We start from the raw sequence: 115,343 nt of genomic DNA on the forward strand, positions 1-115,343 counted from the left end.
CTCTTCCTCGAAAGATTGAGTGCGAGCGCGTAGTCATCCACCGGGAGCCCCCCCCGATCTGCTCAAAACGCAGATCAAAAGTGACCCAAAGAACCGTCAATCAAATCGCCAAAAGCCAGAAATTACCGGCCAAGCACATCAATCAACGGTTCTTCGATCCCTCCACCTTGAGATTGACGGTTTGATCCGTTTTTCCAAAATAGGTCCGGCGTTCTGAATGACCAATTTCCACCAGTTCCGCACCACATTCCGAAATCATGGTCGGAGAAATTTCTCCGGTCCAAGCGCCCTCGTCCTGCCAGTGCATGTTCTGTGCACCTACTGCCACACGGCTTCCTGAGAGCCTGTCACAGACATCCTTTAGAGACGTAAATGGTGGGATGACAAACGGCTGGATAGCTGCCGGGAAAGACATCCGTGCAAGCTCGTTCGCGGCCGCGACAGATGCCGCAGGCCCCTTGTTCATCTTCCAGCTTGTACCAACCCAGATAGCGTCACGCTCCATCGTCCATCTCCGATTTGAGCACCCGATTAGTAACAACTATAATGTTATAAATAACTTCATCAATGAGGATTTCGTCACAAAAAGACTGTTACCACTGGGATTCAGAATGATGTTTTACGGATATGGCAAAGGCCGTTAATACATAATTATCTGATATAATTGGGTATTATGCGTGATAAACGACGCCGATTGCTCCACGGATTTTCATCACATAAATAAGTGATAAATGTTACTTTTTATGTGATGTCTATGTGGGGTTACGGGTCAGAAGACGTATTCATCACCTACTTACGCAGCCAGATTTTGGCTTAAAAACGATCAACACAGAATGAGGCAATTCACCCTCTCTTTCGAGAACAGGACAAACCGTGTGATCGGGATCGCGTGACACGCGCACCGTGAGGTAGAGGCTTTTGAGCAAAAAAAACCGGCGGGACAAAGCCCGCCGTTTCTCAATTCATTTTATTTATCTGCAATCAGGGCTGCACAACCCGAAGCACAAAGCCCGTCAATTCACTGACAGTCTCTGCTTCCGTCCGGTCAGCTCCCAAGCGCAGCTCCGGAGATAATGGAGCTTCGTAAGGCGCTGAAACACCCGTAAACTGTGGAATTTTTCCCGAACGTGCCGCAGCATAAAGCCCTTTGGGGTCACGCTGTTCGCAGGTTTCCAGAGGAGTATCCACAAAAATCTCGTGGAAGCCCTCACCTACAATCTGGCGCGCCAGATCACGGTCTGCCTGAAGGGGCGAGACCAGCGCGACAACGACAGCCTGGCCGCTCTCAGACAGAATTTTTGCGACATGCGCCGCACGACGAATGTTCTCGCGACGGTCTTCCGGCGAGAAGCCCAGATCGCTGCACAGTCCGGCCCGTAACGTATCTCCATCCAGAACGGTGGCTTTCACACCCTGTCCCGCCAGAGACACTTCTGCGGCACGAGCCACAGTGCTTTTGCCGGAGCCTGGGAGGCCCGTCAGCCAGAACACGCCACTCTTATGACCACGCGTCTGAGCTTGCTGGACAGCAGAGATACGGCTGGCCGTCGGGTGGATCGCATGAACACCGTCTTCGAGTTCAGCAGGACCAATCAGCGGTGCGCCGCCAACAATCCGCTGATGACGATCGACCAGAACGCCACGTCCATCGCCCATTCCCGGAGAGAACGGGTCAAACAACACGGCGTGAGAAGCAGCGAGCGTGATTTCAGCAAATCCGTCCGGCGGGACCTCATCGCCCTGACGCAATGTCAGGTCATCCAGATCGACAACCGCATCAATGGACGCCACCGTCACATCATGCTCTGCTGTCGTCAGACGAAGCGTAAAGCTTTCCCCAACACGAAGAGGCTCACCACGCAACCAGAACAGACGCGTGCGAATACGGGCAGAACGCTCTGGTGCTGACGCTTTATCATCTGCCGGGAACAGCAGGTCCCCACGATCCGGCACGAGATCCGGCTCCAGGCGCAGCGCAATGGATTCACCCGCACCAGCAACCGGCAGTTCCGGCGCATGCCAGCGGCAGACTTCTGCAACCGTTGCGATCTGGCCCTGAGCACCAATTGCCAGACGATCGCCCGCACGGACAGTGCCACGCTCGATCCGGCCGGCGACGTAACGCACGCCATCAAAGCGATAAACGTCCTGCACCGGCATCCGGAACGGTAGAGACAGACGGGACGTCGGAGGCGGCACATTGGCCAGAGCCTCAATCAGCGTCGGCCCCTTGTACCAGGCAGATCGCTCGGAACGGCTGGCAATATTGTCACCATCACGCGCAGACGCTGGAACAACAGCCTCAACCTCAATTTCCAGACGGCCAAGCAGCTGACGCACATCAGACTCAGCCTGAACGATCTTGGCCTCGTCGAAGCCCAGAACGTCGGACTTGTTAAGCAGCACAATGACGTGCCGGATCCCGATCAGACGCAGCAGCATGGCATGACGCCGCGTCTGCTCCTGCGCCCCCTCCTGAGCATCCACAACCAGAACGGCGGCCTCGGCATCGGCGGCACCCGTAATCATGTTGCGCAGGAACTGGCGATGGCCCGGCGCATCTACAATCACGAACTCACGGGAGCCCAGACGGAACGGAATACGCGTGGAATCAACCGTCACGCCCTGATCGCGCTCGATCTGAAGGGAGTCGAGCAGGAAGCTCCACTCCACCGTCAGACCACGCTTGCGGCTGCTCTCAACGATCTGCGCCAGCTTGCCGTCCTGAAGGCTGTCCGTATCGTAAAGCAGACGTCCAATCAGGGTGGATTTACCGTGATCGACGTGCCCGACGATCACGATCGGCGTGGCGGCCGCGCGATACGCCCCAGAGAGTTCCTGGGTTGCGATAATGTCACCCATCTTACAGATACCCCGCCACGCGCAGACGCTCGAATGCGTCTTCTGATTCATGATCCATGGCACGCCCGGCGCGCTCGGATGTCTTGCTGCTTTCCAGCTCGGCAATCACCTCGGCTACGGTCGTGGCATTGCTCTCGATCGGGCTTGTGATGTCCTGGTCACCCAGAGAGCGATAACGCTTACCGTCCTTGGCAAAATACAGATCCACGAGGGGGATGCCTTCGCGTTCGATGTACCGCCAGATGTCGATTTCCCGCCATGCCAGCAACGGATGCACGCGAATATGCATGCCGTCCTCATACGGCGTGGCGTACTGGTCCCAGAATTCGGGCGGCTGATTGCGAACATCCCAGCGATGACCGGCGCCACGCGGGCTGAACACGCGCTCCTTGGCACGTGTGGCCTGCTCGTCACGGCGAATACCAGCAATCACGCCACGCAGCTTGTGCTTGTCGATCATTGCCGCCAGACCCGCCGTCTTGCGCGCTGCGGAACGTGCAGCGGGCGGCAGGGACGGATCGATTTCTTCGACTGGCGGGCAGTACCCCAAAAGGAGATCCAGATCCCACTTCTTGGTGTATTCATCCCGAAAGGCGTACATTTCCGGGAATTTCTTCTCGGTATCCACATGCATGACCGGGAACGGCACGCGCCCCATGAACGCCTTGCGCGCCAGCCAGACCATGACGTTGCTGTCCTTCCCGAGGGACCACAGCAGAGAGAGGGGCTTCAGTTTCCGATAGGCTTCACGCAGGATGAAAATGCTCTGAGCTTCGAGCTGGTCAAGATCATCCATGACGCGCGGTTCCGCCAGGGTTTGTGTCCGCGTCATTGTCCGCTCCATGTTCATGCCGGCCGATGAATGCCGCATTCTGTCTTGGTCAGACCGGCCCAACGACCTGCCCGCCCGTCTTCTCCGTCTCCCACCGGCCGTGTGCAAGGCGCACAACCAATCGAAGTGTATCCTTTTGAAACCAGAGGATGCCGCGGCAGGTTCCGACGACGCATCTCTGCCTCAATTTTCTCCATGCCCCACCCCGCAAGCGGGTTGAGCTTCACGGTGCCATCCGGCTGTGGTTCCACAATGGGAAGAGCCGCCCGTGTTGAGGCCTGACTGCGCTTACGCCCGGTCAGCCAGACATCAAATTCCGGAAGCACCAGCTCCAAAGGTTCCACTTTACGCAGGGCGCAGCAGGCATCCGGATCGAATGCCGCGAGCTGATCCTGTGGATCTCTGTTCTCAAGTTCCCGAGCCAAGGGAGAAATAGTCCGGACGTCCTGAAGGCCGAGCGCATCGGAAAGCTCATCACGGTAGGAGAGCGTTTCCGGGAAATGGCGCCGTGTATCCAGAAAGAAAACCGGCACAGACGGGTCTATCCGGGCAATCTCATCCAGAAGAATGGCCGACTCAGCTCCAAATGAGGAAATAACAGCGACGCGGCCTTTCAGGCTCACGAGCGCCTCCTCAAGTGCGTGACTCTCCGGCGTATCCAAAAGATGTTGAAGTTCGGATTGTGAGAGAGGCATTTACTGCACCCATATCCCTGTTCACACGCGCCAGAATCACGACGTGAAGGAGACATAGGCGCGCTTCACCTATTATTCAACTATTTTATTTTGTATAACCATATTAAATGGTTTAATTGAGTATTTCTCATCGATTAAAGTGCAGTAGAATTTTTGGCCTGATTTACCAATTAATGGTCAAATTTCCCGCAAATGACTTACCCCACAAACGGTATCATTCCTGAAAATCCCTACACCACAAAATCTGGCACACTTCATGCATGAACCCAGGTATGAAACTGCGTTCATCCTTTTTTGGTCAGGGCCTTCCGCGCTTCCTTGTCGGCCAGACCGTGCAGCCGCAGGTGGTGGCGGAACTGATAATAGGTCAGCCCCAGAAGATCTGCGGCCTGCCGCTGGCTGAACTGCGCCTCCTTGAGGGCCGCTTCCAGCAACGCACGTTCATGACCTTTAACTGTCTCAGCAAAATCCAGCGGGAAGGTTTGGGGAGCGTTTCCCTGAACATGACCTTCCCCGTTCGAGGCTGGAGCCATAACGCTGCTCCAGTCAGGCGTGACAAACGGATCAAGCACAATCTCATCCAGACGGCGCTCAGGCTGATCCATACGATACACGCTGCGCTCCACCACATTCCGAAGTTCGCGGACGTTGCCCGGCCAGTCGTAGTCAATCAGGCGCTGCAAAGCCTTCTGGGAAAACCCGGCAAAAAGCTTTCGGCCAAGCTCCGCGCTCATCCGCGTCGCAAAATGGTCGGCCAGCAGGGGAATATCGTCCTGCCGGGCTCGCAGAGGCGGGACATTGACCACATCGAATGCCAGTCGGTCGAGCAGGTCCGGGCGGAATGTTCCGTCCCGCGCCATGGCCGGAAGATCCGCGTTGGTGGCACCAATCAAACGCACATCCACGCGAATTGTCTCACTGCCGCCAACGCGTTCGAAGCTGCCGTACTCGATAACGCGGAGCAGTTTTTCCTGAACGGCAAGGGAGGCCGTGCCAATTTCATCCAGAAACAGCGTTCCGCCATCTGCGCGCTCGAACCGCGACAAACGCCGCTTCTGCGCACCCGTAAACGCGCCAGCCTCATGTCCGAACAACTCGCTGTCCAACAGCGCCTCCGGAAGAGCCGCGCAGTTCAGCTTGACCAAAGGTGCGTCCCAACGATCCGACAGCAACGCAAGCCGCGCCGCAACCAGTTCCTTGCCGGTCCCACGTTCTCCGATCACCAGAACGGGGCGCTTCAGAGGAGCAAGACGGGAGATCTGGTCCAGCATCGCCAAAAATGCCGGAGCCCGCCCGATGGGTGTCGGAACCTCGTCCGCTTGGGTGGATCTCGCCATTTCTGAGCCTCGTTCGCCACTTCAGATTGTCACAACCATAACATCCCCAAAACGAGCCCGCTGACAAGACAGGTCATTGTGCTCTAATCCAGTTCTCAGGAAGGAAAGCGTCATGGGTATTTTTTCTCGGCTCGCCGACATCGTGAACTCCAATCTCAATGCGATTCTCGCCACGGCAGAAGATCCGCAGAAGATGATCCGCCTTGTCATTCAAGAGATGGAAGACACGCTCGTTGAAGTGCGTAGTCAGGCCGTCCGCACCATCGCAGAACGCAAGCAGCTCGAACGCCGCGTGCGCACCATGATGCATGAAGAAGACGAATGGCACCGTAAGGCCACACTGGCCATCGAACGCAACCGGGACGATCTGGCCAAGGCGGCGCTCTCAGCACGTCACACGGTCGAACAGTCCCGCGAAGGGCTGGAACGCCAGATTGCACAGGTCACGGAAGGTCTTGAGCAGCAAAACGACGACATCACGAAGCTTCAGGCCAAACTGGCGGATGCGAAATCCCGTGAGAAAACCCTGACCATGCGTGCCCGCACGGCAGAAGGCCGCCTCAAGACACGTGAAAAGCTCTACAATACCCGCATTGATGACACGCTGAACCGTTTCGAACAGGTCGAGCGCGCTCTGGATGAACTGGAAGGCAAAGCCGAGGCCTATGATCTGGGACGTCGGTCTGGTCGCCCCTCCCTGCACGAAGAGTTGGCCGCTCTGGAGACGGATGCGGCTGTAGAAGATGAGTTCGAGACTCTGAAACGCCGGATTGCAGAAAAGAAGCGCGAAGCCTGATGACTGCTGCAAGAAAGTCTGAGTCATGAATGAGGATATCGTCGCTCTTGTCCTGCTTTTTGGCTTTATCCCGGCGCTCGTCCTAGGCCCGCGCCTGCTGCGTGCCCGGACGGGCAACCTTCCTAATCAGGGCATCGCAGACCCACATCTGCAGGCTGCCCTGACACAGGCCGAGGCCCATGCTACGCGTCTGGAAGAAAGGATCGACCAGCTCGAACGCATCCTCGACGAGGATATCCCGGGCTGGAGAGCTAGGAGTTCACGATGACATCCCGCACCGCCCTGCGCATGCTGCTGCTGTCCATGCTGACAGGGGCAGTTTCTGCCTACCCGGCTCAGGCCGCGCGCGTCACCATGTCCGGATCTGATCTGGATATGGCGATTCCCTGCACAGGTCAGGTGCGGATCGTCGTAGACCCAGGCATGAAAGACGGCGCTACTTTAGACAGCAGCAATGCAACGCAGGTGACGATGCGCAGTGGCAAGGAAGAGTCGGACAGCCGCATCTCCATCGCCACGAAAAGTTGCGCGCCCAATGGTAAGGTCACGATCAGTGTGTCGCCTTATACTGGCGTCTCGATCCATGACAGCCATGACACGCATTTCATCATCAAAGGAAAACTGGCGTCCCTTGATGCCAGCCTCGACTCCGCGACGATGGATATCGAGAATACGCAGTCCCTTGATCTGAGCATGCATGGTGCCTCCAGCGTGCATATCGGCTCTCTCGAACGGGCAGCCCAGATTGTGGCTTCCGGCACATCAACGCTGATCGCCGACTCTGCACAACTGACCGCTCTATCTGCACAACTATCGAACGATGCCTCTTTCATGGTTTCACAGGGTAGTATCGAAGCCCTGACGATCGTGACGTCAGACAATGCGACCGCCACCGTTCATGGCAACGCTTCCGTTGCAACGGTGACAGCCAATGGCACAGGCGCCGTCAATATCGAGCGCGTCTCCGGCCCGATCGTTCGGTCTGGCAGTGGCGCGGTAAATGTCGGAACTCCGGCGGCAGTTGCTCCGCCGCCGACTGTCGTGACACCGGCCGCACCACCCGTTACGGCGACGCTGCCAGTCGCTCCTCCGCCCGTTTCCAAAGCTTCGGTACCGGCTCCTCAGCCGCCGGCTTCCACAGAAACGTCTCCCCAGATCAGCCAGCCTACTGTTCCGGCTCCATCAACATCTGCACCACCAATATCAGTGCCTCAGAAACCAGCCCAGCCGGAACAGGAAGCCGTTCAACCTCCTGTTGTCGCGGCACCACCCCCGGCTGCCGTCGCACCAAGTACTCCCACCCCGACGCAGCAGACACCCTCAGTCAGTGTCCCCACGGCGCCGTCGGAGGCTCCTCAGAAGCTGCCACAGCCTCCCCTGCCGGACACTGTGGCACCGCCGCCTGCTCCTTCGACGCCAACAGCTCCGGTCATGCCGCCTCAGGGCAATACACCAAAACAGGGAGGCTGATGATGAAGACATCCCACGATCTGGTACGTTTTGCAGGGAGCATCCTCGGCCTCCTGCTTGCTACAGGAACGATCAGCCCGGCTCTTTCTCAGGACGCAGCCCCTGCCATTCCTGCTCCCCCGGCGCCACCGGCGCCACCAGCGTTTCCAACTCCAGACAGTGTAAGCTCCGTCACGGGAGCTACGCTGGAACTGGCACCGACCTGCCTGACAGATCTTCATGTTGTTGAGGGTAATACAGCGAAGGTTCTTCAGGGCAATGGCAACCTGACAGCCGCCGGGGACAAGACACTCAAACTTGCTCTGAGTGACCCGTCCTGCAGCACCGAAGTCAGCTCGACAATTCAGGTTCCAGCCGGGACGAATATCCATCTCCGCGGCAACAAGACCGACATCACTGTTACTGGACTATCCGGCCATCTTAGTGGCTTTTCCGGAAGCGGTGACGTACGCGTCAACAGCGCAACGGGCGTGGATCTGCGGATGACCGGATCCGGCAATGTTTCCATTGCTACGGTGACAGGCGATGTACACGTTCTCAATTTCTCAAGCGGAGACCTGCTTGTCGGGCTCGTAACAGCACCTCGTGCTGAGCTGTCCGCGACATCGTCAGGCAACATGCTGCTCAGGAGTGGCTCAGTAGAGAACCTCTCCATTCGGGATCTCGGCTCGTCCGACATCACAGCACATGTCAGTGCCATCTCAGCCAGTCTGTCACTTTATGGCTCCGGGAACGTTCTGGTCGATAGTGTTTCAGGAACAATATCCCGCAGCCACTATGGCTCGGGAGACCTGACAGTTCATACCACAGGCCCCGGCGTGCATGTCACCGCAGCCGCACCGATTGATGGGCAGGCGATCACGAAAGATATTTTGGCCAGCCTTGGTCAGTCCGTGAATTTCGATTCCGGCACGCAGCAAGGCTGGGAGGCTCTTGGCTCTTTCGGCAAACATAGCAGTGGTCACCATCTGGGCGGTCTGCGTCTTGTTCTGATCGTGGTCTGCGTCTGGCTGGTCCTGCGTCACGCCAGACGTTATCGCAAACGGACCGGGGAGTCCTTTTTTGGTGCTCTCTGGGCGGATATTGCTGAAGGCCTCTCCGCTTTCACGCGAAACTGGCAAACACGCATGGCTGACCGTCGAATGGGAGGACAATCATCTGCAGGTGACGCCCCCCATGTCTATTACACACGCCGTGCTGTGGATCTGTATGAAGAGGTTATTCACACAGCCAGGGATCAGAGCGCGCGTCATAAACAACGCCACGCCCCGGAGACGACATCTTTCAGTTCAAACCATACTCTGGTGCGCCTGAACGACCGCCTGGCTCGTATGGAGCCAAGGTTGGCGCGCATGGAACAGTTCGTAACCTCCCCGGATTTCGCGCTGGAGCGCCAGTTCCGGGACCTGGAACGCTCCGCCTGAGCAAGACAGACTTTGACGTAGCCGGGCGCGCAGGGTAGGGGCTGAAGGGTGAATGCCGTTCTTGATCCCATAGCGGCCCTTGGCCGTGCCGTCCTCGGACTCGTCCGCCAGTCGGGTGCTCTCGCCATGTTTGCGCTGGAAGGGCTGTCGCATCTCGTGCGGCCACCGTTCTACTGGCGCATCTTCCTGTCCACGCTGATCGAAACGGGATTCTTCTCCCTTCCGGTTGTGGCCCTGACAGCCCTGTTCTCCGGAGCCGTCATCGCTTTGCAGTCCTATGTCGGGTTTGGGCAGTATCACGTCCAGAGCGCTATCGCCGGGATTGTGGTTCTGGCTGTCACCCGCGAACTGGGGCCGGTTCTGGCAGGACTGATGGTTGCCGGGCGTGTCGGTGCCGCAATGTCCGCCCAGATCGGCACCATGCGCGTCACCGATCAGATCGATGCCCTGACGACACTTTCGACCAACCCGATGAAATATCTGGTGACGCCACGTCTTCTGGCGGGAACCATCGCCCTGCCCTGTCTCGTCATCGTGGCGGACGTTCTGGGTGTTCTTGGCGGTTTCACCGTATCAGTCGCAAAACTTGGCTTTTCACCATCCACCTACATCACGGCCACGCTGGATTCGCTGAAGACCATGGATGTGGTGGTCGGTTTGGTTAAAGCGGCAGCTTTCGGCTTTCTCATTGCTCTTCTGGGTTGCTACCACGGCTATAACAGTCGGGGCGGTGCGGAAGGCGTGGGTTCAGCCACCACAGCGGCCGTCGTGGGCGCCTCCATTCTGCTTCTGCTGTTTGATTACCTCCTCACAGATCTGTTCTTCTCCCAATGAGCACACCCAAAATCCGCATCCGCGGCCTTTCGAAGGCGTTCGGCTCCAAGGTCGTGCTCGACGGGATCGACCTTGATGTCGAGACCGGCACCTCCATGGTCATCATTGGTGGCTCCGGCTCAGGAAAATCCGTTCTTTTGCGGTGTATCCTCGGCCTGATCGAGCCCGATGCCGGCACTATCGAAATTGACGGCGAAAACGTTCTCACAGCTCCGCGCGGGCGGCAGGAAATCCTGCGTCGACAGATTGGCATGCTGTTCCAGAACGCCGCCCTGTTCGACAGCATGAGTGTCGCGGACAACATCGCCTTCGGGCTTCGGGCCAAGCACTCAGACCGTGACGGCCCAGTTCCGTCCCGATCCAAGGCGCGTGAACTGGCAGGCGGAATCCTCCAGCAAGTTGGATTGGACCCCTCCGTTGGGCAGCTCAGCCCGTCTGAACTGTCAGGCGGCATGCAGAAGCGCGTCGGACTGGCTCGCGCCATTGCCGGACAGCCCAACATCCTGTTCTTCGACGAACCGACCACAGGCCTTGATCCCATCATGGGGGCCGTCATTGACGGACTTATCGTGGATTGTGTTCAAAAGCTGGGCTCAACGGCGATCGCCATTACGCATGACATGGCTTCAGCGCAGCGGATCGGCAATCAGGCTGCCATGCTTTACCAGGGCAAACTGGTCTGGCAGGGGCTGGCGGCAGACCTGATGAACTCAGGCAATGCAATGGTGGACCAGTTCACGCATGGACGCCGAGAAGGACCGATCACCATGGAACTTCGCAAATGAAGCCGTTCCGACGCCCTCCCATTTCCCGCAGAGTCTGGCAGCGTCTTGGTCTGACGTATCTCATCGCGCTGCCGATGGTGTTCATTCTGTTCATGCACCCGCCCAAAAGCCAGAATATCCTTATTCAGGCACTGATCCTGCTTATGATCGTGACGGCTGCCCGCATCATGGCACGCATCATCATCCGCACAGACGATTAACGCCTTCTCTGACTGGATCATAACAGGAACGCTCCCTATATCGGGAGCATCCAGAGTCCATGTGAAGAGAGATTCCCTTGGCCAAGAAACCAACCGCACGCTTTGTCTGCCAGTCCTGTGGGGCTGTCTATTCCAAATGGGTGGGCAAATGCGAAGCTTGCGGGGAATGGAACACGCTGGTTGAGGAAACTTCAGAACCCACAGCCCGCAAAACGGGCAAGCTGAGCACCGGGCGTCTTCAAACCGTTCGTCTTGATGGCGAGGCCAAGCCGCCCCCACGCATCACGACAAGCATCGCAGAGCTGGACCGCGTTCTTGGCGGCGGTCTTGTACCTGCATCCGTTGTTCTGGTTGGCGGTGATCCAGGTATTGGTAAATCCACCCTGATGCTCCAGACAACCTGTGCGCTAGCTCGGAGTGGTCACAAGGTTCTGTATGTCTCGGGCGAAGAATCCGTCGATCAGATCCGCATTCGCGCGCAGAGACTGGAGCTGGACCGGGACAGCAATACACTGGATTCCCTGGATCTGGCAGCTTCCATCAATGTCGGAGACATCGTGGGATCGCTGGAAAACGATCGGTCCCATACTGTCGTGGTCATTGATTCCATTCAGACCATGTGGCTGGAAAGCGTGGAAAGCTCTCCAGGGTCCGTGGCGCAGGTCCGGGCCAGCGCATTCGAACTCATCCGCCTGGCCAAAACACTCGGCTTCGCCCTGATCCTGATCGGTCACGTTACGAAAGAAGGGTCTCTGGCAGGGCCGCGTGTGCTGGAACACATGGTTGATGCTGTCATGTATTTTGAAGGTGATCGCGGTCATCAGTTCCGCATCCTGCGTGCAGCCAAAAACCGCTTTGGCGCAACCGACGAAATCGGCGTCTTTGCCATGACTGATACGGGGCTGACGGAGGTGCCCAATCCTTCCGCCCTGTTCCTCGCCGAGAGACGCGGCAACATTGCTGGATCGGCTGTGTTTGCCGGCCTCGAAGGCACACGGCCCGTTCTTTTGGAAGTTCAGGCCCTGCTATCCCCCAAGGCAGGAGACGGGGCGCCACGTCGCGCCGTTGTCGGATGGGATACGTCTCGCCTTAACATGCTGCTGGCCGTGCTGGATGCGAGATGCGGTTTGAAACTCGCGAACATGGACGTTCACCTGAACGTGGCTGGTGGGTTAAGGGTCAATGAACCCGCCGCAGACATGGCCGTTGCCGCAGCTCTGATCTCCGCAGCGACAGGTCAGCCTGCATCTTCAACCGCTGCTTATTTTGGGGAAGTAGGCCTTTCCGGCGAAATCCGACAGGTCAGCCAGGCTGATCTTCGGCTTAAGGAGGTTGCGAAGCTGGGATTTGTTGAGGCTATTCTTCCCAGAAGGGTTTCCGCTGCTTCGGCTCGCGTCAAGCCGCCCACAGGCCTCAAATTACGCGAGATAGGGCACCTTACAGATCTCGTAGGTCTTTTCACCGAGACCAGTGCAGGCTGAATAAATCCTGCTGGCACATAGAAAATAAATCGTTAATTAACGATTTATTTGCGACATATTATTTCCTTCTCTGTCTAAGCTTTACGAACCATGACGGCCTGATTCTTTTCAGACTACTGAACGTCCATTGAATGTTCTGTTGTCGGGTGCTGTCCCTTCGAAAGCGAGTATTGAGATGGCGAGCCAGCAGACATCCTCCTCAACACCACTTCCTTCAGGAAATGGCCCCGTTATGACCGTAAGCTCAGGCCAGGTGGTCAACGGTGGCACCATTTCTCCTGATGCAACACAGGTTGTTTCAGGAGGAACGGCAAATGGCATGCTGCTTCAGGGCAGCTCGGCTTTTTCCGCTGGCAGCACTGGCGCCGGCATGACAACCCAATTTGCTCGGCAGGATATTATTGCTGGTGGCGCAGCAGTCTCCACAATTGTGAAAGACATCGCCATCCAAACCGTCCTGAACGGGGGAGTAGCGTCAGGGACGGTCTTGACCGGATATCTTCTACCCTATGCGCTGCAGAACACGAGTTCTTTTCAGGTCATCGAAAGCGGTGGCATTGCTATCGATACTGTTTTTTCTGGAAAAACCGGAGAGGCGCAGCGTTATACAGGCCTCACCCAGTCCTTTAGCTACATCAAGACATTCCAGACTGTCGAAAGTGGCGGCACAGTCTCGGGCAACCGGATCGGATTTGGCGGAGCATCCACAATTGAGGCTGGAGGCAGCTCTGTCGACGCGACCCTTTCTGGCTTCTCCAGTAGCTGGAACGGGTGGAATTTTCAGACGGGGCAAGGTGTAAATGTGACGTCCCACGTCTACGCTACTCTGGATGTTTCAGGCTACGCAGACAAAACGTCCGTTTACAACGAAGCGATCATGACAGTCGGTGGTACGGCCGATCATACCACCGTCTTTTCTGGCGGAAGCCTCACCGCACTAAACGGCGCCACGTTGTCGCACCTCACAGTCAGCAGTGGTGGCACCGTGAGCCTCGGCGCCAGCACAGTTCTGACAGATCCGCTCACAATAGAGCGAGGGGGTGGAATTGTTTTTTCGGATATTGCTTCGACAAACGGGTTAAGCGCAGTTTTTGTTTCTGCTCCGTCGATCCAGAATGTCACAAGCGGCGCGACGGTTCAGGCGTCTTCTGAAACCGCAACACCAGCGGTTTTTCTGGACGTCATGTCCAGTGGAACCGTTGTGAAAGAAATTGCTGTCACAAGTGCTTTCTCATCTCCGATCTATTTTCGGAATGCTCCTTCGGCCGGCGGGACAGAAATGCTTTACGGTACCCCCTGCTATTGCCCGGGAACGCTAATTCAGACTCCTCGGGGAGAGCGGCCAGTAGAAGATCTGGTTATTGGTGATCTGATTTTAACAGCATCAGGGGATGCCCGTCCTATTCGGTGGATCGGACGTCGCGCCTATGACCCACTTTTTGCCTACGGCAATCGGGACGTCTTACCGATCCTGTTTCACAAGGGGTCCTTGGGAAATAACCTTCCAAAGCGGGACCTGACTGTTTCTCCGCTACACGCCATGCTGATCAACGGCTATCTCATTCCTGCCCTGCATCTGGTCAATGATCATTCCATTCTTCAGATTCAGAAACCGGAGACGATCCGATATATTCACATCGAGCTCGACAGCCATGACATTCTGCTTGCGGAAGGCGCACCCTCAGAAAGCTTTCTGGATGACAGATCCCGAGGGATGTTCCACAACGCACATGAATATGAAGCCCTGTATCCTGATGCTCCGCGACAGCATCTCATATACTGCGCGCCACGTCTCGAAGATGGGCCTGAACTCGCCCAAATTCACAGCCGCTTGAAAGAGCATGCAAAATGTCTCTTTCCGAATGAAGCAGCCTGATCTGCAAGGATAAGTCTTCCCTGTGCCACAGTTTCTGGCTGGTTATATCGATATTTGTAACCATGATCGCATTGCTGGGTGGGCGGTTGATCTGAAAAATCCAGATCGACCTGTCCGCCTGCGCATTTTCCAAAACGGCCAGTTGGTTCAAGAGATTGCGGCTACAACATTTCGCGCAGACCTGAGAAACGTAGCCCGAGACGGATGCTGTGCTTTTGACTGGGCCTGGCACGAGCCGCCACCGCATGAAGGGTGCCTGATAGACGTTCGTGACAGCCTGCAGGATCGTGCTTTTCAGGGTTCTCCTTTTTATATTGAGCCGCAGCCCAGCCGTCTTGTCGGAACGATAGACATCGCGGACCGTCTACATATTGCAGGCTGGATCATGGATGAGCTGAATCCAGACAGAACTGTCTGGCTGACAGCCGTAACTGATGGCGTACAAACTGTGCGTTTTCCTGCAAACCAGTTTCGCCGAGACCTGAGGGACGCTGGTCTGAATTCCGGCCGATACGGTTTTGACTATGTATTTGACGCCGCGCTGGATCCGCAACAAGACCACGTTATTCAACTATTCCATGGTCAGGAGCGGTTTGGTGAGCCCTGTCACCTTCCGACCGCCGAGCATCTGGATAAACCTCTCAAGCATTATTTCAGCGCACTGCTTCAAGGATTGAATACCCCAGCGGCGAGATCGGAGGCTCTGACGTTCCTGACAAAAGCGGCGGAGACCCTGCGACAGCAGACTGGGTCGGATATTGCCAGTATTGATGATCGTGCCTTTGCTTACCGGGCCAACCGACGCCACGACGATGTCACATCCGTCATGCCCTGCGCCCTTTTTGTGGATGACCGCGTTCCCGACCCTACCGTGGATGCTGGATCCGTAGCACTGCTGTCTCATATTCGTGCGACACAGGCGATTGGGTATAATTGCTGCTTCATACCGTCCCGTCAGGCACCTTCAGAGCAGGATTATCTCCGCCTTGCCTCGCTGGGCATCGACTGCCTGATGCCACCAGTCTTCACTGGCCCGGAAGAAGCTCTCAAACGCCTCGGACCAGGGCTGGATGTTATCTACCTTCACCGGTTAAATAATGCTGAAAGCTATTCCGCCTTATCCCGCGCCTTCGCCCCAACAGCTACACTGATCTGGAGCGTTGCAGATCTTGCTTCCTTTCGCCTACGCCGCCAAGCTGAAGTAGAAAATCGACCTGAACTTGCGCGAACAGCAACGCGTATTGAAGTGCGGGAAAACATGTGTGCCTGGTTGGCAGATAGCGTCCTGACCCATTCTGCAATCGAAGCCGAACGTCTTGAGCGCATGGTGCCTACAGCAAATATTCACGTTGTCCCTTGGGCGGTTCCCGTCAAAACCCGCTCCCGGCGACGCCAGGACAAGCCCGTCATTGCGTTTGTCGCTCACTTTGCCCATGCCCCAAACACAGACGCTGCAAAATGGCTCATTCTGGACATTCTGCCGCGCCTTAAAAACCGCATTCCCAATCTTGTTTGTCGCCTGATCGGGAGCGCCATGCCGCACGCAGTTCATATGCTTGCAGACGAAGACATAGAAGTTACAGGGCACGTCTCCAACCTTGAAGATACCCTGTCCGACGTATCGCTTTGTGTCGCTCCGCTCCGTTATGGTGCAGGAATCAAGGGCAAGGTTTTGGATGCATGGTCTGTTGGGCTGCCGATTGTCATGACGTCCGTCGCAGCGGAGGGGCTCGTAGATGCGTCCAGCCCGATATGGGCAAAATCCATCGCTGACAGTGCGGAAGATTTTGCGGAAAAAACAGCTGCTCTTCTGGTACCATCTGCGGCAAAGGCTCAGATAGCGGCCGCAAGGAAGCTACTGAAAGAGCGTTTTTCCGAGAAGGCTATACAAGCCAGTCTGGAAGACATTCTTCCGCCCGTGATGATCGAGACGCCCCCATTGCCAGAGGACAGGTCAGAACCCGTCCTGAACTAACAGTTTTCTAGAACCTGAATGTCACGTTTGACTGCGCATAGCTGCCACTTTGCGCGCCCGCTTTGCGCAAACTCTGTGACGCCATGAACCGCGCTCCATAGATCTGCCAGGTCAGATGATGGTTGATCTGAAGCGTCAACGACGCCTGCGGTACGACGCCCACATATCCTCCCCGATAAGCATGAGCGAATGTGTATGGGCCAGATGAACTCCAGATCGCACCGTTTGCGTTTTCCCGCCACATAAACGGTGCCTTCAGACGCAGGGACGCAAATCCTTTCCAGGGTGTGATGCTGATAACCGGAGACAGGCTCACTAGATTGGACGGTGAAATATAGGTCGTCGTATCCAGATAATTGGTCTGTGGATTAAACGGCGCCATGTAAGTGCGCACCGTTCCGTTCTGACCATCCGACCCACCGGAATAAATATCTGCCTGCACACCCAAGAAGGGATGCAAGGGAGAAGGTGTATGCCTGTAACCTATGATCGTGTTGACGGCCCACGCACGAACGCTGCTTTTCCGCTCTGTCCCAGCGTATTGGAATGTTCCGTTCTGGTAGAGTGCCCCCACCGAGTATTCGACGGAGGCAGATGTTCCATACCAGCGAAATCCCAGATTACCGCGGGAGGATGTCCCTTTAAGAACGCGCGCTGCTGTCGGAACCGCAGACAGACCGCTGCTGTATCTGTAGCGGATATAAAACAGGTCCAGAAACGAGTGAACGCGCTCGCCACCAACGGAAAATGCTGGAACGATCATCGTGGTGTTTCCACCATAAAGGCGCGTCCCATAATCCTCGGTGTTGTGGAACATGAGAGGACTGTCTGTTTTCGTCTGAACGAAATCGTATGCGTCCACTCGGATCCGGGGCCAGAGGGCGTAAAACCGGCCACCATTCCAGGACAGTGGAACGTTTGGAGTTTCACGATTGTACAACATGTAGGACGGAGCATCGAGGAACTGCTGGCGTCCAAACATAAAACCTGTCTGTGCCCCGGCGACTTTGCTCTTCAGTTCGACGAAACCCTGTTGCAGGTCCAGCCTCTTGCGATATGTCGACCCATACCCGAACCCCTTCCAACCGCCTGCATCCGCATTGATGAGCTGACCGAAAAAACGCACGTGCTCACCCAGATGCAAGTCTGCCCCGATCAGATTTCGGATGCCGAAGCGGCCTGACTGGGCTTTTCCACTGCTCCCCAGAAATGGCGCTTCCTCATACCAGTTTCGTAACCGCGATTCTCCCGACAGGGTCAGCCAGATCGTGCGACTATTGTTCAAGGCGATGAATTTGAGTGGATCAAAAAAGTCCGTGCGCTGGCTTTTGTCTCGCAGGTAGCTCCAGTCCTCCGCCCAGGCCGCTGCACCGTAGCGACCCACGGGGCCAAACCCCGCCGCTTCGCCGTTTCCGTAGTTGAAATCACCCCACGGCCCCTGATGACCATTCGGTGCACGGTTCTGCTTGGCAGTGATTCGGCGTGGCTGGCCGACCACGCCGGCATGAGGATAATCTTGGATCATCGGTCGCTCGGTGGAAGGAACCTTGATCCACTCCTCCTCTGTCGGAGGGGACTCAATCGGACTGGCTTTCAAAGGAACGGTCTGGGCACCTGCGTGATGACCCAGGTTGACCATCAACAGAAGCACTCCGGCAATGAGGCTTCTTTCATGACGGAAAGAGACGACAGAAAGAAGCATCGAGAACCATGAATTTGACATGAAGAGGCAACGAAAACGAGTGAGTCTCACATTACACATTATGTAAAGAGAGATTTTATTTATAACTTTTTTATTTAGTTGTTTATAGATCCGGGCGAGAGATGGCCATCTGGCCACGTGTCAGGTCTCGCAGGTATTCCGTGATCATGTCTGCCTCTTCAACAGGCACAGCGACCGTCAACCACGCACCCTCTGCATCAAAGTCACACAGTGTCTTTTCTGCACACCACCCCGGCAGTTTGGCTTCAACCTGCGCATAAACTGAGAAGGGACAATGAAACCGCAGGGGCAGGGTTTCGATCCGCTCGATTTTTGCCGCCTCTCGCAGACAGGCCGCAGCCGCACCGCCATATGCCCGGACGAGCCCACCGGCCCCCAACTTTACACCACCGAACCACCGGGTGACGACCACCATCACATTGTCGAAATCCTGCCCCTCAATGGCAGAAAGGATCGGGCGCCCTGCTGTTCCGGAGGGTTCTCCATCATCGCTGGCACGGTATCTTTGACCCGTCCGGAAGGCCCAGCAATTATGAGTCGCGTCCGGGACAGCAACCTCAGCAAAGAACGCCAGTGCTGCGGCTTCATCTGCAACAGGGGCCGCGCGCGCAAGGAAAGTGCTGCCCTTGATCACACTTTCATGTTCAGCCAAGCCATCGAGAGTCCACGTCATGGCTTCCATTGTGCCCCATGATGGCGGAAATGTCAGGTTGGGGTAGGGAAATGCTGCCCGTTCTGTTAAGGGTAGGCCCCATGTTTTCGGATCTGATCGGCCGGCTGAATGCCGCCTGTGCACGTCGTGCGCCACTGGTGGTGGTTCTGTTTGCGCTCCTCTGTGCGGGATGTGTCGCACTGAGTATCACGCGCCTCAGTGTGACAACTGATACCGGCAAGATGTTTGCCAGCGACTTGCCGTGGAAACAGCGGACGGACGAGATGAACCGTCTCTTCCCGCAAGATGACAATCAGCTCGTTGCCATCATCGACAGCCGCATTCCGGAACAGGGTCGGGCCACGGCACGGGCGCTTGCTGCGGAGCTCAGCAAAGACCACGAGCACTTTGAGCTGGTTAGCCTCCCCGGCGACAACCCCTTCTACAACAGTCACGGCTTCCTGTTTCTGGACAAGAAGGACCTCGAACCCCTTCTAGATTCCATTGTCTCCGCTCAGCCCTTCCTTGGGACCCTGGCAGCAGATCCTTCTGCCCGAGGTCTATTCGGCGCTCTTGGCCTGATCGGAGACGGCATCCAAGCGGGGCAAGGCATTCCCAGCGGCTTCAATGGTGCTCTGGATGGCTTTGCGGACTCTTTGACCAAAGCTGCAGCTGGTCACCCTCAGGATTTGTCCTGGCAAAATCTTCTCGTTGGTCGTCTGGCCGAACTGGGTAGCCGTTACGAATTTGTCGTCACGAAACCCAAGCTGGATTACAGCTCTCTTCAGCCTGGCGAAGGCGCCACGACGGCGATGCGCAAGGCAATCGATAACCTTGAGTTCGTAAAATCCGGTCAGGCCACGGGCAGCATTACTGGTGAGGTCAAACTGAACGACGAAGAGTTCTCGACCGTTGCGCACGGCATGGTGCTTGGTCTGGTCGTTTCGCTGGTTCTGGTCGCACTCTGGCTGATTCTGGCCGTGCATTCGATCCGTGTCATTGTCCCCATTCTGCTGACACTGATTTCAGGCCTTCTGCTGACGACCGGCTTTGCTGCGCTTAGCGTGAAGGAACTGAATCTCATCTCGGTGGCGTTCGCGATCCTGTTCGTGGGCATTGCTGTGGATTTTGCCATTCAGTACAGCGTCCGCTTCCGGGGACAGCGCAACGAAGATGGCTCCATGCCGTCTCTACATGACGCCCTTGTTCTTACCGGACAGGAAAGCGGTGTCCAGATTTTGGTCGCGTCGCTTGCAACGGCTGCGGGCTTTCTGGCCTTTACCCCGACAAGCTTCATCGGCGTTGCTCAATTAGGCCTGATTGCTGGCTTCGGGATGCTGATTGCCTTCCTGTGCACCATGACACTGCTCCCGGCCCTGCTGACGCTCTTCCGGGCAAAGCTTGGGAAAGGGGAACCGGGCTTTACGTTCATGGCGCCAGTCGATCACATGCTGCGTCACAAGCGCAGAAAGGTCGTGGGCGTGTTCGCACTTCTCGGGGTCGTGGGCGTTGCCCTGATGCCATTGCTGAAGTTCGATGCAGATCCTCTTCACACGAAGAACCCAAATACAGAGGGCATGCACGCTCTCCACCTTCTGGAAGATAACCCTCTTACCACACCATATTTTGCTCAGCTTCTGGTCCCGAATGTTCAGGATGCGGCAAAGAACGCAGCGGCTTTCTCCAAGCTGTCGAGCGTCCATGATGTGCTGTGGCTGGGAGCGCTCGTCCCGGACGATCAGACCGACAAACTGGCTATGATCGAGGATACGGCTTCCATTCTTCTCCCGACGATTACTGTTCAGACCCCCTCGCCTGCACCAGACGCAGCGGCCATTCGTGCATCCGCACTCGCAGCGGCAGCCAAACTGGACAGCGTGAAAGATCAGCTTCCTGCACCACTTGAAAAAATCCGCCAAGCACTCAACACGCTCTCGACAGCCCCGGACGCAACACTGGTCAATGCCAGCCATGCCCTGACACGCTTTTTGCCGGATCAGCTCTCCATGCTCCGCACGGCGCTTCAGCCGAAGCCCATCACTATCGACAATATCCCAGATGACATCCGGAAGGATTATGCACTGCCTGATGGTCGCCAGCGCCTGACGATCCATCCCAAGGGACAGATTTCCGAGACGCCCGTCATGCACCGGTTTGTGTCCCAGTTGCGTTCGGTCAATCCGGATATCAGTGGGCCGGCCATGGAGATCACCGAAAGCGCGAACACCATCGTCCATGCCTTCACGATTGCTGCCATTTCAGCTCTGATCATGATCGGCATCATTCTTCTGGTGGTGCTTCGCCGCATTCTGGATGCAGCTCTTGTTATGGCGCCGCTCCTGCTGTCGGCTCTCCTGACTGTCATCCTGATTGTCACGGTTCCAGAGACACTGAATTACGCCAACATCATTGCTCTTCCCCTGCTTCTCGGGGTTGGCGTGTCTTTCAATATCTATTTCGTGATGAACTGGCGCGAAGGCATCAAGGGGCCGCTAACCTCTCCGACCGCGCGCGCTGTTCTATTTTCTGCCCTGACGACAGCAACGGCCTTTGGATCGCTGGCAACATCCGCTCATCCGGGCACTGCAAGTATGGGCCGTCTGCTTCTGATGTCTTTGGGCTGCACACTGATCTGCACACTCTTCTTCGTACCGGCGCTTCTCCCGAAACGTCCGATCGACGACGCCTGAACTGACATAGTTCGTCACTAATGTGAACGGCTGACCGCAACCGTTCTTTAACTCACAGGTTGAGACCTTCATAACCATGAAGGATCTCTCCGTGAGTGCAGACCATTCAGGACTTCCGCGAGGTATCGACCATGTCGGTGTGACCGTACCCGACATCAACCTTGCCATCCGCTTTCTAGAAACCGCACTGGGTGCTGTTGCGCTATACCGCAACGTTACCCACACCCAACCCCAACAGGGTCTGCAGACAGAGAAGATACTCGGGCTGCCAACTGGCAGTGTGGTCTGGGAGATGTGTATGATGTCTCTGGGGCATGGACCTGGGCTCGAACTCTTTGAAATTCATGGCCCGGATCAGAGACCTGCCGTCCGCGCCTGTGACTTCGGCGTGCAGCACTTTGCCGTCTATGTTGACGATATCCATGCGGCCTGCACCCGCTTCACCAAAGCGGGTGGCGAGCTTCTGACAGAGCCACAGGGGCAGCCTTCTCTCGAAGCTGGCCCTGGTAACATGTTCTGCTACGGCCGTGCGCCGTGGGGCATGATTATCGAGCTTCTGTCCACACCCTCACGCAGCCGCTTTGACGATATCGCCCCAAAGCCTCGCTATCAGCCCCCAGCACGACATGAGGAACAATAAGCCATGCGCCCTATCTCTCTGCTTTTTGCTTTCGCTCTTGGCGTTACCGCATTTTGTCACGCGGCTGAAGCTGCAGATCCTGCACCTCCCACAGCATATTATTGGCACAACTGGACGGACCATAATGGCGTCAGCCATATGACGCGCTGTCCGTTTCACAATTACATTCTGAAAACCATGTCCAAGCCGGCAGGCCCGCAATGGCAGGACCGCCTCAAGAGCGGAGAGGCTCAGATCATCTCCACCGTGCAACCCCCACATTGGGATGGAAGCTGGCACCCTGACCCGAAAGTCCAGTGGATCATTCCCCTCAAAGGCACATGGTACGTCACCGCAATGGACGGAACACGTGTCGAGATGGGACCGGGGGATGTTTCCTTGGGTGAAGACCAAATGAGCCGTAAGGACTCACAAGGTCACATCGGGCATTTTGCAGGAAATGTCGGCGATGATGCTGTGACACTCATGGTCATTCAGACTAATGAACAGCCGACCACAGATCAGCCATGCCGGTTCAAATAAAACCTCCTACCAACTGTACTGTCTTTTCCCATTCGCTCGGTATTGAATTTTTCTCAATCGTCACTTTTAAAAAATGAAAGGAAAATACCGTAGACAAAATCGATTTTTTTAAAATGTTCTGTATCCGATAACAGATAAGACCCATTTTCGTTAAATACATAATTTGAAATAAATGTGTTGTAATGGACACACCAAGAAAATCTCACTCCAAAATCGTATTGTTACCATTGCGCACAGGAGACATTTCCTTTCAGTTTTGTAATCGAAGATACATTTAGACATGAAATGAAGGGATATCTGCCAGCAATGAACACCTCTTTTCCAACGTTGGGCCGTCCGGGCTTTTCACTGAAACCCTCCCGGACTTTTTTGAAAATTGCCTTGCTGGCTGGTATTTCCTACACAGCGCTTCCTGTTCCTGAAGCCTGTGCAGAGACGACGACGAAGCATCTTTCTGCCGCTCATAAGTCTTCTGCGAAAAAAGCGGCTGCACCCCGTGCAACAGTGCAGTCCGCACGTCCTCAGACAGCGGTTCAAGCCAAGCCCGTTACAGTTGCGCCTGTGTCTGCGCCCGTTCAGACAATTACAAATGCCAACCTGAAGCCAGGCACATCACCTGCCGCTGAAGTCGTTACCGTTACAGGAACGCGTCTTTCCCAAACACGCCTGACGAACGTTATGGCTGGCTCAACCGTCGATGCTGCGCAGCTTCGTGCCCGTGGCTACACGGACATGGGCATTGCCCTGATGCGTGAGAACACCGCCTTCACGGTGGGTGACAACTCCCCTATCGGTTCACAGGGCAGCTTTGGTGCTGGCCAGTCGTTCGTTTCTCTTCTGGGCCTTGGCTCACAGCGTACCCTCACCCTCGTGGACGGCATGCGCATGGTGGGTGGGTCAACCGCTTCCAACTATGGTGCAGGCTCAGGCTCGCAGGTTGATGTCAGTGCAATTCCGACATCCCTGATCAAGAAGGTTGATACCCGTCTCGGCGGCGCAGGCGCGGCTTATGGTGCTGATGCTGTTGCGGGTGTCGTGAACTACCAGCTCGATGATCATTTCAAGGGTGTTGATTTCAACGCACAGGGTAACTGGACGCAGAAGCTGGATGCGCCGCAGGAAAAGATTACGTTCAAGGCTGGCACAGACTTTGACCACGGCAAGGGCGGCGTCGTTTTTGACGTGGAATATCGCAATGCTGGCGGCATGGTCGCGAATGACCGCCCATACATCACGGGCAGCCAGGCAACCACATACGCTCGACCTGCTTATGGCTCGACCACGCCATATGCCCGCGTGCTGACGCCAGGCGTTCGTTTCCTGCAGAACTCGGTCACTGGTCTGCCGACCACAAGCGCCGTTTACGGTCAGCTTCCAATCAAGGCAGGTAAAGCCGGATACGCTATTCCTAACGCCGCCGGACAGGCACTGATGTTCAGCCCTAACGGCCAGTCTCTCGTGCCTATCACGTATAACTCTGCTGTGCAGGACGGACTTCGCGCATCAGGCGGGAACGGCCTCGCGCTGCAGGATTATAACCAGCTTTATGCGCCATCTGACAAGCTGAACCTGACCACGCTCGGCCACTATGATTTCACCGATCACCTGCATGCAACATGGCAGGGATGGTATGCCCGCGGAACAGCGTCCAGCCTGGTTGGTCAGGGTACCTGGAACACGCCTCAGTTCGATGACCCACTGAGCCTGCAAAGCTATCAGACGAACACGGTCGTCAATGGTGCGTACAAACTCAGCACGAACAATCCCTACCTGACGCCCGCCGTACGTGCACAGATCGTCAATGCTCTTCAGGCCGCAGGCAAGCCGACGGATACGTTCTATTTGTCACGCCTGAACCAGGATCTTGACGCAGGCATGTATCGGACCACCATGCAGATGTTCCGCTTCCAGGGCGGCCTGAACGGTGATTTCAACGCAGTTGGCCGTCATTTCGAGTGGTCTGTGAAGGGTGTGTACGGCAAGTACATGAACGACACCTGGCAACCGTCTATTGCCACCCAGAACCTGACCAATGCGCTGAACGCCACGACGGACGCCAGCGGCAATATCGTCTGCGCTCCAGGCTATACAAATTCTACGGCCGTCACACGGAGCTCCACCTGCTCGCCGTTGAACCCGTTTGGTTATAACCAGATGACGCCAGCCGCCCGCGACTACGTCATTTCGGACGCGCACAGCAAAAACACAAATGCGCAGCGCGATCTTCAGGCAGAAATTCACAGCACGGTTGCCCACCTGCCGGCTGGTGATATCCGCTGGGATCTTGGCTACGAGCATCGTCGTGAAGGCTACAACTTCAACCCGGGCAGCTTCTTCCAGGGTGAGCAGCAGGCGGACGGAACCTACAAGCAGTACGGCAACTCAACCGCCATCCCCATTACGTCGGGCGCCTATCACACGCATGAAGTTTTTGGTGAGCTGGATATTCCGCTCGTTTCCCCGAACATGCATGTCCCGGGCGTTTACAGCCTGTCCGCAACAGCAAACGGCCGCTTTATTAACAACAGCATGACCGGCAACTACTGGACGTACATGTTTGGTGGTGCGTGGTGGCCAACGCAGGATTTCGGCCTATCCGGGAACTATGCCCAGTCCGTTCGTAATCCGTCCGTCACCGAGCTTTTTGCGCCCCAGAGCACGACATATAGCACAGCAGAAGATCCCTGCTCCATCGAGTACATCACCTCTGGTCCTGCTCCGGCTACGAGAGCGGCCAATTGCGCAAAAGAAGGAATTCCCAAGGGCGGTTTCAGCTCGAACATCAATTATTACACAGCGCAGGGCAAATCAGGCGGCAACGCAAAGCTGCAGAACGAGACGTCTCACAGCTACACAGGCACGCTGGATTTCCATCCGCACTTCGTCCGTGGTCTCGACATGACGGCCTCTTTTGTTGATGTCAAAGTCAACAATGAAATCACATCTCTGAGTGTCGGCGATCTGATGAATGCCTGCTATGATTCAGGCTCTTACCCGAACAACGCATACTGCAACTCCTTCAAGCGTGATTCAGACCACCAGGTTGAGAGCTTCACGTCCGGCTATTTCAACATTGCCAACCAGCACATGCAGATCATGCAAGCGAACATTGACTACTATGTTCCCCTGCAGCGCCTCGGCTTGCCGCAGTCTGCTGGCAACATTGAACTTCGTGGAAACTATTCTCACTACCTGCGCAATCAGCAGACGTATCTTGGCAGCACGTATGTCCTGAATGGCGATACGACGTCTCCGAACAATCTGTTCACGCTGGACTTTAACTATACGCGTGGCCCGATTTTCTTCCAGTGGCAGACCATTTACTATGGCAAGTCCAAGTATGCCTTGCAGGTTTCAGACTATACGTACGAGCATAACAACCGTCCGGGCTTTGCGTATTTTAACACGACGTTTGGCTATCAGATCACCAAGAACATTGATGCCAACTTCATGATCAACAACATTACCGGCGCACTTCCAAAGTACCCCGGCACAGTCAGCCTAACCCGTTATTATGATGCCATCATGGGACGGTCGTTCCAGCTAAACATCGGTGCTCATTTCTGATCTTTCGATTTAAATATGGCACGAGAAAGAGGGGCTTCTGGCCCCTCTTTTTTTGTGCTCTCAGCCCCGGAGACGTCACGAAAACTTCGCACTTGCATAGGAGGGATGCTCTGTTTTCGTTGGGAAAATTCCGCTTAACTGGAAGCATGAAAAAGCTTCTTACCAAGGCCTTTAGCGCGACCCTTCTGACCCTTATCAGCGGTTGTGCTTCAACGCCGCTTCAGCCGACGCCATGGATCGGGAAGCCAACTGTCATTCTGATTTCTCTGGATGGTTTTCGAACAGAATATCTTTCCAGAGGGCTGACACCTCACCTATTAGAACTGGCTCGGAATGGAGTTTCTGCTGAGGATATGCGGCCTTCTTTCCCATCCATTACATTCCCTAACCACTACACTTTGGTGACTGGCCTCAGACCTGACCACCATGGGATTGTCGGGAATACAATGTATGATCCGGATCATCCCGGAATAAAATTCACCATGCAGAGCAAGGACTCTTATTGGTGGAATGAAGCTGAGCCAATCTGGGTCACCGCGAAACAGCATGGACTGAATGTTGGCACACTGTTCTGGCCTGGATCAGAAGCTATTATTCATAATATACGGCCAGACGAATGGCTGCCTTTCCGTTCGCAGATGTCTGACAGCGAACGCGTGCACACACTGCTATCCTGGTACGACGCGCAACCTGCGAAGCGCCCTGAATTCAGTACACTCTATTTCAATATCGTTGACACACAGGGCCACCATTTTGGACCTGACTCTGTTGCAGTTGAGGCTGCCCTGGAAGATGTTGACGAGGGCATCAGGCAACTGATCGACGGGCTGAAAAAACGTCATATTCCTGCTAATATTATAGTCGTCGCAGATCACGGTATGGCGTCCGTTGGGGAAAATCATATCATTCCCATGGATCAGATCGCGCCAGCCTCCTCATATCATTGGATCACGGGAGGCGCTTACGCCGGGGTAAATGCTGTGCCGGGAAAAACGGCAGTTCTGGAGAAAGCGCTCCTTCAGCCGCACTCGCATATGACATGCTGGCGCAAAGCTGAAATTCCGGAACGATTTCACTATGGAAAGAATCCCCGTGTCCCTGCCTATATCTGTCTTGCTGATGTTGGCTGGATGATTCAGGCCACTACTCCAGACAAATCTCAGAACCCATATAAGGGCGCTCACGGCTATGATCCCGCAGCCCCGCAAATGAGTGCAGTTTTCGTTGCGAATGGCCCGGACTTCAAAGCCGGCAAGGTGCTACCGCCCTTTGACAATGTCGATGTCTACTCTTTAATGACGCATTTGCTGGATATTCCAGCGCAACCCAATGACGGCACACTCAAGACATTTCTGCCAGCTCTGAACACACCCTGAAAAATCATAAAAAAAGCCGGGGTTTCCCCCGGCTTCTTCTCGTGAAATACCTATGATCAGGCGCTTTCTTTGACCTTGTGCTTGACCTTGACGTCATGCCCCTTGAGCATTCCATGCCAGTACAGGCGGGGGAAAACTTCGGTTTTCAAGAGCCAAGCGAAGCGGCTGGGTTTCCGCTGATCATACGGGAAACTCGGAGCAACCTTCCCGCCATACAGGAACTCTGCCAACACGACTTTGCCGTAAGACACTGTCAGTGGGCAGGCACCATATCCATCATACGCCCCTGTTTGAGGGCGGCCGTCGAGAGAGGCCAGCAGGTTCGAGACCACAACGGGAGCCTGCTCGCGCGCGGCAGCAGCTGTCTTGGCATTACTGGTACCCAGAACATCTCCAGCGCCGAAAACGGTATCGTACTTCACATGACGCAGGCTTGTAGGGTCCACATCCAGCCAGCCACCGGCATTGGCAAGGGGGCTTTTCTTGACGAAATCCGGAGCGGACTGTGGCGGGACAACGTGCAGCATGTCGAACGACCGAACAACAGTTTCGTCTGTGCCAACAATCTGGAAGGTCGCTTCACGTTTCTCCCCATCGACCTTGATGAGGTTCTCCTTTTTATGAAGATTGACCCCATAAAAATCGATCTGCTTCTGGAGGGAAGGCACGTAGTATGCCACACCAAACAGCGCGTCTCCCGCCATGCAGAAATCGACTTCCGTGCGGTGAAGCGACCCTTCCTTGCGCCAGTGATCGCTCGCCAGATAGACAATCTTCTGCGGTGCCCCAGCACACTTGATGGGCATAGGAGGCTGTGTGAAGAGCGCCTTTCCACCATCAAGATGACGAATGCATTCCCAGGTGTAGGCAGCCGTTTCCCGGGAATAGTTGGACGTCACGCCATTACGGCCCAGCGTCTCGGGTAGTCCCTCGATTTTATCCCAGTCCAACTGAAGCCCGGGGCATACAACCAGCCGACGATATTCCACCACACGGCCACTTTCGAGCGTCACGGTGTTCGCGTCAGGATCGAAAGACACTACACTGTCTCGCAGCCAGGTCACGTCTTTCGGAATCAGGCCACCTTCCTGACGGAGCGTTTCCGCCAGCGTCATCACGCCGGCTCCAACCAGCGTCCAGCCCGGCTGGTAGGCATGCGTCGTAGATGGTTCGATAATGGCAATCGACAGGTTGGGTCGCTGATGTCGAAGCTGCGCTGCAATGGTGATGCCTGCAGCACCCCCACCAACGATGACGACGGAGAAGCGATCCTGCGGGTTGGAATCTGTCATGTTCGATACTCCAGAGTCATGGGCTGACAAAAGAAGACCCTAAACCAGACGGGCCAGTCTTTCGGTAAGAAGAGTGTAGAACGCGTCGGAATCAATGTGATCAATCCATAACGCATTAGGGAGGCGATCGGTTACCTTCCAAAGATCGACAACGCTCTGTCCCAGACAAAGCGGTGCTTCAATCTCGATCTCGACATTACAGTCCCGTCCGGAGAACAGGTCTGGCCGCAGCAGCCAGCCAATCGTCAGCGGGTCATGGAGTGCACCGCCTTCCCATCCATATTTCAGCTTCTCAAAGCGGTCTTCAGCACCTAGCATCCGGACAACCATATCGCCCACAGGTGTTCCGAGCGCGGCAATGGGTGCCAGCCGAGCAGGAGTCGCGATAGCGCGATGGGTCACATCGAGCGGGAGCAGCGTGACAGGAATGCCTGCACCCATCACGATTTTCGCAGCGTGGGGATCAACGAAGAAGTTGAATTCCGCAGTTGGTGTGATGTTTCCACCTTCGCGCTGCGCGCCACCCATTGCGACAATCTGGGAAATTTTGGGCGCAATATCCGGCGCGTGCGTCAGGGCATGCGCCAGATTGGTCAGAGGACCCAGGCAAACCAGCGTAATGGCGCCTTTCGGCTCCTTCCGCAGCACATCGATCAGATGGGTAGCGGCGTCCATCGGCTGCTCACGGAGACGAGGGGTTGGCAGGTTAGCGCCACCCATTCCGGTTTCACCATGCACGTATTCCGCACTAATCGGCGCCTTATGAAGAGGCCGTGCGGCACCGGCAAAAACCGGTACATCCTCACGCCCCGCCAGTTCGAGCAGGGCGCAGGCGTTTTTCGTGGTCTGGGCGAGCGAGACGTTGCCAGCAACGGTCATGATCGCTTCGACCTGCAGTTCTGGCGAGGCCAGCGCCAGCAGGATCGCCACGGCATCGTCCTGACCGGGATCCGTGTCGATAATAATCCGACGGGGGCTGACCTGCGTCATCATGCGTCCTTTTCGTCGTCCTTGAACCAGGCCTCAACCGTCCCCGTGACCTTCAGGGTCATCGGACGGCCTTTGCGGTCCACGGCCTTGCCAACAGACAGGCGTGCCCAGCCTTCGCTGATGCAGTATTCCTCAACATTGGTCTTCTCTTCGCCTTTAAGGCGAACACCAACGCCGCGGTTCAGCACGTCTTCATTGTAGTATGGGCTGTCCGGGCTGGCGCACAGGCGGTCGGGAGGGGTATCGCTCATAATCGGTTCCTTTCTGTCTTCTGTGGCATCTTCTGTAGCGCCGGATGGCCTCGCCTCCAAGTCAGGATGGCTCCCCGGAGACAACCGGCGCTGCTATGATGCGTTTTCCTCCTCAGGAGACCATGAGTTACCATGACATTCATTCGCTTCCGCCGAACGATGGGCGCTACACTTCTCAGCCTTACCTCTCTCGGTGCCGCCCTGTCCGGTTGTGCATCGCAGGATGACGGAGACTCCTATTCCGTCAGCGTGCCGGTGGCAGCGGGTCAGGCGATGCGTTTGGATCACATGATTTCCCATGTTCCGGGCCAGGCCTGGCGCCTCACTTATCGCAGCGCAGATGCCCGTAATCCGAAACAGCTTGTCCGGGTGTCAGCGGAAGTTCTGGTTCCCGCTGGAAAACCGCCCGCTAGCGGATGGCCAGTCTTGGCCTGGGCTCATGGAGAAAGTGGCCTGCATCTGACATGCGCGCCTTCTGTCATGGGCCTCGGGACTGTTCAGGAACGCTTTTACGGTCCCTGGCTGCGACAGGGCTTTGCGATCGTCGCCACAGACTATCCGGGCCTTGGGGAGCCCGGCGAGGCATTGCTTCTCAATGCCCGTTCAGAAGGGATGAGCGTTCTGGATTCTGTTCGAGCCGCTCACGAACGCCTTCCTTCGATCTCAACAACAGTACTTCTCAGTGGCCATTCGCAAGGCGCTCAGGCGGCTCTGGCAGCCTCTGCAATGGCGGCGTCCTATGCTCCCCAATTGCATATTCTGGGAACAATCGCTGTTGCCCCGCCTTATCTGGATGCGCAGGGCGTTCAGGATCTTTTGCACCCTCGTAATCCGCACAATTTCTCACCAGCTGTTCCGGAACTCCTGTCTCTTGGCGCGTCTCTGGCTCAGGCTGACCCATCCTTTGACGCCAACGCTGTTTTCACAAATCGGGCTCTGGCTTTGATGCATGACGCCGGAAGCACATGCAGTTCGGATTTCTTTCCGATGGCCCACCGTTCAGGCCTGACACCTGCCACGACACTCAAGCCTGGCGCCGATGCTGCATTGGCACCGGCACTGAAATGGGCTGAATATCCGTCCCTGTCGCTCTCAACGCCTGTCATGATTGCGACGGGCGCGCAGGATCTGCATTCCTCCCCAACCGAGCAGCATCGTTTGGTAAATGCATTATGTGCCGCAGGAACCTCCGTCAGCCACACGACCTATGGCGGTGCCAGCCATAGTGGCACTCTTGCTGCGGTCACCACAGATGCTCATGGTTTCGCACGAACCCTCCTTGCTGGACAGAAGCCCGCGAACAACTGCCCTGCACAATGACAATCCTCGTTACAGGGGCTGGTTCTGGAATTGGTCAGGGATTGGCACATCGCCTTTCCAGGCCACACCAGGCCCTGTTTTTGGGAGATCTGCATTCTGACAGCCTGAACCTGACTCAAACGCAATGCTCGTCTTTGGGGGCAGTCGTTCATACTCGCCGCATAGACGTGCGCGACCGAACGGAAATGGCTGAGTGGATAAGCGAATCCGGTCGCTCCAGACTGGACATGGTATTTGCATGCGCGGGCCTGACTGGTGGTCTTCCGCCCTCCCACGGACAGCCGTCGGTCATGGAACGTGAAGAACATGCAAGAGCTATTTTTGAAACCAATCTGACGGGTGCCCTCAACACCCTTTTCCCAGCTATCGAACAGATGCGTCAGCAAAAGCCGGACAGAAACGGTCACAGAGGCCGCATCTGCGTCATGTCTTCAGTCGCGAGCTTCGTCTCTTACCCGGGGACCCCATCTTATTCAGCCTCCAAGGCTGCAATTGATCGGTTCGTCGTTGCCAGTGCTCCGAGCCTGGAACGACAGGGAATTTCCCTCACAAGCGTTTGTTGCGGGTTTGTAAAAACTCCGATGGTGCGGGCCAATCGTTTTCCCATGCCAGGTCTGGTCTCCACAGAATATGCCGTGCGCCGCATTCTGCGTGGAACGCTACGGGGGCAGAGACGAATCATGTTTCCGTTCTGGCTTGGGTTGGGTGCACGTCTGACAGACCTTTTGCCGCCGCGTCTGGCTGAACGTTACTATTGCAGGCAGCCCTCTGCCCAACCGGGCGGAATGCCCGATTACTGACCAGTCTCACGGTACGAAAATGACTTTTCGTGTCCTAATAGTAATGACCAAAAGACCATAATCGGGGATAAGCTGTCGGCATGAATTTCTGCCGCTTTTTCATTGACCGCCCCGTCGCAACAATCCTGATGTCTCTTGCCATCTTCATGGCCGGCGTCATCTGCTATCCTCTTCTGCCTGTTGCGACGATGCCTGATGCCACCACAACCAACATCATGGTCGTGGCATCACAGCCGGGTGCGGACCCACAGCAGATGGCAACCTCTGTCACGACCCCGCTGGAGCGGCGTCTTGGCTCCATTGCCGATGTGAAGAGCATTGAATCTGACACGAGCCAAGGTCAGGCGCAGATTTTCATTGAGTTCTCGTCTTCCCGGAACATCGACGGTGCCCTGCGAGACGTACAGGCTGCTCTTCGGGCTGCCCGCAGTGATCTTCCCACCGGCACGCTCGACGATGATCCTCAGGCCTTCAAACTGGATGGCAGTGGTTTCCCGGTTTACCTGCTCAGTGTCACGACAGACCAGCTGACACAGGCCGAGCTCTATGATGTGGCCAATATTCAGGTCAAACCTTATCTGGCCAAGGTCAAAGGGGTAGGCCGCGTCGAGGTCGTTGGTTCATCGAACCCGGCCGTTCGCGTAGAGCTTAATCCGGGGCCTTTGTACAAGTGGGGCATCGGACTTGAGAATATCCGCTCGGCCCTCGCCTCTGCCAATGCCTTCACTCCAAAGGGTTTCATCGACAGTCATGGCACACGCATGCTGCTGTCGACCAATGATCAGGCCGTCAAAGCGAGCGAATACAGGGATCTGATTGTCGGCTACCGGAACGGACTGTATCCCGTCCGCCTCAAGGACGTCGCAAACGTCTATGATGGTGTGCAGGACGTTTATCAAACGAGCTACATCAATGGTCACCGGGCCATTACGCTCATCGTTTCCGGTCAGCCCCACGCCAACACCGTGGCGATCGTGGACGGGATCAATGCTAATCTGGACAAACTACGAGAGGGTCTGCCGGGTAGCGTCAAATTAACTGTTGGCCTGGATACATCCCGCTCCGTTCGCGCTGCCCTTGATGATGCGAGAGACGCCCTCATCATTTCCGTCATTCTGGTGGTCTTGGTTATCCTGCTTTTCTTCCGCAGGGTCATGACCACTGTCATCCCGGCCGTCACTGTGCCGATTGCCCTGTCCGGCACGCTGGCTGCGATGGCCTACTTCAACTTTACTCTGGATGTTCTATCTCTGATGTCCCTGACGATCGCTGTCGGGTTCGTTGTTGATGATGCCATTGTGGTGCTTGAGAACATTGCGCGGCACATTGAAGATGGGATGGATCATTACGAAGCCAGCATTGTTGGCTCGTCGGAAATCGGTTTCACGGTCCTGTCCATCAGTGCCTCGCTTGTAGCTGTGTTTATTCCTCTGCTGTTTTTGCCGGGAACTGCGGGCTCGATCATGTTCGAGTTCTGCATGACGATGATTTCCGCCATCGTGATTTCAATGTGGTTGTCCCTCACCCTGACACCCATGATGTGCGCTCGCATGCTTGAGATTGATCATGGGACCGCCCCCCGTAAGGGTCTTACAGGCGCCATCGTGCGCTTTACTGAAGCGGGGCTGGATGGCCTCGTGCGTCTTTACGCCCGTTCCATGCACTGGTGCCTGCGGCACACGATCCTTATGGGTCTGACCCTTCCCATGAGCTTTATCCTGCTCGTGGGTTCAGTCATCGTCATGCCCAAGGAATTTATCCCTGAGCAGGATATTTCCCTGATTGGCAGTCGCATCCAGGGCGATGCGACTATGTCCTTTGATGAAATTGACCGCAGGCTGCGTGCTGTCGGTGCAATCGTGCAGCGGGACCCGGACGTAACATCCACGACCATTTTCAGTAACGATAAAAACTCCGGCCAGCTCTACCTGCATTTGAAGGAGAAAAGCGAGCGCGCTCCGGTAGCGACAGTGTTGGCCCGTATTCGCAAGGCTGTTCCCGTTGAACCGGGAGCAGACGTGATGTTCTGGAATGTCGGCGGCAATAGCCAAGGGGGAAGCAGCCAGAAAAATACGGGTGCTTATCGATATGTTCTACGCAGCGAAGATATTGCCAGCCTGACAGGCTATCTCCCTAAAATGCTGGGAGCGCTGCGTGCATCCGGGCAGTTGGTCAACCTTTCTTCCGCCACGGAAAGCCAGTCCATCGCGGCCTACGTCACGGTCCATCGCGATACGGAAGCACGGTATGGCATCACACCGCAGCTGATCCAGAATGTTCTGTATGATTCCTACGGCCAGACCATCGTCTCCACGATCCACCTTCCTCTGACGACACACCGGGTCGTCATGGTTCTGGGGCCGCAGTATCGAACTGATCCCAACATGCTGCATCAGGTCTGGATTTCAACTTCTGCTGGCACAGCGGCGGGCGGTGTGGCGTCCAACCTGATTAGAGCCAAAGCCTCCACCAGCGGGACTGAAAGCACGTTTGCATCTCTTGCAACGGCGTCTATTCAGAACTCACTGGCCAACCAGATTTCCGGCAACAGTTCCAGCGGTGCCGCTGTATCGTCTTCAACAGAAAAGATGATCCCGCTTGAAAACGTGGCTTCAATTCTTTGGAAACAGCAGCCGCTCGATGTCACCCATCGTTCGGGGTACTATTCGACCGCTATTTCCTTCGATCTGGCGCCGGGCGTGACCTATGCTCAGGGCGTGCAGCTCATTCAGGACACGCTGAAAAATACCCATGCTCCAGAAGGTGTTCTGGGCGAGTTCACGGGGACAGCAGGCGATACAACCAAAGTCATGATCAATGCACTGCTGGCGTTCGCAGCAGCCATTGCCGTCATGTATATTGTGCTTGGCATTCTGTATGAGAGCCTGATTCATCCCATCACCATTCTCTCCACGCTGCCCTCTGCCGGCATTGGCGCCATCATAGGGCTATGGTGTTTTGGAATGCCCTTCAGCGTTGTTGCTGTTATCGGCATCATCCTGCTGACAGGCATCGTGAAAAAGAACGCCATTCTGGTGATCGACTTTGCCATTCATGCAGAGCGCCATGATGGCTTGTCGCCCAAGGATGCCATTTTTAAGGCATCCATCACGCGTTTCCGCCCAATTCTCATGACCTCTCTCGCTGCGGCCCTTGGTGCTGTGCCGCTTATCATCGGACATGGTTACGGGAGCGAGATGCGGGCCCCGTTGGGCGTCTCTGTGCTCGGAGGCATGATCGTGAGTCAGTTGCTCACGCTTTATACGACTCCGATTGTTTATCTCTGGATGGATGCGATTGGAAAATGGGTCCGTCGACTGGTGCTTCGCATTGGAAAGGTCTTCCAGCACCGCGCTATGCCCAACAGCGTGCAGAACCAGAGTTAAACCAGACGCGCGGACTGCTTTTCATTTTGAAGCCTGAAATGCCACTGCGTTTCAGGCTTTTTTATAACGTCGGCAAGTTCACTGCTGCAGGACGGTTTCGGCTGTCCGCTGAAAGAGGAGCAATGTCCGGGATGACCTCTACTTCGGTGCGCCCCGTGACGCGCCCCGTCAGAACCATGTGGCTGTTGGCATTGTAAATATGAACAGTATCGCCTTTGCCACCTGCCTCCAGAACATTTCCTGACACTGTCAGGCGAACTCCCGGCAAGGTGTAGGACAAAACCACGGGTGATCCCCGCCGCACTAGTTGAGGGTGCACAAGTTGCGAGGACGCCAGAACCTGTCCCGCAGACAGACTGCTTCGTGCTTCCAGGCCAACTGCATCATCAACGGTCTGCAACGCGTCTTCAGGCACATCGGATGACCGGACCAAAGTAACACTCACATCTTCCGGCAACACAGGCTGCCCAGGATGAAGCCCGTGACGAAGCGTCACGGCCCGGACCTCCATGGTCACGGAGCCATTCACCGAAAAGGATGTTGCTTTCCCACCCGATGTGGCTGGAACCTCCATCCGGGCATTGAAATGGCCACCCCCTCGTGGTGGCCGCTCCAGGTGCAGAAGAACTGGAGCGGCCTGATCCTGCGCAGGAACTGGCACTGACCGAAAACCACTCAGGGTAATTTCAACATGAGCGTCCTGAGGCAAATCCAGCCCCTGGCGCAAAACCGGTAAAATATCATCTTCCCCGATTAAACGTGTGGCCCGCGTCACTGTCGTGGAAACCAAGGGGGATGCATCGGGCCAGTCCACACCAAACTGTGCAGCAATCGCTGTCAATTGCGGGCCACCTACAACATAGCTTGCGCCAAGTGCAGGAGCGTCTCCGATATCGGCGTCCTGCGCTGAGGTCAGGCCTGAAAACAGATCGGAAAGGTGAACACGGGCATGGTCGATACTGATATTCGTGCGGAGCGTGGCCGCATGGACGGAACCCGTTGCTACGGCTGAAAACACCAGCAGTCCGACTTGCCACCACCCTCCTTTCACGCTCAGCGGCCGCCAAGGTTGTTGAGCGTCTGCATCATGTCGTCTGCTGACGTAATGACCTTGCTGTTCATTTCGTATGCACGCTGCGCCGTAATGAGATCTGTAATTTCCGTCACAACATTGACGTTCGAGTTCTCAACATAGCCTTGCATGACACTGCCATAACCTGTTGTGTTCGGGGTTCCGAGCATCGCATCGCCAGAAGCTGTGGTAGGCGTGAACAGGTTCTGGCCCATCGCGTCCAGGCCATTTTCATTCGTGAAGGTCGCCAGCTGGAGCTGACCGACAACAGTTGAATTGTTCTGCCCGGCGACCGTTACGCTGACCTGCCCGGACTGATCAATGCTGACACTCTGGGCGTTATTGGGGATCGTGATGGTCGGGCTTAGCTGGTAGCCATCAGCTGTGACAAGCGATCCCGTATTGTCCATCGAGAAGGTGCCATCTCGCGTGTAAGCCAACTGTCCGGAGGGCAGCTGGATCTGAAAGTATCCCTTGCCCTGCACGGCTAGATCCAGGGAGTTACTGGTCTGTTCAAGACTACCCTGATCGTTGATGCGATAAATAGCGGCTGTCTTCACGCCCAGACCAACCTGTGCACCAGCAGGCACAGTCGTGCCTGTATCAGATGAACTCGTGCCGACCCGGCGGATATTCTGGTAAATAAGATCTTGAAACTCAGCACGGGACCGTTTGTATCCGGTCGTACTCATGTTCGCGATGTTGTTCGAAATGGTTTCAACGTTGGTCTGTTGGGCCTGCATGCCCGTTCCAGCGATATCGAGTGCGCGCATGTGGCTTTAATCCTTGTCCCGTCAGGACGTCTGTCAGGCTGAGACCTGAACGATTTTATCGATGGCGTTCTGCTGACGTGTCGCCTCGGCGTTGACGAACTGCGCCATGAAATCGAAATTGCGCTGGATATCCATCATCTTCGTGACCTCGGACATCATCTGCACATTACTGCCCTCGACCATGCCTTGCAGGATCGAGGGCCTGTCCACGGCATCGGTTGGCTGGTCTGATCGGAGAAGATGACTGCCCTCAGCCTGGAGGGTGTTGTTGTCCCGTGCAGTGACGATACCGATCTGCCCGGCTTCACCGGTTTCAGTGGTTATGACACCGTCCGAAGAAATGGTGAGTTGATGATCCGTTGCTGGCAGCACGATGGGCTGCCCTTCCCGGTCCAGAAGGGCGTTACCACTTTCGTCAACTACCGTTCCGTCCTGCTGCTTCTCAAAACGGCCAGCGCGTGTCAGTCGCACACCGTTAGCGGTCTGCACCTGGAAATACCCCTCTCCACCCAATGCAAGATCGAGCGGGTTTCCCGTCTGCTGCATGTCGCCCTGCTGAAAGTCACGATAGGTCGCGCGATCCTGAGTATAGGCTTGGGTCTCAGCGCCCGTGGGCTGGGTACTTCCGTGCTGGCGGGAGAGATAATCACTGAACAGAACGTTTTCGCGTTTGTAACCAACCGTGGAAGCATTGGACATGTTGTCTGCCACCACCGACATGGCGCGTTGCTGGGCATCCATGCGCGAAAGGGCAATATAGGTGCTGTTCTCCACGGCTGAAGCTCCGGCATTCCACTGTCATGGAGGAAGCTTAACTGTCAGACCCTTTCCCAATCGTTAACTGCCCCCGTCAGGACGAGTCGTCCTGACGGTATGGAGAGCCTGCTGCCAGGGTTTCGGCTTCATCCAGAAGAGCGCTGCGCTCTTCTTCAAGAAAAGCCGCAACAGCTCTTCCCAGCCCCGGATCCAAAAAGGCGTGCGCCGAGCGCGTAAGAGCTGGCAGATAGCCGCGCTGGATCTTGTGTTCCCCCTGCGCGCCAGCTTCCACACGGGTCAACCCATGGGCAATGGCGAAATCGATGGCCTGATAGTAGCACAGCTCAAAATGGAGGAAGGGCCACTCTCCGTCACATCCCCAGTTGCGCCCGAAGAGAGTATCTTTCCCCATCAGATTCAGGGCCCCAGCCACAGGGCGACCTTCATGCTCCGCAAGCATCAGAACGACGCTGTTGCCCAAGCGCTCTGAAAGCATCGGGAAGAAGCTTTCAGACAGGTAAGCACTCCCCCATTTTCTATCGACCGTAGACTGATAGAATCGATAAAAGGCTTTCCAATCCCCAGCGGTAATGTCCGCGCCTTGCCTTGTCACGAATGTAAGGCCAGCGGTCTGGGCTGTTTTGCGTTCCTTGCGAATGGCCTTGCGCTTACGGGATGACAGGGCATTCAGGAAATCCTCGAAAGACGCGTATCCCTGATTTTGCCAGTGATACTGAATGCCTAGGCGCTTGAGGTATCCGGCGCTTTCAAATGCCTCCATCGAGGCATCATCGCAAAATGTCGCATGTACGGAGGACAGACCTAGTTGCCCGGCTGCTTGCATTAAAGCGGATGCCAACGCTCGTGCGACGGCCTGTGGTTCCACCTGCTCAGGCCGAACAAGAAGGCGTGGACCGGGGACTGGAGAAAACGGAACCGCGCACTGGAATTTGGGATAATAGTGCCCTCCAGCAGCTTCATAGGCCCGGGCCCAGGACTGATCGAAGACATATTCACCCATGGAATGGGCTTTTCCATAGAAAGGAGCGAGCGCTGCGATCGTCCCATTGGGAGCGCGTAGTGCAGCATGCCTGACAAGCCATCCGGTTCGATCTGCGACGGATCCACTGTCTTCCAGAGCCGAAAGAAAGCCGAAGGACACAAACGGATTTTCGTCGCCGGCGCAGGCATCCCATTCAGCCGGGCCGATTTCATGGATGGACGCATGAAGCGTCAGCGTCCAGTCATCTGATGGCGGGGAAGTTGAAGCGCTCATGACGGCTGATCCTGCAAACGTACATAACCCATAGGACAAACGTGTTGATCAGGCATGGAAAAAGCAACGTCTTGCTGTCTTTTCCATGGAGTTGGATGGGCAAGAAGCCCATCCAGTCCGGTGAAATCAGACGACTTCGAACAGGGCTTCCACTTCAACCGGTGCATTCACTGGCAGGCTTGGAACGCCAATTGTGGAGCGGGCATGACGACCTGCATCTCCGAAGACTTCAACCGCGAGATCAGACGCACCATTCATGACAACAGCATGTTCCGTGAATTCCGGTGTGCAGGCAATGAAACCACCGAGACGCACAACCCGCTTGATGCGGGACAGATCACCGCCCAGAGCAGCCTTGGCCTGGGAAATGACGTTGATGAGGCATGCGCGTGCACAGGCTACACCTGCATGATTCGAGACTTCGTCGCCCAGCTTGCCGGTAATGAGCAGCTTGCCATCCACGAGAGGAAGCTGACCCGAGACGACCAGCAGATTGCCTGTCAGGACAGTCGTGACGTAATTGGCAACCGGTGCAGCAGCTTCCGGCAGTGTGATTTCAAGGGCGGCGAGACGATCTTCAGGGGTGTTGGACATGAGTGTTCTCCTGTGAATGGACTATTATGTTGAAGCGCATGGGCGTCGATGCCAAGGGTGAACCGTCACACGGCTGATCCCTCTTCGCCTGCAAGTGTTCGGCGACTGCGCTCAAGCTCTTCGGCATAGCGACGCAGAGCGTGCTGTTCCGTCAGGATACCAACTACCTGACGGGACTGAAGGTCTTCCACGACAACGAGAGCATCAGCTTCTGCCCGTTCGAACAGTTCCACGGCTTCACGAACTGTCAGCAGAGGCGTCAACATGGCGTTTTCGAAATGGGCGAGGCTCTGCACGGGCGTTGAGGCCGCGGGAACGGCCTGGAGCTCTGCCACATTAACCATTCCCACATAGCGGCTATCCCGATCCAGCAAGACAATTCTCTGCGCGGAGCCCAAAGGAAACAGAGCCTGTGCCCGGTTCAGGGGGGTGTCAGACGAGATGGTTCGCACCTGTCCACGCATCATGCGCCGAACGTTCAGAGAGCGCATCCACCCGATATCCACGGCAGAGCGAATGGATTCACCGCGCAGATGAAAGCGCCATGTGGCGAAGCTGTAGCCGAACAGACGTCTCACAGTGAGGAGCGACAAAACAGCAGCCACGAATGTTGCCCCACTCATGGAAATACTGCCTGTCAGTTCCAGAAGCAGGCACACCATGGTCATGGGACTACCGATGATGGCCACGGCCATGGCGCTCATGCCAATCAAAGCACAAGCCGTCAGGGACACTGGCGCCAAGCCGATCCATTCAAGCAGCGCGCCATACACTGTCCCGGCAAGGCTACCGAGGTACAGAGATGCAAAGAACAAGCCTCCGCGAAATCCGGAGCCGATGGAAATGCAGGAGGCCAGCGCTTTCAGTATCAGCAGGCCGAGAGCCAGACGGGGCGTAATCCATCCCGCAAAAACCACTCGCATGGCGTCATGTCCCGCCGACAGGACTGATGGGTGAATGACTGCTAATCCACCAACCATCATTCCGCCGACAGCAGGCTTCAGCCACACGGGGCCAGGGAGCTTGCGAAACAGAACCTCGGTCTGGGTCACACAATACATGACGCCGATGGCGGTTAGAGCAGACAGAATGCTGATGACAACAACACTGACACTCCCATCCCACGTCAAAGTCCCCGGGTCTGCAATCACAACCGCGGCAGGCATGTGACCGAACAGATGCGCCACACCCACACCGGCAAGAGCGGCAACAGCGACGGGTGACAGACTGACGAGAGAGTAAGAGCCGATCACAAGTTCAAAGGCGTAAAAGGCTCCCGCCACGGGCGCGTTGAATGCCGCACCGATCGCCGCGCCAGCAGCCGCGCCCACCAGAACGCGTAAATCTTCACGACGGACCCGGAAAGACTGGCCAATGCGGGACCCAAGAGCAGAGGCAATCTGTGTAAAGCCTGCTTCGAGGCCGATGGAGCCCCCTATGCCATTGGACAGGATCGTTTGAAGCGCAACGATCGTGCTGTCTCGCACAGACATGCGACCACCATGCAGAGCATTGGCTTCAATGGGATCGACCGGGCGGCGTGGCATAACTTTTGCAACCACCGCACCGAATATTCCAAGGACAAGGCCGCCCAGTGTCAGGACGAGGAGGAGACGCCATGGAGGAAGCCATGTCAGGCCGGAAAGGTGACCGTCCACAGTGTTCCCGCGACCGAATAGTGCGCTGTGAAGAAACAGGGTGACGGTTGTAACAATCACAACACACAGCCCGGATAGTCCCCCGACCACGGCAGCCAGAACAGTCAGCCAGATCTCGTCAGCGCGCACCATCGCACGCAGCGTCACGGGAGCCTGAGTGGGGTGACGAAGGAGCTCGCGCAGATGGCGACTCACGCGAAAACGCAATTCGTTACGGGTGGGACTGGTGGACAAGAGGTCTCCCCGGCGGCAGGTGTAGTTCTGTTTGGCTGGAACGCTGCTTGCGATCAACCGCTGTCATGGAAGGATCATGCATGAAACTCAACGCCATCGAACGCGGGGACGGACAGGAAACGGTCGTTTTCCTGCATGGACTGTTTGGACGCGCCCGGAATCTTGGTTTTCTTCAGCGTGAGGCAGCCCAGACATTTCGGACGATTGCCCTGGACCTTCGTAATCACGGAGACAGTCCGCATGGCCCCGTTAGCTACGCTGCGATGGCGCAGGATGTGCTGGAAACCCTTGATGATCTCAGGATCGATTCTTTTTCGGTCGTCGGACATTCCATGGGTGGAAAGGTTGCAATGATGCTCGCTCTGGCAGAGCCAGACCGTGTAGTCCGCCTGATGGTCGCTGATATGGCCCCCGCGCGGACCCAGCAGGGCCATGGCGACATGATTGCCCGGCTGGATGCCATCACGTTTCCGCCAGACCTGACCCGGAGTGGCGCGCTGGACTTGCTGGAACCCGTCACAGGCAGCAGAGCCGTCGCGGAACTGATGGCTCAGAATGTTCGCCTCGACGGCACGCCGGGCTGGGCCATTGGATTTGATGACATTACGCACGGAATACGTCTGATCGAAGATTGGCCTGAAATTCAGGCTATTCCTTATGAAGGGCCTGCTCTGTTCCTTCGCGGTGGCAATTCCGATTATGTCAGGCCGGAGCACCATCCCCTGATCATGGCACTGTTTCCTCATGCCCAGATACAAACTCTGGATGGCGCAGGTCACTGGCTGCATGCGGAGCAGCCGCGCCCTTTCATTGCTGAAATGATGGCGTTCCTCAACGAACCGGCCAACTCCCCAGCCTAACCCGTCAACACGTTGGGAGCAGTTTTTCGCCCTTCTTCCGCCACGCGCCAGCAATACCAGGCCAGCGCGGAGCGATGTGGGGAAAAGGGAAGCGTTTCAATTTTCAGGGCTTTGGGCTTCGGAGCAATGTCCAGCACTTTAATCCGGCGCCAGCCTTCCCGGACACCAAAGTCATCCACCGGCATCACATCGGGCCGGTTCAACGTCAGCATCAGCAGCATCTCAACGGTCCATCGTCCGACACCACGAAGGGTAATCAGCCGCTGGATCAGGTCCTCGTCTTCCAGTGCATCAGCGTCTTGTCGGCTTGGCACAAGTCCATCCAAGCGAGCCTGCGCAACGCTCCGCATGGCACTCTGCTTGCTGGCAGACAGGCCGCAGGCACGCAGAGCATCTTCGGACAAAGCAAGAAGGGCATCAGGCGATGGAGGCGTACCATCCTCGGACGCCTCAGGGCCAAGAAGGCATAACCGCCCAAAGATACGGCGCGCAGCCACACCATGAAGCTGCTGCCCGGCGATGGCACGGAGGAGGGCGTCATATGGCTCCTGATCGCCTCTTCCCTGAAGGCGACATGGACCAATCCTGCGGACTGCGGCTGCAACATCCGGATCAACGGAAAGACACGATATGAGACTGTCTGTCATGAAGCTGTCTTTCCTGCCAGGAACATGGCGCTTTGTCTCTTTCGTGAACTGCCCATTACTGCCATGATAGTGACAGACGCAATGCCCACCCCCAGACCGGATACCAGCCTGCCGGATGACGAACCCGCCCGCCCTGGTGCATAAAGCCTGGCGATGACTTGCCGCCACCTTTCCTCTTTTGAGCAGGCCCGCAACGTATGAGCGGGAAAATGCCGTCTGCCAATGGCAAGGTGGAGCGTCGCGAGCCAAAGCTGTTCGCTGCGTCCTTACGCCCTGTGAATGCACATCTTCAGTCACCGAAGGGATTCCGGTCCCGACTGAAGGATTATGTCCCACCTGCGAAAAGCCCGGTTCGTCCCGTCCTGACGCCCATGATGCGTCCACAGACCATTGTGGAACCGGGGCCTATTGTTCCGTTCTGCATTTCTGCTGGCCTTCATGCGGCAGTCCTGGCCCTGCTGCTTACGCAGCATCAGGGCGTGCATGGTTCACCTGCAGGAAGCGAGCAGCCGCAGGTTGAGATGGTTTTTGACCAGCCTCCCTCAAAAAGCAGCATGCAGGGACCGCGCGCCAATGATCAGGGGGGCGCTCCGCCACCACCGCCTACCCAGAGCCAGGAAGAAACCCAGCAGGAACAGCAGCAGCCAGAGCAACAGCAATCTGCGCCAACACCTGCCGTACCGACGCCTGAAACGCCGTCGGCCCCGCCGGTGCCCGAAGAGTCGTCGTCCGAGCTTCCCAAGACCACGCCATCTCAGCAGGTTACGCCGGGCGCCGCACCCAGCCAGAGAAGCACACAGACAACGTCGCACAGTCATCGTGCCCATCGCTCGAACCGGTCACAGAACAACAATCCGTTCGCCCATCCGATGGATCTGTCCTTCGGTGAACAGCCATCGCCCTATCGCCATCGCCGTGGACGCGCAGCGGGATCGGGCGGACCGATTGACATGTCACTGGGGCCGCTCAGCATGAATGGCGCCATTAACGCGCCTTATCAGACACGCACCAGCGTGAAGGGCGTCAGTGAAGATTACGGCAGCGAGATTGATCGTTGGATCCGGTCTCACATGTATTATCCGGAAGATGCCGCCCGCGCCGGAGAGGATGGTCCGTCTTCTGTCCATGTTGTTCTGGACAGATTCGGGCACGTCAAAACAGTCCGGCTGACGGGCCAGTCCGGCTCCTACTCACTGGATGCTGCCACGACGGGTATGTTCCAGGGGGCCAAACTGCCGCCAGTGCCGCCGGACATGAAGGGCGATCACTTCGATATCGATGTGACGATCAATTACATTCTGATCCGCCGCTGATCCGCAGTTTCGACATCGGCGAAGTGATCCCTTACACTTCGCCGATCTCTTTATCACTGTTCCGGAGCCCTGATGCGCCGTTTCCTGCCTGTTCTGCTGCCCCTCTGTCTGGCTGGCTGCTTCAGCATGCCCCGCCCTTTCTCGGACCCAGGACAACAGGCCCGACAGCTCGCAACGGCAAACCTGCCTCCTGCCCGACTGGCCGTTCCGACATCTTCTGAGTCCCTGTTGTCCGATGATGCTGCGAAACTTTGGGCTCATGACGTTGCGGAAGCCATGGTGGCACAATCGGTGCCGGCTATTGCCCAGCCGAAAAAGCCTGGGGACTGGTGGCTGAAACTGAGCGCAAGCACACGCAACGGGGCGGTGGTGCCGCACTACGTCATCATGACGCCTGAGGGGAAAGCCCGCGCTGAAGGCGATGGCGCACCGGTTGATATGGCAGGCTGGAGTGCGGGAGATCCGTTGGCCATTAAGGGCGCCGCAATGCAGGAGGCTCCGGAACTGGCCAATCTCCTGACAGGTATCCAGGCAGATATGATGCAGCAGGACCCTCACAGCCTTATGCGCCGAGCTGCTCATATTTATTTTGAAGGCGTTAAAGGAGCGCCAGGCGACGGAAATACCTCTCTAGCTCGGGCGTTCTATGCCTCGCTGCCTGACAAGACGAACTCTGTGCAGACTAACGCCAAGAACGCGGATTTTACGGTTCAGGGCGTCGTGAAGGTCACAACTGCGGGGACAGTCGATAAAACTTTGATGCAGCACATCGAAATCGTCTGGCATGTCATCGCACCAGACGGCAAGGAAGCCGGGGCAGCAACACAGCTTCACGATGTTCCGGCTCATTCACTGGATAATGCATGGGGCGACACGGCGATCATGGCTGCTGAAGAAGCCGCAGGCGCTGTACGGACCATCATCACCAATTATTCTGGCCGGGAGCACAAGCCGCTGCCCGCGTCGACACAAACTGTGAAACCATCTGACGCAAAGCACGCTTAATTTCAGCTCACGCATTCTGTGAGCCCTGTTTTCGAGGTTTTCATCCTCTGCCCTTCATGCCCTCGGAAAGAGAGCCGAATGCTTGCCCGCGCGTCACAAACTAAAGAATCCCCTATCATTGTCTGGTTCAGGGATGACCTTCGCCTTGCTGATCACCCCGCCCTACAGGCTGCTGTGGAAACCGGGCGACCGCTGATCTGCGTTTACGTTCTTGATGATGAGACACCTGCACTCCACCGTCTGGGAGCGGCATCCCGGTGGTGGCTTCATGGCGCACTGGCCGAGCTAAGAAAATCTCTGGCTCAACACCATGGAACGCTCCTGACGCTTCATGGCTCCGCAGAGACGCTGATCCCGGCGCTTGCAAAAGAAACCGGCGCTAACTGCGTTTTCTGGCATCACCGGTTTCATGCCAAAGAGCGGGAACAGGACGACCGTATTGCTGATACGCTCAGTAAAAACGGTGTCTCTGTGACGGCAGACTGGGGAACTGTCCTGCTGGATCCTCAGCGGGTTCGCACGAAAGAAGAAAAATTCTACCGTGTTTTCACAGCTTTCTGGAAAGCGTTTCAGCTTCAGGATGTTCCCGATCCTGTAGATGCGCCGTCCCATCTGTCGTTCTACCCTATTGAGAGCGACCTGCTTGCAGATCATCATCTCGATGAGAAGATTCTCCTTCCCACCCAGCCTGACTGCGCCGCCGGGTTGCGGTCTAACTGGGAGCCAGGAGAAAGAGAGGGACAGGAGCATCTGGAGGACTTCCTGAAGCATGATTGTACCCGCTATGGAACCGGCCGGGACGAGCTAGGGCGTGAAGGAACTTCGCGCCTGTCCCCTTATCTGGCGTCCGGGGCGGTCTCTCCGCGGCAGGTCTGGGCCGCGATTCAGCATAAAGGGGCTTCCGAAGAAGGCGCGAGAATTTTTCTCTCCGAAATCGGGTGGCGAGAGTTCGCGAAATACACCCTTTTTCATCAACCTCTTCTGCCCAAGACTAGCCTAAATCAGAAATTTTCATCCATGTCGTGGCGCTCGAGCCAGCCAGATTTGGAAGCGTGGCAACAGGGACGTACCGGCATTCCTGTTGTGGATGCTGGCATGCGGCAGCTCTGGGTGACAGGATGGATGCATAATCGGGCGAGAATGATCGTCGGATCATTTTTGACGAAGCATCTGCTGATTGACTGGCGTGAGGGGGAAGCCTGGTTCCGTGACACTTTGGTGGACGCGGATTGGGCAAGCAATGCCATGAACTGGCAGTGGGTTGCGGGAACGGGCATTGATGCCGCGCCGTTCTTCCGGATTTTTAATCCGACCAGACAGGGTGTGAAATTTGATCCTGACGGCGATTATATCCGTCAATGGGTGCCCGAGCTGAAAAAGCTCTCAGGAAAGGCACTGCTCGAGCCTTGGAGCGCGCGGGAAGATGAACTGCGCCACGCCGGCATCATTCTGGGAAAGACATACCCACGTCCGATTGTCGAGCTTCAGGACGGTCGGGACCGCGCTATGAAAGCGTTTCGCTCTCTGTAACCTAACAAGATACCAGCCGGATTACTCCGGCTGGCAAGGCTGTCTCAGAGACCGCCATTCAGAAAGTTCGTCGCATCGCTACGGCTTTTCTTGCCAAGCGCATTCAGACGGTTCTTCTGCTCCTGCGGCGCATTGCGCAGCTTCTGAACCTTTTCCGTCTGGGCGGTACGAGCCGTGTTCAGCTTGTCACGCTCGTTGTTGATCTTGTTCTGAATGTTGGCTTTTTCGTTAGCCGGAGCATTCGTGTACTGGCTCTTGAGAGCCTGAATCTTCTGTGTGCGCTCAGCCTGGGAAGCAGCCGACTGCGTCTGGTAATTCTTTACGCGGTTGTTGAGATTGTCTTCTTTCCGGGAAAGGTTACCGAGAAAATCGTTCTGTGTGCTCTGCGTGGCAGCAGCCGGGTCAGCAGCGTAAGCGCTGGAAGCCACTGAAACAGAACCGGTCAGCAGGCTGACAGCAAGAAGCGAACGAAAGAAAATACGGTTTGTCATGAAATCTCCTGTAGTCGTCTTGCGGGAAGACATCAGCATTTCATGGCGGGAATGTGGCTTCCCGACAAATCAGTCTTTATTCAAGGCCTTCCGCAATTGCTGCAATGCGGTCAGGTTGCATGATTGTAATGTGAGTGATGCCGCGAATGCTTATGAGACCTTCCCGTTTAAAGGCACTCAGAACACGGCTGACTGTTTCAATAGTCAATCCGAGATAATCAGCGATATCGGTTCGCGGCATGGGCAGATCAAGTTCAATCGGCGCATGAGGCTCCGGTACTGGCGCGGAGAGCAGGCGCGCACGTTCCATCAGGAATGTGGCAAGACGCTCGCGTGCCGTCTTTCGGCCCAGCAACGTCATGCGTGCCTGCATCAGGGTCAGTTCACGCGACGCTTCCTGCCGCAGTCGATGCTCCAGATTGGGAAAGCGACTTGTGAGTCGCTGCATGGACGCATGGGGAAAACGACACAGAACCGCAGTGCCGAGCGCCTCTGCACCAAATGCATAGCTCGTGGACGCTGCAAGCCCCAGGAAATCTCCACCTTCAGCAAAACCGGTAATCTGACGACGCCCGTCTGGAAGAAGTGTGAACAGTTTGACGCGGCCACCAGTCACAACGAAAAAATCGTGGGCTGGCTCGCCCTCCTCTATAAATGACCGTCCATCCGGAATAGTCATTTTTGAAGACTCACTGGCAAGTATAGCAAGATCACAATCGTCAATCGCATTACAGATACTGTGTTCGCGACCAATGCAATGAGCACAGCGATCGTGGATTTCGTCCGGGATACGCGTTGATGTCATGATGATTGGAACTCTCCCGGCCTGTAACATTTGCTGTGCCGCCACACCCATAGCACATAATTCCCCAGACTTGATCCAGGTCAAGGTGAGGCATGGGGAGGAGTGCTTTGTGAGGTCAACTATTGTTGATGGAAACCCTTTAATATGAAGACTTCAGCTCTTGCGCTGGTCGCTGCCCTAGGCCTGGTGGCATCTCCTGCCTTCGCTCAGACGACAGCTCCTGTCGTTGCTCCTCAGGCCACTGTTTCCGCTCCCATGACGGCAGCTCCTGTGCCACAGGTCAACATTGCACCGCCGTCATCCGGGCACTGCGGCCTGTTCGAGACCTGTGCGAACACGAAGATCGGCCTGGGCAAGGGCGACTTCCTGATCCGTCTGTCTGCTCTTGGTGTTCTTCCGCAGGATACATCGTCCCGCGTGAAGGTGATCGGTGGTCGCGTCAAGGCAACCAACCAGGTGGCTCCTGAATTCACGTTTGAGTATTTCTTTACAGATCATATCTCTCTGGATCTGATCGCAGCCAGCACACGTCATGAGCTTGCCGCTGAAGACACAGCTCTCGGCAAGGTTGATCTGGGTAGCACGTGGGTTCTGCCGCCGACACTGACGCTGGCCTGGCACTTCCGCCCGCACAAGCGCTTCAACCCTTATGCAGGTGTAGGTCTGACACTGGCATTCTTCCACAACATCAGCCCGGCAGGCGGAGCAGTTCAGAAGCTTGATCTGCGCACCACGGTTGGTCCGGCAGCCAACGTTGGTTTCGATTACCAGCTCGTAGGCAACTGGTTCTTCAACTTTGACGCCAAGCAGATGTGGCTGTCCGTTCCGGCATTCGTCAACGAACGCGGTGGCGCTTCTGGCCCATACATTCACGCGCGTGACAGCCTGAACCCGACCACGGTAGCCGCTGGTATCGAATACCGCTTCTGATCCGTTCCTGCGGTTCAAGATCTAAAAAGCAGTTCATCCTTCACGGGGTGAACTGCTTTTTTTATGTAATTTTTGGGTCAAAACGATAAAATTTTTGCAATATGTTGCGGGAAGCCTTTAGAAAATCCGAGTTTTCAGCTTCTAGTGATGCTGCCGATGATTATGTCACGTAGCGATTGCCATGAAATCGTCGGGGTTCAGGAATAGCAGGGCGGTTTATGCTTCTGCCGCATTTGCGGCATTGGTCGTCTGGCAGATACGGGGTTTTCAAAAAGTATGCGTGTTGCGCGCGCCAGCGCTCTGGCTCTCGGCCTGCTGGGTCTGGTTTTCCTTGTTCTTTTCTTGAGAACCTATTTCTTCGCTCCGCCTCACGCGGCTACCCCCGAGCAACCGATGTTTGCACGGCAGAATGGTAGTCTCGTCTTGCGGGATGGCAGCCCTTTGCAGAAACGCCTCGTGGTCGCTCCGGTTTCCCTGTCGCATGATACCGCTGGAGTGGCCCTGCCGGCGCAGGTCGTTGCTCTGCCTGATCATCAGGTCAATGTGCTGGCGCCAGCAACTGGCCGGATCATGAGTGTCGCCGTTCAGCTCGGCCAGCATGTTTCACGTGGGCAGGTGCTAGCGACAATTGCAGCCAGCGATCTGGATCAGGCCTGGGCTGACGATCGTCGTGCGCGTGCTGCACTGGATTTCTCCAAGCGTGCCTATGACCGTGCACGCGGCGTTCTGGCTGCGGGCGGAAATGCCGTGAAAGATCTTGAATCTGCACGCAATGATCTGGCTCAGGCAGAAGCGGAAGCTCTGAGAACACATCAGCGCCTGCAGGTTCTGGGCGCACGCTCTGATTACGCTGCGCAGGGGCAGGTGCCGCTGGTCTCGCCCGTGGATGGTGTCGTCTCAGCAACCAACATGGCTGTGGGACAGAACATCACAGACTCAACGGCCATTCAGATGACACTGCTGGACCTCTCTTCCGTATGGGTCGCTGCTGCCGTTCCGGAAAGCCGCATGTCTGACATCACAGGTGGCGCGACGCTGGATGTCACATTCCCTGCCCTCCCCGGGCAGACATGTTCCGGTCCAGTTGCAACACGAGACCCTGCATTGAAGCCTGATACACGGCGCCTCAACGTTTATATTGTCTGCCCGAATACGGAAGGTTTACTGCGTCCCGGCATGTTTGCTTCAGCCAACCTGGGTGTTTCGGAAAACGATGTTGTTCGGGTACCGAAATCCGCGCTGCTGATGAACAACGATCAGGTTTCAGTTTTCGTTGAGGTTGCTCCGGGCACTTTTCGTAGGCGTGAAGTCACCATCAATTATGATGAAGGTGACGATGTGCTTGTTCTCTCCGGCTTGTCAGCGGGTGAGCGTGTTGTGACCAGCGGCGCCATCCTGCTGAACGACGACTGACCGGACGGGCCAGCCATCATGATCGAACGTTTTATCTCCTGGTGCTTCGTGCGCCGGAACATCGTCTTCTTTGCCGCCGTTCTGCTTGCCGTCATGGGAAGCATTGCGTGGCGTATCCTGCCTGTTGAAGCCTATCCGGACCTTGGGTCTGTCAGCGTTCTTGTGACGACCCAGCAGTCCGGTTTGGCTGCTGAGGAAATGGAGCAGCAGGTCACGATTCCTCTGGAGCGCATGCTTGCGAGCGTTCCCGGTGTTTCGGACAGTCGCTCTACCAGCACATTCGGGCTCTCCCTCATCACGTTGATTTTCCGGGATGGGACGGATGTGTTCTGGGCCCGGCAGCAGGTTGAAACCATTCTTGCCAGCAATCCACTATCCAATGGTGCACAGCCTTCTCTGGGACCAATTTCTGGCCCAACGGGCGAAATCTATCGCTATACGCTGGAATCAGACGACAAAAACCTGATGCAACTGTCGGACGTCCAGAAATGGACGGTTATTCCGGCAATTTTGCACGTTCCTGGTGTTGTGAGCGTCAATAATTTTGGCGGCTTCACGCGAGAATATCAGCTCGTTCTCAAGCCTTCCTCCCTGTTCCGCTATCACATCGGCCTGGAAGATATTCTGTCCGCGATCCGGAACAACAATATCAACGCAGGTGGTGGTCGGGTCACGCGAGGCGAGCAGTCCTATATCGTCCGCGGTGTAGGCATGATCCACTCCCTTGAGGACATGGGTAATATTGTCGTTGCCCAGCGCGATGGCGTGCCTGTTCTGGTGCGTGATCTGGGCACCATCCAGTTCGGGCATCAGGTACGCGAGGGTATTCTAGGCAAGGACCATAACCCCGATACCATCGAGGGTGTGGTCACCATGCTGAGTGGTGAGAATCCGTCTGTAGTGCTGGAAAACCTGCACCAGACGGTTGCGAAGCTTCAGACACAGCTCGCCCCTCAGCACATCCGCGTCGTTCCCTATATTGATCGCGACAATCTGGTTCTTTCCACGACCCACAAGGTCACGGAGACCATGATTGAGGGTATTCTCCTTGTAGGCGTAATCCTGACGCTGTTTCTGGGAAGCCCCCGCAGTGCGATTGTCACGGCCATTACCATTCCACTGGCGCTGTCAGTTGTCTTCACCCTGATGCATTTCCTCGGCATGTCAGCGAATTTGTTCTCGCTGGGTGCGGTCGATTTCGGTGTGATTGTCGATGGTGCCATCGTCATTACCGAGACGATCCTGCGTGTTAGAGAAGAACGACCGACCGAAGCTCTGAATGCCCAAGAAGTACTGACCGTCGCGAAGCGGGCAGGTCATGCCATCTTCTCCTCAACACTCGTCATTATTCTCGCTTACAGCCCGCTCTTTGCTTTTGAAGGAAGTGAGGGGAAGCTGTTCCGGCCAATGGCTTATACTGTCAGCTTCGCTCTGCTGGGTGCCCTGCTGTGTGCTCTGGCGCTGATTCCGTCTCTCAGCTTTCTTGCGCTCCGCAAGCCACGTCATATCTGGCATAATCGTCCGCTGGAGTGGCTCCATGGGCGCTACATCCACTGGCTTGGCCATTTCATTGATCGCCCGCTGATTGCTTATGGCGCTGGTCTTGGTGCCCTCGTGGCCGTCGTGTTTCTTGGAATCAGCATTGGCAGAGAGTTCCTTCCCGATCTCGATGAAGGCGCCCTGTGGTTGCAGGTGCAGATGCCGACCGGAATTTCAATGGAAAAAGGCGAGCAGATCGCCAACGAACTTCGAAGCGCCGTTCGGGAATTTCCGGAAACCTCCTATGCCATCACACAGCTTGGTCGCTCCGACGACGGTACTGATCCTTGGACGCCGTCTCATATCGAGATGCCGGTTGGCCTGAAATCCTATGACCAGTGGCCATCAGGTGAGACAAAAGCCCAGTTCGTTCAGCGTCTGCATGCACGGTTGTTGAAAATTCCGGGCATCGAATTTGGCATCAGCCAGCCGATCGAAGACAACATGAGCGATCTGGTTGGTGGTGCGCATAGCCCGCTCGTGCTTCGCGTTTATGGAAATGACTTCGAAGAGCTGCGTCGCGTTGGCCAGCAGATTGTCGATGTGCTGCATCAGGTTCCAGGAACGACGGAAGCTTCCATTTTCCAGGAACCACGCATTCCACAGATTGATGTCACGGCTGACCGTCTGGCGGCAGCGCGCTATGGCATCAACATTTCTGACATTTCAGATGCTGTGTCCTATGCGATCGGTGATGCACCAATTTCCACGGTGTATGAGGATGACCGCTTCTACAATGCTACACTGCGTATCCCTCGCAAGGATGCACAGGACCTGCAAAGCCTGTCGCAGTTTCCTCTCCTGACGGCGCAGGGAGCCTACGTTCCACTGTCTCAGGTGGCCCGCGTGAACCTGCGCATGGGTGAAAGCAATATTGCCCATGAGCTGAGCCATCGTCAGATCACTATCCGTGTCGATAATGGCGAACGCCCGCTGTCACAGTACCTTGCTGATGCGCAGGCCCGCATTGAACAGTCCGTACATTACGACAAGCAGAAGTACACTTTGGAATGGGCAGGCACATTCCAGCAGCAGGAACGCGCACAGAAGCGTCTTGCCGTTGCTCTGGCCGTCATGTTTGCCATGATGCTGGTGCTGCTGTTCATCGAGTTCGGTAAAATTCGCCAGGCACTGCTCATTCTAAGCGTTGTTCCGCTCGCGACGCTGGGTGGCCTGATTGCGCTGCATGTGCGTGGAGAGACCCTGAATATCGCTACAGCTGTGGGCTTTATCGCCCTTTTCGGTGTAGCGGTGCAGAACGGCATCATCATGATCTCAAGCATCAACCGACATCGCTCCGAAGGCCGTTCTGTACGGGATGCCACGATCATTGGTGCTGGTGAGCGTTTCCGTCCGGTTCTGATGACGGCAACCGTTGCAAGCGCCGGCATGCTCCCGGCGGCACTGGCAACCGGCGTTGGCACGGACGTGCAGCGTGGGCTTGCAACAGTCGTCGTAGGTGGGCTTGGGATTGCCACACTGCTGACCCTCTTTGCATTGCCCGTCTATTTCAGCGAGCTTGAAATGTGGGTGGAGCGTCGGGATGCCCGTCGTCCGCGCCTGTCTGAAGAGAATGGAGCCCCGACATGAAGCGGGTTCTTAAAAATACGACCGCCCTTCTAGGGTCGGTTCTGATATCAGCCTGCGCAGTCGGTCCAGACTTTCATCGTCCGGACCTTCCAAAGGATGTGAACTATCAAGCTACGCCGCTCGCCGGGACGGTTGGCAATGCCCCAAGCGGGACAGGAGTGGCTCAACACTTCCAGAGTGGCGTGGACATTCCTGGAAAGTGGTGGGAAGCCTTCCGCAACCCGCAACTCAATACGCTTGTTGAACAGGCTCTGGCCAACAACCAGTCCATGAAAGCCATGCAGACAGGGTTGAAGTCTGCATGGGAGCAACGGCGGATTGAAGGGGCGGGTCTGTATCCGACGATCTCGGCCTCTTTCAACCCAACACGCAATAAGACCTCACGCGTCTACTCTCCGGTTCCGAACAACAACACCTGGCTGTATAATGTTCATACCGCTCAGTTGACGATCGGATATGTTCCGGATCTCTGGGGTGGAACACGACGGGCAATTGAGGCGGCGGGCGCGCAGGCCGAAATTCAGAAATTTCAGCTTGAAGCTACCGCTCTTACCCTGATCTCTGATCTGGTGAGCGCTACAATTGACGAGGCCACGCTGCGTGCGCAGATCGAAGCGACACAGGATCTGATTGCCAGCCAGAAATCGGCTCTCAAGCTGATTACGGCCCGGCAAAAATTCGGAGACGCTTCTGAGCAGGACATGGTGGCGCAGCTTGCTTCGGTGGCGCAGCTTGAAGCTACCCTTCCCTCTCTGAATCTTCAGTTGGCTCAAACCCGGGATCAGTTAGCTGTTCTGGTTGGGGTGGCACCCAATACTCCGCTGCCGACCTTCAGGCTGGAACAGTTTACACTTCCGCAGACATTGCCGGTCTCCCTGCCCTCAGATCTTCTGAATCAACGCCCGGATATTCGGGCGGCACAGGCACAGATCCAGTCTGCAAGCGCGCAGATTGGTGTGGCGATCGCCAATCGCCTGCCCAACGTGCAGCTTAGTGCCCTCCCAGGGCAGGCCGTCGGGACCATGAGCGACTTCTTCAAGCCGGGATATGGAAACTGGACGATCGCTGCGACTGTCATGCAGCCAATCTTCCAGGGCGGCTCCCTGCTGCATGCCGAGCGACAAGCACGCGACAACCTACTACAGGCCAACGAGACCTATAAGGCCACAGTCCTGAGTGCCATTCAGGACGTTGCAGACAGCCTTCATGCACTGGACTTTGATGCTGATGCGCTGATGGCGAATGAGAGTGCCTATACTGCTACGGGGAAGAGTCTGAAGATTGCTCAGGCTCAGCTTCGCTTGGGAGATGTCAGTGAGCTGATGGTGCTCCAAGCCCAGCAGTCTCATGCTCAGGCGCGATTGGCCTATGTTCAGGCCCAAGGCGCAAGGTTCTCTGATAGTGTGGGTCTGTTCCAGTCCCTTGGCGGCGGCTGGTGGAACCGTAATGACTTGGGGATGACTCCTGAAGCACAGAAAGCTCTCGGAAAGTCTCTGCTACCTTGGTAATTTTTGTACCGAAATCATCTTTTACCATGACAGCATCTTTGACTGTTAAGTCTGAGACGCTCTCATGGTGACGAAACTCAGAGCCAGTACGGCATTGTTTCGCCAACATATTTTTCTTGTCCTCTCTCGTCCTGCCATCATAAATTTTAGAAGAGATGCCGGGTCACGCAGCATGACGTCTTACTGCATCTCCACAACCTTTGTTTCAGGAACACCCCCTGTTTTCCGATCGGGAAAACGTTTGACGCGCGAGAGGCACAGGAACCTCTGAGGTGCTGACATCAGCTTCTAATTGACTTTTTGAATAAAAAATGCATTAATTAAGGCATTATAGGAATAGTGTATTCCTGTATAATATTTCCCTTAAAATAAATGGTTTCAATATGGATTTAAATTTTCCAAGGAAACCGGGTTTCCTTATTGCTGTTTTGTCACTTCTTTCTGGAGTGATCGGATATTCCCCTTCTTTTGCCGGGGATGTTCCACTTTATTACAAGACATCTACAGGCTCTATTGCCCCTGTTACCGTGGGGACAGGTATAAATTCGCAGGGCTATCCCCTTGTTCCCACTTATAAAGGCAAAGACGGAGCGTGGCATTCCACAACTGTTATTGCCCAAGTCTGCGGAACAAATGCCGATGGCACTCCTGTTGCATGCAATATAGCAGACCAACTTCCCTCCAGTGTCCTGACTACAGCAAAAATCAACGTACAGTCAGGCATTGCTGGCCTGAATGATCAGGCTCAGGTTACGGCTGGGGTCAACACAGCTTCACAAATTTTGACACAAACAGGTTTATCTGAAGGGAATCAGGGGAGTATTCCCCTAAATCTGACGAGTAATGGCTGGCAGGGCGATGCTCCATCCCATCTCGCAGGACCACGAATTACTGTTGGTGTTTCCATGAACAATATGGCCGATCAAATGGCCATGTTTGGTGGACATCGCCTGTACGATAGCGTTTTCAGCAAGTTCTATGCCCTTCCATATGGCGTTGGAGATAATGGAGGATGTGTCCATTCTTCAGTCATGACCTATGCCCCGGGAACGGGCGCTAACTGTGGTGCAGGGGGTTGGGACGCCGTCACGGAATATGAGCTTGCAACCAATAATCCACCTTGGTATATTGCTGGTGCAGATTTTCCCGATGAAAATGGAACGTCCCATAGTGTGACGTTTACAACGTCTGGGGCAATTATTCGACCGGCTCTGCCCGCAAGCTACACTGATTACATGCATTACCACATGAATGTCATGACCAATATTGTAGCCGGACCAACGCTTTATTCAGGTCTGTCGCTGGATGGTGTGCAGGGACATCGCAATCAGGACCAACAGTTCTACGGAGGCATGTTGGAATCATGGAAAAATGATTCTGACACTACTGGAACATTCACGCAGTTTACGATGACCGGACAATGGCAGCCTATCAGTGGCTCTGCCGTTGATAGTGGACACGTGCCACAGGTTGGCACTCAAAACACAGCGTCAGCCACAGATCGCGTAGATGCGCTGGATCAAACCCAGTATGCTGAATTCACGCATCCTTTCATTGAGTTTGGGACGTACATCAAACACTTCACACGCAACACCAGCTGTGAAGTCATAATCAAATCCGGAACAGATGGCGAAGCCATGAAACGGTTGGGTCTTTCTCGCAAATGCGATGAAGAACTCGACAACTGGTATCATGGCCCAGACTACGGCGCGACCATGCATGGTCTGACCATCGGGGCAGGGTTCGACAATAAGGTCAGCCAGGATAGCTATGGTCTTTCAGTCGCGGGCCTCTGGCCGGAAGGCATTCGGGCGTGGCTGGGCTCCGACGGAATAGATTTTGATGGAGACGCTTATAAAGTTGGCTCCCGGATCGGTTCAGCCGCTGTTATTGGCACGAAAAAAATGATTGCTGAGTACTGGCAGGAGCCAACAGCAAACATTGGATACCTGGAGAGCGTCAAACTTTGGTCTCAAACTGATAGTCTTTCAGAGACCAATAATGCTAATACAGGGGGAGCAGCCGCGAATGGTATGGATGTTTCCTATTGGTTTGGTCCACGCCAGTCGTCTTCATCATTTAACATAGACGGTACATTTGAAGCAGCGATTGCCTTCAATCCTGGCTGGGCCAAAAATGGTTTGGCTCTGTGCGGGTCTAATGCAGCATCGTTTGATATGACGTCTTCAGGGGCGGCGTGCCTCACAGTCGATAGCTGGGGTAATACGTCGACGACGGGCTCCTTGGCAGCAGGGAATGGTTTGACTGTGAGCAGTGGCACGACAACACTCAAAGACGTAGTAGCTACGTCTTACAAGGAAGCGTTGAAAACACCTGCTTCCAGCTCTGCGCCCTGTCAGGCCGGAGAATTTACTGATGATGAAAACTACCATTATGTCTGTGTTGCAGACAATTCCTGGAAACGAGTTGCTTTAAGTTCATTTTAATTTTTTAATATTTATGTTTTGTGCGGGTTTAATTTACTTTTTTATTCGCACACACAAAAAATCTCTTAATTTTCTTGGGTTATGTGTCTTTATCCTCCTGTTTTCTACTGGATAAAGACGTCCCAACAGGGCTTCCCCTACGAGGAGAGTCTCGGGTATGCAGGCAGACAGCATCTGGTTGCCTTGTTTTTGCAGCGCCGGGTCTCTCAAGCTGAGGAGTGCTTTTCCCCATGGTGCCGTCATCTGTAGCTATCGCCCTATTCGTCAAGAATGAATTTTCTGACATTGCAGGATGGATTGCCTGGCACCTCGGGCTGGGAGTGAAAACCCTTTTCATTTTTGATGATCACTCCACAGACGGAACATGGGAAATCATCCAGGCTGCGGCCAAGTCTTTTAATATTCGTGCTTTTCAAACCGACCCGGTAGCAGAACCCGATTTTTACTGGCGTCAGCGGAACTGCTTTATGCAGGCTGCTGAAATGGCCAAAGGTCATTATGCCTGGCTCGGATTTCTGGACGGCGATGAATATGTTTACTTTCGTCATGCAAACAGCCTTCCAGAATTCCTTGAACGCTTCCCCCATGCCGATGGGCTCGCGTTAAGCTGGCGTATTCAAGGAAGCTCCGGACGGGTCGTTCGCCCCCGTAAAATGACAGTCGAAGCTTTCACTCAGCATTCGACGCCAGAGTTGGGCGACAATGTTCTCGTCAAAAGCTTTGTCAGACCAGAATGCATGGGCGACACGTATCATAACCCACACTGGTTTGATGTCCCGGCAGAACGCTATGTCAGACCCAATGGGCAGTATGTTCCTTCAGCGAATGCCGTGCAGGAAATTGACTGGGAAGATGCTTTTGTCCTGCATTACATCTGCCGCAGCATGGAGCACTACATCCAGCGCATCAAACGCCGCCTGAATGCCGATCTCAGTGACAGTCTCGGCTATTGGGACCATTTTGATCGCAATGATGTCGAGGACTTTGAGCCTCTTCGGTTCATTCCGAAAATTCGCCCGATCCAGGTCAGTATTAATCGAAATATGGTCGCGCGGGCTATTGAGGATTTAAGAAAGCAATATCCTCCCACAGTAGCGATTTCAGATTACGAGGGTGAAATACTGGAATCCCGTGTCTTCAGCATTCACTCTGCATATTTTGAGACACAGCTCTGTGTTGATGCCATTACGGGAGATGTCTGCCAAGCTTCGCCTGCGGTGATGTCCGAACGTAGCTTGTTACCCGTGTATGGTGCCGTTTTCGCTGATACGCCCGATTTGATTACGTTCTTCGTGCGCGACGGTGTGCATGTCGAGCACAATCGTGCGCTAAAGGTTTTTGGAGACGACAGGGTTTTCAGTGAACTGACTTATCAGATTGCGAAAACCATACAGGACAAGCCTGAAGGGACAGCGCTGAGAACAACTCTCTCCGGAGAATACCTCTGCTTCATTCTTCCTCATGATGGTATCGGACAGGTAGAAGCTAATCGCAGACAGGCCAAGGACTGGGAAGAAGCGTCACTCAGGCCCGAGTTTAATGTCACTTATAGCTGGCAGAGGATGACGGCACCTTTACCAACATCTGGAAAGATGACGTTTGATTCTTTAATCACCTGGCTTCGGAATGAAAAAGACGCTCCAAGCATCTATCTTTTCCTGAAGATGATCGCTCTTCTATCACCCAGTGATCGCGAAAAACTTCATAGACATGTCCCCGGACTTCTCTGGGGATTTATTTGAAATTGAAAATACCGGGCCAAGGGATCACTCACCCAAGGCCCGGGATATAAAAAGCTGGTTTTAGGCTGAAACCGGCACGTTCCGAAGGAAAGCTACGCTTTCCACGCAGGCCGCAGCAGCTTCACGGCCTTTGTTCTCAGCATCTTCGCGTGAACGGGCAACAGCCTGCGCTTCGGTGTACGTTGTCAGAATACCAAACGCGACCGGCACTTCCGTTGCGAGTTGAGCCTGCATAATACCGATGGTCGCACCCAACGAGATAAACTCGAAGTGGGCAGTGTCTCCCTTGATGACGCAGCCGAGGCAAATCACGCCTTCATATTTGCCCGATTTGGCCAGTCTCTGAGCAAGAAGCGGCAGCTCAAATGCACCAGGAGCATCATAGACGTCCACATCCGTGATGCCGCGCTCTTCCATCCATTCGAGCGCCCCATTCTTCAGGCCACCTGTAATACCAGTGTTAAAACGGCTGACGATGATCGCCATTTTGGGGGCTGGAGAAAGGCGCAGGTCAGGGGCGACAGGGATATGCTTGCTCATGCGGGCTGTTCCTGGAGAAAGTGGCCCATCCGCGTCCGCTTGGTGGCGAGATAGGCACGGTTAAAAGGGTTGGCTTCAATTTCCAGTCGCTCGCGGGACTGCACATCAAAACCGAAGCGAACAAGATTGGATTCCTTGTCCGGATTGTTCGTCAGAAGGCGAAGGGACGTGACGCCCAGATGCCGGAGCAGGTCAGCAGCTGCATCCCATTCACGGGCATCCGCCGGCAGGCCCAGAGCCTCGTTTGCCTCTACGGTGTCCATGCCGCCATCCTGAAGCTCATAGGCCCGGATCTTGTTGGCAAGGCCAATGCCCCGGCCTTCATGACCACGCATATAAACCAGCACGCCGCATTCGGAGGCCGAGATCCGCTCAAGAGCTTCCCGAAGCTGAGCGCCGCAATCGCACCGCAAAGACCCCAATGCGTCACCCGTGACACATTCTGAGTGCAATCGAACCAGCGGGGTTCCCTGAGACGGATCTCCCTTCACGAGAGCCACGTGCTCGACACCGTCTACGGCCCGGAAAGCATGGATCTTCAGATCATGGCCACCGAAAATGCTGGGAAGAGCAGATACAGCCACCATTTCACCGGTAGCAGGGACTGGTGTGCTGATCAGTTGAGCATCATCCACGGAGCCACGCCCGTGCTCGCGGCACCACTCCTGCAAGTCCGCAATACTGACGACTGGCATTCCATGCTTTGCGGCGAAGCGGCGTAATTCGGGCAGGCGCATCATGCTCCCGTCGTCCGCCATGATTTCGCAGATCACGCCCGCAGGCTCGAGGCCAGCGAGGCGCGCAATATCGATCGACCCTTCCGTGTGGCCGTTACGGGCAATCACACCCTCTGGATGCGCGCGCAGAGGAAAGATGTGGCCCGGCGAGATGACATCGGCTGCTGTTGCGTCAGGGCTGGCAGCAACAACGATTGTCCGGGCACGGTCTGCGGCCGAAATGCCAGTGGTTACGCCTGTAGCCGCTTCAATGGAGACTGTGAAGGCCGTGCCCCGCGGGTCACGGTTGCGGCTGACCATGGGTGGTAGACCAAGACGGTCCACCTGCTCAGCTTCCAAAGGAAGGCAGACCAGACCCCGCGCTTCACGCACCATGAAATTGATGGCTTCCGGTGTAGCGAACTGCGCCGCCATGACCAGATCGCCCTCATTTTCACGGTTCTCGTCATCAACCATGACGACCATGCCACCTGCGCGAATGGCTTCGATGGCAGCTTTCAGGGATGGCTTCATGACGCAACCTTTCCAAGTGTAGGCGAGAAGCGCAGCAGGTTTTCGACGTACTTGGAGAGTACATCGACCTCCACGTTCATGCGTGTTCCGACTGTGAGGGACGAGAGGTTGGTATGGTCCCAGGTATGTGGGATGATTGTCAGACCAACCTCAAATCCGGACTGGTTTCCCCGAACAACATCATCATGCAGTTCGTTAACCGTCAGGCTGATCCCATCGAACGTGATGGAGCCTTTTTCCACGACATACTGGCGCAGGGCCTGTGGGACGAAAATGCGGAGGGAGTAAGAATCTCCAGATTTTTCGACACTGGCAAACGTCGCAACATTATCGACATGTCCCTGCACGATATGCCCGGACAATCGGGTATTGGCTGCGACCGCACGTTCCAGATTAACGCGGGAACCGGCTTTGAGCTGCTCCAGAGGTGTCCGGGAGAGAGTTTCGCCGCTCAGGTGAAATGTTGCCACGCCAGCCGCATCAAACGTCTCAACCGTCAGACAGACGCCATTCACTGCGACGCTTTCGCCTAGCTCAAGATCAGGAAAGCCCGTCTCGACGGTCAGGTCCATGGCCTTGTCACGGAGGGATACGGCTTTGACAGTACCCAGACGCTCTATGATTCCAGAGAACATGCGCTTTCCCTCAGCAGTCGTAGCGGGCTCTCGTCCCGCGATTGAAGTTCGATGTGATCAGTGTCGCCGTCTTTGCGGATGGTCAGCCAGTCGTCCCATAGACCAGCGTCGGACACTGTTTTCAGAAGAGATGGACCGGCTTCCACCATGGCCCAGTTCACGCCGCGCTCGGCCAGCATGGCAGGGACGGAGAGAAAGTCAGGACTGACCAGAACCGTGAACCCGGCCTGTTCCATCTCATTTTTCCAGTCTGCGGGCAGACGCCCCTGCCGATCACACACCACAAGAAGGCGTGGACCGCGATCCACGTGATCCGCTACCCGACGCACTGTAAAGCGCGGCTTGTCAGCCAGCACGGTTCCGATGCCAGTGATGATGGCATCGGTGGCGCGACGGAGACGATGAGCCAGCCTCAGTGAGGCTTCGGACGTGAACGTCGTCTGTCCCATCGGCGGAATCATCGTACCCTGTGAATCCAGAGCCTGCTTGACGCTGATCCACGGACGATGACGAACGACGCGGCTCAGGAAAGGCGCCAGAAGGGCACGGCAATCGCGCTCAAGATCAGCCATTTCCGGGACATCCGAAAGGAATGTCACGCTGCGCCCGTTCGGCATCTCCCGCAGCCGCTCTGCGCCGCCTGCAGCCTGTGGATTAGGGTCAGCAACGCCGATCCAGACATGTTCGACGGGACTATTGCGGAGCGCTTCACTGCAGGGAGGTGTACGCCCCGTGTGATTGCAGGGCTCAAGCGTCACAATCGCGGTGCGCACATCGCCCAGAACGCCGGCATCGCGAGCCTGTGCAAGAGCCATTGCCTCCGCATGAGGCTGCCCGACCCTCGGATGAACGCCGACGGTGAGAACACGACCTTCTGCATCGAGCAGTGCGCATCCGACAGATGGATTGGGGGAGGTTGCTCCCAACGTGTCGGCCGCATAGTCAAGGGCCAAGCGAAATCCTGCTCGGATCTGGCTTGCGCTCGCTGCGCTGGAAAAGGTGGTTTGTTTCAACAAGGCTGCGGTCACGGTCCCATTATTCGGGACGTTCGCAGGGCGCACGCCGCCCTCAGCCGATGCTCGCGGTAGAAAAGTGCGAAGATGCACGTTCCTTCCACCCGAGCAATCGGGCAAGTGCTGCGTTCTCTCTCATCCGGACTATGACCGTCGGCTCCGGAGTCTCACCGGATCTGCTTGACCCTTCCTATCCATGGATAAGAAGGCGCTCGCGGGCTTAGGAGGGACCGAAATCCCTTCAATACCGCCGGTGGGGAGTTTCACCCCGCCCCGAGAACGTCTGTTCAGTCAGGAATATGAGACCGGGAAATCACAGATTACAAGTGGAATCGAACACAAAGAGACGTGAAAACTGCTTATGTGTCATATTTCGTGATCTTGTAGGTTTTCTTAAGCCCCACAGAAAAAGCCGCCAGAGAGAACTCTGACGGCTTTTTTTACTGTTCTCTTTGAGTGAGAGACAGCAATCAGTGCGTGGAAGCATCCGTATGACGCTGAATGGCATCCTGCGTTGCGTTCGCACCGCGAGACACATTGTGGCCCACGGAGCTGACGTCCTGACCAGCACCCCGAACAGTGTTGCAGGCCGAGAGAGAAACGGCGGCACCAGACAGTAGCGTCAGGGAAAGTGCAACACGGGCGACGGACTTGATGGACATTGGGTATAACTCCTTGAAGAAGCGTTCGATATCGAAACGCTATTCGCGGAGGAAAGTTCATCCGCGAGAAGACGTTTGTATGGCCCGATTGTTTCAAAATGAAACAGCGCTCGACCGCATCTTTCCAGCATCTCGTTTCGGTTAGCCCAAGGTGAAATCCGCCAGTTCATCTGCGAGTTTCTCCGGGTCAGGGATACGGTAGTTCATTTGGAAACCACCTCCAGCCCCGACAGGCTCCAGGCCAGAACTATCGTACAGATAGCGGGCATGATTGTTGTTCGCCTTATCGACCAGACACTGGTTCGCCCACATATCCGGGCTATGTGCCAGCGTCACAACCCTTCGCTGTGGGAAAAAGATGCTCGTATGAAGACAGGCATCATTATAACCAATCACGAGGGGATTTGAGGCCCAGAGCTTGAGCTGATCCCGGAAAGTCATTTGGCTGGGATAAACAGTCCCTATTCCTTTTGCTCTCAATGCCGCCGTTAGAACGGACTCATTTTCTACCCTGACGTTGCCCTGAGAGAGCTTCTCCTGTGAGAAAAAGAGAACGCGTCCCGGGTGATCCTGCGCACCTTCGGGTAAAATCTTTCGCCCGATGCTGTGAGCAAGATCTGCGAAGACATCATGAACGAGTGACAGCTCTTCAAATGCAGCCGCTGCAACCGTGATCCGTGGAAAGCGCGCAGGTGACAGAACCTGCATGAAGTGATCTTCAGTCAGATCAAGCGCCGTCACGATCGTCCGAAAATAGCTTTGTGCCATCAGTTGAGCGAGAGGCTGCGGGCTGCTGAAAACGAGCTTCAGCCGTGAGCGCGCATAGGGAGGAAGACTCCACAGGCGGGACAATACGTTGGCAAAAAAATAGAGGTAGGACGGATTAATGTTTCCAAGGAACAAATAATCGAACTTGTCGCTCAAAACTGGGCAATCCGGGAGGTCAGGGTAATCCCGGGAGCAGAGAGGTGTGTGGAGTGAGCCCGCGCCCGTATAGAGCATCGCCTCAGGAACGCTTCGGCCCGAAGGTTCGAAAAGTCCCCACTGCGGGGCCGTCCCGGGCGGCACAAAGACAGCATTCCTGACGTCCCGCTGGCTTGGGAGATCCTGAATCAGAAGTCTCCGGCCAACGAAACCCGTACAGTCTTTCAGGGCCATATTCCGACCTTTCCTGAAGCTTGAAGCAGCCTCCAGCAGGCCGCGCAGACAGTTCTTGAATGTGTTTCGCTTGCATCGGTCAGCACATCAAGCCCAACTTCCGTGCAAAGAATGGCTCAGAACTGATGACAGCAGGGGGGTGCGCTGTTAGAAAGCGCGCAATTCTCCCCCTGACGGATACCAGACGAGGCCGTTTCATGAAGATCGTTGCCTGCAACAGTAATCTGCCGCTGGCTCGTGCGGTGGCGAGTGAACTACGGCTGCCCGTGTGCAAAACCGTGGTCAAGCGCTTCGCGGATGGCGAAGTCTTTGTCGAAATTCAGGAGAACGTCCGCGGTGAGGACGTTTTCGTGGTGCAGAGCACCTGCATGCCGACAAACGATCACCTGATGGAACTGCTGGTGATGCTGGACGCGCTGCGTCGTGGATCTGCCCGCCGGGTGACGGCTGTCATGCCGTATTTCGGATATGCCCGTCAGGATCGTAAATCCGGCCCGCGGACACCGATCAGCGCGAAGCTGGTCGCCAACCTTCTGACGGAAGCGGGCGCCAACCGTATCCTGACGATGGATCTGCACGCCATGCAGATCCAGGGGTTCTTCGATATTCCGACGGACAACCTGTACGCGGCTCCGCTCTTCGTGCGGGACCTCAAAACGCGCCTTCCGGACCGGGAACTCATGATCGTGTCTCCTGATGTTGGCGGTGTTGTCCGCGCACGTCAGCTTGCACAGCGTCTGAACGTTGACCTGGCCATCATCGACAAGCGCCGTGAGCGCGCCGGCGTGTCAGAAGTCATGAACGTGATCGGCGATGTCTCAGGACGGTATTGTGTGCTGGTAGACGACATTGTGGACAGTGGTGGATCGCTCTGTAACGCGGCCAATGCTCTCATGAGCCGGGGCGCAGAAGGCGTGGAAGCTTATGTCACTCACGGCGTTCTGACTGGTAATGCCTGCGAGCGCGTGAAAAACAGTCCCTTGAACATGCTGACCCTGACGGACAGCATCCCTGCTACCCAGGCGCTGCTCGATACGCCAAACATTCGCCAGATTACGACTGCTAATCTTCTGGCTCGCGCCATGAGCGCTGTTGCAGACGAAAGCTCGGTTTCCTCTCTCTTCGACTAAGCTTTCCCATCTCTGGAGGTTTCATCCATGCCGAAGATCCTGACCAAGCCTTACTGGTATCTCCGGCACGGTGAAACGGATTGGAACCTCAGAGGTCTCTCCCAGGGCCGAACAGACATCCCCCTGAATTCTACGGGGCTCGCACAGGCCGTCCGAGCAGGACAGATTTTCGCGGATATGTTCCGGAAGGGAGAAAATCCCTTCGATCGGATTATCGCGTCTCCCTTATCTCGCGCTCTTATCACGGCGGAACACACGCGCGATGCCATTCGAGACAGTGGAGGCCCTGACCTTCCTTTGATTATCGATCCGGAGCTCAAGGAAGTCTGCTTCGGAGTGCAGGAAGGGCAGCCCATGGGGGAATGGTACGATCCATGGATCGAAGACGGCTATACGCCCGAAGGCGCTGAAAGCTTCGCTACACTCCAGGCACGCGCTGTAGGGGCTGTTAACCGAGCGCTGCAAGCTGACGGAACCCCTCTCTTTGTCGCGCATGGCGCATTGTTCCGAAGCCTTCGCGCAGGAATGAGTCTGCCAGTCAATGTCCGTTTGCCAAATGCCGTTCCTCTGCATCTGACACCAGAGGTCACAGGATGGACAATCCGCGCATGTCTGCCGGAAATAGCTCAATAGTCTTTCTGCGGATCTGACGCGGGCAAGGTTATTGCCCCTTGTGCAGAGGCGCAGGGACAATTAGGGCAGGAAGGACTTTGATTTACAAATCGGAACCTTTCTTATGATGCGTATGCGCTTTCTGGTGGCATTGACTGCATTCAGCAGCCTGGTTGCCCCAGCCTTTGCCCAGCCTCAGCCAGAGCCGCTCCCTCTGCCTGCCGCCATCCCAGACCCGCAGGACAAGCCCTTTCCCGGCGCTCTGACGGTTGCTGTTGATGCGACAGACACGGCCCATCACGTCATGTCCATCCATGAAACGGTTCCCGTTCCGAAAGAGGCTGTAGAGAAAGGCGAACTGATCCTGCTGTATCCCATGTGGATTCCGGGCGATCATTCCCCGACAGGCGTCATTGAGCAGCTTGCCAGCCTGAAAATCCAATCAGGTGGCAAGACGATTCCCTGGAAGCGCGACACGGTCAATATCGCTGCGTTTCATATTCCCGTTTCCGCTACGACCCCCACGCTCGACGTTCATTTCCAGCTTCTGTCTCCGGTTACGCCGGGTCAGGGCCGTGTCGTCATGACGCCATCCATCGTCAATGTTCAGTGGGATCAGGTTTCTCTATATCCGGCTGGGTATTTCACGCGGGATATTACGGTCAAACCAAGCGTTCTGGTGCCGCATGGATGGCAGATTGGCTCCGCTCTGCGCGCCTCTGCCTATGGCGATGACACCCACTTCAATGCAACGACTTATAATACGCTGGTCGACTCCCCGATTTATGCGGGTCGGTATTTCCGTAAGTTTGATCTGACCGGGCCGGACCATGTGCCTGTCGCGCTTAATGTTGTTGCAGACGATGCAGACTCCCTGAATGCAACGCCGCAGCAGATTGAAGCCCATAAGAACCTCGTCAAACAGGCTACGGCTCTTTTCGGCTCCCATCATTATGACCATTACGACTTCCTGCTCGCCCTGACGGAAGAGCTGGGCATGATCGGGCTGGAGCATCATCAATCCAGCGAGAATGCAGCTGCTCCAGGTTATTTCACGGAATGGGACAAGACGTTCCCTGAACGTGATCTGCTCGCGCATGAGTACACGCACTCTTGGAACGGAAAGTATCGTCGCCCGGCTGATATGTGGGCTCCAAACTTCAATGTTCCACAACGCGGCTCCCTGCTCTGGGTGTATGAAGGCCAGACCCAGTATTGGGGAAATGTTCTTGCAGCCCGTTCAGGGCTTGTAACGAAGGATCAGGGCTTCGAGGCGCTAGCCTATATGGCAGCGACCTACGAAAACCAGACAGGCCGTCTGTGGCGCCCGCTGGAAGACACCACCAATGACCCCGTTATTGCTCAGCGTGCTCCACTGTCATGGCGCGACTGGCAGCGTTCGGAAGACTACTATGTGGAAGGTCAGCTTGTCTGGCTCGACGCAGATACGCTGATCCGCAAGCTTTCCAACGGGCAGAAATCTCTGAACGATTTCGCAAAAGCCTTTTTCGGCACGAATAATGGAAGCTTTATCGTCAGCCCCTATCAGTTCGATGAAGTGGCTTCGACCCTGAACAGTATCCAGCCATATGACTGGGCCAAATTCCTGCATGATCGTCTGGACACCATTCGTCCGCATGCTCCGCTGGATGGCCTGACAAACGGTGGCTACAAGCTTGTCTACACAGACAAACCAACATCCTTCATCAAAGCATCAGAGGCCGTTCGCCATAGTGTGGATCTGACGTTCTCGCTCGGTATGAGTGTCACACGTGATGGCAAAACAGCACGCGTTCACTGGATGAGCCCGGCATACAAGGCCGGCCTGGCATCAGGGGAGACAATCCTGGCTGTCAATGACATGGCCTACACTGGGGATCGTTTGCGTCATGCCATCGCGGATGCGCAGAAAGACCCGAAGCAGCCGATCAGGCTTGTGGTAAAATCTGGCGAGCATATCAGCACGATTTCCATCCCATATCATGATGGCCTGCGTTACCCGCACCTAGACCGTGTGAGTGGCACACCTGACTATCTGGGCGCGATCTACGCTCCCCTTTAAGCTGCCCCGATTTACAGCATGAAAGACCTTTTCAGAGTTCCCAGCGAAGGGGGCTCTGGAAAGGTTGTCCCGTCCTCAGAAAGCTCTGAAGACGGGTGCTGTGAGGCAGGTCAGAGAATATGTTCGCCAAGGATGCCGCGGCTCAAGAAAGAAACTGCCGACTTGGAGACGTCATCAAGCGCTGTAAGAGCATTGATAACCAAACCATCAACTTGCTCTGCGGTTTCGCAGGAACGCTTTAAGTCTTCAAGACTGGTGATACGTCCAAGGTAAACACCTGCATCACGCACAAACTGTGGGCACTCAGCGATGTCCACGAGCTTCAAATTAAAACTTTCCCATGCAAGCGCACGGATTTTACGAATATTATATGTCCCGTCCGGGGCAAAACCTAAATATCTATGGGTTCTTGGATGGGAAATAGAAATGGACCCATCTTCGTTATTCCATACCTTATAAGTCAGAACTTTGGTGACGCGAGAGTCCCCATTGACCCTTAGTTCTTCTCCACTAGACGTGAATACGTGAACATATTCACTTCCTTCACAGTAGATTCCAATTAACGGAATTCCATTTTCAGAATCTGTAGACAGCTTACCGTCGACAGATGTCAGCCTGTAGCCAAAATGGTTTTCAATATGAAAGGCGACAAAAGAGCTTCGACCATCGAAATGTTCGCTCAGTATTTTTCCTGGAGTTGTATGAAATGAAATCCAGTTATGCGCGATTTCATGAGCTTCTGCCTTATAGGCAGGCTGGAACACAGGAACATTAGGGGGTGCAAGGATGCTCTCAAGCTGAGTTATAAAACAGGATGAGGTAGAGCGTAGAACACGTGCAATCGTATGTGTCTGTTGCGAGACAATATGATCCATCCACTTATAAAAATCACGAATGTAATCGCCAGATATAGTGCTCTCGATAGCATTATATTCTGAATTATTCACGACAGTATGAAGCGGGTCGTTCACATCTCTGCGCACGTCTTCCAGATGGCGATCCCGGTTAATATAATGCTCCAGAGACCTGGATTGGTAGTGAATAAGGCGTGCGCCCTTCCACGTCGGAATATTCCGGGTGAAACCACCGCTCGGAGATTCCCACTCAACAGGCAGACCTTCACTGTCTACACTGGTGCCGTGAACATCGACATTATGGACCTGGTAAACCGGCCTCGATAACCGATCAGGACGGAATATAACTTTGGTATGCCGGTTCCAGAAAAGCTCATTACTGCCCGTTCGGGTATAATTCAGAAATGGAACGCCTTCTGGGCGACTAACATACCCGTTTGTGCCAACACAGCACCAATTAAACGCAACGAGCGATGCATCGCCTTGTTCTGACAGATAAGATTTTATATTTTTTCCATACAGATCGAGATATTCGTCTGCATCGAAAAACGCAATCCAGTCAAACTCATGACCATATCGAATGACGGCATCATTATAAGCACGAACCTGACGCACATTATGAATGTCGCGGTTAACGGCGTTTCTCATATAACGAATATCAATTCCGCCCTGCATCGAAAGAATTACTTCTTCCGTTGCATCATCGGAGAAATCGTCATAAATAATTATAGTATCGAAACCTAGCGCCTTATACCACGCTGCCCAATAAATAATTTCTGTTTGTTCATTTTTTACAACCAGACATACTGCAACCTTCATGTCTCATACTCCCACTTAGACAGACGACAGCATGAAGGGTTTCTTACTGTCTCGCCAATTTTAACCCAGGCTTAAGTATTTTCAAGACCTGCAAAATTAATTATTAATAAATGCTCAATTAGTACCAGATCGAGCACCTACCTTAAGCGTTCTGTACGTTAAACCAGGTTTTCAACCTGCGAATTGCCTCTTCAATCAAATCAGTTGAGAGCGCAAAACTGAAACGTATGAAACGGTTCCCATGAACAGGGTCGAAGTCTACACCGGGCGCCGTCGTGACCCCCGTTTCCAGAAGAAGCTTACGACAGAACGACAGACTATCCTCTGTGAGATGTCCAATATCCGCGTAAATATAGAATGCACCGTCCGGTGGTGCGATATGCGTCAAGCCAAGCGCGGGCAAGGCTTCAAGAAGCAGATCGCGGTTTCGCCGATAGGTCTCAATATGGCCATCGAGCTCCCGCCGACAGTCAAAAGCGACCAGTCCTGCATGCTGACTCAGCGCCGAGGGTGTGAGGAAAAGATTTCCCATACGCGCCCGGGCAGCATCTATCTTGTCGGATGGCACAATCAGCCACCCCAGCCGCCACGGAGCCATACTGAAGTATTTTGAAAAGCTGTTGACCACCAGCGCGTGTGAGTCATGTTCCAGAACACTATGGGCGGCCTCCCCGTAGCTCAGACCATGATAAATCTCGTCTGATACAATTCTGATTTCACGGGCCTTACAGACATCAATGATAGCCTGCAATTCACTGTCTGGCAGAATTGTTCCCGTTGGATTGGCAGGACTGGCGATAATAAGACCGTCTGGGGCAGGCTCCAGTTCGGCCATGGCTTTTGCCGTCAACTGGAAGCGCTCAGCTTCTCCGCAAGGCATTTCCACCGGCACCATATGAAGTGTGCGGAGCGTATTGCGGTAAGCAACATAACCCGGTCGCGCGAGCGCAATACGCTGCCCAGGCACAAAACAGCTCGTCAAAGCCAGGACAAGCGCCGGAGAAGCGCCGCAGGTCAGGATTACCTGCTCTGGCTGAACGGCGACGCCGTAGGTCTCCTGGTAATGCCGGGCAATACGCTCCTTGAGGGGCTGGCTTTCCCAGTATCCCATGGGATCTGTCGCCAGAATATGCTGTGCCCGTTCAATGGCTTCCTTTGGCGCACCAGTGGAGGGCTGACCAAATTCCATATGGATGATGCTGCGCCCCTCCGCCGCAAGCTTGTGAGCAAGCGCACTAATGGAGATAGCGTGAAACTGGTCAATGTCCGGAACGGGCATGGGAAACTCGGTACAAAACTTCAGAAGCGGCGGTAAACCAATTCAGGCGTTTCTGCCTGCTCCACCGCCTTCTCGACGATGTCATGAAATGGTGAGCGGCTGCAAACCGGGTCCATGTTGGCGGCATTCCCTGTCAGAGCCAGCGCCTGACAACGACAGCCTCCCCAGTCGATCTCCTTACGGTCACAGGCCCTGCAGGCTTCCGGCATCCACTCCGTTCCACGGAACATGTTGAACAGGTGGGAATTGTTCCAGATCTCGGCCAGTGATTCATCGCGGACGTTCGGGAACGTCACATTTGGGATGATTTCCGCAGCATGGCAGGGAAGAACGCGACCAGATGGAGAGATGTTCACGAACCGCTGCCCCCAGCCGCCCATGCAGGGCTTGGGACGGTCTGCATGATAATCTGGCGTGACGTAGTCAATGGCCAGACCTCCCTTCTCACGCTCGGCTTCTACAGCACGCGTGGACTCTTCGAGCTGTTCTCTGCTGGGAAGCAGCGCATCGCGGTTTTTGAGGCCCCAGCCATAATACTGGGTATGAGCAATTTCGACGCGGCCAGCCCCAAGCTGACGTGCCAACTCAAACATTTGCGGAATGCGCGCGACATTTTCCCGGTGGACAACAAAGTTCAATGTCATGGGAATCCCGGACGTCTGAATCAGCCGGGCGGCTTTAAGCTTGCGAGGCTGCGCGCCTTTCAGGCCGCCAATGCGTTCGGCGCCCTCTTCCGTCACATCCTGGAAAGAAAGCTGGATATGATCCAGGCCGGCCTTATCCAGCGCATCAAGTTTGGCTTCATCCAGCAGGACGCCGGACGTAATGAGGTTTGTATAAAGATTCAGCTTGCGCGCCAGCGTCACCAGTTCGACCAGATCTGGCCGGGCCATTGGCTCACCGCCCGAGAAGTGAACCTGCAGGACGCCCATCTCCGCCGCCTGCTCAAGCACCCGCCTCCATCCAGCCGTATCCAGCTCTGCCGCCTTGCGTTCCAGATCCAGCGGATTGGAGCAATAGGGGCAGGCAAGCGGACAACGATGGGTCAGTTCAGCCAGAAGGCTCATCGGTGGCTGGGGCAAGGTCATGCGCGCAGAACGCCCTTTTCCGTCAGATCAGAAAGAAGCGCGAGAACATCCGCGGAGATGACCTCGCGCGGGGCGGAGAACTGCTCTGTCAGCTTCTCTACAATAGAGCCAACAGCCAGCTCTCCGTCCACAAGACCCAGGATATGTGGGGCGGCGCCTTCGATAATGAAAGCCTTTTCGGGAGCCTGGACAAGCCAGACATCCCGAACACGGTCATGTTGCAACCGATGACCACGCGCAAAGGACAGGACGGTCTCTTCCGTCACACTCATGGGACGAAAGCGCCCGGCGGGATATGCCCTTCAACATACGCGTAATCCAACGCATCCAGCATGGACCACAGAACGGAGCACTTGAACTCCAGAGCACCCAGAACTTCGCGCTGTTGTTCCGGTGTACGGGCATTCTCCCGCACGTAGGCCAGCGCAAAGTCAGAATCCCGAGGAGCCTGCGTCAGACGAGGTGTGAAATAGGCCAGCGTTTCTTCAGAAATGAAGTCGTAGTGCCGCAGCATCCCTGAGACACGTTCGCTGATGATCGTCGGGGAGAACAGCTCGGTCAGGGAGGATGCGATAGCTGCCAGAATGGACTGATCACGCACGAAATTCACATATGCATCCACGGCAAAGCGCGTCGCGGGCAACAGGCCATCCGTGCTCTCCACGTAGTCCCGATCAAGACCCAGACCATCCGTGAGTACGAGCCACCGGGCGACACCGCCAGTTCCCGGCTCCGTACCATCATGATCCTCGATGCGGCGACGCCATTCGCGTCGCAGCTCGGCGGTCGGGAGGCGAGCAAGGAGCGTGGCGTCCTTGGCCGGGATCTTCGCCTGATAATAGTAACGGTTCAGGGCCCAGGCCTGCACCTGCTGCTTCGTCAGAAGCCCGTCATGCAGCTTGCGGTGAAACGGATGACGGTTGTGATAGCGCTCAGCACCAATCTGGCGGAGGCGAGCTTCGAGCTGGTCAGGGGTCAGGAGTGTCATGGTGTTTCCAGTCTGAAAGTCATGCCGTCTTCGGACACGGTCCACCCCGCGTTCTCGACGTCTTTGCGTTCCGGACTGTCTTCCATCAGAACCGGGTTCGAGTTGTTGATGTGAATCAAGACTTTACGCGGTTTTGAGCAGGACGCGAAGCACTCCACCGGCCCACCACTATCCCGGACAGAGACGTGCCCCATACGCTGACCTGTCTTGGGGCTCAGTCCCGCACGGATCATTTCATCATCGCGCCACAAAGTACCGTCAAAAAATAGCAGATCCGCTTGAGAGGCACGTTCAATGATTTCTGGTGTGATGTGGGCGCAGCCGGGGATGAACAGAACCGTCTGCGTCCCATCCGTGATCGACACACCCAAAGTTTCATCAGGCCGCGACCCTTCAGCTTCAGCGTAAAGCGGAGCCTTACCCGGCACAGCAAAGGCTGTGAGCGTCAGGCCTGACAGGCTGCCATCCTTCAGCTTCAAAGCTATAGGCACATCAAGCGTCAGAGGAACGCGCGGGACAATTGCAGGATCGAGCGCACCGAAGATCGGATTGGCCGCCAGTTGCTCCAGTGTGGAGTCACTCCCCATGAGCGTGAAAGGCTCACGTTCCCGCAGGGTCAGCAGACCCGTAATGGCGTCGATTTCACCACAGGTTAGAATGACGCTCTGGATCGGCGTCCCGCGCAGACTACCCTGATGGTGAAGGGCCGGAGTCTCGATAATCTGCTGCCGGAGATCAGGGGAAGCGTTGAGAACAAACCAGTGTTCTCCATCAGCACTCACAGCAATGGAGGCCTGAGTGCGAGGGCGTGCGCCCTGTCGCGTGCGGGCGGCTACACAACCCGGCGCTGCGGAGTTCCATTGGGGGAAACCACCGCCGGCCGCGGCGCCGAGCACGATGACATCAATCATTTTTCAGAAAACCGTCTGGGAAGCATGAACAGAAAACGGCCGCCCCTGTGGGAGGCGGCCGCCATTTTTCCCCGAAAGGGAAAAGATGATTACTTCTTCTCGCCGCAGACGTACGAGTTGATTTCTGCGCCTAGCGGAATTTCGGTAACTTTCGGCGTGTTCCAAGCCATGGCTGTTCTCCTAGCTCCAGGTTCGCCAGCAGGGCAGACCCCTACCAGCTCTGATCATTATTTAGTTACCTCTTCCCACTGGAGTTCAAGAGGGTTTTTGGGCAGAACACGCAACTGTGTCCTCTGTCAGGGCTTTTACCCTGATGTCACCCCTCCCCGCTTTAGGCGTCAAACATGTCCGGCTGTCCGACAGAGCCTTCCGCAGTTTCCAGCCAGAAAGGCTCTCTTCCGCCGGAAGAGGATACATCCGGCCCAAGTCGACCCAGTCAGCGGGCAGGAGATGAGCTGCCAGATCCGACGCTCGACCGTAACATATTACGTCAGCACCTGAACGTCAGGGACATCTGCGTCCTGATCCTGACGATTCTGGCCGTGTTTTACTCGCTGTATTTCACCGCTCCCATCCTTTTGCCCTTTGTGTTCGCGCTGGTCGTCAACCTGATGATGATCTCGCCAATGCGTTTTCTTCGGCAAAAACTGCATCTGCCCAAACATCTGGCTGCGCTGTTGCTCATCGTTGCCATGTTCGGTGTGGTTGGCGGAATTGCGACAACAATTTCTGTCCCTGCGGCAGGATGGATTTCCCGTGCTCCACAGACACTGCCTGCTCTTCAAAGCAAACTGGCCGTTATGCGCGGGCCGATTGAAGTCATGGAACGGGATTACATGCGGCTGTCAGGCATGTTCGGCGGCTACAAACCCTCTAGCTCGCATGCTGTAGCGGCGCCAATCGGCGGGGAGAATACCCTGAGCCACCTTGGGACGTCCGTTCTCGCAAGCACCAGAGAAATTGCAGGTGGCTTCTTCTCCATGCTGTTGATGCTCTTCTTCCTCATGACGGAAGGAGACACACTGCTGCGTCGGATTGTGGAAATCATGCCCACATTCCGAAAAAAGCGCCGCCTGGTTCAGATCACGACCCAGATTGAACGGAATGTCTCGCTTTACCTCGCAACCATCACGATGATGAACCTGCTGGTAGGGCTTGCGAACATGATCCAGTGCTGGGCAACGGGCATGCCCAATCCCCTGCTCTGGGGGGTTCTGGCTTTTCTACTCAACTACATCCCGATCATCGGCCCCCTGACCGGAATGGTGGTTTATTTCGTTGTGGGGCTCTTTACCTTCCCGTCCCTGCTTTATGCGCTGGTTCCACCTTCCATCTACCTGCTGATTCATGTGCTGGAAGGAGAAACCATCACCCCCATGCTCCTGGCCCGACGCTTCACGCTGAACCCGGTTTTCGTCATGGGGTCTCTTTTGTTCTGGGACTGGATGTGGGGCATTTCCGGTGCTTTCCTGTCTGTCCCGATGCTCGCCGTTTTTAAGATCATCTGTGACCATATCGAGGTTCTAGCCCCTCTCGGCCATATCCTTGGCGGATCCCGCAGACGGTCTCTCAGCAGCGCAATAACAGCACAGCTTCAGTCGGAAACCTGATGAACATCTGGTCAGACAAGGGGTTTTCAGGCTAGAGGCAGCGACATTGTCCTGCCTCAGGAAACATCAAGGAGACCCTCATGATCCAACAGCCCCGACGCGGTGTCTGCCTGGTGATTTCAGCCCCCTCCGGTGCGGGTAAATCCACGATTGCAAACGCTCTGCGTGCGTCAGAGCCATCGTTGAAGCACTCTGTTTCCGTGACGACCCGTGGGCCCCGCCCTGGTGAAGTTGAAGGTGTTCATTATCACTTCCGGGATATCGAGGCCTTTCGCACGATGGCAGAGGCCGGCGAGCTTCTGGAGTGGGCAGAAGTTTTCGGCCGTGGCTATGGCACTCCGCGTGCGCCTGTTGAAGAAGCGTTGGAAGCCGGTCATGACATGGTCTTTGACATTGACTGGCAGGGCCATCGCCAACTGAGAGCCGCCCTCCCCGCGGACGTAGTGAGCCTGTTTGTTCTGCCACCGTCCCTCGAAGAGCTGGAACGCAGGCTTCACAAACGGGCCTCTGATGATCCCGCAGAGATTGCAAAGCGCATGAAAGCGGCGCTGGATGAAATCTCTCACTGGGCGGAATTCGATCATACGATCATTAATTCTGAACTGGACACAGCTATTTCTCAGGCCAGATCAGTCCTGACGGCTGCTCGGTTGGCAACCAGACGGCAGAGAAATCTCTCCAATATTGTAGCGGCTTTCAACAAGACCGCCTGACATCTTCAAAAACTGAGTTTCCGGAAGGCCGCAATTTCCTGATTGCCGCCTTCATTTCTTTTCCAGAATAACAAAACATTTCGGTATCAGAATTTGCGTAGCCAGACGTAACGAGTTCGTTATGAATAATGACAGCAGCATTGGTGCTGCAGAAGGCCGTAGCTTATTGGGAGTCGACGGTATGTCATCAAGGCGTCTTTTGTTCCTCGCAACCACGTCTCTCCTGGCGTCCTCTGTTGAAACCCATGCTTTGGCCGCAACACCAACGGCAGCAACGGATACTCATCACAAGGTAGTACATCACCATACACCTGCGCAGGCAGCGACCACACCCACGACCGTAAAGCGTCAGGCTGTGCAGCATCGCGCTGCTGAAGGTGGCAATGAGAGCATGATTGTTACGGGCACACACGCCAGTAACAAAAGGGCTCGTGACAGCTCAAGCCCGGTAACAGTCGTGTCCGCCGCAACATTGCGACGGTCCGGCCAGATGAATCTGGCAGATGCCCTGACCCGCACCTATGCTTCGATCAACGTCTCTGCAAAAGGGAGTGATACCGCCGCTCTCACGTCCTCAATCCGGATGCGTGGCCTGAACCCGAACCAGGTGCTGATCCTGATTGATGGCAAGCGCCGCCACGTCACGGCCAACATTGTTCAGAACGCCGGGCCGCAGTTCGGTTCAACGCCAGTCGATCTGAACATGATCCCGGCGAACATGATCGACCACATCGAAGTTCTGGAAGATGGCGCAGCAGCCATGTATGGCTCGGATGCGATTGCCGGTGTGGTGAACATCATCACCAAAAAGCAGAATCACGGCCTGAACATGTCAGCCCAGACCGGCGCGAACGCCTACAATGGCGACGGCTGGCAGTACCAGCTCAATGCTGATGGCGGCCTGAAACTTGGACATGATGGCTATATGCACATCAGCGGACAGGTTTATCACACGGATCACTTTGTCGCTGGCGCGAATGACCATCGCCTTCTTGGAAGCTGGCCCACTGGCGCGAACACCAATGGCTACTACACGGGTGTTGTTGCCAACGCTGTAAACGTGCCGAAAAACTCCAACAAAATCATGAGCACCCCCGAAGAAACCCGCGAAAATCTGGGAATTGATTTCGGGAAGCCGATTACTGAAAAAATCGACTTGTATGGGCAGGTGACCTACGCCCATCGTCATGCCGAAGCCATTCAGAACTACCGCGTTCCCAGCATTGCCCCGACGCTTTATCCCTCCGGTTTCTCTCCCCTCGAAGTCATTGATGAAGACGATTACGCCGGTGAACTCGGCCTCAAAGGGCATGATTTCTATGGCTTCGACTGGGATCTGAGCACAGTTTACGGTGCGGATCAGGACAAGATCAGCAACAAGAACACGGCCAACACCGGTATGCTGGGCTCTACCTGCAACAACGGCAACGTCGCCAATTATTCCTCCACCGGGTGTGGCTGGTCTCCCACGACTGTGCGTGCGCTGAACTACCGTAATGCCCAGTGGACCAACAACCTGGATTTCCGCCGGAAGATCAACATCTTCAACACCGTCCCGATGGTTCTTGCCTTTGGAGGTGAACATCGCCTCGAAATGTATGACATCGTCGCTGGTGAACCCGCTTCTTACGAGGTTGGTGGCACGCAGGGTTATGCTGGCCTCCGACCACAGAATGCGGGCTCCTGGAGCCGAAACATCTGGGCCGCCTATATTGATGGCGATTTCCACCCTCTGAAGCACTGGGATCTGGATTTCGCAGGCCGCTTCGAGCATTATACAGATGTTGGCAATGCGCAGAACGGCAAGGTCTCCACACGTTACGACGCAACGCCCTGGCTGGCCTTCCGCGGAACGATCAGCACAGGCTTCCGTGCCCCGACCCTCGCCGAGCAGCACTACAGCACGATGAGTGTGAGCCCGACCAGCGCCAGCGGTCTTCTACCTGTCAGCTCCGCAGCAGCACAGATCCTGGGTGCCAGCCCGCTCAAGCCCGAATATTCCGTAAGCTCCAGTGGTGGCGTCGTCGTAGAACCGGTCAAGGGCTTCCACGTGGAAGCAGACGTCTATCAGATCAATCTGCGCAACCGCATTTCGCAAGGTGGAACCACGAAGGGTCAGGCGGCTGTCGACGCCATTCAGGCCATGGGTTACGCGCTGCCAGTCAACTCCTTCGATATCAGCAACGTCTCAGCCTATTACTTTGCCAACGTTGCCAGCACGCGGACACAGGGCCTGGACATCAAGGCGGACTACACGTTCCACCTGCATCGCTACGGTAATCTCGCTCTCAGCATGGCCCTGGATCTGAACCGTACCCGCATGCATCATGTTGCCAGCGATACAAATGGCAACCCGCTGCTCAATGCGCAGACAATTGGGTACCTCACGACGGGCTACCCGCGGAGCAAGATCATCCTCAACGCGTACTACACGGTTGGGAAATGGGACATCAACGTGCGACAGACGCGTTACGGCGAGACCACCAGCATGATGACCTATCAGGACTGGACGCCAACCTCTGCTACCTGCGCTGCTGCCGGCGGGGCCGCCCTTCGTTACTCCAACACCTGCTTTGGCCAGTTCAAGAACACTCCGCGCTGGCTGACCGATCTTGAAGTCGGCTATCGCTTCAACGAGCACTGGCATGTGGCTGTTGGCGGTAACAACGTCTTCAACGTTCGTCCCCGCAAGCTTCCGGAAGAGCTGAGCTCCTACGGTGCTGCCGTCTATGACTCCAACTCGGCACAGGTGCCGATCAACGGCGGCTACTACTACGGCCGTATCAACGCGACATTCTGAGCCTGCAAAGGGCTGCCAGGGAGAAAACCCTGGCAGCCCTTTTTTCTTACTTCGTCGTGTATCCACCATTCACAAGAATGGTCTGACCCGTCATCCACCAGCCATCAGACACGAGCGTCCGGACAAAGGGGACAACATCCTCAATATCGGTCAGGCCAGTCTTGCTCAGAGCAGACAGGGCAGCCGCCGTCTTGTGATATGCGACAGCATCTGCACCTTCCTGCCCATAAAAGAAGGGCGTATCCATTGGCCCGGGACCAATAGCATTCACGGAAATACCCCGTGCACCGTACTCTTTGGAAGCAGCCCGTGTGAAATGCTCGACGGCCGCCTTTCTTCCTGCATAGGTGGCGTAGAACGGCGTGTAAGCTCCCAGAAGTGACGTAACGAGCGTCAGAATCTTGCCGTTGTCGTTGAGATGTTCTCCGGCTTCTTTGATGAAGAAAAAAGCCGACTTCGTGTTCACGTCGAACATCTCGTCGAACTCCTGCTCAGACGTCTCTGCCATTGACTTCTTGAGCACTTTGCCAACCGTATTGATCGCAATATCCGGCCGACCAATCGCAGCCACAGTGTCAGCAAACAGCTTGGTGTTCCCACCCGCGGTTCTCAGGTCCTGCTGAAAGGCGACGGCCTCCACGCCCTGAGCTTTGAGAGCCGCGACCGTTTCGTCCGCAGCGGGTTTTGTCGCTGCACTGTTGTAGTGAATGGCGATGGCGCGAGCCCCATGAGCCGCAAGATCCCGAGCGATCAGGCCGCCAAGGTTCTTGGCGCCCCCAGCAATAAGAACCTTTTTTCCTTTGATACTATGATCTGTCATGATCCGGTCTCCGCCTTTTTGAAATGGAACGCGCAGGCTACCGTCTGACGCAACACAACAAAGGTTGTATTCCTGACGACACCTGTCAGGAATCACGAACAAACTCGGGGCCCTGCTCTGCGGAGACTTTTTTGGACCGGATCGACCTCTTCCGCATTTTCACCAGAGTCGTTGAAACCTCCAGTTTCACACGCACGGCTAACATGCTGAACATGCCACGTTCGACCATCTCCACAGCCATTCGTGATCTGGAAACGCGAGCAGGAACACGTTTGCTCGCCAGAACCACGCGCGCGGTCTCTCCCACTCAGGACGGACTGGCTTTTTACAAGCGGTGCCTGCGCGTTATTGGAGAGGTGGAGGACATTGAAACGCTGTTCCGGAAAGACCGTGATGGCCTCAGCGGTGTCGTAAGGGTCAATATGCCGGGCAGGATCGGGCGCCTCATTGTTGCTCCGGCTTTACCCGATTTTTTATCCCGTCACCCGGGCTTGTCCGTCGATCTTGGCGTCACGGACCGCGCCATCAATCTGGTGGAAGACAGAGCGGATTGCGTTCTGCGCGTGGGGCCGTTGCAGGATTCCGGTCTCATCAGTCGCAGGATCGGAGAACTCAATCTGATCAACGTCGCGAGTGCGGCCTATCTTGACCAGTTTGGCTGCCCTGCCCACCCAAATGCCCTGAACGATCATTACGTAGTGCGTTATGCATCGCCCGTCACTGGCCGACCGGAAGACTGGGAATGGCAGGAGGGCGGAGAGACCAGAACCGCTTCGCCACCCAGTCGCGTGACGGTTGATAATGCTGAAGCCCTCATTGCCTGCTGCCTGGCCGGGCTGGGTCTGATCCAGATTCCGGCCTACGACGTGCAGCAGCACATCCAGGCTGGAGAGCTCGTCCGCGTGATGCCTGAATGGTGCGCAGAGGCTCTGCCCATGACCATTCTATATCCACACAGGCACTCCGCTGGTGATCGTGTGACAACATTCGTGGACTGGCTGGAGCCTCTCATCAAAAGCCACGTTCTGACGTGATTCAGGCTGATGGTGCTTCAGAATCCGTTTGCGTTGCGGCCTGCACGGCCGCAGCAAAGGCGGTCGCACTGCCCATCGCGTCGGCCATGGTGGTCGGCATCAGAATGGTCGTTCCACGGTTTTTGTTCATCTCAAAAACGCGGTTGATCTGAAGAATCTGCAGGGCAATCGGTGAGGCTTCATACGTTTTGGCTGCAGCCGCCAGTTCCACAGCAACAGCACGTTCGGCACTGGCGAGCGTAACACGCGCTGCGCGTTCCCTTTCTGCCTGCGCCTGACGGCTCATCGCATCCTGCAAATTATCTGGCAGCTGAACATCACGGATCTCAACGGCCTGCACCGTGACACCCCATTCGCGCGTCTTAACCTCAATCAGATCCCGAAGCTGGTCATCAATTCTGCGACGATCCTCCAGCAACACGGCAAGATCAGAGCTGCTGACCACCTCACGCAGGGTCGTCAGTGCCACCATGGACACGGACCCCTCGTAGTCATCCAGCTCCGTGATGGCGCGGAGCGGATCATGAACCATCCAGAAAACAACAGCATCCACATCCACCGGCGTCGTATCACGCGTTAGGGTTTGCCGCGTATGCACCGGAACCGTCCTAATCCGCTGATCAACCACTTCGGTGACCTGATCTACGAAAGGGATGATGAGAAACAGCCCAGGCCCCCGCAAACCCTGAATTTTACCGGCGCGCAAGACCAGAGCGCGCTGCCAGGAATTGCACATCTTCAGGGATAGAAGGACGAGAACGCCCAGCACCACGCCGATGATCGAAAAGGCGAGGTTAAAGGTCAGAGCCTGTAAGCCTCCGCCGGCCAGAATACACCCGAGAGCCAGTGCAATAGACACCGAATTGACAGGAAGGCCATTGCTGCGCCGCGACACGGACGACGGAAGTGTTGGATACGAAATCATGACTATGCCTTTCCGGCGCCGGTCTCTGGCGCGATTGTGGTCGAAGACGCTTCAAGAAGGTGCTGCATGGCTTGGAGAAGCGCGTCTGGATCGAGCCCCAAGGCATGGCTCCGGGCGATTGTTGCCGCAGCGAGATCCATGAGCTCTCCCCTCTTTCGATCAATATCGGCCGATGGAGGATGCTGGCTCACAAAGCTGCCTCGCGCCCGATACGTCTCGATGGCACCCAGCCGCTCCAGTTCCGCGTAAGCACGCTGCACAGTGTTGAGATCAACCCGAAGATGAACTGACAACGCCCGCATCGTGGGAAGCTGGTCTCCCGGAGAGAGCAGACCAGACCCTATCGCTGTCAGGATACGCTCCCGCATCTGTGCGCGCAGGGGCAGGCCACTCGCAGCAGAAAGGGGGGTCGGAAACAGCAATGTCTCTATGTTTGCAGACATGCATACAAGATGCATCGATATGCACCCTCCCTGTCAAGAAATTTTGGAAGACCGCCGCTTCGTGATATGCGCTGCTGTTCTCTTTTCATTGGCTGCGGACAGCAAGGACAGACGCCCCATGACAGCGCCTCAGACCGGAACGGACACTTCTGACCGAAGCGGTTCTCCGCTGATCCTTGCCCTTCCAAAAGGGCGGATTCTCAAGGCGTTAGCCCCCGTTCTGACACGAACAGGCATCGAACCCGATGCGGACTGCCTTCAGGAAAGCAGCCGTCGGCTGCGATTTGGCACCTCTTATCCAAATCTGGATGTTGTGCGCGTCCGTTCTTTCGACGTCGCAACTTTCGTAGCGTATGGTGGAGCGCATATCGGTGTCTGTGGCGCAGATGTCCTGATGGAATTCGACTATCCGGACATTTACGCACCGCTTGATCTCGGGATTGGTGGCTGCCGAATTTCCGTAGCACGCCCCAAATCCGTCACTGAAGATCCGGCAGCCTCTCAGTCACGCCTGCGTGTCGCCACGAAGTATCCGACCATTGCACGCCGTCACTTTGCGTCCCGCGCCGTGAATGCAGAAATAGTACACCTGAATGGTGCCATGGAGCTTGCGCCGACCCTGGATCTGGCGAGCGTAATCGTGGACCTGGTTGATACAGGCTCCACTCTCCGCGCCAACGGCCTCATGGAAACAGAAACCATTGCCCACGTCACAAGCCGCCTGATCGTCAATCGCGTCGCGCTCAAGACGCGCCCTGAAGAGATTGGCGCATTGATCGAGCGATTCCGGGCAGCCCTCAACACTGAGGGAGCGTCAAAATGAAACGTCTCGACACCCTGAGCACCAGTTTCGAACAGGATCTTACGAACCTTCTGGCAGATCGCAGCAGTGACGAGCGCAGCGTCGCGGAGCCTGTCCGGGCCATCCTGGCTGATGTTCGTCAGCGCGGGGACGAAGCGCTCTGTGACTATACGGCCCGCTTTGACCGCCTGACTCTGCCTGCTGAAAGCCTACGCATCAGCGCGGAAGAAATTGCCACGCAGGCAGATCTTGTCCCGTCATACCTGATGGATGCTCTCAAAACCGCTGCCCGGCGCATTGAAGCGTTCCATGCTGCACAGATGCCGAAGGATCTGGATTTCACGGACGACGAAGGAATCCGGCTTGGCATGCGCTGGACGGCTCTGGATGCTGTGGGTCTTTATGTGCCCGGCGGAAAAGCCGCTTATCCCTCCTCGGTTCTGATGAATGCCCTTCCCGCGCGCGTCGCCGGAGTGCAGCGCGTGGCCATGTGTGTTCCGTCTCCCGATGGGGTGCTGAACCCACTTGTTCTGGCAGCGGCCCGTCTCTGCGGCGTGGAAGAAATTTACCGGATCGGCGGCGCACAGGCTGTGGGCGCCATGGCGTATGGAACAGAACTGATTGCTCCGGTGGACCGGATCGTCGGTCCAGGCAATGCGTTCGTGGCGGAGGCCAAGCGACAGGTCTTTGGTCATGTTGGCATCGACAGCATCGCCGGGCCTTCGGAAGTTGTCGTTGTGGCCGATGGGAATAATGATCCCCGTCTGGCAGCAGTCGATCTGCTGGCGCAGGCTGAACATGATGAACAGGCACAGGCCATTCTCATCACTACGGATGCCGCGTTTGCAGATGCAGTAACAGCGGCTGTCCAGACAGAACTGGAAACCCTTCCCCGTACCGCTATCGCGGCCAAAAGCTGGGAAGACCATGGTGCAGTCATTATCGTTCGGGATCTGGATGAAGCCGCCCGCATTGTGAACCAGCTTGCTCCTGAACATCTTGAAGTGCTGCTCGACGAACCGCGTGCCTTCAGCGCAAAAATCCGCCATGCAGGGGCCATTTTCATGGGCCGCTACTGCCCGGAAGCTGTAGGCGATTACGTTGGTGGCCCCAACCATGTTCTGCCCACAAGCCGCACGGCCCGTTTCGCATCAGGGCTTTCTGTGTTCGACTTCATCAAACGCACAACGACCATTGAAGCGGATGAAGCCGGACTTGAAAAGATCGGCCCCGCTGGTGTTGCTCTTGCACAGGCGGAAGGACTGGATGCTCATGCTCTGAGTCTTTCCCTACGTCTGGGCCAGATCAAAAACTAAGTGTTAGCCCGCCCTTACGAGGGCGGGCAAATCTTTAGGCCGTCTAAATCCTGACAGTGCCGATTGGCTGCAGGCTGCAATCCGCCCACATAAATTTCGAGCGTCCCCTCCGCCTGGTCGGCTTGGGGCTTTTCTCTGCCACATGCAAAATCTTTGGGCGGGCGGGACAGGTAGAACGTATTGATCGGACGGTTCTGTTCGGCAGACAGCCGAAAAACAGTCATAATCCGATCGGAATCCGGGCCGTAGAGATCCAATCCACAGCCTGCCACGGGATAGAGCGCTACCTGCCGCGTGCGCGCAATCAAACTTGTCAAAGACTTGGTAACGCCCGTAACAGGAAAACCGGCCTTCCACAGGTCATGTGCCTGCGCGCGTAACGAGCGGGTGTCCAGGAATTGCAGCAAGGCACAGACAATCAGCAGGCAGCCTCCCACCCTTCTGGGTATGAAGCGGGATAAACGGACTGCCGCGATCAGCAGGCCATATCCTACAGGCCAGAAGCATCGCCCACTCGCCCGAAAAACGTCTGCTAAAGGGGGCGACAGGGCTATATGCCAAAGCGGGTATGGCCCTGCATATCCCGTGTTGGAAACAGCGTAGAGCGCCATAATTCCAAGGAAAATCGACAGTCCGGCATGGCGCCACATCGCGCTCAGAAGTTCGCGCCTGCAAAAGACCACATCACAGAGCAGAAGCAAAAGAAGCCCTGCACCGAGATAGGAATAGCCCTCAAAAGACTGGGTCTCCATGCCGTAATGCAGCGCAGGAATAAACGCCAGCAGATCGGAATGCATGGGCCAGATGGGCGACAGCAGGTTCATGGAGAACAGGCCATACCCGCCAGCGCCTTGAGCATACCGGAAATATCCCAGCACCTCGCTGACAATCAGGACCAATGCAATTCCAGCCCCGCATGAACAGGCTACCTCACGCCAGGCCATAGCCCTCCGACACAGAAGCGTCAGAGCTGCTGCCGTAATGGAACCAGAGGCCAACAGCATCAGGATCGGATGAATAAGCAGGCAGATCACAAGAAAGATCGGCGTCAGCCCCAAAGCCCACTTTTTCCCCCGCACAAGGGAGAAATAAAACGCAAACGCCAACAGAAGAAGGAATTGCCCCATCAAACTGAGATGAATGATACGTCCCAGAAAAAATGGCATGCAAAGAGCCAGGATTGCTCCGGACATCAACGCCGTAAAACGCCGTTCACCCGCAGCGGATAGTGCCAGAACCATAGAGACCGGCTGCATGAGGAAACAGAACACCAGCCAGAGCCTGTAAGGTACAAATCCGGCAGGAAGCAGAGCCACGAACGGTTTGAACAGTAACAACAGTAACGGTGTACTGTCTGTCATTGCTACGCTGGCACCCCGAGGTGCCAGGAGGGAGTGTGTGTCCAGCAAAGGCCACTGCCACGCATCGCCCAAGAAATACCGCTGCCCAGCGGCAGCCTGGATTCCGTCCTGGAAAACTGGAAAACGGCTTAGACTATCCAGCGGGACAAGATGCAGGCCCTCGCCCAGCCCCATGAGCACGGCAAGGACCAAAGCCCAGACAATCGAAGGCACCGCTCGCACCCACTCATACCTTTTCGCCACGCATGTCCTCGCCTGCGGGGCGGAGCTGTCAGAAGCCGTCCCGCTTTTGTTTCATATTACCGAAGCACCAGCTTATTTCTGCCATTTTCATACCCGGTGCCATGGACAATCGGTATGTCTTGTGAAAAGTCCACAATCATTTCGGCCAAAAACATCAGAAAAACCGCGTTAAGCTTGACCTTTTGCCGGACAGTCCGCACATAGCGGAACTGGATTTTCAGGCTCCGATCGGGGCCACTGCCATCCGCAGACCTTTACCCTGTCCCTGAAGCAAGGATTCCCATGTCCAAAGAAGACCTTATCGAGTTCACCGGCACCGTCATGGAACTGCTGCCCAACGCCATGTTCCGTGTCACGCTCGACAACGAGCACACCATTCTCGCCCATACGAGCGGCAAGATGCGCAAGAACCGTATCCGCGTTCTCGCTGGTGACCGCGTAAACGTTGAAATGACCCCATACGACCTGTCCAAGGGCCGGATCACGTTCCGCTTCAAGTAAGAGACTGCGGCGTATGCCCCTTTCCCAGTCTCCCGTGCCTGAAAACGGCATGACAGATCGCCCGGCGCTTGTTCTGGCGTCTGCCTCTCCCCGACGTCTGGCTCTTCTGAAGCAGATTGGAATCGTGCCTGATGACGTCATCGGCACAGATGTGGATGAGGAACCGCGCCCCGGTGAACTTCCCCGCGCGCTGGTCCAGCGTCTTGCCCGAGCGAAAGCTGACCATGCAGCCGCACAGCGTCAGGATGCAGCTCTGGTGATCGGTGCGGATACTGTCGTTGCGGTCGGACGACGCATTCTCCCCAAGGCGGAGGATGAACAAACTGCACGCGCGTGTCTGCGGCTGCTTTCAGGCCGAAACCACAAAGTGCTGACCGCAGTGGCTCTGCGTCCCACCTCTGCCTGGCCGGACGGTGTGGCCAATGAGCGCCTTGTGGAAACGGCCGTCACGTTCCACCGGCTGACTGACAGCCAGATCGACGCACTGATCGCCAACGGAGACTGGCAGGGCAAGGCTGGCGGCTACGCCATCCAAGGGGCTGCCGCAGCTCATATCCGGCAGATTGGCGGCAGTTATTCTGCTGTTGTGGGTCTTCCGTTGTTCGAAACCGCACAGCTTCTGCGCGGGCAGCCCCGTCGTCAGGGTGGGTGGATCGCGTGATCGAGATCCGCGCCGCCTGCTCTCCGGGCGATGTGCGGATTGCGGTTACGGACCATGAGACCCTTCTGGATGCGGCCATTTGGCGTCCCGGCCTTCCGGATGGGTTTGATGACTGGCATATTGCGCGCATCCAAACGGTCGCTCCCGCATTGGGCGGGGCCTTTGTCACACTCCACAACGGAGATAATGGCTTTCTGTCCTGCCGGGATGCGCTGGTTCAAGGAGAACTGATCTCCGTCCGCGTCAGCCGCTCCGCACAGAATGGCAAGGGCCTGCGCCTGCGTAAAGCAGAGTCTGTGCCGGATATGCCTGTTGCACCGACGCTTCTGGCATGCGGCCCTTCACCACTGGAAGAGCTGGCAGACCGCTATCCTGACGCCCCTCTGTACGTTGATGCGCCAGGTATTGCCGCGCGCCTTCCGGCCCGACTGCGCCCTCGGTTTCAGCGATGCCAGCAGGCTTTTGACGACACGCTGGAAAGCGATTTTGACGAACTTGGCTCCGAATTTGCAGATCTTGGCCAACTGACAGCCAGTATCTTTCCCACCCCCGCCCTGATCGCCATAGACTTGGACAGCACCAGAGCTCCTGACTTCAAGGGAAACGTTGCAAGTTTTCCGGCCCTGGCGCGACAGATCCGCCTCCGCAATCTGTCAGGCACTCTGCTGGTTGATCCCGCAGGCGTTAAAACCCGCAAGAGGCCTGCCCTCGTCAGCTTTCTGCGCGATGCCCTGTCGGATGATCCGTTAAAGTCGCAAGTGCTCGGAGCCACGCCTTCCGGCCTTCTGGAAATCACTCGCCCGCGGCGCAGACCTCCCTTGCATGAGCTTTTGTCTTCCCCACATGGGAGGGCACTGTCAGTGCTCCGCACCATTTTACGAGAAGACCGCAAGGGTCGCACTCTGACAGCATCCATTTCTCTCATCAGGGCTCTGGAGAACGATCCAGAAGCCCTGAGTGACTTTACTTCCCGCCGGGCCGCTCCTCTGGAACTGGTCATGGATCCAAACACATCCCCCGCAAGCTGGAGCCTGTCATGAGTGCCACCTGCCCTATCTGCAATCGCCCAACGGAGACGGCTTTTCGGCCCTTCTGCTCACAGCACTGTGCAGACATTGATCTGGGGCGCTGGTTCAACGGTAACTACCGCGTTCCATCCCTCAGGCAGGATAATGAAGAAGACTCTGAAGAATATCCTCATACTGAGGGTTGATCCCAAGCGAATCATCAGCTAAACCCCGTTTCCGCAGCGGGTGTCTCACCTTAAGCCCGGTGCCCAAGTAGCTCAGTTGGTAGAGCATGCGACTGAAAATCGCAGTGTCACTGGTTCGATCCCGGTCTTGGGCACCATTTTTCCAGAAAATAAAAAAAGTCTGTTTGTGCTAAGCCTTAAAGCCTAGCACGTCTGAGCTGCGCCGAGACTCATGAACAGAGCCGTCATTCCTGATCCACCGCATCAATCTGGGATGGCAGGCGCCGATCAATCCATTTCACCAAAACTCTCAACACCGTATTGGCACCAAGAATAAAGACGGTGAGCAGAGCTGCTTCCGCAATCATGTCGCACCCGGTGCACGCGCCAATAGCGGCTGAGCACCAAAGTGTTGCCGCAGTGTTCAGACCCCGCACATTGGGGCCATCTTTCATGATGACGCCAGCGCCAAGAAATCCGACGCCTGATACCACGTAGGCAATCACGCGAATGGCCGAGACATCTCCGCCAATACGCTCTGCGAGATCTACGAAAGCAGACGCACCAATCGCGACCAGCGCATTGGTGCGCAACCCGGCGGTCCGTTGGCGGAACTGACGTTCCGCCCCGATCAGCGTCCCAAATACAAAAGCAGCCAGATAGCTTCCGAACGTATCCAGAAAGGAGTGCGCATCAAAGGTCTGGGTAAAATGCATTGTTATTCTTTCGCTGCCTGCCGTGTATCGCGGTTCAGAAGCCTTGGCTGTTTGCAATCATACGGCGGTCGGACGATCCATGGTTTTCCGCAGAGGATACAGACTGAGATTTTCGATGGTTGCACCAGCGTTTGTCGCCTGAAGACTGAGTGTATCCAAGGGACTTGCAGGAAACACCAGAGCTGTCCCGACCGACAAGCCATCATTGATGAAGATTTCGAGCGCACACGCGTCCAGAACCAGTTTCAACGAGAAACGTCGGCTGTTTGCTGTTAGTGGCGTGGAGAACCTCTCCGTGAAAAATGGCTGCGAAAAGCCATGCAGATCTCCGCGATCCAGCCAGAGCTGAGCTGAAAATGCGTCAAACCCGATAGAGAGAGACTCTCCCTGACCGTTGGAGAAGACAATCAGGAAGCGACCCGCTCGTCCCTTGTTGCCATCAGGTTGCGGGTTTCTGCGCTCATCCACGGTTACCGTCAGAGAAAGTTCAATGGCCTGCCCTGTGGGGATGGAGACCTGAACGCCGCTCTGGGCAGCAATACGCTCAACCCGAAAGGGAATCTGCTCGCCTCTCAGCGTTTCCAGTCCTCGAGGACGCTGCACCAACCGTAGCCAGTTCATATCGTCCCGCCTGAGCGACAAGGTTCGCGGAAGGGTCATAAGACCGCGCCAGCTTCTGTTCGGAACCTCTTCGCAATACTGCCAGTTCCCAAACCAGGCGAAATAGACCGCTTCATTGCGCGGCATGTTTTCATAAACCTGCATGGCGTAGCTGTCTTTGGCGAAGTCCGTCAGACCTATGACCGTATTTTCGGGGATAAAGCGCTCACCGTCGAAGTCCCCTACAAAATACTGCGTGACACTTCCGCCCTGAGGCCCACCGGGATTGACTGAAACGAACAGAACCCACCGAGACGCCTTCCCCTCATCCTCAACCTGCAATTCAATAAGATTGGGGCATTCATAATCCACGCCGAACAGGCCTGCTGGCCCGAAATCACTGAGATGCATCCAGTGCTTCAAATCAATTGATCCGTAGAAGGCCACCCTGTGAGCCCGAGCCTTCACGACGACCATGACCCACTTTCCACTAGGTTCGTGCCAAAACACTTTCGGATCGCGGAAAGAGTTCAGCCCGATATCCAGAACGGGGTTGTGCTCGTAGTCGATAAAGCGCTTACCGCCATCTGGACTCCATGCCAGATACTGCGTCTGCTTCTGGGGTGTAGCGCGCGTGTAAAGAGCGACCAGACCACCCGGCATGGATGGTAACGGCGGAACCGAAGGAGCCGCTGGCAGAAGTTCAGCTGTTGTCGGTGGATCAAAGACATGTCCGAAGGGAGCATTCGTCCCCGGACCAAGAACATCCATGTTTTCCGGCGAAAATGGTACATCTGACGTGGCCTTGGTCAAGCCGGGAGCCAAGGCCTCAACTGCCGCCTGCGTTGCCGTCTTGGGAGCGGGTGGAGTGTCCCCTTGCGTAGGGGAGTTTTCCTTCGGCGGAAAAAGACCAGAATCATTATTCCGGTCCAGAACCACGCACCCTGAATACGCCTCGCCAGCGGCTGTCTGATCAATCGCGATAGGTTGATCTTGCCACGTGTATAAATCCGTACTGGTTGCATGCCCCCAGTGCACCTGACCCGCATAGGGTGCAAAAGGGTCGTACTGGTAATAGAGATGATACGTCTGCCCGTCGAAAATCAGACCATTGGGATCATTCATGAAGCCGGTCTGTGGCGAGAAATGAACCGTGGGGCGATAGAGATAGTCACTCTGCGTTCTGACAACGGGCTGACTTGCTATCCCCGGATGATTGCCCGGCTCCTGATGGGAATTGCTGGGTTCATCGTGATGAGGAGTCATTGCAGACATCGGCGTTTCCTCGGCGGCTCTGGCAATCCGGCTACTGCCAACAGCAGCTCCTGCGGCTAGAATGCTGGCCAGAGCCGCGCGGCGCCCGAGTTCGGGCCTGTCGTTTCGATCTGTCATACCTCCACCATACAGGAGGATCCTTAACCCGGAAGCCTTTCAGGAAAACGTCCGTCTTCAAAAAGAGGAAGGACATTGCATGTCCGTTGCGAATACGCACATAAGGACGTCATGAAGCGCTTAGACCCTTTCCTGATGGCCCTGATCTGCGCGATCGTCCTGGCCTCCGTCCTGCCCTGCCGCGGGGAAATGCAACATATTCTGCAGCAGGTCGTCACAGTTCTCATCACCCTGATGTTCTTCTTCCAGGGGGCCAAACTTGAGCGCCATGCCATTATCGAAAGCGTACGTGACTGGCGTCTTCAGGGAACAGTGCTGCTCTGCACATTTGCTCTCTTCCCGCTTCTTGGCATCGGGCTGCATCTGCTCTTCCGCAATTTGTTCCCGAATGCACTGTTCGGGGAAGATCTGTGGGCTGGCATTCTTTTCCTGTGTTGCCTGCCTTCAACCGTTCAGTCCTCGATTGCCCTGACTTCGATTGCACGCGGCAATGTCCCTGCGGCCATCTGCGCAGCCACTGTGTCGAATATTGCAGGCATTGCATTGACCCCGCTTCTGACAGGCATTGTCCTTGGTCACGTTGGTGCAGGTCATTCCCCCCTTGAGAGCGTTCTGGACGTTGCGAAGGAACTGCTTCTTCCGTTCATTCTCGGGCAGATCCTTCAGAAATGGATTGGCCCGATTGTCAAACGCCACAAATTCCTGATTTCGTTCACAGATCGTGGCTCCATCGTTGTGGTCGTCTACACCGCGTTCAGTTCAGCCGTTGTCGAAGGCATCTGGCACCGCGTTTCACCGCTTCATTTGCTTGAGGTGGCGTTGCTGGACAGCTTCATGCTTGCGCTGGTGCTGGTAGCCTCGCATTTCATGGGCAAGGGCATGAACCAATCCACGGAAAACAGCATCGCGCTTCAGTTCTGTGGTTCAAAAAAATCGCTGGCCTCTGGCGTTCCGATGGCGAGCGTTATCTTCCCCTCTGCCTCGGTAGGCATCATTGTTCTACCCCTCATGATCTATCACCAGATCCAGCTTTTCACCTGCACGCTTCTGGCGCGTCATTATGGAAAACGCATAGGCTTGGAAACGCATTCAAAGCCTCACTCCTGAGCTTCATGACAAAGCTGTTAAAGAGGTTTCTTTTTGTCACGAGGTGGTCTTTGACCCCCCTTGGGTTCGTAGACCAGTGTGGCCCCAGTTTGAAAACCGGAGCTACAGAATATGCCGTCATACTCGACCCTGGTTCAGGAAAAAATTCCTGAATCGTCGGTACTCAGGCCTGTACCAGACGGCATTCCACAATCCCTTCTCTGCCGACTTTTCCGCGTTCAGCAATTCAATGACATTCACGAACGAGCTGCTGAACTGCATCTGCACCTGCCCTTGGGCAAAAAGCGCTTGAAACGTCTGGAATGTATTCGAAGTGCTGGTGCACTGTTTATTCATGTTCCCAAAAATGGCGGAACATCCATCTGTAACCAGCTTTACGGCTGTTCCATGATGCATCAGACGTTTCGATACTATCGCCACGTCACACCAGAGCTGTCCAAGGAACTGCCGAGCTTTGCCATTTGGCGTGATCCGGTAGAGCGATTTGTTTCCGCGTGGGCGTTCGCAAGAAAAGGCGGCACTTCGACAGTCAAGATCCACCCTTCTGTAAATGTACTTTACCGCTCATTCCACACGCTGGACGAGGCCATCACACATGTGGAAAGCCAGTCATCTCCATATGACGTAGACCACGTTTTCCGCCCGCAGGCCTGGTACATTTGCGGAAAGGATGGACAGCTTGAGGTGGATAACCTGTTTCCTATGGAACAAATTGCGCAACTCCCCGAACTCGTTCCAGCTATGCGGGGCCACGTCATCCCACACCTGAATCAGAACCCGCACGCAATCGAAGTTACGGCACTACAAGCTCGCAGAATCCGCAAGCTCTACCAGCAGGATGAAGCGCTGCGCCCGTAACGCCAAGAATAGACAAAGGGAAAAATAGGACCCTTTTCTCTAAACTGTCACAAAGCATACAGCTATCGCTCTATAAATAGCCCCGGAAAGACTGTGTTGTTGCGAAATTACCATACACCCTAAATGTCATAGTGTGACTTACATGATCTGATTGAAGATCACTGCAAACCATGGTCTTTCTCGGCCGAACCAAACCCACCTGGCCGAGAAAGACCCCTCAGACGATGCGCCTTACACGCCTCCTCTCGACCTCAGCGCTGATAGCATTTGGCACACTGCCAGCATTTGCAGCGCCTGTTTCAGATACGAAACATCAAAATCAAAAGGCTCATCCGAAGACGGAAGTAGCCGCCCCATCCATGATGGGTAATACGGCTCCGACGGACGTGCACGAAGAGCATGTCTCCGTCAGCGGTCGGCATTCTTTCGACGGCGTAACACGTCGCGCCGTTGGCGGCGGTCTGATGGAGAAGCAGGACAGCGCAAAGTCTGTGTCGGCCGTCTCGCGTGACTTCATCGAGAAGCAGGTTCCGGGCGCTGACCCGATGCAGTTGATTTCCCTGCTCCCGGGTGCAAACGTCTCTTCAACTGATCCCGCAGGCCTCTCTGGCAGCTCCATGAGCATGCGCGGCCTTGATTCCTCACAGATCGGCTTCACCCTTGAAGGTTTCCCGATCAACGATATCGGCAACTTCGCCGTGTATTCGCAGGAAATCGTTGATTCCGAAAACCTTCGCACCGTTCGCGTTGCCCAGGGTTCGGCAGATCTGGATAGCCCACACATCAGCGCCACAGGCGGTGTGGTCGACATGTATATGATCGACCCGAAGATGAAGGCTGGCGGCGCATTTGACGTTTCATACGGCTCATACGATTACACTCGCGGCTTCCTGCGGCTCGACACAGGCAAGATTGGTCACACCAATCTGCGTGCCTACTTCTCCGGGTCTTATGCAACCGAAGGTGTGAATAACAGCGATGCTACGCAGCGTAAGCTGCACGCAGAAACGAAAATCGTAAACGATTGGGGTGACGGGAACCGTGTCTCTCTCGCGATCGTGGGTAACCGTCTTTACAATTATCTGACACCAAGCGTGAACAAGGCATCCTGGAATGCCTATGGTCGCGGCGTTGGAAACCGTTACGTTGCACCATGCTCCAATAACGCAACGTGTACCCGTGCTGATGGCACGACGTATAAGAATACGACTGGCGCAACGATCTCCAACACGGTTTGGAACTCATCTTACAACACGAGCGCGTCCGACAAGGGCGTTTCGTACTATCAGTTGCACCAGAACCCTTTTACCAACATCTATGTCAGTGGACCTTCCACCTTCAAGTTGGCTGATCACCTGGTTCTGACGGAAACACCGTATTTCTGGTATGGCGAAGGTAGTGGCGGCAGCGCATACAGCACCAACCTGAACAGCCTCAGCTACGGTACCACCAAGGTTACAGGTAGCATCAACGGGCAAAGCGGAACGCGCACCCTCTACAACCCGTCCATCACCAAAACCTATCGTCCGGGTGCAACCACGAAACTGACCCTCACAACAGGTGCAAACCGCCTGATGGTTGGTTACTGGTTCGAATATTCCAAGCAGTCACAGCAGGGTCCTTACACAGGCGTCGGTGAAGACGGTAATCCTTGGGACATCTGGGGCAGCGCAGAAAACGTTGTTCTTTCCAACGGACAGACATACCAATACCGCAATACGCTAACGCAGACCCGCGTCCATACGATGTTCATTGGTGACACCTTGTCACTTCTGAATAACAAGCTGACAATCGACGCTGGTTTCAAATACGCGATTGTACTTCGTACTGGCACCAACATGCTGCCCAACACGTCCACCGGCCGCAATATCAGCCAGACATACAAGGAGCCGCTGCCAACCTTCGCAGCTCGTTACCAGATCAATCCGGAAAACCAGATCTTTGTGTCTGCTGCGACCAATTTCCGTATGCCAACCAACTATGCGCTGTATGACTCCGGCGCCTATTATGCTGGTTCCGGCTACTCAACGCACGCCAACACGAACCAGAAGCCAGAAATCTCGATTTCTGAAGAAGTGGGCTACCGTTACACTGGCCCAACCATTATGGGCTCTCTGACGTATTTCCATTACGACTTCACGAACCGTCTCATGTCCACCAGCCAGTGCATGGACTCTGCATGCACGAATTACTACTCCACCAATATCAATGCTGGCGGTCAGACAACAAACGGTGTGGATGCTGAAATCGGAACGCGTCCGATCTTCTATCACCTCCGTCCGTATGTTTCCTTCGAGTATGTTGATGCCCGTCTGGGCAGCAACCTGCAGGCAGGTAGCGGTACAGGCATCGACTATCTGCGTACCAAAGGTAAGTTCGCTCCGGAAACACCAAAGTTCCAGGCTGCCTTCAACCTTGACTACGATGACGGCCACCTCTTCGGTGCCTACAACCTGAAGTATGTTGCCAAGCAGTACTCCACCTTCATGAACGACCAGTCCATTCCAGGCTATGTCGTCATGAACGTGAATGTTGGCTACCGCTTCAAGACCATTGGCTTCCTGCAGAGCCCGAACATCAAGCTGAACTTCTCCAACATTACAGACAAGGCATACCTGGGCTTCGTGAAGGGCCTTCAGACCAATGCCAAGCCGACAGTTGGTATTTTTGGCAAGACTGTCAGTGCTTCTGTCCCCACCTACGCCATCGCAGCTCCGTTCTCTGCTATTGCGAGCGTAAGCGCCGGTTTCTGATCTTTCGACCAGATATCGCTTCGCACGGTCCTCATGCCAGTCTCTGGTATGAGGACTTTTTTTGTACCCTACGCCCAATTTTCATCATGACGTTGACAGTTCACACGTCATGCACAGATATAAGCCAAGACCCCGTCGTCTTGACGCTAGAGGAAACCCATGGCTGGCAGAACAAAGTCCGCAGAAACAACAGCACTGGATATTTATCTGGAGCGGTTGCAGGACCATCTGGCAATCGAGACCAAAGCTATCGAGACCGTTCTTTCAGAGCTTCCATTCTGCGAGCGCTATGGAAGTGTGAGCGCCCAGATGGAACAGGACCTTATACTGCGTCGAAAACATGTCAGCGACATCACGGCCCTTCTGAGCCGACATGGCCGGCAAACGCCCGCAGCGCATGAGACCGTTTCTTCCATTCTTAGCACTGTTTCCAGTTTATTGAGCACTGGAGAGGAAAGTAATCTCCTCAAAAACGTACTCACCGACGTCAGTTACCGCGCTCATCAGATCGCATCTTTGAATATGCTGGCGATCCTTGCAGACCGCTTGGGTTTCAGCAGCGACCTGTCTCTTCTGGAGCGGCTTCGCAATGAGGAAACAGCTTCGACTGACAAGCTACAACAGAATTTGCCAGTTATCGTGGCGCAATATCTCGCCAATCACTAAAAACATAGTCGCCCTCTTCAGTCAGGCAGACCGTAAACCTGAATCTGACTGAAATGCAGGTATGTTTTTTCACCGAGGATTGTAATCCTTACAAATCTTGCTCGGAGACCTTCTGGGGTCACCCAAATGTAGGGGCTCCCGTCTGCACCACCGAAAATCTGTCCGTCTTCCTTACGATGGACTTCGGCCCAAGCCTTTCCATCAACTGAAACAGAGATTGCCAGATTGTTTGCACGCTCTAATGCAGTATCAAGTCGATTAAACAACCGCACTTCATGAACGCTTACTTCTTCCTGAAGATCAACCTGCCACCACGGGTCTTTTTCTTCAGCAGTATGGTGCGCAGGGAAATTACCGATTTGTCCTGAGAGTGGGCCTTCTGCGTCATCTTCTGGAGAGATGTCCAAAAGTGCTGAAGACTGCGTAGCGGTGCATCCCTCTGACAAAAGCGGCCACATTGAAATCGGAAAAACGCAGGTTACACGCGCATCAGATAATTTTTTCCAGTAATCGGCCAGATAAGTGTCGTGAACAGCATTTGTCATCGAAAAAAAGCTTTCGCGCTCTGACTGCGTCATTAACTTCCAGGTGTTTTGACCGCTAAAATTCCCGACAACGCTCCGCTTTGCACGGATTTCAAAGTCCTTCTCTGATTTTATATTATAATGAGCAATAAAAGCGATATCCATTATACTGTGATTTCGCTCGTTTTTTTTAAGATACGCCCACGCGTTTTCAGGAAAATTTTCATAGTAACCAAGCATCGTCTCTCCCAAAACATTCGTGGCCCTGAGATCCGGTGCTACCGTGAGAAGATTATGGTGAATTGCTTCATGCGGGTTTTCAAAGATAACCTGATAAGGAACAGCCGCTGACCTTACGAGGATTTTCGTAAATGGCGTCGCTCCGTTCTCGCGGCGCGTATAATTGGTCAGGACGGAACCTTTAGGTCGAATTTTATGCCCATTATTGCCAAAAAAAGACCAGTTGAAATACAGAGCATCATTCTGCGGGAATTTTCCAAGAAATTTTTCGATGTTGTCGCAATCTCTCAGACACAAAAACTCATCGACATCTAGAAACATATGCCACTCTGTCTCAGTCGAGTAGTGGCGTAAATAATGAAAAAACATCTGAAACTGGGCACCGACAACCCCATAGTGAACAAATGTCACTTTAGGATTGGGGCCGACAGTTAAAGGAAGAACTTCATCATAAAGTTCGCTTGGGTCGTCATCATTGCAATATATGTAGACGTGCTCGAACCCTATCGAAAAATGATAGGTAAGCCACTCTAAAATATAGGGTGTTTCCCACCGTACCGTGGTCACAAGAGAAAACTGATGCTTGGGAGTGGGCCGTTGTCCTCCTCCAGCAATCACTTCACGAGGTGCAGTACCGTAGGCTGTCCAACTATCCATTGATCCGGCATAGGGTGGGTTGTCTTGCTTCGTCAAGGCCATCTTCCAAAACACTCTTCGCTCGTTTCTGCTCTCGCGTTAGAGTGTCGCTATGTCCAGCTTCCGCTTCCTTCACGCCGCCGACATTCATCTCGATAGCCCCCTTAAAGGACTAAGCCGTTATGAGGGTCTTCCACTGGAAGAAATCCGGAATGCAACCCGGCGAGCGCTGGAGAGTCTCATCGATATTGCCATCGAGGAAAAGGTCAGTTTTCTGATCCTCGCAGGCGATCTGTATGACGGAAGCTGGCAGGACGCCAGTACCGGCCTCTACATGATGAAATCTCTTAGTCGCCTCGTGCATGCTGGAATTCGAGTGATTACTCTTTCGGGCAATCATGACGCTCAGTCCGTCATCGCACGTGAGCTTCCTCGACCGGCTGGTATCGATCACTTCAGTTACGATGCTCCTGAAACCATACGACTGGAAGACATCCAGGTCGCCCTGCATGGTCAGAGCTTTCGTGAAAGACATGTTCGAAAAGACATGACTCCGACCTACCCTGAGCCTGTTTCCGGATGGTTCAATATTGGTGTTCTCCATACCTCTCTTTCAGGCTACGGCGAACATGAAACCTATGCGCCCTGCTCCGTCGAAACGCTTGCGTCGAAGCACTATGACTATTGGGCTCTAGGGCATGTTCACGCCCAACAGATTGTTTGTCATCATCCATGGATTGTTTTTCCTGGAGTAATTCAAGGGCGACACATCCGGGAGACAGGCACTTGTGGCGCAATGCTCGTCAGTGTCGAAAACAACATTGTCCAGTCTGTCACACCAGTTGCCTGTGACGTCATACGCTGGAGCCATATCGTCATAGATATAGCGGACCTGCATGACCTGGATGACGTCATGCATGCCGCGCGGCTCCGTATGGAGCAAGCTCTGGCTCAGGCCGAGGGACGCACCGTTATCGCACGCGTGACGCTAACGGGAACAACCACTCTGCATGACAGCCTCTGTGCATCCACCTGCTGGCAAGACGATTTAAGGAGCGTTGCTGTCTCTCTGGATACCGGTCAGAACCAAATCGCCTTGGAGAAGCTCCGGAACCAGACAACCTCTCCGCCCTCTACAAATACACTCCATGACCTGGATGCGGCTTTGTCGGAGCTCATGAGCGATCCCGAATTTATAGCAACGCTTTCTGATGACTTTGAGATGTTCTTCTCCGCGCTTCCTGGATGTGTCGAGAGAAGTGCTTTGATGGCTGATGAAAATAGTTGGCCGCTGGACGAAGCAAGCTCTGCCTTGCGCGCACGACTGATGGGGAGCGCAAGCTAATGCGGTTTGATCGTCTTGACCTGTTCAGATATGGCGGCTTTCAAGACCGCACTATCACCTTCCCAAAATCGGAAGGGGATTTTCACGTCATTCATGGACACAATGAAGCCGGGAAATCCACGATGCTTGCAGCTATCAGGGATTTTCTCTTTCAGTTCCCGCATCACATCAGTGCTGACTGGTTAAGTGCAGCACCCCTTCTGCGAGTTGGCGGGCAGGTAAGTCACAATGGAGCGGTACTGGAGGGCATACGACGTAGAGCCCGCACACAGACCTTCTACGCCTCCGATGACGCCACCCCCAAAAGTGACGAATTTCTGAGACAATGGATGGGAGACCTGGACGCTAAAAGCTTTGAAACCGGATGGGCTCTTGACCATCGTCGCCTTCGTGAAGGCGGTGAGGAAATGCGCCGCCTTAAGGACGATGCAGGCCTGCAAATTCTTTCCGCAGGTCTGGGCGTCGGCGGTTTGGGCGGTCTGATAACTTCTCTCGAAAAAGAAATGAATTCTCAATGGCGAAAGGGAAGCAGCACATCTGCCATTCTGAAAGCAAAGCGTGACCTTTCAGAGCTGAATAAAACCCTGAGAAATACCGCAGTCCTCCCTCACGATTTAACTGTCGCCCGCGAAACGCAGGAAAAAGAAGAGAAAGCCCTTTCTGAATGTAATGCTGAACAACAACGCCTTGTCGTGCGGCAAAGAGAAAACTCTCGGGCCAGAAACATCAGCATTCCCTATCTTCAGCTTATGGATCTGCAATTACAACTTTCGCAATCAGGACTTCCTGAATTTTCTTTCTCTGAATGCGACAATTTTGAAGTTATTCTTTCAGAAACAAAAACAGAAACAACCATCGAATCTGCAACAAAATTAAAATTAGAGTCGATATCAGAACGTATAAATGAGTCCGCACCTAGAGGCAAAATTTTAGATGATGCAAATCAGATAATATCATTAATCAGCAAGAATGATTTTATCAATAAAATCGATATCGATACCAATTTAAGGTTAGACCGAATTCGTAATGACGAAATCTGGATGGAGCAATTTTGGGCACGACATCGCGCAACGCCCAATCACCTTCCTGACGCAGGCGTGCTGGACGCCTTAAATAAAAAGCTTCAAGAGCGAGAAAATTATCTGACCCTTGAGCATGAAATAAAAGATCGCCTGGAAAAATTACGCCAAGAGTTTGATTTAATACGATCTTCTAATTTTTCTTCTGACGAGCGGAAAACCGTTTCTACAGCCGATTTCGAGCACTTAAAAACCAATTTGAACTATGTGAGAAGCCTAGGTGGAATTGATGATGAAATTGAAAAATTAAAGAAGGATCTGAAAACAGCCATTCACGACACTAATGCAGCATTTGATCGTCTGCTTCCTTGGTCAGCAATTACTGAAAATCGTTGGTCGGCGCTGGATGGTCTTCCTGTTCTGGAAAAAGAGATCATTGACGAAGAGTATCTTAAATGGCGTGATCTTGAGGAGAAGTCTCTTCAGGAAAATAGCCTTCTCCTAAAACTCCAAGAAACGCTTTCGAAGAAAATCTTTGATCGTGATATTTTGGAAAAATCTGGAGATGCCGTTTCCATAGAAACTCTTTCAAATGCACGAGATCTCCGCGATACGACCTGGTGCAACATTCAAGGTATTTTACAGGCAGAGAAATATCCGGATCCATCTGTTTTAAATGCATTTTTCATTCTGCTAAAAAATACAGATATTCTTGCAGATCGGCGTCATGCTCATGCTGAGCAATCGGCTCGACTGAACGATCTTAGCCATCATATTAGCAGCATTAAAATTGAAGCTGCTCAGGTTGAGAAACACATCCTCTTTATTAAATCACAACAAATTTCTCTTCAAAATACTTGGTTTGAAAAATTAAAATATCTTGGGCTGCCCGCACTTCCACCTAAAGAGTTTCTGAGTTGGTGTGACGCTAGACTTGATGCTCTTTCCAAATCAAAGCATCAGGAACAAATTGCAGAATCTTTTCAGAAAAAACAGCAGCAAAAACGTTCTGCACTAGAACAGTTATCACCTTATCTACAGGAGGCTCAGACGGATAATTTTGTTCTCTGCCTCCAGCATGCTCAAAATATTCAGGATGAATATGAGGCTCATTTAAGGAGTGCACTGGATAAAAAACAGGCCCAAGAAAGACTACAAACTGCTATCGCAGCTGAAGAGCGTCAACTTGAGACGCTCAAGCATAATTTGGCCGCATGGCAGGTTTCATGGGAAACAGCTTGTACCTCTTGCCATTATCCTGCTGGGGCCCGGCATGTTGATCTTGTTGATGTGCAAGAGGCGCGATCAATTCAAATCCGTTTGGAAAGCGAAAAGAAAGAGCACCATAAAAATTACGTGGATATTCTGGAATTTAAAAATTCTCTCAATTCCATGCTTGAAAAGCATAACAAGACCTCGTTGGAAAATTTATGTATCTCACTTCAACAGTCCGAAGAGGCTGAACACAAACGTCAAGAATTCATAACCCAAAGAGCAACACTCCAGGAAACTCTCGAAGCCACATCTATAAGGCTCGCCTCATTGCGGCAAAGCCTATATCCCATATTAATTAAGCTTGGCATTCCATACAGTGACGATCTCCATAATATCGCTGCGGAACTTAGGCATCGCGCTACTCTGCTTCAACGCCGTGATGAGCTGAACACCATTATTCTCTCCGCGGGTAACGGCCGGGCTCTTGAGGCCCTTTTGTTAGAAGCAAAGAAGTCTGATCCTGAAACACTTGAAAGGGAATCTGACGAACTTGAGCAGCAGAGTCTTATGCTAAAGCAAAAACACTCGGAAATTGAAAAGCGATTATGGGATGCTCGGCAAATTTTGACATCTCTGGAAAATAAAGGCGGCGCGCACGAAACTGCCGAGCGGATACAGGAAGTAGAGGCAGAGCTGAATGATCGTGCAGTTCGATATGTTTCGCTTCGCCTTCAAAGCCTGATGTTACGTCGTCTCGTTGAAAAACAGCGCCAGGAAACTCATGGTCCTTTGCTGGAGAAAGCAGGGAGCATGTTTTCGCACCTCACACGACATCGATATGCAGGAATTGCTTTGGAGGACACAGGAACGGACAATCTGACCTTGTCCGGCCTTCTTCCAGATAAGTCCTCTCTTGTTCCTGTACACTCCATGAGTGAAGGGACTAGAGATCAACTTTATCTGGCATTACGACTTGCCTCGGTAGAACAATCTCTCGACCGTGGAATCCAACTTCCCTTTATCGCAGATGATCTTTTTATAACATTCGATGAAGAAAGATCTCTTTCCGGACTTGAGCTTCTTTCTTCAATATCAAAACGAACTCAGATATTATTTTTCACACACCACGCACATATTGCAGATATTGCAAAGAATTTTGGTCATATTACCCGTCTTTGAAATATAAAATTTAAAGGATATTTTAATTTTTATGCTTTAGAGGCATTCCTCAGACACATAACGAAATTCTATATTTTCATTCCTATGGCTGAGTAATTTCGTTATAGCAGACCATTCCTGTTTTCTTCTGGAGGCTCCATAGAGTTTCTGCCATGACCCAAAAAGGGCCTTCGCCAGAGCTGCCCGCTCGCATTATTCCGCTTGCGACGCTTGCTACTCCGTCCCAAGGGCTGCAGCCCGTCGTTCAAAGACGACAAGGCGCCTCTCATGAAACGATTGAGAGCCTTTCCCCCTATTTCAATGAAGACAGAGCTCTCTTCACAATCTCACGACATACTGGTGGAAACCTGTATATTGACCGTGAACAGCTCATCAGAACCCATCACTCTGAAAAGCCTGCTTTAGATCACGAAAATCTTCTGACTAATGACAGCATTCTTATATCTGTGACAAAGGGCGGTCTGCTCAATCACCTTCCTGTCCTATCCGGCCTTCCTGTGGTCCATTTTGAAACCCAGTCAGGTCCAGGTCGCTTTCTTCTCACCTCCTGTGAATTAATTCTCGATGGTGCCTTGGAAGCCAGCCCCTCTCAAACGCAGACGCGCTTGTTCAAACACCTGACAGACCTTCTGATCACAACACTTCTGGACTCTCTCGATCTGGAGCTAAGCGTTGCAGGTCGACGCAAACACCGTCAAAAACATATTCGATCTTATATTGAAAGCCGATTACAAGAGCCTGATTTAACGCCAAAAAGCATTGCCAATGCCTACGGCATTTCATCCAGAGCGCTTTATTTGCTTTTTGATGGAGAACCAGGTGCTGTCTCAGGCTGGATCTTAAGCAAAAGGCTGGAGAGAATTTATAAGGACCTGCAATCGGCTGAATACACATCTATGGCCATTGCCGAAATCGCTGCAAAACATGGCTTTAGAAACGCGGCTCATTTTTCAAGGCGCTTCCGTCAAAAATTCGGCCTTTCGCCCAGAGAGCTGCGTCAGCGAAAATTGACTGGCTAGAGTTTCGTTCGTTATCTCAAGATCAAAAAAAGCGGAAGAGTACTCTTCCGCTTTTTTCTATTTTTCCTAAATCGCCGAAAAGCAATTTATTAGGCAGTTGCAGCCCCGGCAAGCAAACCTGCAAGCAACCGAGCAAACCCAGTCGGATCTGGTAGAGGCTCGCCCTCCTGAACACGCGCGAGATCCAACAGCACGCGTGCAAGATCTTGAATGCTTTCCTTCTTTTCAATGCGCTGAGCCAAGGCTTTAATCAACGGATGACGAGGGTTAATTTCCAGAATTGGGAGTGTTTCCGGAAGAGCCTGTCCTGATCGGCGCATCAGCCGCTGCATGGCCAAGTCCGGGCCTCCCTCAGACGTAATCACGACCGCACTATTTGTCAGGCGAACTGTACTCCGGACATCTTTCACTGCACCGCCCAAAGCCTCTTTCAACGCAGGAACCAAGGTGTCTACGTTAGCTGCCTCGACTGTTTCCTCATTATCTGTCGAGAACTTCTCAAGATCTCCATGAGAATAGACGACTGACCGCAAAGTTTTGTCGTTGTATGAATGAAGCCGCTCTGGCCAGAAAGCATCTACTGGATCAGAGAGAAGAAGAACCTCCAAGCCCCGGGCATGGAAGCCTTCCAGCTGTGCAGATGCCTTCAGAGCCTCAAGGTTATCACCCGTGAGAAAGTAGATAACGTCCTGTCCGTCCTTCATACGCGAGATATAATCATCAAGCGTCGTTAGATCGTCACCATGGGTTGTATGGAAACGGGCGAAACCGGCAATTTCCTGACGGTGCTCGCTATCTTCCCACAAACCTTCCTTGAGAACCGCCCCAAAGTTTTCCCAGAATACATTAAATCCAGCATCTGCGTCCTTGGCTCGGGTTTTAATCTCCGTCAGAACGCGTTTCGTGACCGCCTTGCGGATACGAGCAAGAACTGGTGTCGCCTGTAGCATCTCACGAGACACATTAAGCGGCAGATCTTCTGTATCCACTACACCCTGAACAAAGCGCATCCAGTTGGGAAGCAAATCTGCCTCATCTGTGATGAACATGCGGCGGACATGAAGATGGATCTTGCTTTCGCGAGACTGCTCCATGAAATCAAATGGTCGAGCGCTTGGTAGAAACAGAAGGGCTGTGAACTCTGTCGTACCTTCCGCATGCCAATGCATTGTTGCATAAGGTTCATCAAAAGCGCGCGCAATGTGCCTGTAGAATTCCGTGTACTGTTCAGGGGTAATTTCGGCCTTAGGCTTGCGCCACAAAGCTGTTCCTTCGTTGGCAGCTTTCTCTTCGACTGTTCCATCCTCATTGACCTCACGCAGAGTGATTGGCCAGGAAATATGGTCAGCCCATTTGCGAATAATTGACCGAAGACGCCAGCTGTCCAGGAAGTCTTCCGCATCACTTTTCATGTGCAGAACAATGTCAGTGCCAGGCGTAGAGCGAGTGGAAGGCGTGAGGGTAAAAGCGCCCTTCCCGTCTGAAGACCAAGTCCAGGCCTCGTCTGCCCCAGCCTTGCGGGACGTCACATCCACCCTGTCGGCAACCATGAACGCCGCGTAGAACCCAACACCAAACTGACCAATCAGACTTGGGCGATCTTCAGCTTTGGCGGCATTCAGTTTTTCACCAAAAGCGCGTGTGCCTGAACGGGCGATCGTACCTAGATTTTGAGCCAGTTCATCATGCGTCATTCCCACACCGTCGTCGGAAATGACCAACTCTTTCTTGTCTTTTTCCGGGGCAATACGAATTGACGCATTTTCGGGAAGAGCAAGAGCAGAGTTCGTCAGCCCTTCAAAGCGGCGCTTGTCTGTTGCGTCGGCTGCGTTCGCAACAAGTTCACGCAGAAAAATCTCTCGATCCGAATAAAGCGCATGTACGACAAGATCGAGCAGACGCCCCACCTCTGCACTGAATTCATGCTGTTCCGGCTGGCCTTGCGTTGCACTCATCGTCATCAATCTCCTCTTAGGAAAGTAACGAAGATATGCGACGTCAGGGTCAATTTTTCAACAGACGTCAGAGATAACTTGCAAGCGTCATACCCTTCATATTTGCGATAATGGAATATGATGCCTGGAGTTGATTGCTGGTATCATTCAATTGGACGGAAACCTGTGCGAGATCTGCATCCTTCGCCGTTCCCAGTTGGGTCGTAAGAGCGGCTTTCATCTGTGCCAGCATCGTACTCTGACTGGTCAAGCTGTTCTGCTGTATTCCAAGTGAACCACTGATATCGGATAGCCCTTCTGTCACACCGGTATTCGTCGTCTGTAATCCTTGAACCAACTGTGTGTAATCTGTGGTCCCTGCGTCATCAGAACTCAGAGAGGCAACAACCATCAGGTTTCGCATGAGATCTCGGATCGGAGAGCCCGTTGACGTTTCTGACGATGTACTCCCCTCTGTCGCCACGATGCCTGCAGAAACTGTTTGATTAGTCCCAACGGTGATTTTTAATTTCTGCTGTGCAGCAGTAACCGGGTCAGTCGAAAGTACAGCGGAAAATGGCTGATTCTGGCTGGTGTCTTTTGCAAGAGAAAGCGTCTCTGACAGAACATCTGACGCACTACCATTCCCCATGCTTTTTACAGTCTCCTGTATAGAAGATGCGAGACTGGAACTGCTTAAGCTGGTGCTTACGGGAGCAGTGGAAGACTGCAACCCTGAAAAAATATAGCTCCCGCCCTCCTGCGTGTTCAGAAAATTACCTAAAGACGATAAATATGATTTAGCCTGTTCGGACGCAGAACTTATAGCCGTTGAGGAAACATTCCCGACAAGAGTTGAAAGAGTGTCATTCAGATTATCTGCGATTGTCGCAATTTGCCTGACTGTACTCTGCGTGACCGTTAATCTGTTTTGTGCCATGGTTACGTTGGAGTTCCAGGACGAAACCTGAGTGATTGCAGGCTGGAGCGCTAGCGCCTGAGCACGTGTTTCTCCAAGCTGGGCGTAGTTGCTGGATTTTACGCCCGTAGAAGCTTGTTCCTGAAGATTATCTTTTATCTGGGATAACGAAGCCAAGTTTAGCGTCTGTTGATTCGATAATCCGCCATAACCAAACGATGCCGTAATTCCAGTCATAATCAGCTTTCAACAGCATTTAAAAGAGCGGTAAACATGGATTGTACGGAAGAAATAACTTTCGCATTGGCTGAATAGGCGTTCTGTAATGTAACGATATTGGCCATTTCAGTATCAACAGAGACAGTTGATGTTCCTGCCAGGCTTGAAGAGATATTGGTCTGCGTTGTTTGTGCAAGAGACAGACTGCTACTTGCATTATTAGCTGTCGCAGCCTGGTTGGCTGTCAAAGACGTCGCAAGAGCCACAAGACTTTGACTTCCACTATATCCGGTAGACAATTTCCCCGTCACACCTAAATTATTGGTAGGGGCGGCTACCTGTCCTGTGCCATCTGATTGAGTGGTTCCAAACGCATAAGACAGAATGTTCTGGACAACACTACTACTTGCGGTCTCACCAGATACAAGAAGCGATGGATCGTCCTGATAGGACTGGGAAACCTGAATATTCTGGGCAAAACCAGCGCTTCCCTGAGGCACAATGGACGTCTGGGACGCATCGGGAATATTGCCACTGGATGTTGTAAATAAAGACATGCCCTGCGCATCGAAGTGGCTGGCTACAGTATAGGCTAGAGAGTCAAATTGGGCCTGCATCGTTGGGAGCGTGGTATCTCGCAGCGTTATATCGGCTCCGAGGCTTCCACCGGTCAGATGACCAGTAATATCTTTTCCGTTCAGCGTAATTGCCGGAATCGCATTAGCGTCTGAGTTACCCGGATAGCTCATACTGGTTGAAATTTGCGCTGAGGCTGTCGTCAAAGGCCAGGTGCTGGAAATGGTATCTGCTGAACCCGAAGACGTATTGTGTGTAGGGAGTGTGACACCGTCTTGCGTGGTAATGGACATGTCTCCATTGGAGGAAACCTTCCAACTCACACCCAATTCACTGGAGAGCGATGACAAGGCCGTAAAGCGCTGATTTTCAATGTCCGCAGTATCGAGCCCTTGCCCTTTAAGAGCCATGATCTTGGTAGACAAAGAGCCAATAGTCGTCAGGTTGGTATTGATATCCGAAACTGACGAGACAACACCATCCTGTGCGTTCTGACGTTGCTCCTGCACAGTGTCTGCAAGAGTGTTCAACGACTGGGTAAAGCTATTGGCCGCCGAAAGAACTTTGCTTTGGGTGATCGAACTCGACGCGGAGCTGGTCAAAGAAATAAGGGCTGACTGAAGATTTCCCAACTGGTCAGAAAGTGTCCCGCTGCTACCAGAATCTGCAGAGGTTGAACCTTGTAGAGCCGTGACGACAGAGAGCGCGTTGCTTGTTGTCGTATATTGGGAAACATCTGAATTCTGGGAATATAAAGCAGTCTGGATATGTGCGTTTGTAGCCAGACTGGTCGTTGCGCGTCTTACGCCGCCACCCGTCCCGTCATTTACGACAGACTGAACGTTTGCAACTTCTTTGATGTAACCTGCAGTAGACGCATTGGCGACGTTCTGGGAAGCCGTAGACATTCCATACTGGACGGCCTGCAAGCCAGAGACGGCGATCGAAAGTGAATCAGTCAGCCCCATGATATAGAGTTCCCCTCACCCGGCCTTACTGAATCATCGCCAAAGTGGTCTGCAAAAGCTGATTTGCAGTGGTCACGATTTTTGTATTCGCTCCATAAGCCTGCTGCGCGACAATAAGTTTGGTAAGATCGCTGGTCAGATCCGTCGTTGAGCTTTCAGTAGAACTGGTGCTGAGCGTCCCTGCCCCATTCGTGTTCACTGCATTGACTGTCGGTGCACCAGATGATGCCGTTGCCGTATATGCCTGTCCGTTTTGGGCAGAGAGCCCATTAGGGTCTGCGAACGTCGAGAGTGGTATTTTTGCAAGAAGCTGAGAAAGCCCATTATCAAATGTCGCCATCACAGACCCGTCGCTTTGCATAGACAGACCCGTGAAGGTGCCGCTTGTAACGCTGTCCGTCGTCATTGTGGGATTGGTGCTATAATTACTGCTGTCTGTTGCCAGGCTCACACCGGACGTGCTCCCGATGGTTCCCAGGTTGACGGTCATATCCTGCGGCAGCCCCGTATATGAAAAGGTTGCCGCTGAACCCGTAGACTGGGACGCTCCATTTACAGACGCCAGAGAACCATCACTGTTAAACTTCACTGTGGCTGAATTGCTCGAATCTGCTGAATTACTGACAGTCCAAACCAAGGGATCCGTGGAAGACTGTTTCCAGTTCAGGCTCACCTCCTGAGCATTTCCCTTACTGTCATAGGCTGTTGCCGTAGATGTATTGGTACCTTCTGCCCCAGAGGTGCTGCCAATTGCAGCAGACAGAGAAACAGTTGTGCTCTTGGTCGGCTGAAATGCGACAGAATCAGAGATTTTTATAGGTGATAGAGTGCTACTCAAAGCACCCTCTGAACCCACCTGATACCCTTCCAGATAATAACCCGAAGTGTTGACCAGATATCCCTGGTTATTTTGTGAGAAGTCACCATTTCGCGTATAAAACTGCTGGCTGCTGAACGTCGGCGCTGTGCTGGATGTCGTGCTTCCCGTGGGTTGGACAACGTTGAAGAATCCGTTGCCTGAAATTGCGAGCGCCAGCGTATTTGTGGAAGAAACAACCATACCCTGATTGTCAGTATGCTGTCTGGTTGTCGCAGCCACACTGTCGCTCAGTGACTCCCCGTCGCTTGCCAGATCATTGCTCGTCACATAATCGGCAAAGCTTGTTGTTGCAGCTTTATATCCTGTCGTCTGACTGTTCGCGATATTGTTGGAGAGATCGCTGAAAGCATGTGACTGGGAATTGAGGCCACTGACAGCCGTGTTGAGAGAATTGATGATCGACATGGCGGACTCCGGCAGAAACTAGGCTTCGGGCCTCACGCCCGGGTGTTATCTGACCTGACAGTTCCACACCATGCGTTAACGAAACCCTTACACTCGCGGAAAACCTCCTTCCTCCCACGCTCCCTTTCCTTTCTGGCAGACAGAAAACCTTCCCAACAAAGCACTTCAGGCACTGGTTCTTTGTCACGGGACGAGGCAGTATATGCCGACATGCCAGTACCATCAGATGACCCATCCAAGCCCAGAATTCCTGACGATTCTCCCATAAAGCCGGCGAGATTCGTGCATGGCAGCATCATGCGTCATGTCATCACCATGGCTGGAACCGGGGCCATTGGCCTCATGGCAGTTTTTGCTGTCGATCTTCTGAACTACTTCTACATCTCCCACCTGCATGATTCTGCCCTGACGGCCGCCATCGCTTTTGCGACGTCTCTAAGCTTTCTGCAGATTTCAGTCTCCATTGGCATGACCATTGGACTTGGCGCCTGCATTGGTCGTCTGATCGGCGCGCGCCAGCATGCGGAGGCCCGAAGTCTCGCATCTGCTTTCATTGCTGTCATGGTTGGCATCGCGGCCGTTCTGGGCACGCTCACGGCGGTATTTGCCACGCCACTTCTCAGGCTGCTTGGAGCTCAGGGAGCAGCTTTGGAAAACGCGGCGACCTTCCTGCACATAGTATCGCCAGCTCTTCCATTAGTGTGCCTGGGAATGGCTCTGTCAGCTCTGTTGCGCGCAGTCGGTGATGCCAAACGGTCCATGCGCATTACCCTGACAGGTGCGCTTGTTTCAGCTCTGCTGGACCCCTTGATGATCTTTGTGCTGCATCTCGGTCTGGAAGGTGCAGCCATCAGCACCATTCTGGCGCGATGTGCCATCACAGCGAGCGGCTTCCTGAACCTTCGGGGGCACGCCATGCTGGAATGGCCGAAGAAAGAAGCCTTTGAGCCTGCCATGCGGAAAATTGGCGGCATTGCCGTCCCGGCGATTGCAACCAATCTCGCCACACCAACAGGCGCACTGTTCGTAACTCATGCCATGGCACAGTTTGGACTGGATGCTGTTTCAGGACAGGCAACTATCGACCGCATTGTGCCTGTTGCGTTTTCATTAGTTTTTGCTTTGACAGGTTCTGTCGGACCCATCATGGCGCAGAACCTTGGTGCCCAACAATTTGATCGGGTGCGTGAAGCCCTGATGGCCGCACTGAAGCTGACAGCGCTCTGTGTTGGAACCACCTGGTTTGTTCTTGCCGCCGGGCACAATGTCATTCTCCAGCTTTTCAACGTTCAGGGCATTGGAGCGGAAATCGTACGCCTGTTCTGTTGCTGGCTGGTTCTGAGTTATATGTTCGTCGGGTTGCTATTTGTCGCCAATACGGCATTCAACAACCTTGGGCACCCTTTCTACTCAACCGGCTTCAACTGGGGACGCGCCACACTGGGAACCATCCCGTTTGTGTGGTTCGGCTCAGCTTATGGCCCGATTGGTATTCTCGTTGGGCAGTCTCTGGGTGTCGTTATTTTTGGCACGTTTGCAGTTCTGACAGCTTTCCGCGTCATTGGACGGCTCGGACCGCACACAGCCCCCTGACAGATGCAGGCATGATCTCATGCCTGCATCGTTGAAACTCAGGGAGCGGGGTTTGAATGAACCTGATGAATGGCGTTGATCTTGGCTTCCAGTTCAGGCGTGATCTGTAGACGGGTTGAATCCAGAATTGTCTGAAGCTGATCCGTGCTGGTGGCCCCAATGATATTGGATGTCACGAACGGACGCGACGTCACAAAAGCCACAGCCAACTGAACCGGATCCAGTCCTTCCTCACGGGCCAATGCGTGATAGGCCTCAATGGCAACATCCACACCGGGCTTCTCGTAACGCTGACCACGATTAAAGAGCGTGGTGCGTGCGCCAGCAGGGCGTGCTCCGTTCAGGTATTTCCCCGTCAGATATCCCTGAGCCAGCGGAGAGTAGGCCAGAAGCCCGACATCTTCCCGCAGGCACATCTCTGCCAGACCAATTTCGAACGTCCGGTTAATGAGATTGTAGGCGTTCTGAATGGATGCCAGCCGCGGAAGACCATTCTGCGAAGCTGCAAGGAATTGTGAGACACCCCAAGCTGTTTCGTTTGAAACACCGACATGACGGATTTTACCTTGTGCGACTAGATCACCCAATGCGCCAAGAGTTTCAGCAATCGGAACTTCATTGGCTGCCGGCACGTCCCGAAACGTCGTGCCGCCTTCACCAAACAACCCGATTTTACGGTCGGGCCAGTGAAGCTGATAAATATCAAGATAGTCCGTCTGCAGACGTCGCAAAGAGCCTTCAACAGCATAGTGAATTTGCTTTGGCGTCAAACGGGCTTCCTCACCGCCGGGCCGAAACCACGGTGAAGAACTGCGTCCAACAACTTTGCTCGCAATGACCAGTTTGTCACGACCTCCTCGAGCTTTCAGCCAACTTCCAACAATGGTCTCAGTCGCGCCATAGGTCTCAGCACGCGGGGGAATGGAATAAAGTTCAGCAGTATCAATAAAATTGATCCCCTGATCGAGCGCCATATCGAGCTGTGCATACCCTTCGGTTTCCGTATTCTGCTGACCGAAAGTCATTGTGCCCAGGCAGATTTCACTGACCTGAAGACCGGTGCGTCCAAGTTTACGATGTTTCATAAAAGGTCCGATGAGATGATTTTTTGGATGTCAGGTTGCGCATCCAACAGTTAAATGCGCAACCGGTTAAGCTGAGTCTCTCCTGTGCCGGGGTCAAATGCAAGGGCAGGGCATGCATGTTTGCGCTGCCCGCGACAAAGCAATTTCATTCTATCCAATTGAATATTTCTTATTCGGAACATTCAAACATAATATTCCGGAATAAAATCGAATTTTTATAAAGTCTTCTATTTTGATTTCTTTATTCATAAGGCCGGATCAGCGGATGTGGCAAAAACAGTTCGGTAAAATCTCAGCTCTCTCTCAAGAGCATCTTCGACAACTTCACGGGCTCTAAAACCGTGACCTTCGTCCGGGTAAACATGGAGATCAGACTGTGCCAGTTTTGTTCTCATGGCTTCAGCCTGTGCGAGAGGCACCACCTTGTCAGCACCGCCATGCAGGAACAGGACAGGAACGGAAATTTTCTCTGCATGTGTAAGAGGAGAACGTTCCAGATACACAGCTTCCTTTTCGGGATAAGGCCCAATCAGACCATCCAGATAGCGTGCTTCGAATTTATGCGTCTCTGCTGCCAAAGCCCTTAGATCCGTAACGCCATAAAGAGAGGCGCCTGCCGCAAAAAGATCAGACTGTGCCAGCGCTGACAGAACCGTCAGCCCTCCTGCACTGCTTCCGCGAATAACGCAGCGTGCTGGATCAACCAGCCCTTGTTCAATCAGAGACTGAACACCGGCCAGGCAATCCTCAACATCTGCAACACCCCATTGTTCGTTTAGGGCCTCCCGATATTTGCGACCAAACCCTGTTGAACCGCGGTAATTGACATCCAGAACAGCGAAACCGCGGGAGGTCCACCATTGCACTTTGAAAGCAAAGCCTGAATTGGCACGCCCTGTTGGGCCACCATGAGCCATAACAACCAAAGGCGGTTTTTCGCCTTCTTTTAGATGCGACGTGCTGCTCGCAGGTTCATAGAAGAGCGCATATGCCTTCGATCCACCAGCTGTTGGAAAGGAGAACAAAGAAGGCTTGGCAATGTCGTCAGACGTAATCGTATCAGGCAGCACAACACTTGAGCGAAAACGCTCGAAATTCCCATCCATGTGACCAATAGCCAAAGCAGGTGGAGCGTCTTCGGGGGCATCAATCCAGGCAAACTGTCCATTCGACAGACGCTCTGGAACGTTGACAGGCGCTCCCATCTGAACAGTTTTCCAATGTCCATCTGCAAAGAGCAGAACGCCAGTGAGGCCTTCCCGAATTCCTAATGCGAGAAGCTGACCGTCAGGCAGTGGCGTGAGTGTTCTCTGTCCGAAGACCCAATGCGGCAGACCAATCTCAGCTCCAGCCTCTGGGAAAAACTGCTCTTTCCATTCCGTTTGATCATGCACGAATTTAACAGGCGTCCAGCAGCCCTGAGCATCTGATGTCGCATAGAGGCTACCATCTGCCCCCCAACGCGGTTCAATAATGCTGCAGGGTGTCTGACCACTCAGATCTGTGGCTCGTCCAAGCTTGAGGCCGGTTCGGTCAATAGGTGCCACATACAGTCGGGTGACTGTCCATGGCATCTCTGGATTCTGCCAGGAGAACCAGGCCAGAGAGGCACCATCCAACGAGGGGCGAGGGGCTGCATAGAAATCAGCCCCGTCTACCAGAACCGTTTCCTGGCCCGACCGTGATACATGAACAAGCGCCGCTAATGGCAGACCTTCGTCATGCGTTTCACGGACGCAGAAAACACCGTCTCCGGCTGTATCCCATGCCATATCCGCATAACGCATTTCCGGTGCGCGGTCGCCAGATAACGCCTGAAACGTGCCTTCTCTGTTGCTGAACCACAGGCCGCCGACCTTTCGGTCACTGAAAACGACTTCCGGATATCCGTTTTTCAGGCGGACATCCCACGCTCCTCCACCATATTCGTGAACACGGGTTCCGACGGTTCTCTCTGGCGGTATCAAATCTACGAGTGTTCCATCGTGACGTCGTCCGACGATCACCGTGCGGCCTTGCTCTTCTGGTCGGGTCTCCTGCCAGAATACCCAGTCTTCGACCGTTCTGAGTTCAGAGAAAGAAAGAGTGCGGCCAGCCACGAGTTCAGGGCCAAC

93 protein-coding genes, 1 tRNA gene, 1 pseudogene and 1 riboswitch (1 of these 96 running past the window's edge) are annotated in these 115,343 nt (G+C 54.6%); of the genes and pseudogenes, 50 read left to right on the forward strand and 45 right to left on the reverse strand.

Annotated features, from left to right (window positions below):
• Positions 1-142 precede the first annotated feature (142 nt).
• From HK24_RS02835 to pspF, 5 genes are all read right to left on the reverse strand, one after another.
• The gene (locus HK24_RS02835) at positions 143-505 is read right to left on the reverse strand and encodes a triose-phosphate isomerase (protein ID WP_233126061.1); all 363 of its coding nucleotides are present in this window, start codon (positions 503-505) and stop codon (positions 143-145) included.
• Positions 506-981: 476 nt separating this feature from the next.
• On the reverse strand, positions 982-2,862 hold the full coding sequence (gene cysC / locus HK24_RS02840) for an adenylyl-sulfate kinase (protein WP_086633240.1): 1,881 nt from the start codon (positions 2,860-2,862) through the stop codon (positions 982-984).
• A gap of 1 nt (position 2,863) precedes the next feature.
• A complete protein-coding gene (gene cysD, locus HK24_RS02845; protein ID WP_064275312.1) occupies positions 2,864-3,658 on the reverse strand; it encodes a sulfate adenylyltransferase subunit CysD in 795 nt (264 codons plus the stop codon).
• Between the two features lie 50 nt (positions 3,659-3,708).
• Positions 3,709-4,389, reverse strand: a complete 681-nt coding sequence (locus HK24_RS02850) for a phosphoadenylyl-sulfate reductase (protein WP_064275243.1) — start codon at positions 4,387-4,389, stop codon at positions 3,709-3,711.
• 284 nt (positions 4,390-4,673) lie between these two features.
• Positions 4,674-5,726 carry a phage shock protein operon transcriptional activator gene (gene pspF / locus HK24_RS02855; RefSeq protein ID WP_086633241.1) on the reverse strand — a complete coding sequence of 351 codons (1,053 nt, stop codon included), beginning with the start codon at positions 5,724-5,726 and terminating at the stop codon, positions 4,674-4,676.
• Positions 5,727-5,838: 112 nt separating this feature from the next.
• On the opposite strand from pspF, the gene pspA reads away from it, so the two are divergent.
• The 10 genes from pspA to HK24_RS02905 all read left to right on the forward strand — a co-directional run bounded on the left by pspA (position 5,839) and on the right by HK24_RS02905 (position 16,567).
• Positions 5,839-6,522 (forward strand): phage shock protein PspA, encoded by a 684-nt coding sequence (gene pspA / locus HK24_RS02860; RefSeq protein ID WP_086633242.1) that lies wholly within the window; start codon positions 5,839-5,841, stop codon positions 6,520-6,522.
• 25 nt (positions 6,523-6,547) lie between these two features.
• The gene (pspB, locus tag HK24_RS02865; protein WP_143412284.1) at positions 6,548-6,790 is read left to right on the forward strand and encodes an envelope stress response membrane protein PspB; all 243 of its coding nucleotides are present in this window, start codon (positions 6,548-6,550) and stop codon (positions 6,788-6,790) included.
• Positions 6,787-7,992, forward strand: a complete 1,206-nt coding sequence (locus HK24_RS13775; RefSeq protein WP_086633243.1) for a hypothetical protein — start codon at positions 6,787-6,789, stop codon at positions 7,990-7,992. Before pspB ends, HK24_RS13775 begins: the two co-directional genes overlap by 4 nt.
• The gene (locus tag HK24_RS02875) at positions 7,992-9,416 is read left to right on the forward strand and encodes a GIN domain-containing protein (RefSeq protein WP_233126063.1); all 1,425 of its coding nucleotides are present in this window, start codon (positions 7,992-7,994) and stop codon (positions 9,414-9,416) included. The genes HK24_RS13775 and HK24_RS02875 overlap by 1 nt, the downstream gene beginning before the upstream one ends.
• Positions 9,417-9,464: 48 nt before the next feature.
• A complete protein-coding gene (locus HK24_RS02880; protein ID WP_046900490.1) occupies positions 9,465-10,250 on the forward strand; it encodes an ABC transporter permease in 786 nt (261 codons plus the stop codon).
• Entirely contained in the window at positions 10,247-11,035 is a 789-nt protein-coding gene (locus HK24_RS02885; RefSeq protein ID WP_064275241.1) for an ABC transporter ATP-binding protein, read from the forward strand. Before HK24_RS02880 ends, HK24_RS02885 begins: the two co-directional genes overlap by 4 nt.
• Positions 11,032-11,235 carry a hypothetical protein gene (locus HK24_RS02890; RefSeq protein WP_064275240.1) on the forward strand — a complete coding sequence of 68 codons (204 nt, stop codon included), beginning with the start codon at positions 11,032-11,034 and terminating at the stop codon, positions 11,233-11,235. The genes HK24_RS02885 and HK24_RS02890 overlap by 4 nt, the downstream gene beginning before the upstream one ends.
• Before the next feature lie 77 nt (positions 11,236-11,312).
• A complete protein-coding gene (gene radA, locus HK24_RS02895; protein WP_086633244.1) occupies positions 11,313-12,716 on the forward strand; it encodes a DNA repair protein RadA in 1,404 nt (467 codons plus the stop codon).
• Positions 12,717-12,948: 232 nt separating this feature from the next.
• On the forward strand, positions 12,949-14,592 hold the full coding sequence (locus HK24_RS02900) for a Hint domain-containing protein (RefSeq protein ID WP_233126078.1): 1,644 nt from the start codon (positions 12,949-12,951) through the stop codon (positions 14,590-14,592).
• A 22-nt stretch (positions 14,593-14,614) separates the two neighbouring features.
• A complete protein-coding gene (locus tag HK24_RS02905) occupies positions 14,615-16,567 on the forward strand; it encodes a glycosyltransferase family 4 protein (protein ID WP_086633245.1) in 1,953 nt (650 codons plus the stop codon).
• A gap of 7 nt (positions 16,568-16,574) precedes the next feature.
• On the opposite strand, the gene HK24_RS02910 is transcribed toward HK24_RS02905, so the two are convergent.
• Both HK24_RS02910 and HK24_RS02915 read right to left on the reverse strand, forming a co-directional pair.
• Positions 16,575-18,206: an alginate export family protein gene (locus HK24_RS02910; RefSeq protein ID WP_233126086.1), complete on the reverse strand. Its 1,632-nt coding sequence runs from the start codon at positions 18,204-18,206 to the stop codon at positions 16,575-16,577.
• Between the two features lie 166 nt (positions 18,207-18,372).
• Positions 18,373-18,972, reverse strand: coding sequence for a YigZ family protein (locus HK24_RS02915; RefSeq protein ID WP_086633247.1), 600 nt, complete (start codon positions 18,970-18,972; stop codon positions 18,373-18,375).
• A 71-nt stretch (positions 18,973-19,043) separates the two neighbouring features.
• Between HK24_RS02915 and HK24_RS02920 the strand changes: the two genes are divergently transcribed.
• The 5 genes from HK24_RS02920 to HK24_RS02940 all read left to right on the forward strand — a co-directional run bounded on the left by HK24_RS02920 (position 19,044) and on the right by HK24_RS02940 (position 27,737).
• Positions 19,044-21,632, forward strand: coding sequence for an MMPL family transporter (locus tag HK24_RS02920; protein WP_086633248.1), 2,589 nt, complete (start codon positions 19,044-19,046; stop codon positions 21,630-21,632).
• Positions 21,633-21,708: 76 nt separating this feature from the next.
• Entirely contained in the window at positions 21,709-22,272 is a 564-nt protein-coding gene (locus tag HK24_RS02925; RefSeq protein ID WP_086633249.1) for a VOC family protein, read from the forward strand.
• A 3-nt stretch (positions 22,273-22,275) separates the two neighbouring features.
• A complete protein-coding gene (locus tag HK24_RS02930) occupies positions 22,276-22,794 on the forward strand; it encodes a cupin (protein ID WP_086633250.1) in 519 nt (172 codons plus the stop codon).
• A gap of 306 nt (positions 22,795-23,100) precedes the next feature.
• Positions 23,101-26,361, forward strand: coding sequence for a TonB-dependent receptor domain-containing protein (locus tag HK24_RS02935; RefSeq protein WP_233126079.1), 3,261 nt, complete (start codon positions 23,101-23,103; stop codon positions 26,359-26,361).
• 146 nt (positions 26,362-26,507) lie between these two features.
• Complete coding sequence (locus HK24_RS02940) at positions 26,508-27,737, forward strand: ectonucleotide pyrophosphatase/phosphodiesterase (protein ID WP_086633252.1); 1,230 nt, start codon at positions 26,508-26,510, stop codon at positions 27,735-27,737.
• Positions 27,738-27,793: 56 nt separating this feature from the next.
• On the opposite strand, the gene HK24_RS02945 is transcribed toward HK24_RS02940, so the two are convergent.
• From HK24_RS02945 to HK24_RS02955, 3 genes are read right to left on the reverse strand one after another with little or no spacing between them, the layout of a single operon-like run.
• Positions 27,794-29,029 (reverse strand): FAD/NAD(P)-binding oxidoreductase, encoded by a 1,236-nt coding sequence (locus HK24_RS02945; RefSeq protein ID WP_086633253.1) that lies wholly within the window; start codon positions 29,027-29,029, stop codon positions 27,794-27,796.
• Between the two features lie 39 nt (positions 29,030-29,068).
• Positions 29,069-30,022, reverse strand: a complete 954-nt coding sequence (locus HK24_RS02950; RefSeq protein ID WP_086633254.1) for a nucleoside hydrolase — start codon at positions 30,020-30,022, stop codon at positions 29,069-29,071.
• Entirely contained in the window at positions 30,019-30,270 is a 252-nt protein-coding gene (locus HK24_RS02955; protein WP_046900479.1) for a DUF3297 family protein, read from the reverse strand. The genes HK24_RS02950 and HK24_RS02955 overlap by 4 nt, the downstream gene beginning before the upstream one ends.
• Positions 30,271-30,402: 132 nt before the next feature.
• Between HK24_RS02955 and HK24_RS02960 the strand changes: the two genes are divergently transcribed.
• The 3 genes from HK24_RS02960 (at position 30,403) to HK24_RS02970 (ending at position 35,776) form a co-directional block, all read left to right on the forward strand.
• On the forward strand, positions 30,403-31,590 hold the full coding sequence (locus HK24_RS02960; protein ID WP_086633255.1) for a lipase family protein: 1,188 nt from the start codon (positions 30,403-30,405) through the stop codon (positions 31,588-31,590).
• A complete protein-coding gene (locus tag HK24_RS02965; RefSeq protein ID WP_086633256.1) occupies positions 31,587-32,390 on the forward strand; it encodes an SDR family oxidoreductase in 804 nt (267 codons plus the stop codon). The genes HK24_RS02960 and HK24_RS02965 overlap by 4 nt, the downstream gene beginning before the upstream one ends.
• A gap of 80 nt (positions 32,391-32,470) precedes the next feature.
• The gene (locus tag HK24_RS02970) at positions 32,471-35,776 is read left to right on the forward strand and encodes an efflux RND transporter permease subunit (protein ID WP_233126080.1); all 3,306 of its coding nucleotides are present in this window, start codon (positions 32,471-32,473) and stop codon (positions 35,774-35,776) included.
• Between the two features lie 61 nt (positions 35,777-35,837).
• Here HK24_RS02970 and flgA read toward each other — a convergent pair whose 3' ends face one another.
• From flgA to HK24_RS03000, 6 genes are all read right to left on the reverse strand, one after another.
• The gene (flgA, locus tag HK24_RS02975; RefSeq protein WP_233126081.1) at positions 35,838-36,794 is read right to left on the reverse strand and encodes a flagellar basal body P-ring formation chaperone FlgA; all 957 of its coding nucleotides are present in this window, start codon (positions 36,792-36,794) and stop codon (positions 35,838-35,840) included.
• A gap of 35 nt (positions 36,795-36,829) precedes the next feature.
• Positions 36,830-37,621, reverse strand: a complete 792-nt coding sequence (gene flgG / locus HK24_RS02980; protein WP_046900475.1) for a flagellar basal-body rod protein FlgG — start codon at positions 37,619-37,621, stop codon at positions 36,830-36,832.
• A gap of 33 nt (positions 37,622-37,654) precedes the next feature.
• The gene (flgF, locus tag HK24_RS02985) at positions 37,655-38,395 is read right to left on the reverse strand and encodes a flagellar basal-body rod protein FlgF (protein ID WP_086633257.1); all 741 of its coding nucleotides are present in this window, start codon (positions 38,393-38,395) and stop codon (positions 37,655-37,657) included.
• 76 nt (positions 38,396-38,471) lie between these two features.
• On the reverse strand, positions 38,472-39,653 hold the full coding sequence (locus tag HK24_RS02990; RefSeq protein ID WP_086633258.1) for a GNAT family N-acetyltransferase: 1,182 nt from the start codon (positions 39,651-39,653) through the stop codon (positions 38,472-38,474).
• Between the two features lie 126 nt (positions 39,654-39,779).
• Entirely contained in the window at positions 39,780-40,247 is a 468-nt protein-coding gene (locus HK24_RS02995; RefSeq protein ID WP_010503058.1) for a RidA family protein, read from the reverse strand.
• A gap of 65 nt (positions 40,248-40,312) precedes the next feature.
• The gene (locus tag HK24_RS03000; RefSeq protein WP_086633316.1) at positions 40,313-42,088 is read right to left on the reverse strand and encodes a chloride channel protein; all 1,776 of its coding nucleotides are present in this window, start codon (positions 42,086-42,088) and stop codon (positions 40,313-40,315) included.
• 131 nt (positions 42,089-42,219) lie between these two features.
• On the opposite strand from HK24_RS03000, the gene HK24_RS03005 reads away from it, so the two are divergent.
• The gene (locus tag HK24_RS03005; protein WP_086633259.1) at positions 42,220-42,999 is read left to right on the forward strand and encodes an alpha/beta fold hydrolase; all 780 of its coding nucleotides are present in this window, start codon (positions 42,220-42,222) and stop codon (positions 42,997-42,999) included.
• Here the strand turns inward: HK24_RS03005 and HK24_RS03010 are convergent.
• Entirely contained in the window at positions 42,996-43,646 is a 651-nt protein-coding gene (locus HK24_RS03010) for a DNA-3-methyladenine glycosylase (protein ID WP_086633260.1), read from the reverse strand. The genes HK24_RS03005 and HK24_RS03010 overlap by 4 nt on opposite strands.
• 197 nt (positions 43,647-43,843) lie before the next feature.
• Here HK24_RS03010 and HK24_RS03015 point away from each other — a divergent pair, with 197 nt between their 5' ends.
• From HK24_RS03015 to HK24_RS03025, 3 genes are all read left to right on the forward strand, one after another.
• Positions 43,844-44,959 (forward strand): energy transducer TonB, encoded by a 1,116-nt coding sequence (locus HK24_RS03015; RefSeq protein WP_086633261.1) that lies wholly within the window; start codon positions 43,844-43,846, stop codon positions 44,957-44,959.
• A gap of 72 nt (positions 44,960-45,031) precedes the next feature.
• Positions 45,032-45,964 carry a hypothetical protein gene (locus HK24_RS03020; protein ID WP_086633262.1) on the forward strand — a complete coding sequence of 311 codons (933 nt, stop codon included), beginning with the start codon at positions 45,032-45,034 and terminating at the stop codon, positions 45,962-45,964.
• 78 nt (positions 45,965-46,042) lie between these two features.
• Positions 46,043-47,494 carry a deoxyribodipyrimidine photo-lyase gene (locus HK24_RS03025; RefSeq protein ID WP_086633263.1) on the forward strand — a complete coding sequence of 484 codons (1,452 nt, stop codon included), beginning with the start codon at positions 46,043-46,045 and terminating at the stop codon, positions 47,492-47,494.
• Between the two features lie 44 nt (positions 47,495-47,538).
• Here HK24_RS03025 and HK24_RS03030 read toward each other — a convergent pair whose 3' ends face one another.
• On the reverse strand, positions 47,539-47,985 hold the full coding sequence (locus tag HK24_RS03030; protein ID WP_086633317.1) for a hypothetical protein: 447 nt from the start codon (positions 47,983-47,985) through the stop codon (positions 47,539-47,541).
• 76 nt (positions 47,986-48,061) lie between these two features.
• Complete coding sequence (locus tag HK24_RS03035) at positions 48,062-48,664, reverse strand: Crp/Fnr family transcriptional regulator (protein WP_233126087.1); 603 nt, start codon at positions 48,662-48,664, stop codon at positions 48,062-48,064.
• Between the two features lie 270 nt (positions 48,665-48,934).
• Between HK24_RS03035 and HK24_RS03040 the strand changes: the two genes are divergently transcribed.
• The 6 genes from HK24_RS03040 to HK24_RS03065 all read left to right on the forward strand — a co-directional run bounded on the left by HK24_RS03040 (position 48,935) and on the right by HK24_RS03065 (position 59,959).
• Positions 48,935-49,720, forward strand: a complete 786-nt coding sequence (locus HK24_RS03040; RefSeq protein WP_086633264.1) for an OmpW family protein — start codon at positions 48,935-48,937, stop codon at positions 49,718-49,720.
• A 276-nt stretch (positions 49,721-49,996) separates the two neighbouring features.
• Positions 49,997-51,133: an efflux RND transporter periplasmic adaptor subunit gene (locus HK24_RS03045; protein WP_086633265.1), complete on the forward strand. Its 1,137-nt coding sequence runs from the start codon at positions 49,997-49,999 to the stop codon at positions 51,131-51,133.
• Positions 51,134-51,151: 18 nt separating this feature from the next.
• A complete protein-coding gene (locus tag HK24_RS03050) occupies positions 51,152-54,262 on the forward strand; it encodes an efflux RND transporter permease subunit (RefSeq protein ID WP_086633266.1) in 3,111 nt (1,036 codons plus the stop codon).
• Entirely contained in the window at positions 54,259-55,770 is a 1,512-nt protein-coding gene (locus HK24_RS03055; RefSeq protein ID WP_086633267.1) for an efflux transporter outer membrane subunit, read from the forward strand. Before HK24_RS03050 ends, HK24_RS03055 begins: the two co-directional genes overlap by 4 nt.
• Before the next feature lie 428 nt (positions 55,771-56,198).
• A complete protein-coding gene (locus HK24_RS03060; protein ID WP_143412285.1) occupies positions 56,199-58,217 on the forward strand; it encodes a hypothetical protein in 2,019 nt (672 codons plus the stop codon).
• 230 nt (positions 58,218-58,447) lie between these two features.
• Entirely contained in the window at positions 58,448-59,959 is a 1,512-nt protein-coding gene (locus tag HK24_RS03065; protein ID WP_086633269.1) for a glycosyltransferase family 2 protein, read from the forward strand.
• Between the two features lie 60 nt (positions 59,960-60,019).
• Here HK24_RS03065 and ribH read toward each other — a convergent pair whose 3' ends face one another.
• The 6 genes from ribH to HK24_RS03095 all read right to left on the reverse strand — a co-directional run bounded on the left by ribH (position 60,020) and on the right by HK24_RS03095 (position 65,217).
• Positions 60,020-60,499 (reverse strand): 6,7-dimethyl-8-ribityllumazine synthase, encoded by a 480-nt coding sequence (ribH, locus tag HK24_RS03070; protein ID WP_086633270.1) that lies wholly within the window; start codon positions 60,497-60,499, stop codon positions 60,020-60,022.
• Positions 60,496-61,749 carry a 3,4-dihydroxy-2-butanone-4-phosphate synthase gene (gene ribB / locus HK24_RS03075; protein WP_086633271.1) on the reverse strand — a complete coding sequence of 418 codons (1,254 nt, stop codon included), beginning with the start codon at positions 61,747-61,749 and terminating at the stop codon, positions 60,496-60,498. Before ribB ends, ribH begins: the two co-directional genes overlap by 4 nt.
• The gene (locus HK24_RS03080; RefSeq protein ID WP_086633272.1) at positions 61,746-62,384 is read right to left on the reverse strand and encodes a riboflavin synthase; all 639 of its coding nucleotides are present in this window, start codon (positions 62,382-62,384) and stop codon (positions 61,746-61,748) included. The genes ribB and HK24_RS03080 overlap by 4 nt, the downstream gene beginning before the upstream one ends.
• Entirely contained in the window at positions 62,366-63,400 is a 1,035-nt protein-coding gene (ribD, locus tag HK24_RS03085; RefSeq protein ID WP_086633319.1) for a bifunctional diaminohydroxyphosphoribosylaminopyrimidine deaminase/5-amino-6-(5-phosphoribosylamino)uracil reductase RibD, read from the reverse strand. The genes HK24_RS03080 and ribD overlap by 19 nt, the downstream gene beginning before the upstream one ends.
• Before the next feature lie 120 nt (positions 63,401-63,520).
• Positions 63,521-63,682: riboswitch (FMN riboswitch) on the reverse strand.
• Between the two features lie 185 nt (positions 63,683-63,867).
• Positions 63,868-64,059, reverse strand: a complete 192-nt coding sequence (locus HK24_RS03090; protein ID WP_046900458.1) for an entericidin A/B family lipoprotein — start codon at positions 64,057-64,059, stop codon at positions 63,868-63,870.
• 141 nt (positions 64,060-64,200) lie between these two features.
• Entirely contained in the window at positions 64,201-65,217 is a 1,017-nt protein-coding gene (locus tag HK24_RS03095; RefSeq protein WP_086633273.1) for a DUF563 domain-containing protein, read from the reverse strand.
• Positions 65,218-65,414: 197 nt separating this feature from the next.
• Between HK24_RS03095 and HK24_RS03100 the strand changes: the two genes are divergently transcribed.
• The 3 genes from HK24_RS03100 to HK24_RS03110 all read left to right on the forward strand — a co-directional run bounded on the left by HK24_RS03100 (position 65,415) and on the right by HK24_RS03110 (position 69,021).
• On the forward strand, positions 65,415-66,347 hold the full coding sequence (locus HK24_RS03100; RefSeq protein WP_046900960.1) for a ribose-phosphate pyrophosphokinase: 933 nt from the start codon (positions 65,415-65,417) through the stop codon (positions 66,345-66,347).
• A gap of 27 nt (positions 66,348-66,374) precedes the next feature.
• Positions 66,375-66,980 (forward strand): histidine phosphatase family protein, encoded by a 606-nt coding sequence (locus tag HK24_RS03105; RefSeq protein WP_086633274.1) that lies wholly within the window; start codon positions 66,375-66,377, stop codon positions 66,978-66,980.
• Positions 66,981-67,083: 103 nt separating this feature from the next.
• On the forward strand, positions 67,084-69,021 hold the full coding sequence (locus HK24_RS03110) for a M61 family metallopeptidase (protein WP_086633275.1): 1,938 nt from the start codon (positions 67,084-67,086) through the stop codon (positions 69,019-69,021).
• A gap of 110 nt (positions 69,022-69,131) precedes the next feature.
• Here HK24_RS03110 and HK24_RS03115 read toward each other — a convergent pair whose 3' ends face one another.
• From HK24_RS03115 to pqqA, 7 genes are all read right to left on the reverse strand, one after another.
• The gene (locus HK24_RS03115; RefSeq protein ID WP_086633276.1) at positions 69,132-70,694 is read right to left on the reverse strand and encodes a glycosyltransferase family 2 protein; all 1,563 of its coding nucleotides are present in this window, start codon (positions 70,692-70,694) and stop codon (positions 69,132-69,134) included.
• Positions 70,695-70,836: 142 nt separating this feature from the next.
• Positions 70,837-71,973, reverse strand: coding sequence for a pyridoxal phosphate-dependent aminotransferase (locus HK24_RS03120; RefSeq protein ID WP_086633277.1), 1,137 nt, complete (start codon positions 71,971-71,973; stop codon positions 70,837-70,839).
• A 20-nt stretch (positions 71,974-71,993) separates the two neighbouring features.
• Entirely contained in the window at positions 71,994-73,061 is a 1,068-nt protein-coding gene (pqqE, locus tag HK24_RS03125) for a pyrroloquinoline quinone biosynthesis protein PqqE (protein WP_086633278.1), read from the reverse strand.
• Positions 73,058-73,333 carry a pyrroloquinoline quinone biosynthesis peptide chaperone PqqD gene (gene pqqD, locus HK24_RS03130; RefSeq protein ID WP_046900451.1) on the reverse strand — a complete coding sequence of 92 codons (276 nt, stop codon included), beginning with the start codon at positions 73,331-73,333 and terminating at the stop codon, positions 73,058-73,060. The genes pqqE and pqqD overlap by 4 nt, the downstream gene beginning before the upstream one ends.
• Positions 73,330-74,049, reverse strand: coding sequence for a pyrroloquinoline-quinone synthase PqqC (gene pqqC, locus HK24_RS03135; RefSeq protein ID WP_064275209.1), 720 nt, complete (start codon positions 74,047-74,049; stop codon positions 73,330-73,332). The genes pqqD and pqqC overlap by 4 nt, the downstream gene beginning before the upstream one ends.
• On the reverse strand, positions 74,046-74,960 hold the full coding sequence (gene pqqB, locus HK24_RS03140; protein ID WP_086633279.1) for a pyrroloquinoline quinone biosynthesis protein PqqB: 915 nt from the start codon (positions 74,958-74,960) through the stop codon (positions 74,046-74,048). The genes pqqC and pqqB overlap by 4 nt, the downstream gene beginning before the upstream one ends.
• Positions 74,961-75,049: 89 nt before the next feature.
• Positions 75,050-75,130, reverse strand: a complete 81-nt coding sequence (pqqA, locus tag HK24_RS03145; protein ID WP_010502998.1) for a pyrroloquinoline quinone precursor peptide PqqA — start codon at positions 75,128-75,130, stop codon at positions 75,050-75,052.
• 174 nt (positions 75,131-75,304) lie between these two features.
• On the opposite strand from pqqA, the gene HK24_RS03150 reads away from it, so the two are divergent.
• The 3 genes from HK24_RS03150 (at position 75,305) to HK24_RS03160 (ending at position 80,083) form a co-directional block, all read left to right on the forward strand.
• On the forward strand, positions 75,305-76,570 hold the full coding sequence (locus tag HK24_RS03150; RefSeq protein ID WP_086633280.1) for an AI-2E family transporter: 1,266 nt from the start codon (positions 75,305-75,307) through the stop codon (positions 76,568-76,570).
• Positions 76,571-76,650: 80 nt separating this feature from the next.
• A complete protein-coding gene (gmk, locus tag HK24_RS03155) occupies positions 76,651-77,283 on the forward strand; it encodes a guanylate kinase (protein ID WP_086633281.1) in 633 nt (210 codons plus the stop codon).
• Positions 77,284-77,464: 181 nt separating this feature from the next.
• Positions 77,465-80,083: a TonB-dependent siderophore receptor gene (locus HK24_RS03160; RefSeq protein WP_086633320.1), complete on the forward strand. Its 2,619-nt coding sequence runs from the start codon at positions 77,465-77,467 to the stop codon at positions 80,081-80,083.
• Positions 80,084-80,129: 46 nt separating this feature from the next.
• On the opposite strand, the gene HK24_RS03165 is transcribed toward HK24_RS03160, so the two are convergent.
• Positions 80,130-80,903, reverse strand: coding sequence for an SDR family oxidoreductase (locus tag HK24_RS03165; RefSeq protein ID WP_086633282.1), 774 nt, complete (start codon positions 80,901-80,903; stop codon positions 80,130-80,132).
• A gap of 131 nt (positions 80,904-81,034) precedes the next feature.
• On the opposite strand from HK24_RS03165, the gene HK24_RS03170 reads away from it, so the two are divergent.
• Positions 81,035-81,937, forward strand: coding sequence for a LysR family transcriptional regulator (locus HK24_RS03170; protein ID WP_086633321.1), 903 nt, complete (start codon positions 81,035-81,037; stop codon positions 81,935-81,937).
• 1 nt (position 81,938) lies between these two features.
• On the opposite strand, the gene HK24_RS03175 is transcribed toward HK24_RS03170, so the two are convergent.
• Both HK24_RS03175 and HK24_RS03180 read right to left on the reverse strand, forming a co-directional pair.
• Positions 81,939-82,862 carry a slipin family protein gene (locus tag HK24_RS03175; protein ID WP_046900445.1) on the reverse strand — a complete coding sequence of 308 codons (924 nt, stop codon included), beginning with the start codon at positions 82,860-82,862 and terminating at the stop codon, positions 81,939-81,941.
• A gap of 2 nt (positions 82,863-82,864) precedes the next feature.
• A complete protein-coding gene (locus HK24_RS03180; RefSeq protein ID WP_086633322.1) occupies positions 82,865-83,305 on the reverse strand; it encodes a GntR family transcriptional regulator in 441 nt (146 codons plus the stop codon).
• 118 nt (positions 83,306-83,423) lie between these two features.
• On the opposite strand from HK24_RS03180, the gene hisG reads away from it, so the two are divergent.
• The gene (gene hisG / locus HK24_RS03185; RefSeq protein ID WP_233126082.1) at positions 83,424-84,128 is read left to right on the forward strand and encodes an ATP phosphoribosyltransferase; all 705 of its coding nucleotides are present in this window, start codon (positions 83,424-83,426) and stop codon (positions 84,126-84,128) included.
• Positions 84,125-85,423 (forward strand): histidinol dehydrogenase, encoded by a 1,299-nt coding sequence (gene hisD, locus HK24_RS03190; protein WP_086633283.1) that lies wholly within the window; start codon positions 84,125-84,127, stop codon positions 85,421-85,423. Before hisG ends, hisD begins: the two co-directional genes overlap by 4 nt.
• A 14-nt stretch (positions 85,424-85,437) precedes the next feature.
• Here the strand turns inward: hisD and HK24_RS03195 are convergent, their stop codons facing one another.
• Positions 85,438-87,027 (reverse strand): DUF6311 domain-containing protein, encoded by a 1,590-nt coding sequence (locus HK24_RS03195; protein ID WP_143412286.1) that lies wholly within the window; start codon positions 87,025-87,027, stop codon positions 85,438-85,440.
• Positions 87,028-87,309: 282 nt separating this feature from the next.
• Here HK24_RS03195 and infA point away from each other — a divergent pair, with 282 nt between their 5' ends.
• The 5 genes from infA (at position 87,310) to HK24_RS03220 (ending at position 89,539) form a co-directional block, all read left to right on the forward strand.
• Entirely contained in the window at positions 87,310-87,528 is a 219-nt protein-coding gene (gene infA, locus HK24_RS03200; protein WP_007282896.1) for a translation initiation factor IF-1, read from the forward strand.
• 13 nt (positions 87,529-87,541) lie between these two features.
• Complete coding sequence (locus HK24_RS03205; protein ID WP_086633285.1) at positions 87,542-88,189, forward strand: nucleoside triphosphate pyrophosphatase; 648 nt, start codon at positions 87,542-87,544, stop codon at positions 88,187-88,189.
• Positions 88,186-89,229, forward strand: a complete 1,044-nt coding sequence (locus HK24_RS03210) for a ribonuclease E/G (RefSeq protein WP_086633324.1) — start codon at positions 88,186-88,188, stop codon at positions 89,227-89,229. The genes HK24_RS03205 and HK24_RS03210 overlap by 4 nt, the downstream gene beginning before the upstream one ends.
• Positions 89,226-89,402, forward strand: coding sequence for a DNA gyrase inhibitor YacG (locus HK24_RS03215; RefSeq protein ID WP_086633286.1), 177 nt, complete (start codon positions 89,226-89,228; stop codon positions 89,400-89,402). Before HK24_RS03210 ends, HK24_RS03215 begins: the two co-directional genes overlap by 4 nt.
• Positions 89,403-89,463: 61 nt before the next feature.
• A tRNA-Phe gene (locus HK24_RS03220) sits at positions 89,464-89,539 on the forward strand.
• A 126-nt stretch (positions 89,540-89,665) separates the two neighbouring features.
• On the opposite strand, the pseudogene HK24_RS03225 reads toward HK24_RS03220, so the two are convergent.
• Both HK24_RS03225 and HK24_RS03230 read right to left on the reverse strand, forming a co-directional pair.
• Positions 89,666-90,097, reverse strand: a pseudogene (locus HK24_RS03225) (MgtC/SapB family protein); the annotation flags it as partial.
• A 57-nt stretch (positions 90,098-90,154) separates the two neighbouring features.
• On the reverse strand, positions 90,155-92,089 hold the full coding sequence (locus tag HK24_RS03230; protein WP_086633288.1) for a glycoside hydrolase family 32 protein: 1,935 nt from the start codon (positions 92,087-92,089) through the stop codon (positions 90,155-90,157).
• Between the two features lie 111 nt (positions 92,090-92,200).
• Between HK24_RS03230 and HK24_RS03235 the strand changes: the two genes are divergently transcribed.
• The 4 genes from HK24_RS03235 to HK24_RS03250 all read left to right on the forward strand — a co-directional run bounded on the left by HK24_RS03235 (position 92,201) and on the right by HK24_RS03250 (position 97,473).
• A complete protein-coding gene (locus HK24_RS03235) occupies positions 92,201-93,196 on the forward strand; it encodes a bile acid:sodium symporter family protein (protein WP_086633289.1) in 996 nt (331 codons plus the stop codon).
• 111 nt (positions 93,197-93,307) lie between these two features.
• On the forward strand, positions 93,308-94,054 hold the full coding sequence (locus HK24_RS03240) for a sulfotransferase family 2 domain-containing protein (RefSeq protein ID WP_143412287.1): 747 nt from the start codon (positions 93,308-93,310) through the stop codon (positions 94,052-94,054).
• Between the two features lie 224 nt (positions 94,055-94,278).
• The gene (locus HK24_RS03245; protein ID WP_086633326.1) at positions 94,279-96,807 is read left to right on the forward strand and encodes a TonB-dependent receptor; all 2,529 of its coding nucleotides are present in this window, start codon (positions 94,279-94,281) and stop codon (positions 96,805-96,807) included.
• 159 nt (positions 96,808-96,966) lie between these two features.
• Positions 96,967-97,473 carry a DUF892 family protein gene (locus HK24_RS03250; protein ID WP_086633290.1) on the forward strand — a complete coding sequence of 169 codons (507 nt, stop codon included), beginning with the start codon at positions 96,967-96,969 and terminating at the stop codon, positions 97,471-97,473.
• 17 nt (positions 97,474-97,490) lie between these two features.
• Here the strand turns inward: HK24_RS03250 and HK24_RS03255 are convergent, their stop codons facing one another.
• Positions 97,491-98,930, reverse strand: a complete 1,440-nt coding sequence (locus HK24_RS03255) for a glycosyltransferase family 2 protein (protein WP_233126083.1) — start codon at positions 98,928-98,930, stop codon at positions 97,491-97,493.
• 55 nt (positions 98,931-98,985) lie between these two features.
• Here HK24_RS03255 and HK24_RS03260 point away from each other — a divergent pair, with 55 nt between their 5' ends.
• From HK24_RS03260 to HK24_RS03270, 3 genes are all read left to right on the forward strand, one after another.
• Complete coding sequence (locus HK24_RS03260) at positions 98,986-100,218, forward strand: DNA repair exonuclease (RefSeq protein WP_086633291.1); 1,233 nt, start codon at positions 98,986-98,988, stop codon at positions 100,216-100,218.
• Complete coding sequence (locus HK24_RS03265; protein WP_086633292.1) at positions 100,218-103,631, forward strand: AAA family ATPase; 3,414 nt, start codon at positions 100,218-100,220, stop codon at positions 103,629-103,631. Before HK24_RS03260 ends, HK24_RS03265 begins: the two co-directional genes overlap by 1 nt.
• Before the next feature lie 152 nt (positions 103,632-103,783).
• Positions 103,784-104,650 (forward strand): helix-turn-helix domain-containing protein, encoded by an 867-nt coding sequence (locus HK24_RS03270; RefSeq protein ID WP_086633293.1) that lies wholly within the window; start codon positions 103,784-103,786, stop codon positions 104,648-104,650.
• A gap of 89 nt (positions 104,651-104,739) precedes the next feature.
• Here HK24_RS03270 and htpG read toward each other — a convergent pair whose 3' ends face one another.
• From htpG to flgE, 4 genes are all read right to left on the reverse strand, one after another.
• Positions 104,740-106,605, reverse strand: a complete 1,866-nt coding sequence (htpG, locus tag HK24_RS03275; RefSeq protein WP_086633328.1) for a molecular chaperone HtpG — start codon at positions 106,603-106,605, stop codon at positions 104,740-104,742.
• A 67-nt stretch (positions 106,606-106,672) separates the two neighbouring features.
• On the reverse strand, positions 106,673-107,740 hold the full coding sequence (locus HK24_RS03280; RefSeq protein ID WP_086633294.1) for a flagellin: 1,068 nt from the start codon (positions 107,738-107,740) through the stop codon (positions 106,673-106,675).
• A 2-nt stretch (positions 107,741-107,742) separates the two neighbouring features.
• Complete coding sequence (flgK, locus tag HK24_RS03285; protein WP_086633295.1) at positions 107,743-109,266, reverse strand: flagellar hook-associated protein FlgK; 1,524 nt, start codon at positions 109,264-109,266, stop codon at positions 107,743-107,745.
• A 25-nt stretch (positions 109,267-109,291) separates the two neighbouring features.
• Positions 109,292-110,551: a flagellar hook protein FlgE gene (gene flgE, locus HK24_RS03290; protein WP_086633296.1), complete on the reverse strand. Its 1,260-nt coding sequence runs from the start codon at positions 110,549-110,551 to the stop codon at positions 109,292-109,294.
• A 297-nt stretch (positions 110,552-110,848) separates the two neighbouring features.
• On the opposite strand from flgE, the gene HK24_RS03295 reads away from it, so the two are divergent.
• A complete protein-coding gene (locus HK24_RS03295) occupies positions 110,849-112,144 on the forward strand; it encodes an MATE family efflux transporter (protein ID WP_202206887.1) in 1,296 nt (431 codons plus the stop codon).
• A 38-nt stretch (positions 112,145-112,182) separates the two neighbouring features.
• Here the strand turns inward: HK24_RS03295 and HK24_RS03300 are convergent, their stop codons facing one another.
• Positions 112,183-113,229 (reverse strand): aldo/keto reductase, encoded by a 1,047-nt coding sequence (locus HK24_RS03300; protein WP_086633298.1) that lies wholly within the window; start codon positions 113,227-113,229, stop codon positions 112,183-112,185.
• A 245-nt stretch (positions 113,230-113,474) separates the two neighbouring features.
• Positions 113,475-115,343 carry the 3' portion of a S9 family peptidase gene (locus tag HK24_RS03305; protein ID WP_086633299.1) on the reverse strand. 48 nt of this gene lie beyond the right edge of the window, so the window shows 1,869 of its 1,917 coding nt (coding positions 49-1,917); its start codon lies off the right edge, out of view — the gene reads right to left on this strand; the stop codon is at positions 113,475-113,477.

The sequence above is a fragment of the Gluconobacter sp. DsW_058 genome (assembly GCF_002153615.1).
GTDB classification, from domain to species: domain Bacteria; phylum Pseudomonadota; class Alphaproteobacteria; order Acetobacterales; family Acetobacteraceae; genus Gluconobacter; species Gluconobacter cerinus.

What these genes read in the sequence shown, in the direction of transcription:
- HK24_RS02835 (WP_233126061.1), bottom strand. Translation starts at nt 505, where the DNA reads ATGGAGCGTGACGCTATCTGGGTTGGTACAAGCTGGAAGATGAACAAG.
- cysC (WP_086633240.1), bottom strand. Translation starts at nt 2,862, where the DNA reads ATGGGTGACATTATCGCAACCCAGGAACTCTCTGGGGCGTATCGCGCG.
- cysD (WP_064275312.1), bottom strand. Translation starts at nt 3,658, where the DNA reads ATGGATGATCTTGACCAGCTCGAAGCTCAGAGCATTTTCATCCTGCGT.
- HK24_RS02850 (WP_064275243.1), bottom strand. Translation starts at nt 4,389, where the DNA reads ATGCCTCTCTCACAATCCGAACTTCAACATCTTTTGGATACGCCGGAG.
- pspF (WP_086633241.1), bottom strand. Translation starts at nt 5,726, where the DNA reads ATGGCGAGATCCACCCAAGCGGACGAGGTTCCGACACCCATCGGGCGG.
- pspA (WP_086633242.1), top strand. Translation starts at nt 5,839, where the DNA reads ATGGGTATTTTTTCTCGGCTCGCCGACATCGTGAACTCCAATCTCAAT.
- pspB (WP_143412284.1), top strand. Translation starts at nt 6,548, where the DNA reads ATGAATGAGGATATCGTCGCTCTTGTCCTGCTTTTTGGCTTTATCCCG.
- HK24_RS13775 (WP_086633243.1), top strand. Translation starts at nt 6,787, where the DNA reads ATGACATCCCGCACCGCCCTGCGCATGCTGCTGCTGTCCATGCTGACA.
- HK24_RS02875 (WP_233126063.1), top strand. Translation starts at nt 7,992, where the DNA reads ATGATGAAGACATCCCACGATCTGGTACGTTTTGCAGGGAGCATCCTC.
- HK24_RS02885 (WP_064275241.1), top strand. Translation starts at nt 10,247, where the DNA reads ATGAGCACACCCAAAATCCGCATCCGCGGCCTTTCGAAGGCGTTCGGC.
- HK24_RS02890 (WP_064275240.1), top strand. Translation starts at nt 11,032, where the DNA reads ATGAAGCCGTTCCGACGCCCTCCCATTTCCCGCAGAGTCTGGCAGCGT.
- HK24_RS02900 (WP_233126078.1), top strand. Translation starts at nt 12,949, where the DNA reads ATGACCGTAAGCTCAGGCCAGGTGGTCAACGGTGGCACCATTTCTCCT.
- HK24_RS02910 (WP_233126086.1), bottom strand. Translation starts at nt 18,206, where the DNA reads ATGGTCAACCTGGGTCATCACGCAGGTGCCCAGACCGTTCCTTTGAAA.
- HK24_RS02915 (WP_086633247.1), bottom strand. Translation starts at nt 18,972, where the DNA reads ATGGAAGCCATGACGTGGACTCTCGATGGCTTGGCTGAACATGAAAGT.
- HK24_RS02920 (WP_086633248.1), top strand. Translation starts at nt 19,044, where the DNA reads ATGTTTTCGGATCTGATCGGCCGGCTGAATGCCGCCTGTGCACGTCGT.
- HK24_RS02925 (WP_086633249.1), top strand. Translation starts at nt 21,709, where the DNA reads ATGAAGGATCTCTCCGTGAGTGCAGACCATTCAGGACTTCCGCGAGGT.
- HK24_RS02930 (WP_086633250.1), top strand. Translation starts at nt 22,276, where the DNA reads ATGCGCCCTATCTCTCTGCTTTTTGCTTTCGCTCTTGGCGTTACCGCA.
- HK24_RS02935 (WP_233126079.1), top strand. Translation starts at nt 23,101, where the DNA reads ATGAACACCTCTTTTCCAACGTTGGGCCGTCCGGGCTTTTCACTGAAA.
- HK24_RS02940 (WP_086633252.1), top strand. Translation starts at nt 26,508, where the DNA reads ATGAAAAAGCTTCTTACCAAGGCCTTTAGCGCGACCCTTCTGACCCTT.
- HK24_RS02945 (WP_086633253.1), bottom strand. Translation starts at nt 29,029, where the DNA reads ATGACAGATTCCAACCCGCAGGATCGCTTCTCCGTCGTCATCGTTGGT.
- HK24_RS02950 (WP_086633254.1), bottom strand. Translation starts at nt 30,022, where the DNA reads ATGATGACGCAGGTCAGCCCCCGTCGGATTATTATCGACACGGATCCC.
- HK24_RS02955 (WP_046900479.1), bottom strand. Translation starts at nt 30,270, where the DNA reads ATGAGCGATACCCCTCCCGACCGCCTGTGCGCCAGCCCGGACAGCCCA.
- HK24_RS02960 (WP_086633255.1), top strand. Translation starts at nt 30,403, where the DNA reads ATGACATTCATTCGCTTCCGCCGAACGATGGGCGCTACACTTCTCAGC.
- HK24_RS02965 (WP_086633256.1), top strand. Translation starts at nt 31,587, where the DNA reads ATGACAATCCTCGTTACAGGGGCTGGTTCTGGAATTGGTCAGGGATTG.
- HK24_RS02970 (WP_233126080.1), top strand. Translation starts at nt 32,471, where the DNA reads ATGAATTTCTGCCGCTTTTTCATTGACCGCCCCGTCGCAACAATCCTG.
- flgG (WP_046900475.1), bottom strand. Translation starts at nt 37,621, where the DNA reads ATGCGCGCACTCGATATCGCTGGAACGGGCATGCAGGCCCAACAGACC.
- HK24_RS02990 (WP_086633258.1), bottom strand. Translation starts at nt 39,653, where the DNA reads ATGAGCGCTTCAACTTCCCCGCCATCAGATGACTGGACGCTGACGCTT.
- HK24_RS02995 (WP_010503058.1), bottom strand. Translation starts at nt 40,247, where the DNA reads ATGTCCAACACCCCTGAAGATCGTCTCGCCGCCCTTGAAATCACACTG.
- HK24_RS03005 (WP_086633259.1), top strand. Translation starts at nt 42,220, where the DNA reads ATGAAACTCAACGCCATCGAACGCGGGGACGGACAGGAAACGGTCGTT.
- HK24_RS03010 (WP_086633260.1), bottom strand. Translation starts at nt 43,646, where the DNA reads ATGACAGACAGTCTCATATCGTGTCTTTCCGTTGATCCGGATGTTGCA.
- HK24_RS03015 (WP_086633261.1), top strand. Translation starts at nt 43,844, where the DNA reads ATGAGCGGGAAAATGCCGTCTGCCAATGGCAAGGTGGAGCGTCGCGAG.
- HK24_RS03020 (WP_086633262.1), top strand. Translation starts at nt 45,032, where the DNA reads ATGCGCCGTTTCCTGCCTGTTCTGCTGCCCCTCTGTCTGGCTGGCTGC.
- HK24_RS03025 (WP_086633263.1), top strand. Translation starts at nt 46,043, where the DNA reads ATGCTTGCCCGCGCGTCACAAACTAAAGAATCCCCTATCATTGTCTGG.
- HK24_RS03030 (WP_086633317.1), bottom strand. Translation starts at nt 47,985, where the DNA reads ATGACAAACCGTATTTTCTTTCGTTCGCTTCTTGCTGTCAGCCTGCTG.
- HK24_RS03035 (WP_233126087.1), bottom strand. Translation starts at nt 48,664, where the DNA reads ATGACTATTCCGGATGGACGGTCATTTATAGAGGAGGGCGAGCCAGCC.
- HK24_RS03040 (WP_086633264.1), top strand. Translation starts at nt 48,935, where the DNA reads ATGAAGACTTCAGCTCTTGCGCTGGTCGCTGCCCTAGGCCTGGTGGCA.
- HK24_RS03045 (WP_086633265.1), top strand. Translation starts at nt 49,997, where the DNA reads ATGCGTGTTGCGCGCGCCAGCGCTCTGGCTCTCGGCCTGCTGGGTCTG.
- HK24_RS03050 (WP_086633266.1), top strand. Translation starts at nt 51,152, where the DNA reads ATGATCGAACGTTTTATCTCCTGGTGCTTCGTGCGCCGGAACATCGTC.
- HK24_RS03055 (WP_086633267.1), top strand. Translation starts at nt 54,259, where the DNA reads ATGAAGCGGGTTCTTAAAAATACGACCGCCCTTCTAGGGTCGGTTCTG.
- HK24_RS03065 (WP_086633269.1), top strand. Translation starts at nt 58,448, where the DNA reads ATGGTGCCGTCATCTGTAGCTATCGCCCTATTCGTCAAGAATGAATTT.
- ribH (WP_086633270.1), bottom strand. Translation starts at nt 60,499, where the DNA reads ATGAGCAAGCATATCCCTGTCGCCCCTGACCTGCGCCTTTCTCCAGCC.
- ribB (WP_086633271.1), bottom strand. Translation starts at nt 61,749, where the DNA reads ATGAAGCCATCCCTGAAAGCTGCCATCGAAGCCATTCGCGCAGGTGGC.
- HK24_RS03080 (WP_086633272.1), bottom strand. Translation starts at nt 62,384, where the DNA reads ATGTTCTCTGGAATCATAGAGCGTCTGGGTACTGTCAAAGCCGTATCC.
- HK24_RS03090 (WP_046900458.1), bottom strand. Translation starts at nt 64,059, where the DNA reads ATGTCCATCAAGTCCGTCGCCCGTGTTGCACTTTCCCTGACGCTACTG.
- HK24_RS03095 (WP_086633273.1), bottom strand. Translation starts at nt 65,217, where the DNA reads ATGGCCCTGAAAGACTGTACGGGTTTCGTTGGCCGGAGACTTCTGATT.
- HK24_RS03100 (WP_046900960.1), top strand. Translation starts at nt 65,415, where the DNA reads ATGAAGATCGTTGCCTGCAACAGTAATCTGCCGCTGGCTCGTGCGGTG.
- HK24_RS03105 (WP_086633274.1), top strand. Translation starts at nt 66,375, where the DNA reads ATGCCGAAGATCCTGACCAAGCCTTACTGGTATCTCCGGCACGGTGAA.
- HK24_RS03110 (WP_086633275.1), top strand. Translation starts at nt 67,084, where the DNA reads ATGATGCGTATGCGCTTTCTGGTGGCATTGACTGCATTCAGCAGCCTG.
- HK24_RS03115 (WP_086633276.1), bottom strand. Translation starts at nt 70,694, where the DNA reads ATGAAGGTTGCAGTATGTCTGGTTGTAAAAAATGAACAAACAGAAATT.
- HK24_RS03120 (WP_086633277.1), bottom strand. Translation starts at nt 71,973, where the DNA reads ATGCCCGTTCCGGACATTGACCAGTTTCACGCTATCTCCATTAGTGCG.
- pqqE (WP_086633278.1), bottom strand. Translation starts at nt 73,061, where the DNA reads ATGACCTTGCCCCAGCCACCGATGAGCCTTCTGGCTGAACTGACCCAT.
- pqqD (WP_046900451.1), bottom strand. Translation starts at nt 73,333, where the DNA reads ATGAGTGTGACGGAAGAGACCGTCCTGTCCTTTGCGCGTGGTCATCGG.
- pqqC (WP_064275209.1), bottom strand. Translation starts at nt 74,049, where the DNA reads ATGACACTCCTGACCCCTGACCAGCTCGAAGCTCGCCTCCGCCAGATT.
- pqqB (WP_086633279.1), bottom strand. Translation starts at nt 74,960, where the DNA reads ATGATTGATGTCATCGTGCTCGGCGCCGCGGCCGGCGGTGGTTTCCCC.
- pqqA (WP_010502998.1), bottom strand. Translation starts at nt 75,130, where the DNA reads ATGGCTTGGAACACGCCGAAAGTTACCGAAATTCCGCTAGGCGCAGAA.
- HK24_RS03150 (WP_086633280.1), top strand. Translation starts at nt 75,305, where the DNA reads ATGTCCGGCTGTCCGACAGAGCCTTCCGCAGTTTCCAGCCAGAAAGGC.
- gmk (WP_086633281.1), top strand. Translation starts at nt 76,651, where the DNA reads ATGATCCAACAGCCCCGACGCGGTGTCTGCCTGGTGATTTCAGCCCCC.
- HK24_RS03160 (WP_086633320.1), top strand. Translation starts at nt 77,465, where the DNA reads ATGTCATCAAGGCGTCTTTTGTTCCTCGCAACCACGTCTCTCCTGGCG.
- HK24_RS03165 (WP_086633282.1), bottom strand. Translation starts at nt 80,903, where the DNA reads ATGACAGATCATAGTATCAAAGGAAAAAAGGTTCTTATTGCTGGGGGC.
- HK24_RS03175 (WP_046900445.1), bottom strand. Translation starts at nt 82,862, where the DNA reads ATGATTTCGTATCCAACACTTCCGTCGTCCGTGTCGCGGCGCAGCAAT.
- HK24_RS03180 (WP_086633322.1), bottom strand. Translation starts at nt 83,305, where the DNA reads ATGTCTGCAAACATAGAGACATTGCTGTTTCCGACCCCCCTTTCTGCT.
- hisG (WP_233126082.1), top strand. Translation starts at nt 83,424, where the DNA reads ATGACAGCGCCTCAGACCGGAACGGACACTTCTGACCGAAGCGGTTCT.
- hisD (WP_086633283.1), top strand. Translation starts at nt 84,125, where the DNA reads ATGAAACGTCTCGACACCCTGAGCACCAGTTTCGAACAGGATCTTACG.
- infA (WP_007282896.1), top strand. Translation starts at nt 87,310, where the DNA reads ATGTCCAAAGAAGACCTTATCGAGTTCACCGGCACCGTCATGGAACTG.
- HK24_RS03205 (WP_086633285.1), top strand. Translation starts at nt 87,542, where the DNA reads ATGCCCCTTTCCCAGTCTCCCGTGCCTGAAAACGGCATGACAGATCGC.
- HK24_RS03215 (WP_086633286.1), top strand. Translation starts at nt 89,226, where the DNA reads ATGAGTGCCACCTGCCCTATCTGCAATCGCCCAACGGAGACGGCTTTT.
- HK24_RS03230 (WP_086633288.1), bottom strand. Translation starts at nt 92,089, where the DNA reads ATGACAGATCGAAACGACAGGCCCGAACTCGGGCGCCGCGCGGCTCTG.
- HK24_RS03235 (WP_086633289.1), top strand. Translation starts at nt 92,201, where the DNA reads ATGAAGCGCTTAGACCCTTTCCTGATGGCCCTGATCTGCGCGATCGTC.
- HK24_RS03240 (WP_143412287.1), top strand. Translation starts at nt 93,308, where the DNA reads ATGCCGTCATACTCGACCCTGGTTCAGGAAAAAATTCCTGAATCGTCG.
- HK24_RS03245 (WP_086633326.1), top strand. Translation starts at nt 94,279, where the DNA reads ATGCGCCTTACACGCCTCCTCTCGACCTCAGCGCTGATAGCATTTGGC.
- HK24_RS03250 (WP_086633290.1), top strand. Translation starts at nt 96,967, where the DNA reads ATGGCTGGCAGAACAAAGTCCGCAGAAACAACAGCACTGGATATTTAT.
- HK24_RS03260 (WP_086633291.1), top strand. Translation starts at nt 98,986, where the DNA reads ATGTCCAGCTTCCGCTTCCTTCACGCCGCCGACATTCATCTCGATAGC.
- HK24_RS03265 (WP_086633292.1), top strand. Translation starts at nt 100,218, where the DNA reads ATGCGGTTTGATCGTCTTGACCTGTTCAGATATGGCGGCTTTCAAGAC.
- HK24_RS03270 (WP_086633293.1), top strand. Translation starts at nt 103,784, where the DNA reads ATGACCCAAAAAGGGCCTTCGCCAGAGCTGCCCGCTCGCATTATTCCG.
- htpG (WP_086633328.1), bottom strand. Translation starts at nt 106,605, where the DNA reads ATGAGTGCAACGCAAGGCCAGCCGGAACAGCATGAATTCAGTGCAGAG.
- HK24_RS03280 (WP_086633294.1), bottom strand. Translation starts at nt 107,740, where the DNA reads ATGACTGGAATTACGGCATCGTTTGGTTATGGCGGATTATCGAATCAA.
- flgK (WP_086633295.1), bottom strand. Translation starts at nt 109,266, where the DNA reads ATGGGGCTGACTGATTCACTTTCGATCGCCGTCTCTGGCTTGCAGGCC.
- flgE (WP_086633296.1), bottom strand. Translation starts at nt 110,551, where the DNA reads ATGTCGATCATCAATTCTCTCAACACGGCTGTCAGTGGCCTCAATTCC.
- HK24_RS03295 (WP_202206887.1), top strand. Translation starts at nt 110,849, where the DNA reads ATGCGTCATGTCATCACCATGGCTGGAACCGGGGCCATTGGCCTCATG.
- HK24_RS03300 (WP_086633298.1), bottom strand. Translation starts at nt 113,229, where the DNA reads ATGAAACATCGTAAACTTGGACGCACCGGTCTTCAGGTCAGTGAAATC.